The following is a 94137-nucleotide window of genomic DNA, read 5'->3' as shown; positions in this document are numbered from 1 at the left end:
GGGTGCAAAACTACACCCTTTATTGGGTTATTCAAGCTTTTTAAACACTTTTTTTTGACCTTTTCTTAACTTTATCTTTAACTAACTGATATCATGTTTTTTGAAAGAACAAGTTTTTTGAACAAATCTACAATCAAATACACTTTAAACTCGTTTTCTTGTCAAAATCCCCTATTCCACTAATGAAAGATTACCTTCATTAGCATTTCTTTGCTTAGTACATCTTTCAAAATCTAAACAGTATTGCATTATTTGTAGCTCATCAGTACCCTTTGCTCGTCCAGAAGTTACTTTCGTGACATCATCTAAGCACATAATTAAACTAACCAAGGGTTTTGTCCGATACATTATATTGTACTAGTACTTTTTCACTCCTATATATAAGGTAACATAATATTGCTCGATATAACTAAAAATGCTGGCTTAATAAAGTTCGCGTTAGGGATAGCAGCGGAAAGCCCACAGGCTCGCCTTTTTTTGGCGGGACGAGGACTTGAAGCGAATAGCCCGACCGTTTATAAAAAAGAGGCAATTACCCGGTAAGATAATTGCCTCTCTTTTATAAACGGTAAAGCACAAATGAAAATCTAGTCGAAACGTATGGCTTTGATAGGTGAAATTTTGGTTATAATAAAGGATCTACTTTTCAAGGGCCAGAAACTTCAGGAACACAAAATCTCACCTTTACAGAAAAACCAGATTATGGAACAATACAAATATTGCTGGTTCCGATCAGTTATTATTGCTATGTAATCCGTATTCATCATCATTGGACGATAATAAATTTATTAATGATAACATTGGTTCTGTAGAAACATCAATTAACAATGGAGCTAAAGACCGAGCAATCTATTTCTGGGAACATTACTCAACCAATAATACGCACAATTTAGGTGTTTACCAAGATGGCTGTAAAGTTTATAATAAAGCTGGAGGTGTAAAACCAAGTGCCACAAGAGTTGATTTCATAAGTGGTTCTAGATCTTCCTCAAAATTGATTCCGAAAAGATATATTCCAGTAAGACAAGGATTCTTTGTGATTGGAAAAATTGAATCTGGAGGAACTGTAAACTTTTAATACTAGTCAACGAGATTTTATTAAAGAAGATAATATCAGCCTATCGCAGACTGTGTATAGAATTTATTCAACAGTTAAAGATTTAAATCATTGAACTAATAATCGTGATGCTAAAATAGCATATGACACATACCATGGAGTACGTTTACGCTTCAATTTTTACAATAATACTTTTCTCAGACAAGTACTTTCAGCTTTTATGGATGAAAAAGAAAATAATGAGATGAATGATGGTTCTGATGCCTGTAATATCTATGATTCTCCAAGTGATATGTATTTGTTGAACGGGGAAAATGAGCTAACAATACAAGGGGAAGATTATTTTGATATGGAAGCCTCCTACGCTATTGGTGTTCAATCTAACACAAGAGGAAGAATATCTTTTGTTTTGGATGGTTTAGAAAATTTTGACGAAAGTCACAATATTTTTATTCATGACAACGAAACTAATACCTACAGTAGGATCAAAGAGCAAGTCTAAGAAATAGAACTTCCGGAAGGAACCTTCAACGAGCACTTCTCATTACGTTTCACCGATAAAAGTCTTGCTACAAAAGATCAAATGTATGATAACGCTACTACCGTATTCTTTCTACGTTCAAATAATGTGTTAAATATTAAAAATAGTGCCAATAATAACAACGTGTTAACTGCTTCATTATACAACATTCAGGGAAAATTAATTTCTACATGGGATGTGAAGGAATAAGAGCAGTCCAACATTAAAATACCTATTCAGAACAAAACTTCAGCTGTGTATTTTGTGAAACTCAAAACGGCTAAAGGAAACATTAGCAAGAAAATTATCGTAAAATAATTTTTACTCCACTGTCATTTCAAAAAGATTTCTTTTAATCGGAAAGTATTTTTTTTTAACTACAGTCCTGATACAAGCAAATCGAAAGCAGGAATGTTACTAAAAAATAGAAATAAAATCATCTGAAAAATGGTAGTTTCATTCTTTAAATAAATATTACATAACAGTAAAATGACTTTTATATTAACTTAAAAATAAACTTACATTTTTTTATTATTTATGTATTTCATCGACTTTATCTGTATTTAAACCGATTATTTCAAATGATTAATTTAAATTTAGTTTTCGAAAATATTTGTGTTACGGCGCTAAACATTTTAAAACGAAAAATTAAACCATAATTAATTAAATACTGTGATTGAATTATGAAGAAAACTACTCCAATAAATAAAAAGCTGTTTTTTACAATCAATCTGCTATTTATCATAATTTACGGTTATTCCCAAACAACACAAACCTACAGCACTTCTGGAACTTTTACAGTTCCCACAGGTGTTACCAGCTTAAAAGTTGAAGCTTGGGGAGGAGGGGGAAGTGGAGGTACTAGAACAACAAATGGAGTTAGCGGCGGCGGCGGCGGCGGTGCTTATGCTAAAAAAACAGTATCCGTCGTACCTGGAGAACAATATACTTATATCGTAGGTACTGGAAGCACATCAAATACATCTGGTGGCGATTCTTCATTTTCTTCACTTACCCCAACAATTCTTTTACGAGCAAAAGGGGGTAATAGTGTAGCAGATAATACAACAACTGGAGCAATCGGAGGCTTAACTTCAGGTTGTATTGGCGATTTAAGCTTTAATGGCGGTAGCGGTGCAACAGGTAGTGGTGGAACATTTAGCGGAGGCGGTGGTTCATCAGCAGGGACAGCTTCTAATGGTACTACTGCTACAAATCAAACCGGAGCAACAGCTCCTTTGAATGGAGGAAATGGTGGCTCAGGCACAAATACCAGTAATAATGGATTACCAGGAATTATTCCTGGCGGTGGCGGTGGTGGTGCGTTTCGTACATCATCAGTTAACAGAACAGGCGGTTCTGGAGCTGATGGAAAAATAGTTATTACTTGGGTGGCGCCTCAAGAAATAAACATTCTTGGAAATACTATAGCTATAACTGACGATGACGTCACTCCGAGTCCCACAGATTGGACAGATTTTGGGTCAATGGAAACCAGTACGGGAACTATCACAAAAAAATACACCATTCAAAATACGGGGAATCTTGCCCTATCTATTGGTTCCATAACTATTTCTGGAACTAATGCTGCTAATTTTACACTTACCGCAAGCCCCAGTGCTTCAATTGCTGGAGGAGCAAGTTCTACATTTTCTATTGCTTTTGACCCTGAAACTGTAGGAACAAAAACTGCCACAATTTCAATTATAAACAATGACTCTGATGAAAATCCATACAATTTTGCGATTAAAGGAGTGGGGATCCAAACCTTTTTTGACAGCGATGGAGATGGCGTTTACGACAATTTTGATATTGATGATGATAATGACGGTATTATGGACGCTACCGAGGAAATAAATTGCAATAGTTCAAAGGGACGTAAAGTAGATTATAAGTTTCTTAATGAAACCTTTGGAACAGGCGGTAGAACTTCAGACTTTACTGCAGCCTATAATGCAACAACAACCTACTGTTATGAGGACGGAATAGTTGGTTCTAATACAGCAACATGTCCTTTTCAAACAAGCAAAATATTAGATGATGGAGAATACACAGTGGTTTCCAAAATCACGGGAACCGTAGCGAGCGATCCTGAAAATATTCATGGCGATTTAGCTTGGTACAATGGAGAAGATCATACCACAGGAGATATTAATGGAAGAATGGCAGTATTTAATGCCAGTTTTGAACCGGGTGTGTTTTATGAAACTACAATTACAGGCATATTGTCAAATCTGCCCATAACCTACAGTTTTTGGGCATTAAACATCATGGCATCATCTACGTACCCTAATTCAATTTTGCCCAATATAACCGTTGAATTTTTTGATTTGTCCAATAATCCGCTAGCTTCTTTCAATACTGGAGACATTGGGAGATGTTCCTCTAATACTTTAGACAATAGCTGTTCTCAAGGAGTCTGGCAACAATTTACCACTAGCGTTAATCTGGGAAACATAAATGCTTTTATCATCCGATTCAAAAATAATGCTCCCGGGGGTGGCGGTAATGATCTCGCTTTAGATGATATACTTATCTCACAAACCTTATGTGATTTAGACAATGATGGCGTTGCGGATATGTTTGATTTGGATGCCGATAATGATGGAATCGAAGACATTATTGAAGTGGGTTTAGGAAATTTAAGCGATGGTAAAGGTAAGATTGCTGTGGCTTGGGCCGATTCAAACGGAAATGGATTGCATGACAATGCCGAGCCAAGCGCGGCATTAGTAGCATTGGATTCGGATGGAGACGGCATTCCAAATTACTTGGATTTAGACAGTGATAATGATAGTGTTTTTGATGTGGATGAATCCGGGGCAGGAAATACTAGTGCAGCTGCAAGCTTTGTCAATGGTGATGGGGATATCAACGGAGACGCGACAGGAGACGGATTAGATACGGAAACTTTTAGGAGCAAAGACACTGACGGCAACGGAACTTCGGAACTTTTTGGCGATGGAATACTAGACATTTACGATTACGGTACCGGAGTCAATCAATACGGGAATTTGGGACAAGGAAGTACAGTTGCTCCTTTTCTGAATTATCTTTTGGATACTGATGGTGATGGAATTCCGAATTATATTGATGTAAAATCTAACGGACTTATATTTGATATCTCAAATACGTTGTTAATCTATGATTACAAAATTTTGGACAGTAACAGTAATGGTATTATTGACGGTGCTACTGATATTGATAAAGACGGAATTATGGATGCTTTTGATACCAATACCGCTTATTTTGGTTCTCCTAGGGATTTGCGTACCAAATTATTTCTTGATTTTGATGGTCGAAACGATTACGGACAAAGTACTTCTATTCTTGGTGGTTTAACCAATGCTTCTTTAATGGCATGGATCAATTTGAATCCTGCTTTTTCAACAGATGGTGTTGTTGTGGGTCAGGATAAATTTCAAATTCGCGTTACTGCTGCCAAAAAACTGGAAGCAATAGTTAATGGAACCACAGCGACTTTTGCTACAGTGCTGAATGTTTCCCAATGGTACAATGTAGCCACGGTTTATGACGGAAATAATTTGAAACTATATCTTAATGGCGCTTTGGTGGCAACCCAAGCCGCGTCCGGAAGTATCGCTGCTGATGCATCATTGCTCACTTTAGGAAAAAATCCGATCGCAAACACAAATTATTTTAAAGGAAAAATAGATGAAGTACGTGTATTCAATATTGCGCTGACGGATTCACATTTACAAAGAATGGTGTATCAGGAAATTGAGGATAACAGTTCACAAATTAGAGGAACGATCGTGCCTAAAAACATTGCCTCTACTCCTGCTTCCCTGCCTTTTGCAAACGTACTTCGATATTACAGAATGGACAATTATAAAGATGATATTATTGATGATTTGACAACTCCTACAATTGATATTAGTGGAACAAAAATCTACAATCATAAAAATATTTATCTTCAACAAGCTCCATTACCTTTTTTAACGGAACGAACTGGAAGTTTTGCAACAGCAGTCAATAGCCCTTCCAAAGAAATTCGAGGAAATGACATTATGGAGAATGACTGGTCCATCGTAAAGGTTCAACATGATATCACCGAAACGGCCAACAACATTGATTTAGGAATGCTGGTAGCTACCGGAAAAAAAATTGTTATGAATAACAATACCAAGATACAAAATGACTGGTATCTAAAATTAGACGGAACAATGGACTTAACCGGAATGTCACAATTGGTGCAAACAACGGAGAGTACCTTAGACGTTGCCAGTACAGGTTTTATCGAAAGAGATCAACAAGGGCAATCCAACTTGTACAACTACAATTATTGGAGTGCACCGGTAAGTCCTATCAATACCGTAGCCAACAATACTAATTATACTGTAAATGGGGTATTCAAAGACGGAACAAATCCAGCAACACCAGCAAATATTACATGGATTGCAGGATACAACGGAGCATCAACAAATCCAGTTAGCATGGCGCGTTATTGGCTTTATAAATTTGATAATAATGCCAGTGCTTACGCAAATTGGATTCAAATAAATGAAACCAGCCCGTTACGTGTAGGTCAAGGGTTCACCTTAAAAGGAAGCGGCGCGGCATCGGGTACACAAAATTATACCTTTGTAGGAAAACCGAATAATGGAACGATATTGACCAATACCGTCAGTGCCGAACAATTGTTGCTGACCGGAAATCCTTATCCATCCGCCCTAAATGCGTATGCTTTTATAAACGACAATCTGAATTCAGTAGACCGAGTTCAAGACGTTGGTTTAGATGGAACCATTTATTTTTGGGAACATTCCTCCAATAATAATACACATGTATTAAAAGATTACTTAGGTGGCTACGCCGTACTCAATTTGTCAGGCGGTTTACCACCTGTAGTGCCAGACTTGATCAGTGGTGTTGGGTTGAGTAATAAAATTCCAAAGCAACATATTCCAGTGGGACAAGGATTTTTTGTCTTTGGAAAAACAGGCGGTGGCGGAACAGTAATTTTTAATAATGGACAACGGGCGTTTCAGAGGGAAATTGACTCCACTTCCAACACCCTTTTTAAAATCAAAGCTAAAGCCAAAGCTGAAAACGCATGGGATACAAATACCAATGATCCAATACAAAAAGACACGTTAAAAAGAATTCGTTTGGGATTCAATTCTACTAATAATTTCCATCGTCAAGTATTGTTAGCGTTCATGCAGGAGAAAGCAACCAGCGCAATTGATTACGGTTATGACGGATATATTCTGGATAATTTCCCTAACGATATGTATTTTTTAAACGGAGCCGATCAACTGGTAATTCAGGGAGAAGGCTATTTTGATATGGAATCCTCCTTCCCTATTGGGGTTAAAAGTGATATAGAAGGAACCATAAAATTCATGATTGATGATGCAGAAAATTTTGAAATCAACCAACCTATTTTTGTGTATGATGACGAAACAAAAATGTACCATAACATCAGGAATAAAACTTTTGAAATCAATATTCCTAAAGGGGAATTCCACAACCGATTTTCATTGCGTTTTAAAGATAAAACCCTTGCTACAAATGAAGAAATCAGTAGTACAAATGATATTGTAATTCTGCATTCACAAAACAAAAATACGCTCGTAATCAATAATAAATTACTGGATACAACAGTTCAAGATGTCACCTTATTCAATATTCTTGGACAGGCTGTTGCCAATTGGGAGATTGAAAATCAAGGTCAGGAAAACATCCAGCTTCCTATAAAAAAAATAAGTCCAGGAGTGTACATTGCACTACTTAAAACTTCAACAGGAGTTCTCAGCAAAAAGATAATTATTAATTAATTCGTTTTTTCTACGAAAAAATCAAGTACAGTTAAATATTTATTAATGTAAATCGTATCGATTAATTTGAATTATTATTTATATTTGAAATGATATTCGATGTAAAATAGAAACCGATTTTAAAATTTAGATAATGAAAAAAATATTAACATTTGTAGCAATAGCATTCCTTACCCTAAATGGTAGTGCACAGGAAGTCAAAACTGTGACTAAAGATCAAACGAAAAAAGAATCCTGTTGTGCAAAAAAAGACTCAAAGTCAAAAGATATGACTGCAGCAGAACTTGAAAAATGCAAAACAAAATGCGAAGCTGAAGGAAAAAAATGCGATGCCACAATGGCTAAAGCAAGTGGAAAAAAATGTTAATCTAAAAGATTCTTATTTTATCTAACAGAAAACGCCTCTAAAATTTAGAGGCGTTTTTTATTGAAATATTTCGTGAGGGAATCCGCTTTTATTTTACCCTTACACTCCATTCAAAATCCATTTCTGATACCTGAATTCCTTTTTCATCGGTTCCTATGGATTTCATCCAGAAAGTTTGTCCTACTCCAGTGGTTATGGTTTCTTGAATTGCTTTTTCTATCAAATGCCCATCATTACAAGTAAAAGTAATTCTGCCAGTCGCTTTTTTCGTAAAATTACCTTTATTATTGGCTACCAACATTGAGATTTTCCTGCCGCTTTTTTGAATTTGAAACATTACCAAAGCTCCTGTAGAAAGTTCAGCCGCCATGGCTTGTACTGCAAAATACATCGAGTTAAATGGATTTTGGTTGATCCAACGGTGTTTTACAGACACCACACATTGGTTCTCATCAATGGTTTTTACACGTACACCACAAATAAATGCCGACGGTAATTTGAACAATAGAAATTTATTAAGTTTTGACGCGGTAAGTTTCATAAGTAGTTACTGTTTATTTTTTAAAGAAATATAATTTCGCCATTGCTTCTTATTATTGGGGTTTTAAATCCTGGCGGGTTCATAATCAGTGGTTTTTTTGCTAAAATACAAAAAAATAGTATGCGTACATATAAAATTGTTTTGTTAATTTTATGTTAATTTTAGGTACTATGCGAAACAAGATACTGTCTTTTAGATATATATTTGCATAAGAAATTACTAGGTAACCTATTTAGTAATTGCGCTGAAAGTTTTAATCATCATCAAAATCAAAAAAAAATGGAAACAACTACTGAAAAAAACATCGCAACATTTACACATTTGAGTTCACTTACTCAATATTTCATTCCTTTTGGAAATTATATTTTTCCAATAATTCTTTGGAGTACCAAAAAAGAGGAATCCGAATTTGTAGATCATCACGGAAAACAAGTTCTGAATTTTCAATTGAGTTTATTGCTCTATTCCTTAGTGCTGATTATGATAGCGATTCCTTCGTTTCTTATTTCAGCTTTCAAAAATGTTTCTTTCCAATCATTGGTACATCATAATGACATTACACTTTCGAATTTCAACTTCGAAGACAACATTGCACTATTAACGGTTGGATTAATTTGCGTTTTGATTTTCGGACTTTTGAAAGTGGCTGAATTCTTTTTAATTATTTATGCCTCGATCAAAACATCAAACGGAGAACGATACAAATATCCAATAACGATTCCGTTCATTAAATAAGGAAGCAATCAGATTAAAAGAGAAAAAACGTAATACATAAAGCGAACAAACTAGCCCTGATTGCAATGGAAATCCTTTTATATTTTTTCTTTAAAAATATAAAAGATTGAAATGGAAAGCAGGAATTAGCTCCAAAAAAATTAAAAGAGTATCAGGCAATAGGAGATTGCTTCGTTCCTCACAATGACAAATCATCATCCGAGCCAGAAAGGCGAACTGGCAAAACAATCAAAAAATGAACGGTTTAATCAACACAAAATCAAAAAAAAGAAATTATGAACATTGAAAACACGAAAGCTCAAATGCGAAAAGGTGTTCTCGAGTTTTGCATCCTATCTGTTTTAAAAGAAAAAGATGCCTACACATCGGAAATATTGGACACTTTGAAAAATGCAAAATTATTAGTGGTGGAAGGAACCATATATCCGTTATTAACACGACTAAAAAACGATGGATTGCTCAACTACCGTTGGGAAGAATCCACTTCAGGACCGCCAAGAAAATATTACGGTCTGACAGAAATTGGACAAACTTTTTTAAACGAATTAAATGGTACCTGGACTGAATTATCCGATGCCGTAAACCTAATAACCAACCAAAAACAATAGTCATGAACAAAACTGTAAATATAAACCTAGGCGGAATGTTTTTTCACATCGATGAAGATGCATACCAAAAATTGATACGCTATTTTGACGCGATAAAACGTTCTTTATCCAATTCATCCGGACACGATGAAATCATCAAAGATATTGAGATGCGTGTTTCGGAATTATTGAACGAAAAGCAAAAAACGGATAAATATGTTATTGGTTTAAACGATGTAGACGAAGTGATTGCCGTTATGGGTCAACCGGAAGATTATATCATTGAAGATGAATTGAAAGGAACAAATACCTATAACAGCACCGCAACGAGAGCTACAAAAAAATTATATCGTGACAAAGAAAAAGGAATGATTGGCGGAGTTGCTTCAGGATTGGGACATTATTTTGGTATTGACGCCGTTTGGATCAGAATCGTACTCATTTTATTGGTTTTTGCTGCATTTGGAACTGGAATCCTGGCGTATATAATTCTTTGGATTGTGACTCCAGAGGCTCTCACTACTACAGAGAAACTGGAAATGACAGGAGAACCTGTTACGATTTCCAACATTGAAAAAAAAGTGCGTGAGGAATTTGAAAATGTTTCTGATAAAATAAAAAATGTCGATTATGACAAATATGGCAATCAAATAAAAACAAGTGCCGGGAAAATAGGAAGCTCTTTTGGTGATTTCATCATGACTGTTTTCAAGATTTTCGCAAAGTTCTTAGGAGTACTTTTAATACTTGGAGGAGTAACTGTATTATTTTTTCTTTTAATTGGAATTTTTACCCTAGGTTCAGGTGCATTTATTGATTTCCCATGGCAAGGTTTTATAGAAGCGGGGAATTTTACAGATTATCCAATATGGGCCTTTGGACTTTTAATGTTCTTTGCCGCTGGAATTCCGTTCTTTTTTCTAGCATTATTAGGTTTTAAACTTTTAGCCCCTAATATGAAATCAATAGGGAACATTGCTAAATACACCTTGCTGGCTCTTTGGTTAATCGCAGTTGCATTAGCAATATCAATTGGAATAAAACAAGCCAGTGCGTTTGCAGTTGATGGACGAGTGGTTAAGAAAGAAACTATCAATTTGAATCCGAATGATACGCTTTATATTAAATTCAAACACAATGATTATTTTTCTAAAAATGTGGAAGACCGTAATGATTTCATGGTAACACAAGATTCTACCGGAACTGATATTATTTATTCGAATGAAGTAAGTATCAAAATCGAAAAAACAGATGAAAAACTGCCTTATCTTCAGATTGAAAAAGAGGCAAGAGGAAAATCATTATCAGAAGCAAAACAAAGAGCCGAACAAATTAAATACGGTTATAAAATAATTGGCAATCAATTGATTTTAGACAACTATTTACTTACTGATTTAAAAAATAAATACAGAGATCAAGAAATAGAAATAACATTATACTTACCAGAAGGAACACTATTAAAACCAGATACTTCAATACAAAATTATGATAGATCAGATGACGAATATTTTAATTTGCACTACAGTTCAGGTAATTACATTTACAAAGTTGAGAATTCTCAAATAAAATGTTTAAATTGTCCTGCAAATGAAAACGAGTACAATGATGTGGACAGTGATACTGAAAACGACAGTACAGATGTGACAGTTACCATTAACAACGACGGAGTTTCAATAGAAAATGATACTATAAAATCAAACAATAACAATAAAGGATTGAAAATAAATAAAGACGGTATAATCATTAAAACGAATTAGTCATGTTAAAAATCATCACATTAATTACAAAATTCATTCTGGTTGTATTCAGTGCTTTGTTACTCGCTTCGTGCAACCACACCATCAAATTGAATTCAATAGAAGGAAGTGGAAATGTAACCACCGAGAGACGAAATGTTGAAGGTGATTTTAAAAGCATAGAAGTCAACAACGGCATAGACCTGGTTATTGAGCAATCAGATAAAACGGAAATAGTGGTTGAAGCTGATGATAATTTACAAAAACACATTACCACCACAGTAGAAAATGGAACCCTTATTATTTCTTGTAATAAAAATTATTTTTCTAATATAGAATCTAAAAAAGTTACTGTAAAAATGCCAATTATTGATGAGCTAGAGGCCACAAGTAGTGCAACGATAACGAGTAAGAATACACTGAAAGGGGAAAACATCCGATTAAATACTTCTAGTGCCGCCTCCATCGATGTGAGTATTGAATCTGACAATATTACTTGTGACACCAGTAGCGGAAGTAGCATCACGATTAATGGGAAAGCATTACAGATGAAAACGACTGCATCAAGTGGTAGCGAAATCAACGCTGATAAATTATTTGCAAATGAAGTTAGTGCCGATGTTTCCAGTGGAGCTTCCATAAGTGTTCATCCTATAGTCAGCTTAACTGCAAAAGCATCCAGCGGAGGGGATATTAATTACGATATACAACCAAAATCAATTCAGAAGAATACCAGTTCTGGAGGCAGTATTAGCAGACAGTAAAAAAAAATTCAAATTTTAAAAATAAACATCCACCAATCATGGGTGTTTTTTTCGCTTTAGTTAATCAAAAAGACCTAATCAACTCTTTATTTACAGTAAAATTTAAAACAAGTGGGCATTTTATAAATTAATGTCACTTCCTAAAAAAACAATACAGCACTTTTACCAATCATCAATCAAAATCAATAAAATCATGAAAAACAATCTCTTGAAGGCTGCATCCTTTGCCGCATTATTTTTTGGAGCTACGACGCTACAGGCGCAACAGAATCCAGCTACTACCCTATCGAGCAAGGCCGTATCAAAATACAATTATCACGATACTTTTGGCCCTAATTTTTACGCTAAAAACGGTACCGATTCCCGCTCCGCCAGTGGACAGCCCGGTCCAAAGTACTGGCAAAACAAAGCCGATTATAAATTATCAGCCATATTAAATGATAAAAACAACGAAGTTATCGGCTCGGAAATTTTAACTTACACTAACAACAGTCCTGATAAAATTTCTTTTTTATGGATGAATGTCGATCAGAATTTATTTAAAAACAATTCTCGCGGAAAAACCGTAATTCCAATAACTGGTAGTCGTAATGGAGATAAAGGACAAGTTTTTGACGGCGGTCACAAAATAAAATCGATCAAAATAGTTTCTGGGAAAAATGGAAAGACTGTCGAAACGGAAGCCAAATTTGAAATAATCGATACACGAATGCAAGTATTCCTTCCTCAGGATGTGAATCCAAATGGAGGAAGTATTAAACTTAAAATTGACTTTTCATTTATTTCTCCAGATTACGGATCAGATCGAATGGGGGTTTTAGAAACCAAAAACGGCAAGATATTTACAATGGCACAATGGTACCCTAGAATGTGTGTTTATGACGATGTCAAAGGTTGGAATACCTTACCTTATTTAGGCGCTGGAGAGTTTTATCTTGAATTTGGTGACTTTGATGTAACCATAACAGCTCCTGCAAATCATATCGTAGTTAGCTCCGGTGAATTAATGAATGCATCTGAGGTATATTCTGCTGAACAGCAAAAACGATGGGTAACTGCTTCTCAAAGCGACAAAACAGTGACAATTCGTTCTGCGGAAGAAGTAACAAATATTGCTTCAAGACCTATTGGAGAATCTACTTTAAATTGGCATTTTAAAATAAAAAATGCTCGCGATGTTTCTTGGGCATCTTCGGCAGCATTTATTATTGATGCCGCAAAAATTAATTTGCCAAGTGGTAAAAAATCATTAGCCATTTCAGCCTACCCTGTTGAAAGCGGTGGTCAAGATGCTTGGAGTCGTTCAACAGAATACACAAAATCATCGGTTGAAAATTATTCTAAACGATGGTTTGAATATCCTTATCCCGCAGCAACTAATGTAGCAGGAAACGAAGGCGGAATGGAATATCCCGCAATTGTGTTTTGTGATTGGCAATCAAAAGGCAAAGAGTTATGGAGAGTTACGGATCATGAATTTGGACATGGATGGTTCCCCATGATTGTGGGCTCTAACGAACGTTTATTTGCCTGGATGGACGAAGGATTTAATACTTTCATCAACTCATTGAGTGCCGAAGATTTCAATAAGGGAGAATATAAACCCAGACGACCTTCAGATATGCAAAGAATGGCAGATATGTTAACCAATCCGAAATTAGAACCTATTATGACCGCTCCAGACGGGATGAAAGAACATAATATGGGATTACTCGCTTACGAAAAACCGTCCTCAGGATTAATTATGTTGCGTGATCAGGTGCTAGGCAAAGAACGTTTTGATAAAGCCTTTAGAGTTTATACCGAACGTTGGGCTTTTAAACATCCAACGCCAGATGATTTTTTCAGAACTATGGAGAATGTTTCCGGAGAAGATTTAAACTGGTTTTGGAGAGCTTGGTTTGTAAACAATTGGAGTTTAGACCAAGGCATTTCTAAGATAAAGTATTTAAAAAATGATCCTAAATTGGGAGCGCTTATTTACATTGAAAATCTGGAAAAAATGGCTATGCCTGTCGTATTAGAAATTAAAACCAAAAGCGGAACTATTAGTCGTGTGCAACTACCGGTAGAAATATGGCAACGCAATACATCCTGGTCATTTAAACATGCTTCTACTGAAGAGATTGACACCATTACTTTAGATCCAGATCACACTTTACCTGATACAAATACAACAAATAACGTGTGGAGTTCAGAGAAAAGTGAGCTGGAAAAAGCAGTTATTTTAGATGAATATTTGGGTGATTTTGTAAGTAAACAGATTTCAGTAAAATTAGCTTTTAGCGAAGATAATGGAATACTTATAGTAACTCCAGAAGGCGAAACATCAATTCATTTTGACTCTATTGGTAAAGATACGTTTGGTGCTGATCAGGAAGGAGGAATTGAAATTCAATTTAAAAAGAATAAAACAGAATTTACCTTAAAAATGGAGGGTCAGGAATTCTTATTTACCAAGGCATAAAGAAAATGTGCTAAGAAAGAAGTTGTCCATAAAAAAAATCATTTTACTAAAATCAAAAAATCATCCATCACAAGCGGATGATTTTTTTATATTTGTGTAGACTCTAATCCAAATGACTATGAAAAAATATACGGCTATACTCCTGCTCCTTTTATCAACCACATCGACATGGGCACAAAATAAGGAAAAAATAAAAGGATCAAAAACGGTGACTGTGGAACAAAGACAAGTTGGTAATTTTGAAGCATTAATAGTCGAAGACAATCTCGAAGTTCATCTGGAAAGAGGAGAAAAAACAGAATTAAAAATCGAGGCCGACGAAAACTTACATGACATTATTTCTTTAGATTTAAGTGATAAAATATTGCGAGTTTATACTACAAAGCAAGCCACAAACTATAAAAAAATGATAGTCCGAGTGACGTATACCAATGATTTGAATCTGATTACTTCAAAAGATGAATCGACCGTCAATGCGATACAGGAACTTTTATTGAAAACCATTACTTTAAAAGCCCATGATGTTTCCAAATTATTTTTGAACGTTGACACCAAGGATTTCTTACTTCAGGCAGACGATAAATCAAAAATAGAACTCAATTTAAAATCAGAAAATACGATAATCGAATTAAGTAAAAATGCATCGCTGAAAGCCTTAGTTAACACTACCGATTTGAAAGTGGATATGTACCAAAAATCAGGTGCTACTCTTGAAGGAAACGCTGTAAATACTATGCTTCGACTGGACAACAATGCCTCATTTACTGGCAACAAGTTGACTACAAAAAATGCGGATGTAACGACCGAAAGTTATTCCAACTGCAGTCTATTTACTGAAATAGCCGTGATTATTGATGCGGCTGATAAATCAGAAATCCAACTGCTGGGTTCCCCAAAAATTGAAATACGAAAATTTGCTGATGAAGCTAAATTGATAAAAAAGTTGAAATAGAGAATCCTCTCTCTCCCGCGACCCCTTTAAAGGAGGGGAAGAAAAACTATTTTTGATTATTTAAAAGTTCAATCTAATGGTTTGGTATTTTTAGGGAGCGATTCTTTTATGTAGTTTTGTGAATTAGGGAAATACAATCACGGATTACAATATCGCTGTAAATAAAGGGGCAGAGCCTACATTTTTATCCGGACTAAAGTGCAATGATGAAAGGCGCAGCAATTATTATGTATAAAAGAAATGAGATGGACAATACATTGAAATTTCAAGAGAAGGGAAATAGTCGGATGCAGGCCGAACTCTTTTTGTCTAAAGCTTTAGATTATGAAACTATTCAATCAAAAATGAAAAAAATAAGATTGTATATGGTAATCAAAAAATCAAAACCATCTTTTTCTTTTGAACAAAAACACACCAAAAGCAGATAACAAAACGGATCCAGAAATGACAATCCATATTCCATAGCGATTATCTTGTAAATCATTGGGAACGTTCATTCCGTACAAACTTGCAATCAATGTTGGAATCATAAGAATTATCGAAATCGAAGTCATTTGCTTCATAATCGTATTCATATTGTTAGAAATCACAGAAGCATAAGCATCCATAGTCCCCGTTAAGATGTCGCTGTAAATATTCGTAGTTTCTTGCGCTTGACGCAATTCAATTTCCACATCTTCCAGCAGATCCAAATCAAAATGTTCTTTTTGGGATTTTATATTCTTTATTCGGTGTAACAAAATATCATTCCCCTTCAACGATGTCATGAAGAAAACCAAACATTTTTCTATTTGAAGCAACGCTTGTAATTCTTCATTCTTAATTGACTTTTCTAAATTGTCCTCGGCTAATTTTATTTTTTGATTGACTTGCTTTAAGTATTTCAAAAACCAAACACTGGACGACAACAATAACTTCAGCACTAAATCGAAGTTGTCTTTTATGTTGATATTTTTGCGTTTCGTGTAGGTTACAAAGTCAGTAATCATTTCCGTTTGATGGAAACTGATGGTGATGCAAACTTCTTCTTTAAAAACAACCCCGACAGGAATCGTATGAAAAGGCAACTTCACATCGTTGCTCTTTACAGGAATTCGCATGATAATTAAAGTCCAACCATTTTCAATTTCTATCCTTGGTCTTTCGTCAATATCTTCAATGTCATTATAAAATGCTTCGGGAATTTGTAATTCGTCGAGTAAATATTTTTTTTCTGCTTCGGTAGGGCATTCAATATTTATCCAACAGTTAGGAATCCATTCAGGAATGGCAATTAACCCATTATTATTTTTGTAAAAAGCTCTCATTTCAAAATTCTATAGGTTTATTTACAGCGTCTTGAAAACAGTGCAAGAGCTGTATTAGTTTAATATTTCCGAATAATAATCGTCCATTTTAAAGGTCATTTTTAAGTGATGCAAAAGTATTCTTTAAATTCCGTTTTAGCATCAATCATGATAAATTTAAGCGTTTTTTAAGATAAAAAAAGCCTCAAACGTGTGTTTAAGGCTTTTAAGTAAAACTATTTTCTCTTTATTTGTTTCTTTTCATTTCTCTTGCTAAAAGTGTATTTTTCAACAACATTGCAATTGTCATTGGTCCTACTCCACCCGGAACTGGAGTAATAAAAGATGATTTTTTACTTACTTGTTCAAAATCAACATCACCGGTGATTACATATCCTTTTTCATTAGTTTCATCAGGAACACGAGTAATACCCACATCAATTACAACAACTCCTTCTTTCACCATGTTCGCTTTTAGGTAATTAGGAACACCCAGAGCCGTAATGATGATATCCGCCTGAATGGTTATTTCTTCAATATTTTTTGTGTAACTGTGCGTTAGAGTTACCGTTGAATTTCCAGGAAATCCTTTTCTTCCCATCAAAATACTCATTGGTCTTCCCACTATATGGCTGCGACCAATTACTACTGTATGTTTTCCTTTGGTTTCTACTCCGTATCTTTCTAGCAATTCTAAAATTCCGAAAGGAGTTGCAGGAATAAAAGTAGTCATGTCTAACGCCATTTTTCCAAAATTTTCAGGATGAAATCCATCCACATCTTTGCTTGGATCAACCGCCATCAAAACTTTCCGCTCGTCAATTTGCTCGGGAAGCGGCAACTGAACAATAAATCCATCAATAGCTTCATTCTCATTTAATTCCTTTATCTTTTTTAGCAATTCAACTTCAGTAGTTGTACTTGGCATTTTCACTAAGGTAGATTCAAAACCTACTCTTTCGCAAGCTTTTACTTTACTGCCCACATAGGTTAAACTCGCTCCATCATTTCCAACAATCAGCGCTGCTAAATGAGGAACTTTCTCCCCATTGTCTTTCATTTTTTGTACTTCTGCAGCGATTTCACTCTTAATATCTTCCGCTGTTTTTTTTCCGTCTAGTAGTTGCATTGTTATTTAGTTTTATGTATTAAAGCCGAAAGTCTTAAAATCATTACAATTTTAAGACTTTCGGCTTTTGACTCATTTTTATTTCATTCCTGGCATTCCGCCTTTCATGCCGCCCATCATTTTCATCAGGTTTTTTCCTCCAGGTCCTTGCATCATTTTCATCATCTTGCTCATTTGGTCAAACTGCTTCATCAACTGATTCACTTGTTCGATTTTAGTTCCGGAACCTTTTGCAATTCTGGTTTTCCTTTTTACATCGATTAACGCCGGCTTGCTTCTTTCAATTGGCGTCATCGAATGGATTATCGCTTCAATATGTTTAAAAGCATCATCTTCTATCTCAACATCTTTCATGGCTTTTGATGCACCTGGTATCATTCCAACCAAATCTTTCATATTACCCATTTTTTTTACCTGTTGAATTTGAGAAAGGAAATCATCAAAACCGAATTCGTTTTTAGCAATTTTCTTTTGGATTTTTCTTGCTTCTTCTTCGTCAAATTGCTCCTGAGCTCTTTCTACCAAAGTCACAACGTCTCCCATTCCCAAAATTCTTTCAGCCATACGAATTGGATAGAACACATCAATCGCATCCATCTTTTCCCCTGTACCTACAAATTTAATGGGTTTATTAACAACCGATTTAATCGAAATTGCAGCTCCACCACGAGTATCTCCATCTAATTTGGTTAAGATAACCCCATCAAAATTTAATCTTTCATTGAAGGCTTTTGCTGTATTTACAGCATCTTGACCTGTCATTGCATCCACAACAAATAATGTTTCTTGCGGCTGAATGGCTTTATGAACGCGTTCTATTTCGTTCATCATTTCCTCATCGACTGCTAAACGACCAGCTGTATCGACAATCACTACATTGAATCCGTTCGCTTTCGCATGTTTGATTGCATTTTGAGCAATTTCAACAGGGTTTTTATTTTCTGGCTCTGAATAAACCTCAACTCCTATTGAATCTCCAACAACATATAATTGTTGAATTGCCGCAGGACGGTAAATGTCACACGCTACTAATAATGGTTTTTTATTTTTCTTTGTTAAAAGATAATTGGCCAATTTTCCTGAGAAAGTAGTTTTCCCTGATCCTTGCAATCCTGCCATCAAAATAACCGATGGATTTCCCGAAAGATTAATTCCGGCAACATCACCACCCATTAATTCTGTCAATTCATCTTTTACTAACTTCACCAATAATTGTCCTGGTTGAAGTGTCGTCAATACATCCTGACCAATCGCTTTTTCTTTTACCTTGGCGGTAAAATCTTTGGCAATCTTAAAGTTAACATCCGCGTCAAGTAAAGCTCTCCGCACCTCTTTGAGCGTTTCGGCTACATTTATTTCGGTGATTTTTCCGTGACCTTTAAGTATATGAAAGGCTTTATCTAGTTTATCGCTTAAATTATCGAACATAGTATTGATTTATTTTGAAATGCAAATTTAAGCATTTGATTTTGAAGTTGTATTCATAATATTATAAAAAAAACAGTCTTTTTTGAGACTGCTTTTAAAGTTTTACGAAATCGTGAAACACCATAAATTTATTTTTTTTTGAAAGTCAAATAATTGATTCCATCCACATTGCTCGATTTACTTTTCATCCGAACCTTAGTTTCTTCAATTTCAGTGACATCCCAATGCTCCGATAACTTCATTAATGTTTCAGAACTTGAAAATGAAATAACAAAATCCAAATCATCATTTGGATTATTATTAATATTGTTTGATTTTACGACAGACCACTTCCCAGAAAACGTATTGGCAGCATCGTTAGAAGTCAAAATTTCATTCGTTCCAAAAGTGAAATTAAATCCTGAATATTCACTTGTTAGATTACTATTTTTATCAATAAAATAGCTCACTTTCCAAGTGCCTTCACTTAGTATACCATTTACTTTTACCAAATCATTTTTTGCATTAGACACTATTTCGGGATCGTCAGCACAGCAGGTTCCGGCTACATTTAGCAAAAAAACACCAAACAAAAGTGGATATAAAAACAGTTTTTTCATGACTAAAGTGTTTATTTGATACTAAATGTATTAAAAAAACATTGTTTTCACAAAAAATAAGCCAAAAAAATTACATTCTTTCCGGAACATTAATTCCCAACAATTTAAATGAAGCAGCAATAGTATCGGCAACTTTTTTAGACAATTGAACTCTAAAAATTTTCTTTTCTAAATCCTCTTCACCGAGAATAGGAACCGCCTGATAGAATGAATTGTATTCCCGAACTAAATCATAGGTATAATTAGCAAGCAAAGCAGGACTGTGATGCTGTGCAGAATTTTGAATAACGTCAGGGAATAACTCTAATTGTTTCACCAATTCTTTTTCTTTTTCATGAAGCGTTGTCATTTTTGATTTATTCGAAAAATCAAAATTTGCTTTACGAATAATCGACTGGATTCTGGCATACGTATATTGAATAAACGGTCCAGTATTTCCAGCAAAATCTACCGATTCCTCCGGATTGAAAAGGATTCGTTTTTTAGGATCTACTTTTAGAATATAATATTTTAAAGCTCCTAAACCAATCGTGTTGTATAATTTTGCTTTTTCATCAGCAGAATAGGAATCTAATTTCCCTAAATCTTCGGCAATTTTCTGGGCAGTATCTGTCATTTCCTGCATTAAATCATCGGCATCGACAACCGTTCCTTCGCGGCTTTTCATTTTCCCCGAAGGTAAATCAACCATTCCGTACGACAAATGAAATAGATTTTTAGACCAGTCAAAACCTAGTTTTTTCAGAATTAAAAACAACACTTTAAAGTGATAATCCTGCTCATTTCCTACGGTATACACCATTCCGCCTACATCCGGATAATCTTTTACACGCTGAATGGCAGTTCCAATATCTTGTGTCATATATACCGCGGTACCATCTGAACGCAATACAATTTTACGGTCTAAACCTTCGTCTGTTAAATCAATCCAAACGGAACCGTCAGGATCTTTTTCGAAAACGCCTCTATCCAAACCAATTTGAACCACATCTTTCCCTAACAAATACGTATTGCTTTCATAATAAAAACAATCGAAATCAACACCAAGATTTTCATAGGTTTTGGCAAAACCATCATAGACCCATTGATTCATGGTTTTCCAAAGGGTGATTACTTGTTCATCTCCAGCTTCCCATTTTAGTAACATTTCCTGAGCTTCCAAAATGATTGGCGCTTGTTTTTTAGCTTCTTCTTCCGTTTTGCCGGCGCTCATTAATTGCGCTATTTCTTCTTTGTACGCTTTATCAAAAGCAACATAATAATTCCCAACTAATTTATCCCCTTTTAAACCTGTTGATTCTGGAGTTTGTCCGTTTCCGAATCTTTGCCAAGCCAACATTGATTTGCAGATATGGATTCCTCTATCATTAATGATTTGAGTTTTATACACTTTTTTACCGGAAGCTTTGATGATTTCCGCAACTGAATATCCCAAAAGGTTGTTACGCACGTGACCTAAATGCAAGGGTTTGTTCGTATTTGGTGAGGAATACTCTACCATAACCGCTTTATCATCTTCCGAAGGAGTTACAAAACCAAATTTAACGTCATCTTTTATTTCTCCAAAAAAATCTAAATAATAATCATCTGAAATAACAATATTCAAAAATCCGGAAACTACATTGAACCGATTTACCACAACTAAATTTTCAACAAGATAGGCTCCTATTTTATTCCCTAATTCCACTGGATTGCTTTTCACTACTTTCAACAATGGAAAAATAACCATCGTTATATCCCCTTCAAATTCCTTGCGTGTAGTTTGAAATTCAGCTTTATCAATAGTAACGTCAAATAAAGCTTTTACAGCTTTTTTAATGGAGGGCGTAAGAATCTGTTGTAATGTCATGATGTAAATTTAAAAGTGCAAAGATAATTCTAATTCCTTAATTTGGTTAGAAAAGTTACTCAATTACGTCTTAAAAACACTAACAAATAAAAAAAACCGTTGTACTGCTATATTTAGGATTGAGTTAACAAAATTTTAGCATTTTTTAAAAATGATAATTCAATTTTCACTATTTTTACTCTGCAAATTAACAACATAAGACATGAAAAAGACTCTTATTTTTATATTGTTGATGGCTTCACATGCTATTCATTCCCAAGCAGTTACCGTAAATACTACAAAATACACGATTGACCAATTGGTGAATCAGGTACTAGTGAATTCGCCATGTGTTCAGGGTACCAATGTAACTTCAAGAACAGGAACATTTTACGGATCGTCCAACGGAATAGGCTATTTTGAAAATACTAATTCTGCCTTTCCATTTTCCAACGGAGTTGTATTAAGTACGGGAGATGTTACTAAAATTCCGGCACCCAATACAACTATTTTAAGCGATGGTATTCCAGCATGGTCAGGCGATTCAGATTTGGAAGCTAATTTACTTTCGCAGTCGGGAATAACTCTTAATTCAATAAATGCCAGTTTTATTGAATTTGATTTTCAACCCAAAACACCCAATTTCGATTTTTCTTTTCTTTTTGCTTCTGAAGAATATGGGACTTCCCAATGCAGCTTCTCGGATGCTTTTGCTTTTCTTTTAAAAGATGTAACAGCCGGCGGTGCTAATGTAAATTTAGCCGTAATACCAAGCACAGCCATCCCGGTATCTGTTGAAACCATACGAGACACGGCTTACAATCCTAACTGTCCTTCCGCCAATCCAAACTATTTTGGTGCTTTTAACGGAGGTGGATTTGGCCCTGCCATAAATTTCAACGGACAAACAGTTTCAATGCTAGCTTCGGCAACTGGGTTAGACATTACGCACGTGTATCGCATTAAATTAGTTATTGCTGACGGAGGAAATAATACGGGTTATGATTCTGCTATTTTTCTACAAGCCAATAGTTTTAATATCGGGCAAGATGTTGTAGGACGGGATTATATAACGGCAAACAATGCTGCAATTTGTCCGGGAAACACGTTACCAATATTATCCGCCGCAGGTTTAGATTCCGGAACTACTTTCGAATGGAAAAAACAAGGAGTAGCATTCTCACCACCACAAACAGGGGTAACATTAGACCTCAACACAGTTATTCCACTGGTTAGTTCTGGAATTCATATTTACAGTGTTACATACAAAGAACCCGGTTGCATCGAAGTCACAGATGATATCACGATAGAAATTTTTCCCAAGATCGGAGTAATTACAGCTGTTCCCAACATTTATATGTGTGATTCAGGGGCTTCCTCTTATGATTTTAATCTCAGTAAAAACAGTTCAATCATTCTGGCTGGAGTTAACCAATCTACTAGCACAACTGGTGTTTTAGATGATTTACCCGCAAATACAATTATCACGTATCACTTTACTGATTCAGATGCTAGGAGAAATACTGCCGCAATCTCAATTCTTCAGACTATTTCGAGTACGGAAAGTGGCAAACAAATTTTTGTCAGAATTCAAAACCCTAACACGTTGTGCTATGAAATTAGATCTTTTCAATTGCTGATTGTCGCATCGCCACTAATTGCAAATATTCCTATTGATAATACATTGTGCTCCAGAAATTTATCTGAAACTCCTCTGAAAGCTAATTTTAACTTAACGTCACAAATTGCGTCCATTACTGGTTCCCAAAACACCTCATACAACATTCTCACTTTTCACTCCTCGGAAACGGGAGCAAATAGCAATACTAATAATATAACTTTAAATTCGAGCAACCAATTATTATCGGCAAGCACAACATTATGGGTCCGATTACAAAACATTTCAAATCCCAGTTGTTTTGTTATTACCAGTTTTAATTTGATTGTCTCGCCTTTACCAGAAGTAGATATATTACCAGATGTATTTGTATGCACCTCTTACAAACTCCCACCATTAACAAAAGCTGGAGCGCAATACTGGACTGGAAATAACGGAACTGGAACACAACTTTTTGCCGGGGATGTTATTACCACTACCACAATGAACCTTTATGTTTTTAATCAATCTGGACTGTGTACCAACCAAGATTCTTTTAATGTTACCATTGCTGATTTAGACACAATCACACCAGCTTCTGAAACCTACTGTATACAATATTCCCTTCCAGCTTTACCGTATGCAAAATATTTCACTAAAAGCGGAGGCCCCACTACTCCGGGAAATATCCAGTTAGCAGCTGGATTTATAGTAAATACTACAGGGGTAAACAGAATATATGTATGGTTTGAAGATACTACTGTTACACCATCCTGTACGCAAGAAAACCCATTTGCTATAACAATAATATCATTTAGTGTATTGCCTAATTACCCAAATCAATTTGCATGTACTTCTTACACGCTGCCCGTTGATTCAAATGGTGGTGTTTATTACACTGGTAGTAATAAAAGTGGATCCCTTTTGTCAGCAGGAACAGTAATAAATACGACGACCATTATTTATGTGTATAAAGAGAGTGGTACGGTTCCAAAAAATTGTGTTGACGAAAAAACCTTCACGTTTTTTATTAGCGTGGGAAGTATTACACCTCCAACAGATGTAAATTCCTGTTCTGCCTACAGTCTCCCTGCATTGACCGTTGGAGAATATCGAACTGCTGCTGCCGGCAGAGGAAATATTGTTCCTGCTGGAACATTAATTAATGCAACTACAACTCTTTGGTTTTATGTCACAGGACAAACATGCACCGATAATTTAGACTTTACTGTTACTGTAAATATTGCTCCTTTACCAGTAATACCAGACACCACCCCTCAATGCGATGTCTATTATTTACCTACGGTGGCACATTCAGGCAACTACTATACCGGACCTTTAGGGACTGGACAACTTCGTCCAGTGGGATTTCCGGTTACCACAACTCAAAAAATGTACTTCTATGATAAAGCTGTAAGTGGACCTTGTTATGTTGAAGAAGAATTCCTAATGACCATTAATAAATCTCCTGTAATTGATGCAAAACCTGTAGAAGTTATTCGATGTGGTCAAAGTTATATTTTAGATGATTTAAGAAATGGGGAATATTACGAATTTGCCGGTGGTCCATCGCCAACGAATCCTGTTTTACCGGCTGGTACCGTTTTGACAACCTCAAAAATAATCTATGTTTATGTCGCAGCTACAGCACCAAATACCTGCGTTTCAGAATACAGTATAGACGTTTTGGTAACTTTTGTAAATGACAAAGAAGATCAATATGCTTGCAATAGTTTTAACTTACCAGCCATCGTAGGTATGGGAAGTTATTACACCGCTCCAAGTGGTCCAAATGGAACTGGAGTACGATTGCTCCCTCCTTATTCCCCAATCACTACCACGACAACGATATATGTTTACGCAGAGAATAACAATAGAGTTAATTGTACTGATGAAGACCCTTTTACTATTACCATTTATAATAGCCCAACGATAACAACTATTGCGCCTGTAACAAGATGCGAATCTTATGAACTGCCATCCTACACAGCACCTGTAACAAGATATTTTACAAATCCAGGTGGTCCGGGAAGCAACAACACTGAAAAATTTCCGGGGGATTTCATCACTGCTTCAACCACTATTTATGCGTATGCCGAATCAGGAACATCTGCAACAGTTATTTGTCCTGTTGAAAGACCAATGGTAATTACTATCACCGCAAAACCAAAACCAGTACTTAACATTCCAGCCATTTGTATTGATATTGATACCGGAATCACGACTGATGCTTTTATTAAAAGTGGATTTACTACACCTCAATTCTCTTTTGAATGGAAAAGCGAAGACGGGACGTTAGTAGGTACCGAAGAAAATTTTTCAACAAGTGAACCTGGTAACTACACACTCACTGTTACCAACTTATCTATTTTTGGTTGTACCTCTGACATCGCCCCTTTTACGGTTATTGAATCTTCGATACCCGCTTCCGTAACATTTACAACCAGCGGATGGTTCACGGATAACCAAACCATAACTGTCAATGCCGTCCCATTTGTAGGAGATGGGAGTAATTTTCTGTATTCTTTAGATGGAGGTTCCCCTCAAATTAGTAACGTATTTAACAATGTAAGTTCCGGACTTCACGAAATATCGGTTAGCGATGCCAATTGCGGAACCTTCACCAGTCCAATATCGGTTAAGCTGATTAACAGTCCTAAATTCTTCACTCCAAACGGAGATGGTTTTAATGACACTTGGAATATTACTGGAATACCAAATAGCGAAAATTTAAAATTATATATTTTTGATCGCTATGGAAAACTGCTAAAAGAATTATTCCCAAATGGCTCTGGTTGGGATGGAACTTTCAATGGTCATGCGCTACCAGCGGATGATTATTGGTTTTCTATCTCGTATACTGAAGACACTATCACCAAAGAATATAAATCCCATTTTTCTCTAAAACGATAAATATTACTATATTCTCTAAAAGGGCTTTTTTAATCGAAAGCCCTTTTTTTGTTATTTAAACAAATAAAAAAGCAGAATGTATGTAACAAAATCGAGCCTCATCAGTCTATTATGTACAGTCAAAATCAAAAAATTTTATTTATGCATAAAACAGTACTTTGTAATACATAATATTACAATAAATATTTACCTTTGCATCATCAATCAATTAAATCACAATCAATCATGAAACTAAAATTAATCTTAATCTGCTTTATTGGGACATTGTTTTCAATGCAGGCGCAAACTTCGGTCAAACCGACACTTCTTAATAATTCCGGAAGTATTTCAGGGAAAATTACTGATAAAAACACTGACGAGCCATTGTCTTATGTGAATGTTGTGGTAAAAGAAAACAGCAAAGTAATTACTGGAGGAATTACATCTGATAAGGGAACTTTTCAAATCAAAAATTTAGCTTTGAAAGATTATATCGTAGAGATCCAATTTATGGGATACAAAACGATTTCAAAATCGGCTAAATTAACGTTAGACAATAGCATCAACTTTAACACTATTGCTCTTGAAGAAGATGCAATTCAGCTTGAAGGAGTCGAAATTGTAAAAGAAAAATCTACCATTGAACAAAAAATTGACCGCAAGATCATAAACGTGGGCAAAGATCTAATCTCTGCCGGAGCAACTGCCGGAGAAATCATGAATAATATTCCTTCGGTGAGCGTGGATCCACAAACGAATGCCATCAGTTTAAGAGGAAATTCAAATGTTCGTATCCTTATCGATGGAAAACCAACAAATATGGATGCCGCTCAAGTTTTGCAACAAATTCCATCAGCTTCCATCAAACAAATTGAGTTAATCACCAATCCATCGGCTAAATACAATCCGGAAGGAATGAGCGGAATCATCAATATTGTTTTAAACAAAAATAGCAGACTCGGATTTAACGGAAGTATAAATAACGGGGTAACCTTTGGGATAACACCAAAAGTAAATTCCTCTTTTGACTTAAATTACAGATCTGGAAAGTTTAATTTCTTCGGAAATTATGGCTTTAATCATGGAAAATATTCAAACAACGGCTTCATAAACAGCAAGGAGTTAAATAATGACAATACGCAGATTTTTGACATGAATTCTAAAAACACGTCTCACTTAGCTAAACTTGGATTTGATTTCAATATTAATGACAAAAACACATTTTCTTTTTATACCAATCAAAATATTTCTCAAGGAAAAGATTTTGGAAATACCAAAGTTGATTACGTTTCGTCGGCTACCAATGACCGCTTCCAATTATTTGACAATAAAAGCAAAAACAACTCTGAAACCTACAATTTTGATTACAAATTAGACTTTAAAAAGGAAGGACATAATTTAGAATTAGAAGTTAATTACAATAAAAATGACAGTCCTGAAAACGCATTGTACACTAATATAAATGGCACTACTAATTCGTTTACAAACGATGTAAAAACGTTGGGAAAAAACACGATAGTAAATCTTGATTATGTAAATCCGCTTTCTGAAACGACAAAATTAGAATTAGGTTTAGAAAGTAGAAATGAAAATACGGACAACAACTTGTTTTTGAATAATGCCTACAACTCTGATTTCACCTACGAAAGAACCTTATATTCAGCGTATGCCACTCTTGGAAAACAATGGAAAAAATGGAATTTTCAGGCAGGAGCACGGTTAGAACGGTACAATGTTGAAGCTTTATTTAGAAAAGTAAGTGAAGTTGATTCGAAGTTTGAAGATGATATTTTAAGCATTTATCCATCGGCTTTTATAACTTACAACCCAAGTGACAATAACTCGTTCAGTTTAAATTACTCTCGGAGAGTGGACAGACCAAGCATATCTCAGGTAAATCCTATTAGAGAATGGAGCACGCCAACGATAGATTCTGAAGGAAATCCGTTTCTCGTTCCTCAATTTACCAATTCATTTGAATTAAATTATACCCGAAAAACTAAAATTGGTTCCATTACTTCGGGAATTTTTTATAGGAGAATTCAAGACGAAATAACACGTGTAATTTTTACGAATCCAAATGATTCCAACAAACAAATTATCTCTTACGATAATTTTGATAACAACAATGCTTATGGTATTGAAGTTTCCGGAAATCTCGATTTCAAAAAATGGTGGAGTGCCAATATCAGTCTTGATGCATACAATAAGAAAACCCAAGGAACAATTGAGGATACGCCGGGGAATTATGAATTTGTAGAAGTCGATATTACAACCTTCAACGCCCGAATAAACAATACATTTAAAGCGACAAAAGACTTGCGTTTTCAATTATTCGGAATGTACAGAGGAAGAGATTTAAGTCTTCAGCTAGACAGAAGCCCAATGTGGAAAATGGATATTGGGGCGAGTTATAACGTATTGAAAGGTAGCGGAACCATCAGTGCGCGATTCAGTGATATTTTCAAAACCATGCGATTTGCTTTTGATGGAGAACGTCCTTACAAAACAAATGGAGAATTCAATTGGGAAAGCAGAACCGTTTATTTAGGTTTTAATTACAGATTTGGAAGCGGAAAAAACAAAGCAGCCGCAAGAAAGCAGAGAGACAAGAACGAAACCCAAGGAGGCGGAGGGCTTTTGTAAAAATTAGTTTTAATAGTTAGTTAGTTGCAAAAAGAAAAACTCGGAGTATGCCAACTCCGAGTTTTTTGATTTCACAAAATTATGCGAATTATAAATATGCCTGTATGGCTTGTATTTCTTCCTCATTTGCGATTTCCCCAACATCAATAATTGCTGATGAATGATAGAAAACAGCTTTTGTTTTTTCTTTTAATAATTCAATATTTGATGAACGCAATCCGCCGCCCGGCATAATTACAATCCTATTATTCGTCTTTTCCACTAATCTAGCCAAAACATCAATACCGTCAACTACATTGGTTTCTTGTCCAGAGGTCAAAATAGTTTTAAAATCACATTCTATTAGAGATTCAAGTGCTTTCAATTTGTTTTTTATTCCATCAAAAGCGCGATGAAATGTGCAAGGCAATGGGTTTGCCAAAGCTACTAATTCCGCATTTTGTAGTTCATTTAAATTACCGTCTTCTTTTAAAATTCCAAAAACAAAACCATCAACCTGAAGTTTTTTGAATGTCAAAATTTCTGATTTCATTTGTTCGAATTCAAAATCAGAATAAATAAAATCCCCACCACGGGGCCGAATCATAACATATAAATCAAGAGCTGTATTTTTACGGACAGCTTTGGTAAGTTCAAAATCTGGCGTTATTCCGCCCTCTTTCATATTGGCACATAATTCTACTCTATCGGCACCATTTTTCTGTGCAATAATCGCCGATTCTAAATTAAAACACGCAATTTCCAGTTGTGCTTTTTTCATTTACTTTAAAAAATAATCGGCATCAATTAATCGATTTCCCATAGCATCATTGACAGCGTAATTGAAACCGCCCTGAATACAATATGAACCATATTCTCCTTTTTTATTTAAAGCAATAAAACCAACTTGAATATCTTTTAAATTTTTATTCCTTTTTTTAGTCAAATTCACTATTCGAGCAACCGCCTCTTCGCAGGCTTTTTGTGGTGATTTCCCTTGTCGCATCAACTCTACCACCAAATGACAGCCTGAAATCCGAATTACTTCTTCTCCATGGCCCGTAGCCGTTGCCGCACCAATTTCGTTATCAACGTACAATCCTGCCCCAATAATTGGAGAGTCCCCTACACGTCCATGCATTTTAAAAGCCATTCCGCTTGTAGTACACGCACCGGAAAGATTACCGTCAACATCCAAAGCAATCATTCCAATGGTATCGTGATTTTCTATATTAGCGATAGGCTTATATTGACTGGTTTTCAACCATTCCTTCCATTCTTTTTCGGATTCTTCCACTAACAAATTTTCTTTTACGAAACCTTGAGACAACGCAAACTGTAAAGCTCCATCACCAACCAACATGACATGCGGCGTTTTCTCCATCACTGCACGAGCCACAGCAATGGGATGTTTGATAAATTCTAAACATGCTACTGAACCAATATTTGCATTTTCATCCATAATGCAAGCATCTAGTGTGACGCGACCATCTCGATCCGGTCTTCCGCCATAGCCCACGCTTCTTTCAGTTGGATCGGCTTCAGGAATTTTTACTCCAGCTTCGACAGCATCTAAGGCTCGACCGTTAGCCCTTAAAACTTCCCAAGCAGCTGCGTTGGCTTGAATTCCAAAATTCCATGTCGAAATCACAATGGGTTTTGTTCCTTTTTTAGATAAAAAATCATTTTCTTTCGCTGGTCTCCCTTCGAATGAATGCAACGCCACAGCTGCTGAAGCAAAAGCTGCTGTTTTCAAAAAATTTCTACGGTTTGTCATTTCGATTGTTTTAGTATTGGCTGCATCTCATTTAAACTATAAATATAAAGGTTCCACTTTAAATAAAAAAACCTGCACAATAATTTGCGCAGGCTTAGAATATCTATAATGGATTAACTGGAATCGACAACCGATTTATTAAACCATTTTTTACCATTTAATGATAGCACTTCCCCAAGTAAAACCACTTCCAAAAGCTGCCAAAACAACCGTATCTCCTGATTTTATTTTGCCTTTTTCCCATGCTTCAGTTAGCGCAATAGGAATTGAAGCTGCGGTAGTATTTCCGTATTTTTGAATATTATTGTACACCTGATCATCGGTCAAGCTGAATTTCTTTTGAATAAATTGTGAAATTCTCAAATTTGCCTGATGCGGAATTAACATATTAATATCTGAAACCTGTAAATTATTTGCCTGCAATCCTTCATTAATTACTTCGCTGAAACGAACCACAGCATTTTTAAATACAAACTGTCCATTCATGTACGGGAAATAACTTTCATCATTTGGATCATTATCCGCCAAAATATCAGTAACCCAACGGCCACCCATTCCTGGAGCTTTTACAATTAATTCTTCGGCATGCTGTCCTTCCGAATGTAAATGAGTCGATAAAATTCCTTTAGTCAAATCTTCTTCTCTGCTCAAAACAGCTGCTCCGGCACCGTCTCCAAAAATTACGGAAACGCCCCTGCCTCGAGAAGTCATATCCAGTCCGGTCGAATGAACCTCAGATCCAATAACCAATATGTTTTTATACATTCCGGTTTTGATATATTGATCTGCCACTGATAACGCATAAATAAAGCCTGAACACTGATTTCTAACATCTAATGCACCAACGGTTCGTAAACCCAAATCACGTTGTACTAAAACTCCAGGGCCAGGAAAATAATAATCAGGACTTAACGTGGCAAAAACTATAAAATCGATATCTTCTTTCGCAATGCCAGAACGTTCAATCGCAATTTTGGCCGCTTTTACACCCATAGAAGTGGTTGTGTCTTCTCCTTTTATAATATGTCTTCGTTCCTGAATTCCTGTTCTTTCCTGAATCCATTCGTCATTGGTGTCTATGATTTTGGATAAATCGTCATTGGTTACTACGTTTTCGGGAACATAATAACCCAATCCTGCTATTTTTGAATGATACATACAATTGTTATTTTATTATAAAAAGAGTTCAAATTTAAAAAATTCTTAAAAATTTGAGCCGACAAATTACTAATTTTTTAGCAATTTACAAGTTTTATGGCTTTTGTCATCCTTTACTGCTTGCTTCAGTACTAAAATTATGACAGAACATAAATCAAAAACATAATAACAAGAAAGCAAACTGAAACCAACGCAAAAGTTAAAAAGAGATATTTATTTCCAAATGTAATAACATTGAATTATTTTAGACCAATTATTGACAATACCAACGCTAATTTAAAATCATTCAAATTATGAAATTAAAAATTCCATTTTTTTTATTTCTTGGACTAAGCTTAACCACTTTTGCACAAGAAAACTTAACCTATCAAAAACCATCTCAATCCATATTGGATTTGGCGGATTATGAAAGAGCGCCTTCGGTATCGATGGATACCAAAAAAGAATACATGCTGTTGACGTATAGAAATACCTATAAATCATTGGACGATTTAAACCAAGAAGAACTTCGTTTGGGCGGATTGCGAATTAATCCAATTACGAATATTTCAAGTACAGTTACGTATGTGAACAACCTGAAATTACGTAAAATAAAAGACAAAAATGAAGTACAGGTTGCAGGTTTGCCAACGAATCCTCGCATCAGTAATATTGCTTGGTCACCAAATGATAAAAAAATCTCATTTTCCCACACCACAGCTTCAGGTGTTGAACTTTGGTTTATCGATGTTGCTTCGGCGAAAGCCACAAAATTAACAGAAGCGACAGTTAATGCTAACATAGGAAGTCCGTTCAGCTGGATGAATGACAACGAAACTATTTTGGTGAAAATGTTACCAAAAAACAGAGCGGCGCTTTTGGATGCCAAAAAAGATTTGCCAAACGGTCCTATAATTTCGAATGCTGATGGTGCGAAATCCCAAAACAGAACGTATCCGGACATGTTGAAAAACAAGAATGATGAAATCAATTTTGAAAACATCATGACTTCTGAATTGTACAAAGTAAACTTGAACGGAACAACAACTTTATTCAAAAAAGCCGATATGTACGCCGGAGAAAGCTTTTCCCCGGATGGTAATTATTTGATGGTGACTACGATTCAAAAACCATTTTCATACATTGTTCCATTAAGTCGTTTTCCATCAAAATCTGTTATTTATGACATGGCTGGTAACGAAGTGAAAGTGGTTAATGAAGTACCGCTTACTGAGATTATCCCTAAAGGATTTATGGCAGTTCGAAAAGGAAAAAGAAACATGAGCTGGAGAACAGACAAACCGGCAACATTAGTGTATGCTGAAGCTTTAGATGGTGGTGATCCTGCAAACAAAGTGGAATTCAGAGATGAAGTTTTTCTTTGGAGCGCACCGTTTGATGGAGCAGCTACTTCATTGGTAAAAACTCCGCAACGCTACGATCAAATCATTTGGGGAAATGACAACACCGCCATAATTACAGATGAATGGTATGATACGCGTAATACCAAAACGTATGTAATCAATCCCTCGAATCCAAGTCAGGCGCCAAAAGTAATTTTCGACAGAAACTCACAGGATGTGTATGCGGATCCGGGAAATTTCGAAACTAGAAAAAACCAATACAACAGGTATGTTTTGGCGATCGAAAATGACAATGCGTATCTTATTGGGGACGGATTCACTAAAAACGGTCAATTTCCGTTTATCAGTGAATTTAATTTGAAAAACTTTCAAGCAAAACGTTTGTATACCTCAACGTACAACGATAAAAAGGAAGACGTTTTGGAGATTGAAGACTACAAAAAAGGAACTGTTTTAGTCCAAATCCAGTCTAAAAATGAATACCCTAATTATTACCTTAGAAATATCAAACAAAAAAATAAACTGACACCAATTACCTCGTTCAAAAATCCTTTTGAAAGTATCAAAAACGTGAGTAAGGAAGTGATAAAATACAAACGTAAAGATGGTGTTGAATTATCCGGAACTTTGTATTTACCAGTTGGTTATGACAAAGCAAAAAAAGAGAAAATGCCCTTATTGATTTGGGCATATCCAGCAGAATACAAAGACAAAAATTCAGCGGGACAAAGTACACAAAATCCGAATGAATTCACGTTTCCCAGTTATGGTTCGTTCGTATATTGGGTAACCAAAGGCTACGTGGTTCTTGATGACGCTGCTTTTCCCATTGTTGGTGAAGGAACAACGGAGCCCAATGATAATTTCATGACCCAATTAGTAGACAATGCAGAAGCCGCCATCAATGCCGTGGATGCTTTAGGATACATCAACAGAAAAAAAGTAGCTGTTGGAGGTCACTCCTATGGTGCTTTTATGACTGCTAATTTATTGACGCATTCTAATCTTTTTGCCTGTGGAATCGCTCGAAGTGGTGCTTACAACAGAACGTTAACTCCTTTTGGTTTCCAAACAGAACAACGCAATTACTGGGAAACTCCTGAAGTGTACAACACGATGTCGCCATTCATGAATGCAGATAAAATGAAAACGCCAATGCTTTTAGTGCACGGTGAAGCCGATAATAATCCGGGTACTTTCACTTTGCAAACCGAACGTTATTTTCAAGCTTTGAAAGGTTTAGGCGCACCGGCAAGAATGGTAATTCTTCCAAAAGAAGCGCATGGTTATGTCGCCAAAGAGAATATTTTACATTTACTTTGGGAACAAGATCAGTTCTTAGAAAAGTATTTGAAGAATTAACGCTGAAAGTAGTGATCAGTGACCAGTTAAGAAGTGGTCAGAAAGCTGAACATAGAACAAAACCCCAAATTCACTTTGATTTTGGGGTTCTTGTTTTTTACTACTTTTATAAAAGTTGAAAACGACTTCTACTTTTGATAGCTATCAGAACTGAAAATCACTGAATACTGAGCACTGTTTCCTGAATTCTTATCATCAGGATAACATCAAATATACCTCTTGATTTAATGCTAATTCCGAATCGTGTTCGAAAAAAATCGCTCTTCTTTCAAAAGCTGCTTTGACTAAATAATGACTTCCTTTGAAATAACATTGTTTCACGACTGCTTTCATAATGGCGTTGTCCACCACTTTCAATTGATGCGGATACAACAAAAGCGAGGCATCTTCGTCATCTTCAAGTGCTATTAACTGAGACAATTTTAACTCATTTACTTCCCCAAAAAGTGAAGCAATATATTTGTTAGCGGGGTTTTCATACAAGGATTTGGAATCACCTTTTGCTACTACTTTTCCGTTTTGAACCACTATAGTTTCATCCGAAAACGACAAAGCATCAGTACTGTCATGTGTGGCAATAATGCAGGTTACGCCTTTATCTTTTAAGTAACGGAATAAATTGCGACGCAAAGAATTCTTTCGGAAAGAATCAATTTGACTAAAAGGCTCATCCAGCAAAATAATTTCTGGTTCCAAAGCTAAAACTCTTGCCAAGGCTACTCGCTGCTGTTGTCCACCACTCAGGAATTTTGCTTTTACTTTTGCGAAAGCGGTCATTTCGACCATTTCCAACAATTCTTGAACGCGGGCTTTCTTTAGTTCAGGATACATATTCGACAAGAACTTACCGACATTTTCTTCAACGGTTATGTACGGCATCAAATCGAAGTCCTGCGCTAAATATTTAATGTAATCTTCTCCGGGAACCAGATTGTATTTGGGTCCCAAAATGGGTTTATCATTATAGCTAATTGCTCCAGTATCCAAATCATACAATCCGTAAATCAGTTTTAGCAAGGTACTTTTACCGCAACCGCTTTCGCCAATAATAGCAGTATTTTGGCCTTTAGCAATCGTAAAACTTACATTTTCAATAACGGGGGTTTCAGTGTAAGTAAAGGAAATATCTTTTATCTCGAGCATCATCTTTTTTTAGAGCTACAAATTTACAATGTTTAATTCTAATTTAGACACAAAAAAAGGCTGCTTCTTGATGAAACAGCCTTAGTTTTTATGGTATTTTTTGCTTAGTTTTTCACTTCAGCTTCTGCATCTTTAATCATTTTATCGTTTGCAGTGATAGCAAATTCAACACGACGGTTTTGGCTTCTGCCCTCAACCGATTCATTAGAAGCAATTGGATCAGCAATTCCTAAACCAGTAACTTGAAACCTACTTGAAGAAACACCTTTGCTAGCTAAATAATTTTTAACTGCCGCTGCTCTTGCTGCTGAAAGTTTCAAATTGTAAGCCGCTGCACCCGTATTATCAGTATATCCGTAAATTGTGATATCAGTATCAGGGTATTCCGCGAAAACTGGAACTAATTTATCCAAATTTGCTTTTGCACCAGCAGTCAAAGAAGACTTGTTGGTATCAAAGCGCACTGCATTTTCATTTAAAACTAATTTGATTCCTTCTCCAATACGAACCACTTCAGCTCCTGGAAGAACAGCATCAATTTCTCTTGCTTGTTTATCCATTTTGTTACCAATAACTCCACCGGCAACTCCACCAATAACACCACCCAGTACTGCGCCCATTGCACCTTTTCCACCTTTTCCAAGATTGTTTCCAAGAACACCTCCAAGTACAGCTCCGGCAACTGCACCGATTCCTGCTCCTCTCTGTGTTTTATTTGTATTTTTCACAGCCTCACAGCTAGTAAACATTGAACCTATAACCATTATTGTTGCTATTGCAACTATCGAAATCTTTTTCATATCTTTTTTTTTACTTATTAATTAACTTTTTGAAACTGATACACAACGTCAGTCATTTTTCCACCTACATTAATTTTATCTATCAATTGAAAAGAAGATTCTGTTTGATTGGCTACATTTAAAACATATCCTTCTCTAACTTTTCTAGCTTTTTCTCCAGCATTAAGTACTTTAAGTACAAATTGCCCCTCTTTATTAATAAACCATGTAATTGGTGAGCTGAATGTCATACAATTCGCTTTTGTCAAAGCCATAGTTCCTTTATTGTTATTCGAAACAAACTTCCAATTACTTCCTACGAAACATTCTGAATCTGCAATTTGAAAAGTATTCACTTTTACATATTGTGAACCTGGGTAGGTTACAGAACTAATAACCCAATTTCCTTTAATAGCAACCTGAGATTTTCTATCTGTGTTTGTACCTGTCGCTGACGTAGACTTACATGCGAACATCAGAACCGCTAGCGTGCACAATAAAATAACTTTTTTCATTTTCTTAAATTTAATGAATTAATACTTACACAAAGATACAATTGGATCTAACAAGTTTGTTTCAGAATTAAATTATTTTATATCATAATTAACGCTTGCGACAATTTGTCACTACATTTATAATTGGTATTCTATTTGAAAGGCTTATGGATATTCAAATAAACTAAAAAAAATCAAAATATGACAACAGGTAAAATTAATGTTTCGGTAGAAAACATCTTTCCCTTAATCAAGAAATTCTTATACAGCGATCACGAAATTTTCTTGCGTGAATTAATTTCTAACGGAACAGATGCGACACTCAAATTAAAGCATTTAACAAGCATTGGTGAAGCCAAAGTAGAATACGGAAACCCAATCATCGAGGTGAAAATCGATAAGGAAGGCAAGAAACTGCACATCATCGATCAAGGTTTGGGAATGACTGCTGATGAAGTAGAAAAATACATCAACGAAGTGGCGTTTTCTGGTGCTGAAGAATTTTTGGATAAATACAAAGATTCAGCTAAAGATTCTGGAATTATTGGCCATTTTGGTCTTGGTTTCTATTCAGCTTTTATGGTAGCCGAAAAAGTGGAAATCATCACTAAATCATTCAAAGATGAACCTGCTGCACATTGGACTTGTGATGGTAGTCCGGAATTTACCTTGGAGCCTGCTGACAAAACTACTCGCGGAACAGAAATTATCTTGCATATTGCTGAAGATTCTCTGGAATTCTTAGAAGATTCCAAAATAAATCAGCTTCTTAATAAGTACAATAAGTTCATGCCTATTCCAATTAAATTTGGAACTAAAACGGAGAAAATTGAACAAAAAAAGGGTGAAGAAGTTGCTGTAGAAGATAAAGACAAAACTTTTACTGAAGTAGAAGTTGACAACATCATCAACAACCCAAATCCAGCTTGGACGAAACAGCCAACTGAATTATCAGATGCTGATTACAAGGATTTCTACAGAGAAGTATATCCAATGCAGTTTGAAGAACCGTTATTCCACATTCATTTAAATGTTGATTATCCGTTTAACTTAACCGGTATTTTGTATTTCCCAAAATTAGGTTCTGATCTACAAATTCAGAAAGACAAAATCCAATTGTACCAAAATCAGGTGTACGTTACGGATAATGTAGAAGGAATTGTTCCTGAATTTTTGACTATGTTAAAAGGAGTTATAGACTCACCGGACATTCCGTTGAACGTTTCTCGTTCTGGATTGCAGGCGGATGCTGCGGTGAAGAAAATTTCCAATTACATCACCCGTAAAGTAGCCGATAAATTAAAATCCTTATTTACTGAAAACCGTGAAGATTTTGAGCAAAAATGGAACGACATCAAAATAGTTTTAGAATACGGAATGCTTTCCGAAGATAAATTCTACGAAAAAGCAGGAGCGTTTGTATTGTATCCAACAGTTGATGGAAAATATTACACGCTGGAAGAATTAAAAGAAAATCTTGCTGCGAATCAAACGGATAAAGACGGGAAATTAGTGGTTTTATACGCTGGAAACAAAGAAGCACAACACTCTTATATCGAAATTGCAAAAGACAAAGGATATGAGGTATTAGTGCTTGATTCTCCAATTATCTCGCATTTAATTCAAAAAATTGAAGGCGACAACAGCAACATGACTTTTGTACGTGTGGATTCAGATCACATTGATAATTTAATCAAGAAAGAGGAAACGACTATTTCTAAATTATCCGAAGAAGAGCAGACCAACTTGAAAACTGTTTTAGAAGCCATTGTTCCTAAACAAACGTATTCCGTACAACTGGAAGCTTTAGACAGCAATGCTTCACCATTTATCATCACGCAACCGGAATTCATGCGTAGAATGAAAGAAATGAGTCAGTCTGGCGGCGGTGGAATGTTTGGAATGGGAAATATGCCGGAAATGTACAATTTAGTAGTAAATACTAATTCTGAATTGGCAACCAGCATTCTAAACAACAAAGACAAAGACGCTCAGGAAAGTTTGGTCAAACAAGCACTTGACTTAGCTAAATTATCACAAAACCTATTAAAAGGAGAAGCATTGACTGCTTTCGTGAAAAGAAGTTTTGAGTTGATTAAATAAACAGAGAAACCATTTTATGAAGTAAGTGTGAATCTCCTATTCTAAACTTGCTTCGGAATATCCAAAATATTAAAGCTGTCCAACCTTGGGCAGCTTTTTTTTTGGAGCAAAACGATTGTTTTCCAGAATCACTTTCGTCCCGCTATGCGCTACAATCTTTGCTTTTAGCTCACGCCAAAGCAAAGGATTTCCACTCCTATCGGGGCTATTTACAGCTTTTTAAGGTTATAAGTTCGTTTAGCAAAAGGACTAACCAATTGATAATTTGTAAAGGATTATTTATATATTTGTATTTAAACCGCTATTTAATAGCGACAATCTACCCAATTTTGGGTGCATACTGGCTATAGAGTAACGGGTATATACAAGTTATGGGTTACTTTAAAGGACAGACGATACATATGAGAAAAAATATATTGATTCTAATTTTGGCTTTCTTACTTTTTGCTTGTAATTCACAGACCGAAAAGAAAACAACGATAATTAAAACTGCTGACAGTTCTGCGGTGGTATTGGTTAATAAGAAATCAGAAAAATTCGTTCCTGAAACAAAGGGAACTGTAAAATTTGACACAATAATAGCCGACAGGAAGATACAAATTATTATTAAAAGAACAGACCTTGACAGTCACGTAATCAATGAATATGAAGAAGATGGTAACAAGCAAATTGACAAATACAGAGACGCTGAAATATCTCTGACAATTAAACAAAATTCGCAAAAACTTTTAGACACTATATTTACAAAAAAACAGTTTTCGAAATATGCTGACAAAGGATTTATGGACATTGCAATTTTTCATAATTATTGGTTTAACAAGTTAGACAAAGAAAAAATTGAACTTTTTGGAGTAATTACGGAACCAGAAACCGACTATACAATGGACTTTTATCATTATTTTGATTTGACAAAAAGAAAACTAACTTTTGTTCAAAAAACTGAAGAAGATGAAGACTAAAAAAGCAACCCATAACAGTTAGGGTTTCGTTGCGTGCGCAGCACCAACAATGAAAACCGATCGCGCCGATATACCATAATTAGTTAGCGCAGTTTTGCAAACTGTGCCCATAATAGTGAGCAAACAATACAAATAATACAAAAAATGTCTACAAAGTATCAAGCCACAACAACCGAAGACGCTTATTTTATTACTATTACTACAATGGGTTGGGTAGATATTTTTACACGATTAAATCAAAAACAAATTATTATACAAGCGTTACACTATTGTCAAGATCAAAAGGACTTAGAAATCTACGGATATTGTATTATGCACAGCCATATTCATCTGCTTTGCAAAGCAACAAACGGTTTTATACTATCCGATGTCATGCGCGATTTTAAAAAATATACATCTAAAAAAATTATATAGGCTATTATTGAACAACCGGAAAGCAGGAGAGAATGGATGTTGGATTATTTTAAAAAAGCTCGTCAGCATTTAAAACAAGAACAACAATACAAAGTTTGGCAAAACGGCTATCATGCAGAACATATTTACAGCAATAAATTTATTAGACAAAAAATGGATTACATACACAACAATCCTGTAAATGAAAAAATTGTAACGATGACGGAAGATTATTATTTCAGTTCTGCAAGAAATTATGCTGCATTAGAAAATGAATTAGAGGTGGTTTTATTAGATTTATTTTAGTTGCCAATTGAAATGGGCACAGTTTGCAAAACTGCGCTAACGATTGTCTTTAAATAAGAACAATCGGAAAAAGCAAATCCACAATTTAAAATTTCAAAATAAGAATCGTAAAACATATTTAATTGATCATTGGAATAGACACGGATTGCAAATCCGCGCTGACGGGGTATTGACAGCATTTTATTGTTATAACTTCGTTTAGCAAAAAGAATAATTAAGTAATAATTTGTAAAGAATTATTTATATATTTGAAATACAGTAAAGTCTGTAGTTTATCATACCTATATACCCAAAATTGGCTGACTTTGCATGATTCTATCATAAATATAAGCAAGTTGTAAAACATTTAAACAAACATTAAAAATGAAAATATTTATTTCAGCCATCTCATTTTTTCTATTATTTGAAACATATGCCCAAAATCAAAAAGCTGTAAACTGGATTAATGAAAATGCAATTAAAATTGAAGATGCAAATCCAGATACGAACCTTACTATATTCAGTAATAACATCCCTCAAAAGTTTGCTGATGCAAAAATATTCGGATTCGGAGAAACTACTCATCAAGGAAAAGAATTTTTCGATATAAAGGCTAAATTCTTCAAATATCTGGTTGAAAACCAAGGCATCAAAGTGTTTATTATTGAGGATTCATACACTTCAGAAGCTGGAATAAATGAATGGATTAGTGGTGGAAAAGGAAATGCAGAAACTATTGCCAACAATTTTAGCATCGGATTTTGGTATTGCAAAGAAGTGGTCAATCTTTTGGAATGGATGAGAAATTATAACCTTAATAAAACTAAGGACGAGCAAATTCGTTTTTATGGTATGGACATTCAAGACGTGAAAAAAATCAATCAGGAAATACAAAATTTAGTAAAAAAATATAATATTCCTATAAGTGAAGAACTTCTTTTAGTAGTTGACAATTGTGTAGAAAAAGAAGTGAAATACTCTGGAAAAACTGATTGGGCAGACATTCAAATTCCTAAGCTAAATAAAATTGAGAGTATTTTATTTGATTTTAGAAAAGGTATTAAAAACGAGAATATTTATGAGTTCAATTTAGCAATAAGAGCCTTGAATTATTTATCAAAATATACTTACTATGTACAAAATCATCATAGTCAAGATAGAGATTTGCTAATGTTTGAAAATGCTAAATGGATAGTAGAAAATAAATCAAAAAATGGAAAAGCTTTTATTTGGGCTCATAACGAACATATTAATAATAAGCAAGCTGGAAATTATAGCGGACGAAACATTTATAATTTAGGCAGACATTTGAAAGAATATTATAAAAACGATTATTATAGTGTTGGGTTTGACTTTGGCACCGGTACATTAGCTGGTTATTTTTCCAACAAGGACGAAAAACCCAGTTGGAAAAAATTTGAATTAAGTGAACCATTTACCAAAACTTATGCCGAAACACTTATTGAAGCAAAGGACGAAATTTACTTTATTGATATGTCTAAAGCTTTGGATGGTAATTCCTCCAATTTCTTTAAAGGGAAAAATAAACAACTAGTTGCAGGTGGTGGAGGTTTCAATTTCAAAAATAATCATCTTTATCAAAAAAAGTTTTCAGAAATGTACGATGGATTAATCTTTGTAAAAAATATTACACTTCCAACTAATATTTTGATTACGAAATAAACGTTTTACAATAGGCATTACAACGGCTTTTGGGCAATTAACTTATACTATTGTTGGTTCTGTATTTAGGATAATTTGGCAAACCCAATCGCCCCAACTAGCGCGAGCATCCCGCTCGTACACATTCTCAAGAGTAAAAAACTATAAATTGTTATCGGCACGAGCGGGACATTAGCGATAGTAATGAGTTAAAAGCGATATTTCTCTTCTGTGTGTGGATTTAAATCTGATTGATAGTTTATAAACATTTGGCGTAGCACCTCATTAAATATGATACAGCACAATTGAAAAATAAATGGGCATTCCAAAAGTAATGTTAAAAGGAAACGTTACCGCTAAAGCCATGGGTAAAAAGATCCCTGGATTCGCCTTTGGAACGGCGATTTTCATCGCGGCCGGAACGGCAATATAAGAAGCACTCGCCGCCAGGACAGCAAAAATAAAACGATTCCCAACATCATTGGTAACGAATTGACTTAAAAAAGCAACAATACACCCGTTTAGCAATGGGAAAACAACAGCAAAAAAGACGCTAAACCAGCCACTTTTGAAAAAATCATTTAATTTTCGTCCACTAACAATTCCCATATCCAATAAAAATAAAGCCAAGAACCCTTTAAAAATATCAGTAGTAAATGGCTTAATTCCTAAAGCCTGTTGCTCACTGGCCAAAAACCCGATAACCAAACTTCCAAGAATTAAGAGTACGCTTCCGTTGGTAAACGAGTGTTTAACAATCGTACTCATTTTAGTTTTCTGAACTTTTTCCTTACTAAATAATCGGATTAAAATTACTCCAATAATGATTGCAGGGGCTTCCATCAGCGCCATAACAGCAACCATGTGGCCGCTAAAATTGTAATTTTGAATTTCTAAGAAAGAGATGGCCGTTACAAAAGTAACTGCACTCACAGATCCATAAGCGGCGGCTATGGCACCGGAATTCTCAATGCTGTACCTTTTCTTTAAAATAAAAAATGTATAGAATGGAATTAATACCGCAATCAATACCCCAAAAACAATAGACCAAAGTATGTCAACAGTAAAGTGACTGTGCGCTAGTTCCTGTCCGCCTTTAAAACCAATGGAAAAAAGCAGGTACAGCGATATAAATTTAGAGGTATTCTCGGGAATTTCTAAGTCACTTTTTACGTAGACTGCTATAATTCCCAACACAAAAAACAATAAGGCTGGATTAGTTAAATTATCCAGTAATAAACTAAGATTCATATTTTAATTATTTTAAAATTATTTTAAACATTTTGATTATCTTATCTTTTCAAATCGCAATCTTTTTCCTTTTATATCTGTCTTTACAAGTCCTTTTTCATACACCAAATTTCCATTTACAAAAGTTGAATTGATGCTACTTGTAAAAACCTGCCCTAAAAAAGGAGACCACTTGCATTTATATAAAAGAGAATCTGTAGTTACTTCCTGTTTTTTACTTAAATCGACTAAAACTAAATCGGCAAAATAGCCCTCCCTTAAATAGCCTCGTTCTTTTATTCTGTATATTTCGGCTACGTTATGGCTCATTTTTTCCACTACTTTCTCTAAAGGAATTTCGCCGCGATGAAATAATTCTAACAGTGCTAAAAGAGCATGTTGCACTAATGGTCCGCCTGAAAGTGCCTGAAAATAATTCCCTGCTTTTTCGGCAATAGTATGGGGAGCATGATCCGTTGCAATAATATCTATTGAGTTATTGAGCAAATACTGCAGTAAACCTTTTCTATCTTGCTCTGTTTTTATGGAGGGATTCCATTTGATTTTGGAGCCCAGTCTATCATAATCGGCGTCTGAAAACCAAAGATGATGGACACAAGCCTCGGCGGTGATTCGTTTATCTCGAATAGGTATTGTATTATCAAATAATTTGGCTTCCGCCAAAGTTGAGATATGAAATAAATGTAAGCGAGTGTGGTATTTTTCAGCAATAGAAAGTACTCTTTTGGTAGCTTTTAGGCAAACTTCCTCATCCCGAATAAGGGAATGATAAAAAAAAGGAATTTCAGTTCCGTAAAGTCGTTTATAATCCTCCGTGTTCTTTTTTATCAGTGAATCATCTTCGCTGTGCAAAGCCACCAACGTGTCGGTTCTTGAAAAAAGTTGCTCCAAAAATGCTGGATAATTGGCTAAAATCCCCTCATCATTATTAAAATAAAGCCCATCATCCGTAATTCCACATACATTTTCGGTATTTGTTTTTAAAGCTTCTTCCAAGTTATGCTTAGAAATTCCCATAAAAAATGAATAATTAGCAATTGATTTTTCAGCCGCCATCGAGTATTTTTCTTCTAATAACTCTTGAGTCAGCGTATTGGGAATCGTGTTGGGCATATCCATAAAGGAGGTGATGCCACCAGCCACAGCTGCCGCAGATTCCGAGAAAAGAGAGCCTTTATGAGTTAGTCCGGGATCTCTAAAATGAACTTGATCATCAACCACGCCTGGAAACAGATAAAGTCCAGTTGCGTCAATTTCAATTATTTTTTTAGCTGGGTTTACGACAATCGATGGAGCTATCTTTTCAATTCTTTCTGCTGATATCAACACATCCAAAACACGTATTTGACCTTCGTTAACTACAGTTGCGTTTCTTATAATAGTATCCATATTTTATTTTTGCGTGGCTCTTTTTAACCGGTCATTTATCGTTTTGCCTAAGCCAATATCTGGAAATCGTTCCGCTATAATGCAGTCGAGATGGCAATTATCCAATCGATGCAAAGCAGCATACAATTGTGAAGCTGCTTCTGCTAGATTTCCTGTTGAAGATAAAATTTCCTGTTGAACAATTTTTGGATCATCAATTCCTTTTTGGAATACTAGAACTCCTATTTTCTGATCCGGGAACGTTATCAGCTTCTTCTTCACATCAGCTGTCAAAAAAGTCGATGTCAAAGGCGCATAGTGCTTAGAAAACATTCCTGGTGCCGCTGGAGCGATATCATCATGGGTAATTATTTTTACCGATCCTACAATTGCTTCAATATCCTCTATTGCCAAAGAACCCAAGCGATATAAAATAGGCTCTCCGTTTTCAAATCCTATGATGGTCGATTCTATTCCCCTTTGACAAGCTCCTCCATCCAAAACCATTGGCAACACCTCTTCAAAATAGCCGGCGACATGTGTTGCCGTAGTGGGACTAATAGAGCCAAAAGGATTAGCGCTTGGAGCCGCGAGAGGATAGGCTATTTGATTCAATAGTGCTAAGGCTACAGGGTGATTTGGAACTCTGACTGCTACTGTATCTTTACCAGAGGTAACTAAATCCGGAATGGCAATTTGCTTTTTTAAAACCAAAGTTAAAGGTCCCGGCCAAAAAGTTTTCGCTAACAAGGCAGCTTTTTCAGGAATGTCTCTCGCTATTTCAGAAAGAGAAGCTGCCGATTTTATGTGAACAATTAATGGATTAAAAAATGGTCGTTTTTTCATAGCAAATATGCGCTCTACCGCCTTCGAACTGTAAATGTTGGCGGCTAAACCATAAACCGTTTCGGTAGGAATTCCTATGATTTGCTCCTGATTTAAAAGCGCAACAGCTTTTGGAATCGAACTACTGATTATATTCATATTTTAAGGGTTACAGGAATCGCAGAATCCTGGTTCTTCGGTTATTTTTTGATGGGGATGCATTTTTTCAGAACTAAAAAAGCACTTTTTACAACTGTAAATAAAACTCAAGGTAGATCGCGTGGGCGCTGAACACCAGGAACAAGGTAAGCCCTGTTTCATATCTGTCACACTAAAACCTGGAGTTTTACAACTGGGACATTCGGTTTTTATAATTTCCAATAATTTTTGTGCCGCTACTTTTATCACACCCATACGAGTGGGGTTGTACAGGGCACGCATATCGGTTTCGGCATAAACACTACCATATACGTTCATAAGGTGCTGAAAAGTATCCTCCAATTGACTCATGACAGTAATCCCTTTACTTATCGCAGTACAGTCCTCCGCCTCGGTTCTCAAAATTATGGCATGGCTGGGAAATCGAATCCTGTTTGCAAAATCCAAGAGCATTTCTTTAGTAAGGATTTTTTCTCCATAAAAATTAGTCTCCAAACTGAGTTCTCTGGCAATGATTTCTAAGTCGTTTTTTTTATCGATAAAAATTAAAAACTCATCATCGGCCTGCGCAAAAAAAATAGAAGGATGTGACCCAAAGGAACCTTCACTGGCTATTCCTAAATCGCAATCAAATTCTTCCATTGCCGCCATGCATTTAGCTTTAACCGTTTCTAATGCCGTGTTTTTTCGCTCCACTTCGCCTGAAAAAGTGCCAAAAATATCCGAATCATACTTTTCAGGAACAAAACAGTGAACATCTAAACCTTTTTCAAAAATTGGAGCAATCACCTGTTCTTTGTGATGTTTAGTTGCAATAAGCAATTTCCTGTCTTTAAACATCCACTTCTGTTTTGCTTTTGGGTAGGAGTACTATTTGAATCACACCTTCAATTTTTAGCTCCATATTTTTTAAGGATGCTTCGCTGATGAGATCTTTGATATAATCTGAGGCCTCAGAAAGAGTTTCGAGCCTTGTTTTTGAATGCGAACTGTCTTCTTCAAATCGAATTTGATTACTAAATTTTTCTAAATTATGATAATTAATCTTATTATTGATTAACGAAAACAGTACTTTACCGGCTTCTGATGGTGCGAATTGACCTTCAACTAGCTTAAATTGATATTCTTTTTCCATAGCTATTTTATAATAATTTTTGAATTTTTGGTAATTTGTAAGTAGTAAAAAATATTCCGATTCCCAAAAACAAAGTAAAAAAGATGTTTTTAGGCTCAAGGAGAGTCAAGAGGATTCCACAGATGAGCCATATCGCTCCAATGAACAAACTAATATTTTTATTTTTCATAATAATTATTTTTTTTTCTTTAGCGAAAAGACTAGCAAAAACCTACTCCTATTAAATTCTTTCCCTATTTAATAAAATATCCTTTCTCAAATAAATAGTGGCTAAATCATTTTTTATTGACCCTGACCCAATGAAAATGCAATTTTACCATCAAACTTATATAAATTTTCAGTTTTGATACTATCAATATCCGCGTCTATAAATTGCTGTAACAATTGAATAATTTCATTCTTACTAACTCTTTTGCCATCCTCAGCTTTAAAACGACATCTCCAGTGATCCGTACAAAATGTTTGTTTAAATCCTTCTGGCCAAACTTTAATTCCTCTATTGGTAATCATATTCAGTTTTAAGTTAACAGTTCCTATATTTTTAAGCATCTCTGCTAATACATCAGGTTCAGTTCCATTCCAATGCACAAAAACATCATGACCGACCAATTCTTTTTTAGCAGCTGGTCTTTTCTTATATTTTGGTAGATGTAGCGGTTGACCATTTTTATAATCTACCGCAGCAAGCTGTTTCGGTTTTTGCCCTAAATTTAAGATAACTGCATCCGCAAATTCTGCAGTTCCAACTTTTAAACTACTTACCCCTTCTTTAAATATATCGTACGTATGGATACCGTCTTCAAGAGTTTTTAACCATGCGTTCTGTATTTTACTGGCTACCTCGTTTTGCCCCATGTGATTTAACATCATTACTGCTCCTTGTAACAATCCCGACGGATTCGCTACATTTTGTCCAGCCCTTCTCGGTGCTGATCCGTGAATAGCCTCAAACATGGCACATTCTTCCCCAATATTAGCTGAACCTGCCAATCCCACAGAGCCTGCAATTTGCGCGGCAATATCTGAAATCACATCTCCATATAAATTTAAAGTCACTATGACATCGAAATTTTCGGGTGTATCACTCATTTTCGCGGCACCAATATCAATAATCCAGTGCTCGTTTTCAATTTCAGGATATTCTTTAGCTAACTCATCAAACACTTCATGGAATAATCCGTCAGTTTGCTTCATAATATTGTCTTTCGTGAAACAAGTCACTTTTTTTCTCCCATACTGTTTGGCATATTCAAAAGCATAGCGAACAATTTTTTCACACCCGGGACGGCTGATAATTTTTAGGCATTGGATAACCTCATCAGTTTGTTGATGTTCGATACCAGCATATAGATCTTCTTCATTTTCACGAATTATGACAATATCCATTTTAGGGTGCTTTGTTTCCACAAAAGGATGCAAACTCATACATGGTCTAACATTAGAATACAATCCTAAGAATTTTCTGGTTGTAACATTCAGACTTTTGTAGCCCCCGCCTTGAGGAGTCGTTATCGGAGCTTTAAGAAAAACTTTATTATTAATTATCGTTTCCCAAGACGATTTTTCGATTCCGGACGTATTACCTTTTAAATACACTTTTTCACCAACTTCAATTTCATCAAATTCTAGCTGCGCTCCCGCAGCTTTGATGATTTTCAGAGTAGCATCCATGATTTCAGGCCCTATTCCGTCTCCTTTCGCGATTGTTATTCTTTGCATATCTTTATTATTTATTTTCTTCAAAGGTAAAATGAGCTATCCATAAATTTTTATTTATATTTGTAATGATAAACATTAAAATTATTTATGAATTACACGCTCCACCAACTACAGGTATTTCTAAAAATTACGCAAAATAAAAGTATCACTAAGGCGGCAATAGAACTGCATCTTACCCAGCCCGCAGTATCTATACAGTTAAGGAATTTTCAAGACCAATTTGATGTTCCACTCACAGAAGTAATTGGACGGAAATTATACGTAACCGATTTTGGGAAAGAAATTGCTATTGCTGCGGAAAAAATATTAAACGAAGTGCATGCGATTAATTTTAAAACAATGGCATTTAAAGGACAACTGACCGGAAGATTGAAAATTTCCGTTGTATCAACCGGCAAATATGTAATACCTTATTTCTTATCTGACTTTCTAAAACAAAATCAAGGTGTCGAATTACTACTTGATGTAACCAATAAAACAAAAGTGTTAAAAAATTTAGAAAATAATGAAGTAGATTTTTCTTTAGTTTCCGTTCTACCAGAAACCTTACAAATTGAAAAAATAGAATTGATGCCCAATACTCTTTACCTTGTTGCCAACATTGATCAGCAAATAGGGAATGAAATTCAGGATAAAAAAATCATTGAAAATTTACCAATAATTTATCGCGAGCAAGGGTCTGGAACCAGATATATAATGGAAAAATTTATAGAGTATAACCAGCTAACGGTTCCAAAAAAAATGGTACTCACCTCAAACGAAGCGGTAAAGCAAGCAGTATTGGCAGGACTTGGATGTTCTATAATGCCCATAATTGGTATAAAAAACGAACTCAATAACGGCAGCCTGCAAATCATTCCAGTCAAAGGCTTACCTATTGAATCCAACTGGAATTTAATCTGGCTAAAAGGCAAGAAATTTTCACCTGTAGCAAAAGCGTATATCAAATTTATTGAACTAGAAAAAACGAGAATTATCGAGCAAAAATTTAACTGGATTATGTAATAAATTACTTTAATCATTACAGGAACAAACATAAACCTTGAACAAAATGATTTTGCAGATGGAAACTCTGGCATTTTTTTTAGTTTACACTATTGTATTACCGTCTTAAAAACGCTTTTGATTATTGTACACTTGGCAAAATAACAAAACAGTCACAAAATCTCGCTTACCGTTGAAAATTCTCTATTTTTCTGTTTTTTATGTAAGATCATTTTCGTTCTTATAAATAGTTCCCTCTACAGTTTTATAGGCTTTCAGATATTCAATTACCTCAACTTCAGCAGTTGTAATTTCAAAATTATCGGAATAATGATTTATCACCCAGTGATAGAAAACTCCTTTTAACTCTTACTTTGCAATTTTGCTTTTTGTCTAAAGCGAGACAATTCCTTTCATAAGACAACTACTTTTTCCTTTACGATTTTTAGCTTCCCTTTTTTGTATTGTAACAAGTTATAAATTTCAAGAAGATCCATTTCTTCAACTTGTTGAATCAGAATTGTCAAATTAAAAGAATTGTCAACTAATGATAAAAATAATCCAGATTGATCTAATGATTCTTTTAACGACAGTTGATCCTCCTTTCCCCACTAAAAAAAAATCTGATTATAGCATAAGTCAATAAATTCTTCAAAATTAAATTCATTTACTTGTGTTTTTTTAGACTTTAAAGTCCTAGAATCCGTAGAAGTAAATATTGGTAATGCTAATTTTTTTGCTATTTTCCCAAGTTGGTCTATCCAATTCAAACAGGTAGTTGGACCAATAACCGCAAGAAAAATAGGTTTTATGGCAATATTTAACAGTTTTTTATAATTAACTCTTTTCAAATGACCTGTCTCAAATGGACTTATGATTTTGATTTAAAATTTATCTGGGTTTATTTTGGAATGTTTGTAAAACAGATTTTTTTAAACATTTCAATTTTGCAGATACAACAGATTTATTTCTCTAACAATTTCCTATTTAATTACATTTATGACATTTAAAATATTCATATTTATACCTAAATAGCTAAGCATATTAAAATAAGACCATCCGAAACAAAAAAACTTAAGAAGAGAGCCCGTCAAAAGTGTTAAAAGAAAAGAAGTTTGGTAAAAAACAGAAGCCAATTGAGGTAACACACACAACGAAATTGTACCCATAAATAATCCGATAAATTATTGCATTTTAATATTATTTGATAAGAAATGTCTGGAAATTAGCGATGAAAACTAAGATGATTCGAGCTGCATCAAAACAAAAATATCAAAGAAAGTAGATAATAAAATACCAATAAGAATAGAGATAAAAATAGTAGAAACCGGAATCAGCCGATTGTAAATTTCCATTTCTTTGATTTTGAATTTCATTCCAAAATCAACATAATAACCAATTGTCAATAAAACAAAACCAATAATAAACTCATAAATACCACTGGTAAATGTCTCCATTTATTTTATCTAATTTTGAAATATGTTCTTGAGCAGCTGTCTGAATTTTTGTTTATTACAATAAATTTCGATAAGTAAATTTTGCTTAAATATGTCTTTTTACGATAAATTTTGCTTACTTTGTAAGTGAAATAGACTAATAGCAGATACAATAAAATTAGCAAAAACATATTAATATCTGTTTCAAGGGAGTTTTAACGGTTAACGTAAAAAAAGTTTTGATAAAATTTTAAACCATAAAAAACCTGCAAGCGTAAACTTGCCGGTTTTTTATGGTTTAAAATTATCCAAAATTAAAAACAATATCTTTATTGATTTAAGATATTTCCTCCTTCTTCTTTTTTCTCTTTATTTAATAAATTAAGATCTTCTTTTGCCAATTTGTTTTTGGTTGGAATTTTATAATTTATACTGAACCCAAAACGACGCGTATCATTTTTATTCGCTAATAACAAAGGAGTGCCAACAGAACTAAATACAAATCGGTTGGAATTAAGGATATCGTCTGCACTAATGGAAACCGACAATTGATCTTTGAAAAACTTTTTAGAAAACGTTAAATCAAGCGTATTGTTAAAAGGCTTCTCTGCTATGAAATAAAAATAATTCCCCTTCGACATAATGTAATTAAAGTTAGCTACAAACTTGATGTCTTTTGGCAACAAAATTTGAGACATTAAATTAAACATCCAGAAACCATTGGTCTCAATTTCAGGAATTTGATGAAACTGATACGCTGTGTACACATACAAAAAGTTCATTTTATCCGGATTAATATTCATTTTCATGGTTTCTTTAAGTCCTTCTGTAAACAACATATATGGAATAGGCATTCCCACATTAAAATTGTGAATTTTAATTCGAGGAACATTTATATTTGTATTTGCCACAACATTATCTGTAAGCAACACTCTGTTGATTACCTGATTTTGAGCAGAGCTTACGTTATAACCGATAAAAGCGTAATCAAAAGCACTTAATTTTGCTTCATAATTATCAAAAATAGTAGGTTGCAAATTAGGATTTCCAGAGTACTCTATATTTGGATTTTGATAATTAGTGTTGTTTGGATTTAGAGCAGAAGTGCTTGGCAAACTTATTTTTTTGTTGTAATTCACGTTAAAATAAACCGAATTACTAAAATTATATTGAGCGCTGGCATTTGGAAAAAAACGGAATTGTTTAAATGGAATTAAATCGGCGGTATTGGTTTTTCCGGTAATATTGTAATCCTCGGCTCTACCTCCCACAATAAAATTGAACTTGTCAAATTTTGATTGTAGCTCTCCATAAGCTGATGCCGTTTTTCGTTGATAATCCAGATTGACAATTTGCATGTTTTGGGCTTCAAAAAGAAGCGCTTCATACAAACCTCCAAAGCTGATTTTCCCTTCATCAGAAAATGCAATAGGTTGCGAATAATCAAATTTAGCATTGTACAACCGCTGTGTTGAAGCATTATCTAATATGGCAATGTTATTTGTTCTTGAATTCAGTGTGAAATCATTTTGATTACTGTTGTAATTAAATTTGAAGTCTAATTTTTTAGATTTATCCTCAAACTTTTTTTGGAAAGTAACAACAAAATCCTGACGTAAAGCATCTGTAGAGGAATCATCATTGGTACTGAAACCGGGACCATTACCTAATGTATTGCTATTATTATTGCTGTAGTTTACATCATAATTAAATAATAAACGGTCGTTGCCAATATCAAACGTCAGTGCGGATTTTGCAAAATTAGTACGGCCGAAGCGATCTGCTTCAGTAGTGGAAAGTATCGAAGTCGTATTGTTTTCTTTTGTAGTCAGTGAAGTCCACACGGCAGATTCTCTATAATTTTGTCCAACATTCAATTGCCATCCAAAATATTTATTCTTAGCACTTAACAACAAACTATTATTGATTCTCCATCTCAAATGGTCGTAACTAGTAAAATTAGTACTATTCGTATATGTGGCGCTTAAATAATTTTTAGCGTTTTTATTGGTGATGATATTCATGATCGCACCGCCCGAAGTCGCAGGAAACTCTGCCCCTGGTTGTGTGATGATTTCAATTTTTTCAATTGCATTCGCAGGCATTCCTTCCAGAAAAGAATTTAATTCATTTGAGGTGATATTAAGCGGTCTTCCGTCCATAAAAACATCCAACTGTTTGCCTTGATACATCATCCCGGCAACATCTGAAGCGATAAGTCCAGGTAATTTTTTGATCCCTTCTAATACCGACCCGGAATTTAAACTGGGCTGACCGGAAAAATCAAATATAGTTCTATCCGCTTTCTGTTCAATTGCTTTTTTAGTTTTTACAATTGCAACTTCATTCAGTTCTACTGCTTTTTTGGGTTCTTCTTGAGCTGAGAGTGTGAATATTGCTCCTAAAAAAAACATACTCAATAAATAATTCTTCTTCATCGTTTCTATTTGTGTTACTCTTTTAGTAGTACTAAGCTTCTAAACGTTACCAAAAAACGAACTGATTTTAGAAAATTGTTATTTTTCATAAGACTACAAGATCGATTTTAATACAGAATAACGAACTTTGCAATTCGTTTTAAATTACAATTCAAAACTAAATTAAAAATGATTTTACAAATAGAAACTCCTGCCTTACTTTTTGGTGCAACCTCGCTGATTTTATTGGCGTATACCAATCGATTTTTGACTATCGCCACAATCGTAAGAAGTTTAAAAAAAACGTATAAGGAAAAACAAAATGATGTGATTTTATTGGAAATTAAAAATCTGAATTTACGCTTAACTTTGATTCGCAACATGCAAATGGCTGGAGTTTTAAGTCTGTTTTTATCTGTTTTTGCAATGCTGCTATTATTCTTGGAACAACAAACGGCTGGAATTTACCTTTTCGGACTAAGTTTATTAGCACTATTAATATCATTATTATTATCGTTTTGGGAAATCAGTATTTCCGTTAACGCATTGCGATTGCATTTAAGCGATTTAGCAGATCAAGAAGTAAAATAACTCGTTGGAACAATTATTTTAATTTGAAAAAATATAAAAAATAAACACATAGAAACATACAAAAAAAGATTGGTATAGCCCAATTATTGGGTTCACAATGCAATGATTTACTGCAATTAAGTGTAACGTCTTGATAGAAATGTATAAAAACTATGTTTCTATGTATTAAAAAAACCTGATTTGTACGCAACGGATTAAAATAAACCCAGCATTCACCTGAGAATCCAATCGATTTAATTTAAATCCCCTCCTTGCGACTAATATTCATAACAGAATTAAAGTCTTAAATATTAACTTCTAGTTTATAACTCATAAAAGGAACTAAACCTTATCTTTGCCCGCTTTTTAAAATTGAAAAAAAATGATAAAGAATAATGTACTAAAAGGAGTTTTTCTGGTAGGTCTTGGCGCAACGAGTTATGGAATGCTGGCAACTTTAGTAAAAATAGCGTATGGAGAAGGTTTTACTACTCCGGAAGTAACCATTGCACAATTTGGGTATGGAATATTGGGAATGCTGCTTATCAACATGTTCCAAAAAGCTAAAAAAGGAGATGACGTTATAAAAGCCTCCAAGAAAAACATTACTCAACTAATGCTGGCGGGAACTTCGCTCGGAATGACGAGTATTTTTTATTATTTGGCGGTCAAATACATTCCCGTTTCTATTGCTATCGTTTTACTGATGCAAACCGTTTGGATGGGGGTTTTATTCGAAATGATTTTAGAAAAGAAAAGCCCTTCCACTCAAAAAATCATCTCGGTAATTATAATTTTATTTGGAACGACACTTGCCACAAATCTTATACAAAGCAAAGCAGAATTAGACTGGCGCGGAATCGTTTTAGGACTTATGGCCGCCGCTTCCTTTACCACAACCATGTTTACCGCTAATCGTTTGGCAACGCACGTTTCCTCAGCGCAACGTAGTTTATACATGCTCCTTGGTGGTGCTTTTATCGTAACCGGATTTGCAATAGCAACACAAACTACTCCTTTCAATTTTGAAATTTTCATGAAATGGGGAATAATACTGGCGCTTTTTGGAACTATAATTCCACCTTTGTTGTTCAATGCTGGTTTCCCTCTTACCGGAATTGGTCTGGGAAGCATTGTATCTGCACTGGAACTTCCGGTTTCAGTTCTGATGGCGTACTTTCTTTTGAGTGAAAACGTGAGTTTAATCCAATGGATTGGAATTATTTTAATCATCTTGGCAATTGTGATTATGAATGTGAATTTTAAGAAAACGACTTAATTTCTATTTAAAAACATTTGCACTTATTTCATTAAAAATTTTATAAATTCGTATCAAATAACTTTATTATGAATTTACCTTGGCATTTATATGTGATGGCTTTCGTTTACTTTATTGCAGGATTAAACCATTTCAGAAATCCGAGATTATACCTGAAAATCATTCCTCCTTCTTTCCCGAATCCAAAATTACTAAACTACGTAAGCGGTCTAGCGGAAATAATTTTGGGAATTGCATTGTGCATCCCTGAACTTTCAAGCTACGCTGCATGGGGAGTAATCGCGTTATTAATTGCAGTTTTCCCAACGCATTTGTATATGTATTTCGATGAAAAAGCAAGAATGGGTTTGCCTAAATGGGTTTTGCTTTTGCGAATGCCTTTACAATTAGTTCTCATTTTTTGGGATTACCAATACACATAAAGCTGTGAAATCACTTTTCGAATCCTTATCAAACCACATCTTTCTTGACTTGCCGGACGCTGATATTATTTATTATCCTCAGTTTTTTGACAAAGAGCAAGCCGATCTTCTTTTTGCAGAATTAATAAAAGATGTCCCTTGGCAACACGATGAAATTCGGGTGTATGGAAAAATTCATCCGCAGCCGCGCTTGACTGCTTTGTTTGGAAACGAAGGAAAACCCTATTCCTATTCGAATATAACCATGGAGCCGCATCCTTGGAATTTGCTTTTGCAAAAGCTGAAAACGGAAATCGAAAAAGTTTCGGATACAATTTTTACAACTGTTTTACTCAATCAGTATCGCGACGGAAAGGACAGCAACGGCTGGCATGCCGATAACGAAAAAGAATTAGGGATAAATCCTGTAATTGCTTCGTTAAGTTTTGGCGTAGAACGCACGTTTCAGCTGAAACATAATTTGGACAAAGACCAGAAAAAAAGCATCGTTCTGGAACATGGAAGTTTACTTCTAATGAAAGGAACCACACAACATTTCTGGAAACATCAAATTCCAAAAACCGCAAAATCCATTGGTCCCAGAATAAATGCTACTTTTCGGGTAATCAAATAGATATTTTCTAAAAAATTTATTAGATTTGGTATAAATAATTAAATCATGGAAGCTATTGTTACTTATTTTTCTACGATTCCTTCTTCACACCGAAGTTTAATTCTGGTGGGCGGAATCACTTTTTTTTGGCTGATTGAAAATGCTTTTCCGTTATTTAATTTCACGTACAAAAAATGGCATCATGCGGGTATTAACATCTTCATGACGTTCACGACTATTCTTGTCAACTTTTGTTTGGCTTTTATTTTATTGAAAGCAGCTGATTGGACTATTGCCAATAATTTTGGAATATTACAATGGCTTCCTGAAATGTCATTGTGGCTTTACGCTTTAGTCGGATTGCTTTTATTGGATTTGATTGGTGCCTATCTAGTACATTTAGTGGAACATAAAACCAAATTTTTATGGCGTTTCCATTTAATCCACCACACAGATACTTGGATTGACACCACAACAGCGAACAGGCATCATCCGGGAGAAAGTGTAATTCGCTTCGCATTTACGGCAATCGGTGTTTTAATTATAGGAAGTCCCATGTGGCTGGTTTTTCTGTACCAAACGTTATCTGTAGTGGCTACGCAATTCAATCACGCAAATATTTCTCTTCCTAAAAAGGTAGATACTTTTTTAAGTTATTTTATCGTTTCTCCGGACATGCACAAAGTTCACCACCATTATGTTTTACCGTATACGGATAGTAATTATGGAAATATTTTTTCAATTTGGGACAGGCTTTTCGGGACTTTCATGACGCTGCCTAAAGAAGATATCATTTACGGTATCGATACACATCTGAATCCTGAGGAACACAATGAATTAAAAAATTTATTAAAAATACCCTTTAAAAAAGCCGCTTTAAAAGAAAACAAGTAAAAAGAATAAAAAAAATGTCCAATTGAGAAAATCTAATTATTTTTTTTCTTAATATTGATATCAAATTAGAAAAGAAATTTATTAATCATTAACAACTTATTTGAATTAATTTTCACGTGATGAAAAAGAGTAACCGAAAAGAATTGAACTGGGAGCAAACAGAAAAACTTGTTACAATGGCTTTAGAAGAAAAAAATCCTTTTGAAGTCATAAAAAAAGAATATGGTCTAGCAGAAAAAGAGATTCTTGAGATCATGAAAAAGAAGATGCCCGCAGAAAAATTCGAAATGTGGAAAAAGAAAGCAACTGCCAACAAACCAAAACCAAAACCCGTTAAGATTGATAATTTTGATGAAGATCTGGATGGTAAATACTATATAAAAAATAAATTAGATTAAAGAATGAAACTCCTGATATCCGGGAGTTTTTGTTTTTAAACAATTAACTTTTTTCCCACTCAATTATGGTTGTAATTACATCAGAAGACAACGAATTTATCTTTAACATTCTTGGAAGTCACAAATTTTGGGCTTTAGAAAATAAGATTAGAGTACCTAAAAATAAAATCATCAGAGCGTATCAAAGCAATGATGAGTTTACTTTTTGGATTGGTTGGAAAATGCCAGGTACCCAATTACCATGGGTAATTACTGCTGGAACTTACATAAAGAAAGGAAAACGTAATTTTTGGGATGTTTGCAATAAAAAAAATGCAATTATTGTCGAACTCAAAGATTCCTATTATAATAAACTAATCATTGAAGTTGAAAATCCTGCAATGATAATGAACTTATTAAATGAAAAATAAAATGAAGAAATTATTATTCCTATTGATGGTGTTTTTTTCAATATTAAGTTATTCCCAAACAGAAACTGTAGTTCAATCTTTTAATAAAGAAGAAATTGCTGTAAATCCATTGATAAATGGTTCGCTGTATTCGCCTTTAAAACAAAATAAGAAAACCAACCTTGTGATACTTATTGCTGGTTCAGGACCTACAGATAGAGATGGCAATCAAAAAGGGTTAACCAATAACTCTTTAAAATACGTATCCGAAGCATTAGCAAAAAATGATATTGCTGTTTTTAGCTATGATAAAAGAATCATTGCTCAAATGAAAAGTAAAACCGTGAATGAGGCAGCGCTAACTTTTGATGATTTCATTACCGATGCGACATCCGTTTTGTTATTTTTTAAAAATAAAAAAAAATACAACAAAATAATAATTGCAGGGCACAGCGAAGGTTCCTTGATAGGAATGATTGCCGCGAATGAAAAAGCAGACGCTTTTATCTCATTGGCAGGAGCGGGAAGAACTATTGACGCCGTTTTAGTAGATCAGATTACGAAACAAGCGCCTTTTCTAAAAGAAGAAACACAAAAAAATCTCGATATCCTTAAAAGTGGAAAAACTTTTGAATTAAAAAATCCGATGTTAGCTTCCATTTTTAGAGAAAGTATTCAGTCCTACATGATTTCATGGATACAATACAACCCACAAATTGAAATTGCAAAATTACAAATGCCGGTATTAGTAATAAACGGAACCAAAGATTTACAAGTAGCTGTTTCAGAAGCGGAACTGTTAAAAAAAGCAAAGCCCGAGGCTGAACTCGTTTTGATCGAAAATATGAATCATATTTTTAAAGTTATTAACGGAGATGACGCTGAAAACATGAAATCCTATTCTAATCCTGATATACCAATTGCTACAAAATTAACGAGCACCATAACAACATTTGTAAAATCACTTTAAGCTGTAACAATTGTACAACTGAGAAGACTAACAACAACAAATAAAACAAACAAAATGAAAAGAATACTTTATTCACTGGCATTTGCTTCGATTCTTTGGAGCTGTAAAACTGCAAACCCGGCCGTTGTTGCTATTAAAAAAGAACAAGTAAACGTTGCCATTAATTTGAACGAAGTAAAAGATGACAAGGTTATGGTCACTATTACATCGCCTAAAATTAGTACTGAAGATGTGACGTACAGCGTTCCTAAAATTGTTCCCGGAACCTATTCAGTAGATGATTACGGAAAATACATCGAAGATTTCAAAGCTTTTGACAGCAAAGGAAACCTACTTGCCACGACAAAAACCGATGATAACACTTGGAATATCAAGAATGCGAAATCATTGGTAAAAATCACTTATTTGGTAAACGATACATTCGATACTGAAAAAGGCGGCGGTTTTGGTCAAAATGATATTTTCTCTCCTGCTGGAACAAATATAGATGCTGGTAAAAACTTTATGCTAAACATGCATGGTTTTGTGGGATATTTTCAAGACAAAAAAGATTTTGCCTACACCGTAAGCATCTCGCATCCTGAAATGCTTTGGGGTGCGACCTCAATGACCGACTTGGATGCAAGTGCGACCAATGATGTTTTTAAAACGATGCGTTATGCTGAATTGGTTGAAAATCCAGTTATGTATGCTAAACCAGATTACACTACTTTCACTGTGGATGGCATGGAAATCTTGATTGGCGTGTATTCTCCTACTGGAAAAGTAACTGCCGAAAGCATCACTCCGGAGATGAAAACAATGATGATCGCTCAGAAAACTTTTTTAGGAAAAATTAATGCTACTAAAAAATACACTGTTTTACTGTATTTATCAAGCATGACGCCTACCGACGCAAAAGGATTTGGAGCTTTAGAACATCCTACAGCTACGACAGTTGTTTTACCGGAAATGATGCCTAAATCCGAATTGGTTAAATCAATGAAAGATGTCGTTTCACATGAATTTTTCCATATCGTAACTCCTTTAACGATTCATTCTAAAGAGATTCAGTATTTTGATTACAATACGCCCAAAATGTCAGAACATTTATGGATGTATGAAGGTGTAACGGAATATTTCGCCAATCTTTTTCAGATTAATCAAGGATTAATTACGGAAGAGGAGTTTTATACGCGTATGTCTGAAAAAATTGAACATGCAAATGCGATGAATGACACGATGCCTTTCACTACAATGAGTGCAAATGTGTTGACAGAACCTTACAAAGCTCAATACTTGAACGTATATGAAAAAGGAGCATTGATTGGAATGTGTTTGGATATCATCATCAGAGAAAAAAGTAAGGGCGAAAGAGGAATTCTTGATTTGATGCAAAAATTATCCAATGAATATGGTGTATCAAAACCATTTAATGACAATGAACTTTTTGCTAAAATAACGTCATTTACATATCCTGAAGTGGGCGATTTTTTGACTACTTATGTTTCTGGTACAACTCCAATTCCTTACACTGTATATCTGGCTAAAGTTGGTGTTACAAAATCCGTTGAAAAAGTTCCGGGAAATGTATTTCTGAAAGGGCAAACGCCATACATTACCGTAAACCAACAAACAAAAGAAATCTTTGTAATTCCAAATATGGAGTTAAACGCTTTTTACACTAATTTGGGTTTAAAAGGAGGTGATATTTTAGTATCCATAAATGACAAACCGTATTCATTAGACAACATTTATGAAATGATTATGGAAAGTCAAAACTGGAAAGAAAATGATGCTATCGCAATTAAAATAAAACGTGACGGCATAGAACAAATTATCAAAGGACAAGTAAAATTTCCTTATGAAGAAAAAGAAGGCCTTAGAGCAACTGATGCGACAAAAAAAGCGTTGAAAGAAGCTTGGTTCAAAGTATAACTTCTACAATAATTTTAAGAAATCCCAATTTAGAAATTAGATTGGGATTTTTTTTGTAAAATTTGGATGCGTTACCAAAATCTTTCCAACAATTTTCTTTATTTTGCGCCAAAATAGAAACGCCAATTAAATCGCAATCGTTCCAATCAAATTACAAACAGAATAGCAATTCCTTATCCAAAACAAATTTTAACTACACATGAAAAAAATTATTATTGCATTCGTTGCATTCCTATTGTTATCCGCCTGCAGCCAGAATGAATCTAAAGGCAATGTACACATTACCGGAAATATAAAAGGATTAAAAAAAGGGACCTTGTACATTCAAAGAATCTTTGATACAACATTGGTAGCCATTGACACAATCAATATTGATGGGAGTGCTGCTTTCAAAAGCGATCTTGATCTCAAATCACCAGAGATGCTTTATTTATTCTTGGACCGAGGCGTGAGCAATTCTTTAGACAACAACCTGCCTTTTTTTGCTGAACCGGGTAACATCACTATCGAAACCACTTTAGACCATTATTTATCTGACGCCAAAATTACCGGATCAAAAAATCAGGAAATATACGAAGAGTATAAAAAAATCAATTCCCGTTTTACAAATGAGAATCTTTCGCTGATTGAAAAAAAATTCAATGCAATCAAAAGTCAAAACACTAAAGCTGTTGACAGTCTGGGTGCAAAACAAGATTCTAATATCAAAAGAAAATATTTATTTGCTACTAATTTTGCATTAAATAACAGAAAATTCGAGGTATCACCTTATATTGCCTTATCGGAGATTTATGACATCAATGTAAAATACTTGGATACAATTCAAAAAGCAATGTCTCCAAAAGTAGCAAAATCCCTGTACGGTAAAAAACTAACGGAATATATTACCACAGTTAAAAATCAAAAATAAACGATTCCTTTTACAACAAATAACAAAAACCATCTTGATACAAACAAGATGGTTTTTTGGTTTATCATACAAATGTTTTCAATATTCGAATAAAAAACATTTGGCATCATTAAGCAGATACAGTTAATTAAGCATTATTAAATGACATTCCTGCAATAATCATCCCGATAAATATTAAAAAATAAAGAGCGAAAACAACCAAAGTCATAATTCCTATATACTTATAATGCGATTTTAGATATTCTAAAGAAGTAGTCAAGGTTTCGGAGTTATTATTTTTGAATGCTCTTTTAGTATTTGAGGCAAACTTATTCAGGTAATATACCGGAAAGAAATATAGCACCGCAATCAAAAAGTAAACAAAAGCCATTACGATTCCCAAAGAAGATCCCATGGCTCCCATTGCAGGATTCATCTTGCTCATGCTTGAGAAAAGTGTCCCGGCAAATAATGCCGCAAAAATAATAAAACCTATTCCTATGAAACCCAAAATGGATAAAAAATAGGCCCACTTTGCGGTTTCCTTCAAAAAGTCTTTTGCAGACTCACTTAGTTTCAAATCGAAACTTTCAACAACTGAATGCTCTTCCATAATATATTTGGTTAAAGGTTAGATTTCAAATTTAACCAAAAAATTAGGACATTCAATAAAAGTAGAACTCATTTCTCATTTTTACCAAAAACAAAAAACCATCCCGCTTCTGACGGGATGGTTTTATTAAAGAGCCGGCGGAGGGACTCGAACCCACGACCTGCTGATTACAAATCAGCTGCTCTAGCCAACTGAGCTACGCTGGCGACTCATTACGGGTGCAAATATAAGTCTGAATTTCTATTTTCCAAAACAAATTCAAACTTTTTTTGCGTTTTCTTTAACTACAATTCGTTGATTTTAGCAATCAATTGATTAGCAGTTTGTTCCAATTCAACATTGATTTGTTTGAAGTGTGCCTTTTTATCTTCTACTTTTTTAACGTTCACTTTAGTGATCAAAGTGTCAAAAGCAGCGATAGCTTCATCAATTAAAGCATTAGTTTCTGTTGTTGGTTTTCCTGTAGTAGAAATTTCGAATAAGTAAACTGCTTCAATAATATCTCCTAAAACGTAGTTGATGTCTTTTTTTAAATTTTTAACGTTTGCCATTTTTATTTTTTTAAAATTTGAATTTTAATTTTCGTCTGCAAAAGTACACATAATCTTTCTATTACCGACTATGAAATGTAAATTTCTAAAATTGAAGCTTTTCCATTGAGAATAAATTCCTTCATAGCTGCTGGAACCAAAACAGTGTCTCCTTTTATGTAATGCAGTTTTGAATTGTTGTTTTCTATTTCGAAAGATCCTTCCACGCACATGTAAACCGTAAAGCTTTCCCCAGATTTAGAAACCGAAATTTCTCCGTCCAATGGAATAAAATTAGTTGTAAAATAAGGACAGTTAACAATACCGTTTGATTCATTTATCTTATTCGTATACTCTTTTTTGGTTTGTACTTTATTATAATTGATGGCATCCATAGCTAAATCGACATGCAATTCCCTTGTATTTCCATGAATATCCACCCTATCAAAATCATAGATACGATAGGTAATATCTGAAGTTTGTTGAATCTCGGCAACCACCAATCCAGCGCCTATAGCGTGAACCGTCCCCGTTTCTAAAAAGAAAACATCCCCCACTTGTACTTTTACTGTATCGAGAATAGAAAGTAACGTTTTGTTTTTAAGATTTTCTAAATATTCCGCCGCATCCGAATCTTCCTTGAACCCTACAATAATTTTGGCGTCATTATCCGCTTGCATGACATACCACATTTCAGTTTTACCAAAAGAATTATGTCTTTTTTTAGCCAAAGCATCGTTAGGATGCACTTGAATGGACAAATCCTCGCTGGCATCCAAATACTTAAAAAGCAATGGGAATTGTTTTCCGAATCTGGCATGAACTTCCGTTCCTACCATTTCATCGGGAAACTCATTAATAATTGCCGTCAATGATTTTCCTTTCCATTCTCCGTTGACCACAACACTTACGTCACCTTCAACTGTAGACAATTCCCAACTTTCGCCAGTGTTATTAGTAGTAATTGGCTTATTAAGTACTGTTTTTAGTTTTTCACCACCCCAGATTCTTTCTTTAAAAATGGGTTCAAATTGTAATGGATAAAATTTCATATCAGGCTGGGTTTTTTTTTGAAAGTCAAATGTACAAAACCAATATTTTTTTATATAACTATTGACACATTTACTTTAATAATTAAAGCAAACTCACTACAGATTACAAAACAAGGAACAAATAAAAAAAATAGCTTATTCTACTTTGTTACTCTATGATACTATTTTTTTAATGGTTTCAAGGGCTTTTGAAATATGCTTTGTTGCCAATACACTGTCAAAAATCATTTGTATGACTCCATTTTTGTCGGTTACGTAGGTCACTCTTCCCGGTAATAACCCAAACATTCCGGCAGGGACGCCAAAGAGTTTCCTGATTTTTTTATCCGAATCCGACAAAAGAATAAAAGGCAACTTAAATTGTTTACTGAATTTTTGATGGGAAGCGACGCTATCACTGCTAATGCCAATCACTTCAGCTCCCAAATCTTTAAAATCTTCATATTGATCCCTAAAACTGCAGGCTTGGGCAGTGCAACCCGGTGTATTATCTTTTGGATAAAAATAAATAACAAGCGGTTTTTGGCCTACTGCATTTGCACTGTCAAAATCATTTCCATCGATATCTTTTGCGGTAAAACGAGGAATGGTGTCCCCTACTTTCAGTTCTTTCATTCTCCCTTGTAGGTTACAAAATTACGAGGCGTTTCATAAAGCACCACTTCCAATTCAAATTCCACCTTAATTCTTTTTCTGATTTTATTCCAAATGACTACCACAATATTTTCGGCTGTTGGATTCAAATGTTCAAATTCAGGAACATCCAGATTCAGGTTTTTATGATCGAACTGATTCTCAACTTCCTCTTTAATAATATCACTTAAAAATTTTACATCCATCACATATCCTGTTTCAGGATCAATCTCACCTGTAACACTCACTGTCATATCATAGTTATGTCCGTGGAAATTAGGATTATTGCACTTCCCAAAAACAGCATCATTTTGTTCAAAAGTCCAATCTTTCCTATGTAATCTATGAGCCGCATTGAAATGGGCTTTTCTCGAAATGGTAACTTTCATAAAATTGTATGAATTAAAGATTATTAACTGTAGCATTTGCCGACGAAGGACTTTTGTGCTCTTCCAGAAAGTGATAAAACTCGTCGAAAATTATTTTGAACCACACCGTATACAAAGCAGGCTGAAGTTCCATATCTGTTTTCACATCTTCAATTTTCATCCATTTCCAGTTTTCCACTTCCTCCGGATTGATCAACGGTGCTTCGTTATAATAGCCAATCATCACATGATCGAGTTCATGCTCCGTCAAACCGTTATCAAAAGGTGCTTTGTAAATAAAATGAAAAAGTTCTTTGAGTTCAGTTTTAAAACCCATTTCTTCAAACAATCGTCGGCTTCCTGCCTGAATATTTGATTCTCCCTCACGTTGATGGCTACAACAGGTATTGGTCCACAGCAAAGGTGAATGGTATTTTTGATGCGCACGCTGCTGCAGCATAATTTCATTTTTACTGTTTAAAACAAAAACTGAAAAAGCACGATGCAAGACCGCTTTTTGATGTGCCTCAAGCTTAGGCATCAATCCTATCTGCTCATCTTTTTCGTTAACTAATATTACGTTTTCTTCTAACATGTGGTTTTATTATAAAGTCAAAAATACAAAAAAAGAACGGGTATCTGTGACGTTTTTGAAATTATGAAAAGTTTAACGAGTGTTGAATACGCCAATATTCTAATTTTATATCAACTAAAATACAATCCTAATTTACTGCTTATCATACTTTGAAATTTTAAAACTAAAAGTGTCATTTTTTCGTAAATGTAAATAAGTTAGAATACAATTAAAAGAAAATCCACTTACAAAGTAGCTGACACTTTAAAATCTGAAAGTCAATTACATTTGTGATAAAAAAAATTAAAATGAAAACAAAAAATCAAGTGCTAAGCGCATTATTTCTCATCCCATTATTCATGTTTACAGCCTGTGCGCAAAAAACAAAAAAACAAGGAATTATCAAAAAAACTATTGCAATGGAAAACACTATAAACAAACCCGGAAATCCATATTACTCCAATACAGATACGACAAAACTTAACGTAAGTGATGCCGAATGGAAAAAAGTTTTACCCGAAGATGTGTATGAAGTCACCCGTAATGCGGATACGGAACGACCTTTTACAGGAAAATATTGGAACACAGATGACAAAGGAACCTATTATTGTGCGGCCTGTGGCAACAAATTATTTCGTTCCGGTGCCAAATTTTCAAGCAATTGTGGCTGGCCAAGTTTCTTCGAACAAGACAATAAAACCAGTGTGGTTTATAAAACCGATAACTCTCTTGGAATGGAAAGAATCGAAGCACTATGCGGAAGATGTGATGGTCATTTAGGGCATCTATTTGATGACGGACCAGAACCAACCGGAAAAAGATACTGTATGAATTCTATCGCACTTGACTTTATCCCTGATACTAAATAACATGAAAAAACTATTTTTACTGTTCATTTTAGCAACAAGCAGTTTGTTTGCGCAAAGTCAAACACCGAAGCAATCCAATCTTGAAACCATCACTTTAGCTGGAGGTTGTTACTGGTGTGTTGAGGCTGTTTATGAGAATCTTATTGGAGTACAATCGGCAATCTCAGGATATGCAGGGGGCAAAAATGCGAATCCTACCTATGAAGATGTGTCGACCGGAAAATCGGGTTATGCCGAAGTCGTAAAAATCACCTACGACAAAAATGTAACAAATCTGGATGAAATTTTTAAAGTCTTTTTTACGGTGCATGATCCAACCACATTAAACCGTCAAGGAGCGGACGTCGGAACTCAATACCGTTCAGCCATTTTTTACAAAAATGAAGCACAAAAAAAATCAGCGCAAACGATAATCAATGCAATGAAAAAAGCTAAGATTTATGATAGTCCAATAGTAACAACTGTAGAACCACTCAACAAATTTTACAAAGCAGAAGATTACCATCAAAATTATTATGCCAACAATAAAAATCAACCCTATTGTCAAATGGTAATTCAACCTAAAATGGAGAAATTCGAAAAGCTTTTTAAAAGCCGATTGAAAAAGCAAAAATAAATTAGTAAGCTACCGCCTTGTTGTCACAAACAAGGCGGTTTTTTTTATATCCTACTCAACGAAAGATATTTTACGCCGGTATTTAAAATTGCTGCAAGGCAAAATAATTTTGCTATATTTGTTTTCACCTGAGCTTGTTTAATACCGAAACAGACCACATTTCAATTGAAATAGACGCTGATCATGACCCAAAATTTACACCACAACTAATGAAAAAAATTATTTTTTTTACTTGCTTATTTACGTACTCTATTTTTGTCTCAGCACAAAATACCGCAGTAAAAGCTACCGTTGCTCAAAAAGCTGCTTCTTTAGAATCCAAAGTTATTTCTTGGCGCAGAGACTTTCACCAAAACCCAGAATTAGGAAATAGAGAATTTAAAACTTCTGAAAAAATAGCTACACATTTACGTTCTTTGGGCATCGAAGTTCAAACCGGAGTGGCAAAAACAGGCGTGGTGGGGATTTTAAAAGGAGGAAAACCTGGTCCTGTAGTCGCTCTTCGGGCCGACATGGATGCCTTACCGGTTAAGGAAAGAGTAAATATTCCTTTTGCTTCAAAATCAATGGGCGAATACAACGGTCAGGAAGTGGGTGTCATGCATGCTTGCGGACACGATTCGCATGTAGCCATGCTTATGGGAACTGCTGAAATTCTGGCATCTATCAAAAGTGAATTAAAAGGTACTGTCAAATTCATATTTCAACCTGCAGAAGAAGGGGCACCAGAAGGAGAAGAAGGCGGAGCCGCACTAATGGTTAAAGAAGGCGTCCTTGAAAACCCAAAAGTAGACGTGATTTTTGGTTTGCACATCAGCGCACAAACCGAAGTTGGTAAAATCAATTACCGTCCAAAAGGAGCGATGGCTTCATCCGACTGGTTTAAAATAAAAATAAAAGGAAAACAATCGCATGGAGCCAGTCCATGGCAATCCGTGGATCCTATTGTTACGGCTTCTCAAATAATTTTGGGTTTGCAAACTATTGTGAGTCGCAATGTAAATCTAACGGAATCAGCTGCTGTGGTAAGTGTTGGAAAAGTGACCGCTGGTGTAAGAAGCAATATTATTCCGGAAGAACTCGAAATGGCCGGTACAATTCGTACACTGGATAAAAAAGTACAGGAAATGATTCACAACCGCGTGAAACAAATCACTACCAGTATCGCGGAAAGTGCGGGAGCAACTGCTGAAGTAAGCATTACAAAACAAACATTGATCACGTACAACGACCCAACACTGACCGAAAAAATGGTACCAACACTGGAAGCTGTGGCCGGAAAAAACAATGTAGTCTTAACACCCGCAGCAACTGGAGCGGAAGACTTTTCGTACTATCAAGACAAAATTCCCGGTCTTTTCTTTTTCCTTGGCGGAATGCCTAAAGGCAAAAATCCAACTGAAACTGCCTCTCACCATACTCCTGATTTCTATATTGACGAGAGCGGTTTTGTGTTAGGAATGAAGGCAATGTCTAATTTAACTTTAGATTATTTGGAAATGAATGCTAAAAAATAAATCCCTACAAACAGAAAATTTTAAAAAATAGCAAGCGAAAAGAGATTTCCTGCTTTTTTCTGTTTTTGATAAATATCAAAATAAATAGCTGATTTAAAGCAACTTAAAATATACTGTACACCGTTTTTTAGTAAATTTACTTTATTATCCGAAATTATTGTTTTTTCCAGCATATAAGAAACGAACTGCAATAAATTTATAGAAACACGATCAACTATAGGGCTGTTAAATGAAAGCATTGGAAACATATTTTAAAAAACGAAAAAAAGCCATAAACCTCATCTTGGAGAAAGCTCCCGACTGTTATACAGTTGAAACTTTTCATGAACTGCGGTTGGAAATCAAAAGACTCAAGGCATTATTTGAATTAATTGCCTTTTGTTCCAAGAAATTTAAGCTTCAAAAAACCTATAAACCTTTCAGAATTATTTTTAAAAAAGCCGGAAAAATTAGGGAAATTCAATTGGAACAAACCCTTCTTGAGAAACAGCCCAATTTTCATTTGCTTAAAAAATACCCCAATCGATTAAAAAAACTAGAAATTAAAGAAACAAAAAACTTCTTCTCGACAGCAAATAAGAGTTTAATAAAAAAATTAAAAGAGAAATATGGTAAAATTATTTGTTTGTTCACGAAAACAACTAAAAAAAAGGTAAATCGCTACAGAAATAAAGCGAGAAAGGAGATGAAAAGATTAATCCAAAAGAATGATTTCAAAAAGAAACAAATCCACGATTTTCGAAAACAATTAAAAGTATACCAGTATAATGAGAAAATCCTGCATCCTAATCAAAAAAAAATAGTTCCTGATCAGCATAAGATGTCGGATTTGCTAGGGAAATGGCACGATTACGATGTCGTTATTCTTCATTTAAAAAAAATAATTTCTACCTTTAAAAAGGATTCTAATGAAAGAAAACAACTCAGAATCATTAAAGTAACTATGACTTCTAAAAGAGCATTCCAATTCGTTAAAATAAATGCCGCTTTACCTTATCAGAGTTTTTTGTAAAAACTATGATTCTCAAATACTGAGAAAATAAGTTCACTATGAAGATATGCGTGAAACAGGCTGAAAATTAAACAATGGTTATTGTTAAAACGTACTTGCATCCTGACTCTTATAACTCATTTATGCTTAAAATTGACTTACAATCGAAGGATGAAATGATGAATAAGGAAACAAAAATGCTGCTACATAACTTTAATCCGATACTAAACTTTCCAAGTATGCTAAGAATCTGGATATTATACCCCTGCTATTCTCGTTCGTTAAATTTTTTTTTTCGACTTTTTCAAATTCGTTAAAAGTAGAAATAAAGAACGCCGCGAAGCATAAAATCACCACGCCTGTCATGATAATTAATTCTAAATTTTCCATATTATTTTTTAAGTTTTAAATTTAAAAATATCAAAAGACCTAGGATTGTTGGAGGCCATAATCCAATAAAAATAGCGCGCTGTGGATCTTTTAATACAATATAAAAATATTCAGAAGTAAAAATCAACGCGATAACCAATACCAAAATCAATATTTCAGATTTTTTAAATTTTTCAAACATTTTTTTATTTTTATCGTTCACTTACAAATATAGTAGAAAAAAAATCATTAACGATACAATATTAGGAAGCTTGATAACAATACTATTCTTTTCTTCACAAAAAAAAGCTTAATTATACCATTTTTAAATAAGAATTCTTAACAATAAAAATTTGGATAGAATAAAAATGACATTTTTAAAAGAATGTTAAATTTTACAAAACGTAGTAAAACATGCTTTGTGTAATTTTTACTTTTTTTTAAAGACACACTATCGATTACTCTTTTTGATTTCTATTTATTCAAAATCGCACCAATCATCAAAGCACATTTTTCGCCATCAATAGCGGCAGATATAATTCCGCCGGCATAACCCGCACCTTCTCCGCACGGATACAAGCCTTTTATTTGAACGTGTTCGTATGTCAATGGATCTCTCGGGATTCGCACTGGCGATGACGTTCTAGATTCCGGAGCATGAAGTATGGCTTCGTTTGTCAAATAACCACGCATAGACTTTCCAAATTCAGTAAATCCTTCTCGCAATATTTGCGACAAAAATCCGGGAAAAACCTGACCCATTTCTACTGAAGTCGTTCCGGGAACATAAGACGTTTTAGGAATATCCGAGGAGACTCGGTTCTGTGTAAAATCAATCATGCGTTGCGCAGGAACTTTTTGGGTTTCGCCTGCCAAGTGCCACGAGCGTTGCTCAATACTTTTTTGGAATTCCATTCCGGCCAAAGCACCAAATTTCGCAAAAGGTTTAAAATCTTCCAGTTGCAATTCAATTACAATTCCGGAGTTAGCGGTAGCCTGATCTCTTTTGGATGGTGACCAACCATTCGTTACCACTTCACCGGGATTAGTGGCACAAGGCGCAATCACACCTCCGGGACACATACAAAACGAATACATTCCTCTTCCTCCTACTTGTTTCACAATAGAATACGGAGCTGGAGGTAAAAATTCCCCACGATAATCACAACTGTACTGAATACTGTCTATCAAAGATTGTGGATGCTCCGCCCGTACGCCCAAGGCAAAAGGTTTCGCCTCGATAAAAATCTTTTTTAGATCCAATAATTCAAAAATATCACGCGCCGAATGTCCGGTGGCCAAAATGAGTTTATTGGCAAGGATCGTGTCTCCTTTTTGAGTAACGATACCTTGAACTTCATTATTTTTTATTAAAATATCCGTTAGTCGGGTTTCGAACAAAACCTGTCCGCCACATTCAATAATTTTTTCTCGAATGTCCTGAATAATTTGGGGCAATTTATTTGTTCCAATATGTGGATGTGCTTCAATCAGGATATCCTCGGAGGCTCCAAAAGCGACAAACAATTCCAAAACTCGTGTTACATCGCCTCTTTTTTTAGAACGGGTATACAACTTTCCATCAGAATAGGTTCCTGCCCCGCCTTCGCCAAAACAATAATTAGAATCTTCATTTACAAGATGATCCACATTAATGGCTTTCAAATCTCGACGTCTGCCTCGAACATCTTTTCCACGCTCCATAACTATGGGCTTCAAACCCAATTCTATCAATTGCAAAGCAGCAAAAAGTCCGGCAGGTCCGGCACCAACAATAATTACTTCTTGAGCTCCAGCCACATTACCATAATCCGGGAGTTGAATTTTTTGATCTTGAAAAGGTTCTCCTTTTAAATAAATTACAACTTTAAGATTGATTTTTATAGCTTTTTGACGGGCATCAATAGATCTTTTTAATATGGAAACATGTTGAATTTCATTTACAGAAACCTTAATTTGTTCCGATAAATGATTTTTCAACAACAAATCATTTGCTGCAATTTCTGGAGAGACTTGTAATAAGAGTTCTTGAGGCATTTTTTTAGATTATTCGATTTTTAGATTATTAGACTTTCGCAAACTGTCTAACAATCTTGGTACAAAAGTAGTATTTTGAAGTGACTTCTTCTAAATGAAAACAGAATCCGTTTTCAATTTTTCACATTGACCAATTTTCGAATTAGACTTTGTAAATTTGCACTCTAAAACAGGTAAACAAATAAACCGTTAACCAATTAATCTTAGAAAAAAATGTCTAGAAAAATAAAACTGATTTGGGATTTCCGTGGTCCGGCTTCCGCAAAAACAGCGAAACACCACGAAATTCATTTAAGAGAATACATCGCTATTGAAAAACTACCATTGAATATCACTGGATTTGAGATTCAAAACGAGATGCAAGCTATTGCTTTTATGGTTGTAACGGATGAAAACATGATTCAGGTTCGAGATGTTTTGAAACCGCATCGAGGAGAATTGTTTGAATAGGGTTTATAGTTTTCAGTCGCAGTTGACAGGACGAAACCTAAAAACTGCGACTAACAACTGAAAACTAAAAACTTTAATTTGCCACTTCGCTGATAAATTTGATGCGCATCAAACGCAATTCATCAATATCATAATCCCCTTCAAATTCCTTGAGTGCATTTTCTATATTATCGGATTCAGATTCCATAAAATAATCGTGGATTTCTTCTTGCTGATCATCGTCAAGCATATCATCAATCCAATATTTGATATTCAGTTTGGTTCCGGAATAAACAATCTGTTCCATTTCTTTAATTAGAGCATCCATGTTAATCCCTTTGGCGGAAGCAATGTCATCGAGCGATAATTTTCTGTCAATATTTTGAATAATATAAAGTTTATTCACAGAGTTGACACCGGTAGATTTTACCACCAAATCCTCTGGACGAATGATGTCATTTTCGGCAACATAGCGGCTGATTAATTCTAAAAATTCCTTGCCGTATTTTTTAGCTTTTCCTTCACCAACCCCATGAATGTTGATTAATTCTTGTTGAGAAACAGGATATTTCAAAGCCATATCTTCCAGCGATGGATCTTGAAAAACTACAAATGGAGGAACGCCCACTTTTTTGGCTACTTTTTTACGTAAATCCCGCAGCATTCCCATCAGCAATTCATCTGCAACCCCTGTGGATTTAGAAGCAGTTACAATAGCTTCATCTACCATTTCGTTGTATTCATGATCCTCTGACATCATGAAAGATTCAGGTTTCTTTATAAAATCTAATCCTTTATCGGTAATTTTTACGATGCCATACGTTTCAATATCTTTTGATAAATATCCCGCTACCAGCACTTGTCGCAATAAAGCCATCCAGTATTTTTCATCATGAGCTGAACCACATCCAAAAAAGGATTGTGTATCCGTTCTGTGTGCTTTAATTACCGCATTTACGCGACCAATCAACGTAAAAACAACTTCTTTTGATTTGTATAAATGTTTGGTATCTCGTACTACTTGCAACAATTGCACTACTTGATCTTTAGCCTCAATTTTTGTTTTAGGATTTCTGACGTTGTCATCCATATCAGCTCCTTCGCCGGTAACATCGTCAAATTCTTCTCCGAAATAATGCAATAGAAATTTTCTTCTGGACATCGAAGTCTCGGCATAAGCCACTACTTCCTGCAACAAAGCAAATCCAATTTCCTGCTCGGCAACGGGTTTTCCCGACATGAATTTCTCTAATTTTTCGACATCTTTATAAGAATAATAAGCCAAACAGTGTCCTTCGCCGCCATCACGACCGGCACGACCCGTTTCTTGATAGTAACTTTCCAGTGATTTAGGAATATCATGATGAATTACAAAACGTACATCCGGCTTGTCAATTCCCATCCCGAAGGCGATAGTTGCCACCACTACATCTACATCTTCCATTAGGAACATGTCCTGATGTCTGGCACGGGTTTTAGCATCCAATCCCGCATGATACGGCACTGCACTTATTCCGTTTACTTGCAAAACTTCGGCAACAGCCTCGACTTTTTTACGGCTCAGGCAATAAATTATGCCTGATTTTCCTTTATGTTGTTTGATAAACCGAATAATATCTGATTCAATATTTTTGGTTTTAGTACGTACTTCGTAATATAAATTGGGTCTGTTGAATGATGCTTTAAAAGTTTTAGCATCGGTCATGTCTAGATTCTTCAGAATATCTTCCTGTACTTTTGGTGTCGCTGTAGCAGTCAAACCAATAATAGGTACATCGCCCAATTGTTTGATGATGTGCTTTAAGTTTCTGTACTCCGGTCTGAAATCATGCCCCCATTCTGAAATACAATGGGCTTCATCAATAGCCACAAAAGATATAGTAACGTTTTTCAGGAAATTTACATACTCCTCTTTGGTCAAAGACTCAGGCGCTACATAAAGCAACTTCGTGAGTCCGGAAGTAATGTCTTTTTTAACTTGGGCAATTTCAGTTTTAGTCAGTGAGGAATTTAAAACATGAGCCACACCATTTTCAGAAGACAAACTTCTGATGGCATCCACCTGATTTTTCATTAAAGCAATAAGGGGCGAAACTACGATGGCGGTTCCTTCCTTAATTAGAGCAGGCAGCTGATAACAAAGTGATTTTCCTCCGCCTGTGGGCATGATCACAAATGTATTTTCTTGATTTAGAACACATTTTATGACTTGTTCCTGTAACCCTTTGAATTGGCTAAAGCCAAAATATTTCTTTAATTCTTTGTGTATGTCAATTTCGTTTGGATTCATTCTTTATTATGTGGTATTTTGTATAAATTTGCAACACCTAAAGGTACAAATTTCTTTTACACACACAAATTTTAATCATTCTGTTTTGATCACTAAAGAAAATATATTGGCCAGTGCCAAAAAAACAATCTTATCGGAGAGCCAATCAATAGCTAAACTAATTGATTTTCTGGATGAAAACTTTATTGAAGCGACACAAAAAATTTATAATTCCAACGGAAGATTAGTCGTAACCGGAATAGGGAAAAGTGCTATTATTGCTCAAAAAATGGTAGCGTCTTTTAATTCCACAGGAACGCCTTCGCTTTTTTTACATGCCTCTGAAGCCATTCACGGCGATTTGGGCATGATTCAAAACGAGGATGTGATTGTTTGCATTTCAAAAAGTGGCAACAGTCCCGAAATAAAAGTCTTGGTACCACTCTTAAAACGTTTTGGAAACACTTTGATTGCAATAACCGGAAACATAGACTCCTTTTTGGCAAAAGGCTCTGATTTTGTTCTCAACACCGCAGTCGATGCTGAATCTTGTCCTAATAATCTGGCTCCAACAAACAGCACCACCGCACAACTGGTAATGGGCGATGCCCTTGCCGTTTGCCTGATGGAAATGCGCGATTTCAAACCCGAAGATTTTGCAGTTTACCATCCCGGAGGCGCATTGGGAAAAAAACTATTGTTACGTGTCAAAGACATGTTGGAACACAGCTTAAAACCTATGGTTGCTCCAGATGCATCCATCAAGCAAGTTATTTTTGAAATTTCCGAAAAACGTCTTGGTGTAACTGCAGTAGTTGAAAATGAGCAAGTAATTGGAATTATCACTGATGGTGACATTCGAAGAATGTTGAGTGACAGAGACACTTTTGCCGATTTGACCGCAAAGGACATCATGACAAAAAACGCAAAAATGACGACTTCTGACGCTATGGTGGTGGAAGCACTAAATATAATGGAAGATTTCTCCATCACTCAATTAGTAGTGATTGATGGTACAGAATACAGAGGCGTATTGCATTTGCACGATATTTTAAAAGAAGGAATAGTATAATGGCGAAAAAAAACTTAAACGAAATGTCGTTTTTAGATCATCTTGAAGAATTAAGATGGTTACTGGTTAGAAGCACGATGGCAATATTGATCTTAGCCACCATCACTTTTTTTGTAAGTGATTATATTTTTGACGTGATTATTTTTGGTCCGACAAATGCTAATTTTATCACGTATCGCTTCTTTTGTGATTTATCCAATCAATTGGGTTTTGCCGAAAGCATTTGCGTAACTGAAATGCCTTTTATTATCCAAAACACGAATATGGAAGGCCAGATTAATGTTTTGATTTGGACTTGTATAACCGCCGGATTCATTCTTGGATTCCCATTCATTCTCTGGGAAGTTTGGAAATTCATCAGTCCTGCTTTGTACGAAACGGAGAAAAAACATGCGAAACTTTTTATTTTTTCGTCATCATTACTGTTCTTTATGGGCGTATTGTTTGGCTATTATGTAATTGTACCGATGTCTGTTAACTTTTTCGCTACATTTACCATCAGTGCTGTTGTAAAAAATCAGTTTAGCATTGATTCCTACATCGGACTGGTAAAAACAAGTGTAATTGCTTGCGGATTGTTTTTTGAATTACCAATAATTATCTATTTCCTGACTAAATTAGGATTAGTAACTCCAGATTTCTTAAGGAAATACTGGAAATATGCCGTAATTATCATCTTGATTGTGGCAGCAATTGTAACACCTCCGGATGTAGTGAGTCAAATCATTGTAACCATTCCGATGTTATTAATCTATGAAGCGAGTATTTTAATTTCAAAAATAGTAGTAAAAAATCAAAAAAAAGTAAATGGCTGATATAATAGAAGAATTCAACGAGTACCGTTCGAAAATGAACGAAAAATTATTGGCAGACAATAATAAAATTGTAAAACGTATTTTTAATTTAGACACCAATGCATACGCAGCTGGCGCTTTGGACGTGAAAACCAAAGAATTACTGGGATTAGTAGCTTCAGCAGTTTTACGTTGTGATGATTGTGTAAAATACCATTTGGAAACCAGCCATAAAGAAGGTGTTACTAAAGAGGAAATGATGGAAGCTATGGGAATCGCAACACTTGTTGGCGGAACTATTGTTGTACCTCATTTACGCAGAGCTTATGAATTCTGGGAAGCATTGGAAGAAGCCGCGACTAAATAATTTGTTAAGAAGTTTAATCGTTTAATTGTTTATTCGTTTATTTGACAAGAATGAACGAATAAACAATAAACGAGTTTAAACGATTAAACCAAAGAATATGAAATTAAGAGCCGAAAATCTAATCAAAACCTATAAAGGACGCAGTGTTGTGAAAGGCATTTCGGTAGAAGTGAATCAAGGTGAAATCGTAGGTCTTTTAGGGCCAAATGGTGCAGGAAAAACAACTTCTTTCTATATGATTGTGGGATTGGTAAAACCCAATTCAGGAAATATATTTTTGGACGATTTGAACATCACTGACTACCCGATGTACAAAAGAGCACAACAGGGAATTGGATATTTGGCACAAGAAGCTTCAGTTTTTAGAAAATTAAGCATTGAAGACAATATACTGAGCGTTTTACAATTGACTAAACTATCCAAAGTGGAACAAGAAGCGAAAATGGAAAGCTTAATTGACGAGTTTAGTTTGGAACACATTCGTACTAACAGAGGCGATTTACTTTCCGGTGGAGAACGTCGTCGCACTGAAATTGCACGTTGTTTGGCCACCGACCCAAAATTCATCCTGTTAGACGAACCTTTCGCAGGTGTTGACCCTGTTGCCGTAGAAGACATTCAGAGAATTGTAGCACAGCTAAAAAATAAAAATATCGGTATTCTGATTACGGATCACAACGTACAAGAAACGCTGGCTATTACGGATAAAACTTACCTGATGTTTGAAGGCGGAATTCTGAAAGCAGGTATTCCGGAAGAATTAGTCGAAGATGAAATGGTGCGTAGGGTATATCTTGGACAAAATTTCGAATTGAGAAAGAAGAAATTGGAGTTTTAAAAACAGTGGTCAGTGGTCAGTCTTAAATACAGTGGTCACCTGAAGAAAGTGGTCAGTGGTCAGTGTTTATTTTTAGAAACAGTAACTACGAAATTCCAAAACTTATTAGCGTACTAGAAGTCCTTTTCATTAGCCATCAAAATCTTTCCCAAAAGAAGAAATGTATTCTTAAACAGACCAAATCAGAGGTTTCTTTAGAAGTGTCCTCGCTGATTTTGCAGAAGCCTACAGAAAAAGAGTTTATCCCAAACATTTTCAAAGCAAATTACCTGATTCCGATGCTGAAAACTCAGCAACATAAGTATGGCTGAAATTTGCAGTGAAGTGTAATTATATCAATGACAATACTCATAATTAGTTATTAAATGAAAGAAAATCAGTTGGTAAACTAATCAATTACCTGATCTTAGATCCTCAAAAATTCGGCATAAATATTTAAAAGTTTAGCCTTATTACTAAATCAACGTTCACTTTATCCTGGCAGCTAAATACTGAGCACTGAGCACTAAAATTTACTCCAGCGTAATAAACTGCAATTGCTGCAAATCTCCATTGTAAATATTAACATCTACTTTCCCTTTAATTCCTGGAACCGATGCTTTTTCTGTAAATTGCCAAAACAACCAGTCTTCATCAATTTCCTCCCTGTAAAAATTATAATTAGCGATCCAAAAAAGATAATCGCTGAACTCTTCTTTTAAAAAATCATCATAATAACGCTCACCTGTATAGATAATTGGCTTAACACCGTAATGGGATTCTACAGCATGCAACCAGCGCTTCAAGCCTAATTTAAGATTGACAATCGACTGATTTTTAGGCAATTTTTCAATGTCCAAAACAGGAGGTAAATCTCCTTTGTGAAGGGTAACCGTTTTTATAAAAAGCGCAGCTTGCTCCAGCGAATTTTCATTTGGGCGATAGTAATGATAGGCTCCCCGAATCATTTTATTTTCTTTGGCGCCAAGCCAATTCCTATCAAACTGACGGTCTTTTCTGTCTTTCCCAACCGTGGCACGGATGAAAACATAATGCAATGGATATTTTTTTTCTAAAGTATCAACGTAAGACCATCGGATTTTGCCTTGATATTCCGAAACATCAATACCAATACTTTTCCCTTCATGTTTTTCTAAAACATGATAATTTCGAACATCTGAAATGCGTTGGGCTTCTCTCTCAGCCTTAATAATTTTATCCGACTTAAAACCAAAATAATAGGCTAAACCGTTTCGATAATGAAAACCAATTCCGGCGAGCAATACCACAAAAAAAGTAATAATAGCATAGCGTAGCAACTTTCCGGAGAAAACAGCTGCTTTCTTTTTTGGTTTACGAATTACATTAGTTTTTCTTCGAACGGTTTGTTTTCTCATTCAAAAACTACTTTTTAAGCACTTTATTATTTACAACCGATAACAATACATAAAATAGTATTAACAATGGAATTCCTAAATAGCGAAAGAAAACTAGCAATAAAAGAGCACAAGTTAAAAAGATGATTTGAAGTGAATTTTCTTTGAAACTGAACTTCTTGACTTTCAAAGAAAATAACGGAATTTCTGCATTAAGCATGTAAGCACTTACGAGCGTTACCACCAATAGAAACCATAGATTGGTCAATAGCTCAACAATGAATATAGAATCCGTATATCGTAAAACTAAAGGAAGACTTAAAATAAATAGTGCATTGGCAGGTGTTGGCAAACCAATGAAAGATTCCGTTTGACGGGTATCAATATTAAAATTAGCCAAACGGTAGCAAGATCCCAATGTAATGATAAAACCTAAATATGGGAAAAACTGCAAATGACCAGCCGCTGCGGTAGACGAATGACTAATCATCATTTGAAACATTACCAAACCCGGAACCACACCGCTGGTAACCATATCAGCCAAAGAATCCAATTGCAATCCCAGCGGACTGGAAACGTTGAACAATCGGGCAAAAAAACCATCAAAAAAATCCAAAAATATACCCAGACAAACAAAATAAAAAGCCATTTCAAAATCTTGGTTGAAAGCAAATACCAATGCGATACAGCCGCAAAAAAGATTCAGAAGCGTAATTAAATTCGGAATATGCTTTTTAATAGTCATGATAATACAGTTTAAGGAATCAAAGTCGCAAATTTAGCATAATAAGTCAATGATAAGTACGTTTTTCAGTAGAGATTTTTTAACAGCAAAAGACAACATCAGTTGTTTTGATCATGATTATTCTATTGTCAAATTTATTATGTTAAATAAGCAACCACAGGAAAAAATTCTATTTAAAAAAAATCAGCGAAAATCAGCTTCATCCGTTTCATCCGCGTGCCACTTTAAAATGTAGCAACACTCCTTTAAAATTAAACCGTGCGGCCAACACAGTAAATTAAACAGCAAAATGAAATAACCTGAGTAAAAAATTATATTTTTGATAAAAATTAAACGGACATTTCGTTTGTAAAAATGACACCCTTGAAAAAAAACTTTTTAGCAGCAATCCTTCTGATAAGTACCCTGATGCACAGTCAGGTTGTTAGGAAATACTCGAATGAGTTCATGAATATCGGCGTGGATGCGGCGGCATTAGGTATGTCAAATACTGTCGTGGCTTCAACCAATGATGTCAATTCAGGATATTGGAATCCTGCTGGTCTCATCCGTCTGCAAGACCATCAGGTGTCTTTAATGCACGCAAATTATTTTGCGAACATCGCCCAATACGATTACTTGGCCTATGCCAGTCCAATAGACGACCGCAGCGCTTGGGGAATTTCATTAATCCGTTTTGGGGTAGATGACATTTTGAATACTACAGAACTAATCGACAGCCAAGGCAATATTGACTACAACCGAATCAGTTTGTTTTCAACTGCTGATTATGGCTTCACTTTTTCTTATGCGCGAAAATTACCGGTTCCCGGATTTCAGTATGGCGTGAATGCGAAAATCATCCGACGCATTATTGGGAAATTTGCCAGTTCTTGGGGATTTGGTTTTGACGTTGGATTACAATTCGAAAAAAACGACTGGCAATATGGACTGATGCTTCGCGATATTACTACTACTTATAATATTTGGAATATTGACGAGGACGAGTATCAGAAAATTGCAAATGCGATACCCGGAGAAAATCAGGAATTACCGGAAAGTACCGAGATTACGGCTCCAAAAGCACAACTAGGAATTGCCAAAAAATTTATTATCCGGTATGATTACAGCATTCAGGCTGCAGCCAATGTGAACATGCGCTTTGCCAGAACCAATGACGTAATTGCAACTGATTTTGTGAGTATCGACCCGGCTTTGGGACTGGAATTTGGATATACTGATTTAGTTTTTGTTCGTGCCGGAGTGGGGAATTTTCAGAATGTACAGCAATTGGATAGTACAGAAAAAGTAGGTTTCCAACCCAATATCGGTTTGGGATTTAAATACAAAGGCATCCAGATTGATTATGCGCTGACTGATTTAGGCAATCAAAGTGCTACCTTATATTCGAATATTTTTTCGGTAAAAGTAGATTTGGGAATGTTTAGAAATTAATTTAGAAGAACACTTAAAATTAAATAGCAACATTGAATTTGAAACAGTTTTTTCGAACTTCATACCAAGTTGCAAAAACCCGTTTCAATTACAAACGTTTCTGGTTTACCAAAAAACTTTATGCGCCTTTTTTCTTTCCTTAAACCCGTTAGGTGTAATTCAAGTTTCTTTTTAACGCATAGAAACATAGTTTTTATGTATTTCTATTAAAACGTTTCACTTTATTTTAGTAAAACATAGCTTTGTTACCCAAGAATTGGGCTATCCTGCTCTTTTTTTCTATGAATCTATGTGTTTAATTTAAATTCTTCTCGGCGTTCTTAATTTTAAATAATTGCACCCAACGGGTTTTCTTTAAGTATCTTTGGAAGACAAATTAATTCAATGGAATAGGAAATCATTTCAATCTGTGCCATCCGTAATCCATATTTTAACATTCCCTTAAATGCATCCATCTTCTTTCAAAAAAATAGTATTACTCCTATTCTTATTTCTAACGGTACATTTTAGTTTCGGACAAAACATTCAATTATCAAAAAACACACACGTCAGCGTAATCACTTGTGGAACAGGTAATGAATCCTATTCGCTTTTTGGACACACGGCAATTCGAGTAAAGGATACAACCAACGCCATTGATGTAGTGTATAATTATGGCGCTTTTGACTTCAATACGCCAAATTTCGTGATGAAATTCATAAAAGGAAACTTGCAATATTTTGCTGTAGCACACTCCTATCCTGATTTTATCAATCAATATCAGTATGAAAAAAGATCCGTTTATGAGCAGGAACTGAATATCCCTCTTAATTTAAAACAAAAACTATTTGACAACCTGAATACCTCTTTGGCTTCCGGTGAAAGTCATTATACCTATAAATTTATCGACAAAAATTGCACCTCGATGGTGGTTGACATCATCAATAAAACATTGGACACTGTTGCCATTGTAAAAAATACCGATACTGATATCACGTACAGAACCATATTATACCCGTATTTTGACGGTCATTTTTATGAAAAATTAGGAACCAGTATTATTTTTGGTAAAAAAGTAGATCAATTAGGAAGCAAAATATTTCTCCCTTTTGAATTGCAGAAAAGCCTGAAAAAAGTTTCTTTTCAAAACCAACCATTGGCAAAGCAAAACAAAACCATAATCGAATTCAAAAATGAAGTTCCTATGTCTTGGTGGAATAATCCCTACACGTATTTTATACTGCTTAGTTTCATCGCTTTTATAAACAAGAAAAGCATCGATTTGTTCTACCTCAGCATCATGGCTATACTTGGAATATTCTTTGCGTTTGTTGGGTTTTATTCGTTACATCCGGAATTAGGATACAACTACAATATTCTACTTTTCAACCCATCATTATTAGGATTACTTTATTTTTATTGGACAAAAAACAAAAAGGGAATTTATAATTTGGCGCTGTTCAATATACTATCATTAGTAGTTTATTTCTTTTTTATAATCAACAAAGCACATTTGGTGTTAGTATTACCATCGGTAGTTTGCAGCGGAGTTGTTTTAGTGAGAATGGCTATTCAAAATAAGAAACGCATTCCTATCATTATCTAAGCAACCGTTTTAATACTTTTAGTAAAATTCCTCTTAACAATCAGTATTCAACTGCTAATTCGCTAATTTTTTTTAATGTATGAATTCGTGTACTTCATGACTGAAATAATTATTTTGTAGTCTGTACAAATAGTCCTAAAATAAATCACCATTTTGAATTTAATTCGTTTAAATCCGTGGCGAAAAAGCAACAATATTGAACTCCAAAATAAATAATAATAATAATAATAATAATAATGACAGTAATAGCTACTGGCCCCTATAAAACAACACAGTAGTTATTGTTTTAAAAGCAATGTTCAAATCCAGATAAATACTGCGGTGCTTGATGTAATACAGGTCATATTGCAGCTTGATTAAACTATCATCAATGGTTTCCCCGTACGAATAATTGACTTGCGCCCAACCGGTAAGACCCGGTTTAATGATGTGTCTGGTCTCATAAAAAGGCATTATTTCAGCAATTTCTTTTACAAAAACAGGACGTTCCGGACGCGGACCAATAACAGCCATGTCACCTTTTAAAATATTAATAAACTGAGGAAATTCATCCATTCTGGTTTTACGTAAAAATTTTCCAAACATTGTCACTCTGGAATCATTTGTAGCGGTAAAAACAGCACCATTAGATTCGGCATTTTTTACCATCGTGCGGAATTTCAAAATTTTAAAAACAGCCCCGTCTTTGCCCACACGCTCTTGCGAATAAAATAGACCTCCCCTATTCCCGATAACATTTCCCACCAGTATCAATGGAAACAAAAACGCACCTATAATAAGACCGGACAAAGAAATGGCAATCTCAAAAATACGCATGGTCAATCGGTATAATTTATTTTGATTGCTTCGACTGAAGGGGAAAAAGCGATAAAAATCGCGAGACATATACTGTACTGGAATACGTTGCGTTTTACTTTCGTAAACCTGGGTGTATTCTCGAATAATATTTCCAGACTCTAATAAATGCAGCAATTGCTGGTACAACTCAGGAGTGATCCCCTCCGTTTTTTGGGAAGCAATGACAATTTCAGAAATCCCATTTTCTTTAACAAAAGAAAACAAATGATCTCTTTTGATGTGTTGTACATAATGGTATTCCTCCATTTCCTCTTCATTGGCATCCGTATTAACAAAACCAATTATTTTATAATGCGGATCAATATTTTCTAGTCCTAAAATGAGCTCTTGGACCTGTTCCTGATCACAAATTAATATGGCTTTTTGAAAAAATCGATTGGAGGCTAAAAAAGCAACATACATCATGCGCCAGATAAACAATGCCAGAAAAATGACCAGAAAAAACAATAGAATTTGGAGTCGGTTGGAAGGCAATTGCGGGGAAAAAAAGGGTGTCATCAAATACACTAAAACGGTGGTCGAAACGGTAATAAGAGTACTTTTCAATACCTGATATTGGTTGCTGGCCACCTGAAGATTGTACATTTCAAAAATAGTACCAAATACATTAATGTAAATTGCCAAAACGATAGCCCAATAATAATTTGTGGCAGATATCGTAAAATAATCAAAAGCAAATACGTTTCCAGTAACGTACAAAGCCGTCAAAACGAACAGAACATCAAAAAGCCGAAGAATCATCTTTCGCTCTGATATTTCAAAATGCATTTTGTCAAATGAAAACATTTGTGTATTGGGGTTTTGACGCAATTTAGTGCTTTTGTACCAAATTAAAATTATGATATATTAATTTTTTTAACAAAACCCATTTTTTAACTTAATAAATTTTTTAATTGCAGAAAATTGACAATGAAATGTTACAAAAAATCAGTCAAAATGCATAAAAATAAGGTTTACAAATATTAACCGGTGTAATCTTTTATCCAAAAAAATAATTTAAAATTTATAACGTATCATTTAAAAAGTTAGTTATGAATTTTCGACGACCTTTAGGGCTGGGGTAAAACGAAAATTAAAACAAATCCTATTTTCTTTTTCCTTCCCCAACGCTAAAGTGAGGAAAAAAGAAACACAACGATATCCTAATTCAAGAACGTCCATAATTCTCGGCTCCCTTTAGGACTGGGGTAAAACGAAAACATTCAGCAATCACAATAATTATTGGCTCTATTTAGGATTAGGATAAAATGAAAACATTTAGCAAGTATTTCTTCATTCTATATTCACTTTCATCTATATTTTCTACTCTCCTTCTACAATACTCTTTTTCTTGGGAAATCCCAACTGCACATTCAACAGAGATAAAGAATACACAAAAGCAGGTGCAGCGGTACGCATGGCAGCGTGATTAATCGTCAAAAACCAAAAAGCAACAAAACACAACAAAAACATATTGAACTTATTCTCTAAATACAAAACCAGCGGCGTAAAAAACAAAAGCAACAATGCTATTATACCCATAGAGCCATGTTCCGCTAACATCCGCGTAATTTCGTCATGCGATAACACTTTAATTCCAGTTTCCTCCTCACGAACTTCAGCCCCTTTTCCAACTCCTACCCCAAAAATAGGATTTTTTAAAAACGTATTTATCTCGTTTTGGGCTATATCCTCCCTACCGGTAAACTGACTCTGTTTAGTCTTTCCTGCGGCATCTTGATTAGAATACCGTTTGTCAATAAGACCGCCTGTTTGAAATGAGGTATAGGACCATGTTGCGATCATGACTCCTATTAATAAAACAATAATATAATTTAACTTAACCCTTCCGCCAAAATTAGATTTAAAATACAAAAATACAAGTAACAAAACGATCATTAGGAAACCCGTTATCATTCCGCCTCTGGAGAACGTAAGTATTCCACGGTAGGTGATATTTAAGGCAATGATCAAATTGAGAATCACTTGAAATTTTGTTTTAGAATCCAATATTACTCTGGAAAAAAAAATAAACATTCCCAAACCTAAAATCGTGGCCACCTGATTGGGTCCATACCCCCCGGAAGTTTGAAAATTAGATTCGGTTCCGGTAACAACATCCTGAACATTAGGAGTATAAAAAGTGAGGTACACCATACAAGTGATAATAGGCAATCCCATACTCAACAAGACACTGTTGATTTCTGCTAAAGCAATTTTACGCCGGAACGTATACAAAGAAGCGAGCCCCAAACAAACGGGACCGGAAATATTAAACGCAATGGCCTTCCGAATATTAGTATCAAAATTCAATGTGAAAGTCGAAATAATGACACTTGGAACCAACAACAACAGAAAAATCCAATAGGGCACTGCACCTTTAGAAAAACCACTGTAATACATCCCAATCAAAATAAAGACCATCACCCCATACTTAGAAATCTCATAAAGTGGATTACCACCGGTCATCCTTAAAAAAACTTCACTTCCTACAACATACGCCGCGGCAATCAACGCTTCGTTATTTCTATTCTGTTTTTTTATTATGTAATAAACCCCGTAAATAAAAATCGAATACCCATAAATCTTTGCTGTAAAAGGCAACAAAAAGCCCAATGCACCAACCACCACATGGAAAAGAATTAAATAAAGATAGGACTGATCCTCTTTTTTCATTTGTAACTATTTTGCAACCAATTTAAATACTGTGCGATAACGGCTGTTTCTGAATTATGATCCCCTACCGTACGGTAAAAGGCTTGACCAAACTCCAACTGCAACAATTCATTTTCGATTAATACCACCAAAGCCTTATAAAATAAGGACTCCTGTTGTGCCGCAATAAGAAAACCGTTTTTGCCGTGTGAAACTAAAGAGGCTATCTCTCCTACTGCAGTAACCACTACTGGTTTTTGATACCATCCATACTCCAAAAGTGCCACGGGTAGTCCCTCTGATTGTGACGTGAGAATCCCTACAGTCGATTGCTCCAATATATGGGCTATATCATTTTTGCTACCGTAAAGAAACACATTTTTTTCTAAATCAAATGCTACAATTAGATCCTTAATTTTCTGGGAATAATCATCATTAAAATCTTTACCAACCAAGTGAAAGGTCCACTCGGGATGGGATAATTTCAATTTACACGCAACGTCCAATAATAAAAAATGATTTTTTTGCAATCTCAAATTAGCCAGACAGACAATCCGCTTTCCGGGAATTCCCTCCAAAAAGGTCTCTGATGTACTGTTATTTTCTTCTGATGGAAAATTAGGCAAGAAAATGGTATTATTAAAATTTAATTTTTGCTCCGCCCAAACTTTCAATTTTTGGTTAACAGCAACAATACCACTAAAAAATGGAGCTGTAATTCGTAAAGCACCCAAAGGTCTTTTATATAGAAATTCACTATCCCCATAATGATCATGCCAGACTAAGTGCAAAGTGGGACAACTTAATTTTAATAAAAAAGCTATAAAAAATGAGGTGCTATGCGCATGAACCACAGCTACACGATGCTGTTTCACAAACTTTCTCAGCCTGTAAACGGCTTCAAAGTCAACCACACTTTTTTTATTCAAAAACAAATACGAAACGGAGTTACCTACTTCAACTTTCAAAGGTCCTTCCTTACGGGTAACCACCAATCCCGAAAACTCGATTGTTTCGGCTAATGCATTAGCATAACTGACTGCCATACGCTCTGCACCGCCCGCATCAAGTGAATCGATAATTTGAACAATCCTTATTGTATCCGTACTTTGTTTCATTTTGCATCTTTAATAATTCCGCTGCATCTCCTCAAACTTTAAACAATTAACCCTCCTTAAACAATTAAACAGTTAATCCTGTTCAAACAATCAAACCCTCAATCGCCTGCTCAAAAACCTCCAGCGTATAACTCCTCGACCAGTCCGAGGCTTTAATTCGTTTACGGTCAAAATCCGTTTGATCCTGCAAAACAGCTTCTATCAATCGACTATCATGCTCTAAATCCATTTTCAGCAAAAGCCCTCTTTTCCCATAATCCAGCATAAAAGGCACACACGAAACAGAAGTGGCAACAGGAACACAACCCCAAAACATCCCCTCGGCAATCACTTTGGGCCACCCTTCACTTTCAGAAGGCAACACTATAAAATGACTGTCCTGATAGGCTTTTTGTACGATTGCTTTGGATTGATTTCCTTCTAAAGTAATAATGTACTCTAGCTGATGGACTGCAATATAATCCTCCAAAACTTCCCGTTCTACTCCTTCACCATACATGCGCAAACGCACGGCATACCCTTTTTGATGCAATCTTTCAATCAACTGAATGGCATAAAGCGGCTGTTTTCCTTTGACTAAAGTACCCACAAAAACAAAATCTAATACGCCTTGTAACACTTTTGGTGGTAGAGCCATTTTTTCGTTTTCCGAATACGTAGCGGTGAAAAATGGTTTAATATTTCGGGAACTTCCCTCCCATTCCCCATACACTAAAACCTGCGTATTTCGCGTCAAAAAAGTGTTGCTTAATATCCATTTTTGCAATTTGTACGTCCAAGGCTGTTTTGATTTAGGATCCCAATTCCCGGCATATTTAGCCGTTTTGGGAGTATTGGGAAATAAAATTTGAACTAAACAACCCAATAAACCGATATTTCCTGGACAACGCAAATGAATATGATCGGCGTTATTCATACCAACAAAAATTTGCCCGCAAATCCCCGGAATTTTTAAAAAAGCATTAAAGAGGCTTTTAAAGTTCAGTATATCAAAATTAGCAATAGCATTATATTTGATATTAGGATGATTATAAGCGCAGTCGATAGTAGTCTTATCTGTTGATGCCAGTGGTGCTACTATCAAAATCTCTGTTAGATAGTTTCCCCAAACATTCATTTCACGAACATAGGGAGCATACGCATAATATTTGTTCTCTTCTTTTATGTGAGGAACATGAGTGATAATAACAAACTTCATAAAACAAGTTCAGAAAAAATATTACAATACATATTGATACTAAATTTATCTAAAAACGTAGCTCTTGCCTCCCTGCTCATCTGCTCTTGAGCATCGAAATTGCTTTCAACTCTACCAAATAATAAAACCATCGATGCAATATTAGAATCAAATTTAAAACATTCTTTCCCGTCTATTAAATAATCAGCCAGTCCTGTGGTATTCGAAATTAACAGAGGGGTCTGATTCATCATTGATTCCAAACCAACAGTAGGCAAATTATCAAATTTTGATGGAATTACTGTGAAATGGCTCTCGTTCAAATAATCATCAATACTACTATATTCCAATGCTCCCTTATACTCTATACCTAAAATATTCCTAACCAATTCGTTAATTTTTACTCCTTGGCTTCCAGTTCCTGCAATTCTCAAAATAATTTTTGAATTTACAACCCTCTCCTTGTATTCTTTATAAGCTTCAATTAAATCAATCACTCCTTTTGAAGGATCCAATCTGCCCAAATACGATAAAATAATAATATTTTTTGGGAGGGCTTTATTATTTTCAAATCGATCCACCATGGGATTCAAGACTACAGATCCTTTATGGATACCATGAAATAAGGCCAAATCCTTTTTAGCCAATTCAGAGGGACATACAAATACATCACAGAACAAGTTGTAAAAAACTTTTTTTCTGAAAAATAGTATTTTTTGCTTCAATGTGACTTTTTTTAGATCTGTCAAAAGTTGATCCGTCAAGGTATGATAATAATCAAAAGTTTTTACTGTTCCAAAAGACAACAATTTTGAGCCTAAAATAGTAATATTGCTTCCAACAAAATGGCCAATTATCACATCCGGTTTGTATTTAACATGTATTTTACAATACCATAAAAAATCTTGTAAAGAAGTAGGTCTTTTTATTGTAGGCCAGGAAAAAACAACAATTTTTCCTGCACCTTTTAAGACAATCTTTTTTTCTAGCAAGTAGGGTTGATGAGAAATAAAAACAACCTGATGTCCTAATTCAGCCAGATAGTTTGCCAAATGATAACTCATAGCCGAAAAAGAGACCTCACTATAATTATGGGCTATTAATATTGTTTTCATTAATTTATACCTGTTATGCTTTTGTTGCTTCTAAATAAATAGTAGAACCATTATAACTATTATATAAAGATTTTAAAAAATCAATATAAAATTTTTTGCTTTTTACTTCAAGATAAGGAAATCTCTTAACCGTAGCCTTACATTTAGCAAAGTGATTAATTTCAAAAATAGAGGTGATATTTTCTTTAGTAAAAAAATTCAAATGAACTGGTGGTTTATCTTGAAATATGGCGTCTTTGTCCCTTTTTGAATAATTATAAATCTTATTATAATTTGGAGTAGAAAGAATAACTTTTCCGTTTTTATTTAATTTTTTATAAGCCAACTCCAGAAATAATTTTAAGTCCTGTAAGTGCTCTATTACCTCCCATAGCATAATTACATCAAAAGATTCTCCTATAGTATTAATAACGGTAAAATCATCGTTAATGGTATTAAGTTTTAAAAATTGAGATTTTTTGTACGATTCTTTATCAATTTCAATTCCTAAATATTTAATCTTTTCATTTTCATTGCGAATATAGGAACCAATTAGACCGATACCACTTCCTATTTCGAGAACAGATTCACATTTCCCATTGAGAACATGTTTTTTTAAAAGCCTTGAACGATGATATCCAACTTTAATTTTTTTATTTTTTAAAAGCATGGCGTACTCCACTATGGCGTGGTTCCGATAAATTGCATTGTCTTTATTATATAATTCATCGTAAACTGCAATAAATTGATCTTGAGAATAAATTGTTAAACAAAAAATTAGTTTACATTTTTTGCATTGTCCTAAATTATAGGTTTTATTAATCAATTTATATTCGCTCTGACAAATTTTACATTCTTTGTATTCCATAGTGTTTTTTTTTTTAAAAGAAGAATATACATTAACACTTAGCTCTTTAATTATCATAAATTTTACTTTGGTCTTTTAAACCACAAACTCCACCAACCGACAGTCCTTCCCACTGCTTCCGTAAAGGCTTCTTTTTTAGTGCTACTGGTTAAAGTATTACTAAATCGAATACTAGTCAAAAGCAAAGTAATCGCATGCCATTTTAGTTGATGTTCTAATTTTGGCTGAGGGTTCTTTGTTCTCCAAACATACCAACCATTTCGCACGACCATTTTCCCGTATTGATATTTATTAGGTCTTCCTGCGGTATCGTGATGATGGTACAAAGTTGCAGCAGTATTCAAATATAACTTACCCATTTTAGCTACTCTCAAGCTAAAATCAGCATCTTCATACAGCCCATAGCCGTCGAAATAAGTTGAAAAATTTAAAGTAGCAAATACTTTTTTTCTAAACGAAGATACTCCGCCCATCAACATTTCCACTTCATACGTTTTACCGCTAGGAGGCAAAAAACCAACACTACGACCGTGCGAATACATAGAGGAATACCCTGGTGGACAATCACTGTCTAATCCCAATTTTTTTCTTAGCACGAATCGACTGCCGTCTTTTCTTTTCCATCCGTCAAAATAAAATTCATTCATATTTGGCTGATATTCCTCTCCAACAAATTCAGTTTTAATTTCATCAATAATATAACCTCCAACACCCAAAGCCTCTGGAAAGATTTGATACGTTTTTAATAGTTCTTCAAAATAAGTAGCTGTCAAAACAATATCATCGTCTAAAAAGCATACAACTTCTGCATCAGCTGCAACTCTTTCAATTCCAAAATTGCGTTGTTTAGTCAAGCCTCGATGTTGTGGTGGAACGGAGTAATAATTTAAGTTATCAAATGAATTATTACCTAAAATTAACGTCGTTTCCTGATTAGTGGAGCCATCGATAATTAAAATTTCATCTGGATATATTGTTTGCTCTCTCACAGACTTTAATAGTTGCAATAAAGGCCTAGCACGCATGTAAGTACAAATTATCAATGAAAATTTCATGAATCTATTTTTAATTGATTAGCCCAAAAGAGACTCTGGTTCCATTGCTTATTAAAAACTGCGAAATATTGAAAAGGATTCCTAATCTTTTGATGCTTATAAAACTTAAAAAACAAAACGGTTTTATACCCTAAGATTTGCTGTTTTGTGTTATGCGTAATCAAATACAGCATCACTGTAGGAGATGGCTTTGGCTGAATGGTTTCAGCATGCCACCGCAGTAATGGTTTCGTTCTAAACCCTCCAACTGGTGCTTTTAAATGCAATATTAAAGGTTCCGGTAAAAATAAAACATCATGCCCTTGATTTCGTAATTGCATCCCAAAATCACTATCTTCACCATAACCGAATTCCAATGCCAAATTAAATTTTACATTCTGTAAAATGGTTCTTTTTAAAAAACTATTGCCAGCACCAAAAGTAGGCCATTGTATTACCTTGCGATGTAATATCCTCTCTTTTTTTTGAGGATAGGATGTTGTAACTACATTGCAACCATATTTTTTTATTTTTTGAAAAACCTCGTTCAGTAAATCTGAATCAAATCGATTATCATCATCCGCTAAAAAAACCCATTCACTTGTAGTTTGATTCAAAGCCAAATTTCTGGCATTACAAGCTCCTGCCTGATGCGTGAAAATATGCTGTATTTCAAATGGCCAATTTTCCGTTGCTATATAATCCAATTCACTCTTACTGAATGGTTCTGGATTTTGTTCCACTATAATAATCTTATGCGGTAAAAGACTTTGTTTTGAAAAATCTTTTAATACATCATATAAATAGTTGCTTCTTCCAATAGTAGGGATAATTACATCAATAATTCCTGTATCTATAACTACTCTTGATGACTGAACGACAATACCATCTATATTTATTTTATTACTAATTCTTCTTTTATAAAAAAGTGCGGAAATAAAAGAATAAAACAAAATTTTGCGTTCATATAAAAGCAAATTCAACGCTAACAAAAACACCCATCTCGTTTTATAATGCTGCTTTACAAAACGAAATAGAGTAAGGCTGGATGCTGTAGTAGGCGAATCACTTATTTGTACCGACTTTAAAAGTTGTGGTTCAGAATAACACAACAATCCCAAAGGCATACACAATTTAGCCATTGAACTCAAATAATAATCAAAATCGGGATCGCAAACTATTTTATCACCTATTAAGTTCAAAACAGAAGCATGAATAACCCCAACATAACTGCTCATTTGCCATGTGGGATACGACACCTCTTTATTTACATTTATAAATAAAGACTCCTCTACATATCCGATGGAATTATCAAAAAAATTACCTGATTTCGGTCGAAACGAGAGCATCATTTTATTATGATGGAGAAGAGTATTTATCATTTCAACAGCAAGGTGTTCCTTGTAAGTCGAATGACACCAAACTATCTTTTCATCAGGAAATGCAACTGCTAATTTAATTAAGCCAGCTGCAATAGTCCCTGTATAATCAAATTTAATTTTCTGATTTTCCGGACTAATTACTTCTGTAATTTTATTCTCCAAATGATATACTACAATCAAAGATTACTGAATTAAAGATTGATAAAATACTAAACTCTGTTGTGCCACTTTCTCCATGCTGAATTTTTCGCTAACCTTCTTTTTAGCCGCCAATCCAAAATCTTTTTGCAATTCATCATCATCCATCAGCTGAATAATTCGAGCAGCATACTGCAAATGATCTTTTGGATGCACTAAAAATCCATTCACCCCTTCATCAATAACTTCTGGAGCCCATCCAATATTCGAAGATACAATAGGTTTTTGCAATGCCATGGCCTCAATCCAGGAAACGGGCAAGGCTTCTGCAAAAGTAGGAAATACACAAAGAGTCGCTGCGTTAATTTGATTTTTTATATCATGATACGGCACAGCGCCTAAATAAGTCACATTGAGAAGTGCAGCTGGGGTAAACAAATTTTGCATCAGCCGCCAAGTGGAACCATCTCCCGAAATAATATCTGGAACATCTTTTCCTATCAGAATTAATTTCGCTTCTGGTTTTTTCGCAACCACTGCATTAAAAATAAAAGGCAACTCTAACAATCCTTTTTTACGAATTAAACTCCCAAAATACAGTATGTTGTTCTTATTTTTATTAGCATTTATATTTTTGTTATTGCTATTGTCATCGCTATTATAATTAAAGACATCCGTATCAATACCATTCGGAATGATTGTAAATTTCTTCGCCAAACCAAACACCTCATTAGTAGTGTCAGCAGTAAACTGACTGACAGATAGCAAACCATTGGCATTTTTTAACGCTC

The 94137-nt window shown here is 34.8% G+C and carries 78 protein-coding genes, 1 tRNA gene and 1 pseudogene (1 of these 80 cut by a window edge); 40 read left to right on the top strand and 40 right to left on the bottom strand.

Translation table 11 applies throughout. The annotated features are described in order from the left end of the window. Window positions 1-769 precede the first annotated feature (769 nt). The 5 genes from ACP7AV_RS12620 to ACP7AV_RS12600 all read left to right on the top strand — a co-directional run bounded on the left by ACP7AV_RS12620 (window position 770) and on the right by ACP7AV_RS12600 (window position 7748). Window positions 770-1078, top strand: coding sequence for a hypothetical protein (locus ACP7AV_RS12620; protein WP_426092251.1), 309 nt, complete (start codon window positions 770-772; stop codon window positions 1076-1078). Window positions 1079-1277: 199 nt separating this feature from the next. After that, complete coding sequence (locus ACP7AV_RS12615) at window positions 1278-1559, top strand: hypothetical protein (protein ID WP_426092250.1); 282 nt, start codon at window positions 1278-1280, stop codon at window positions 1557-1559. Window positions 1560-1799: 240 nt separating this feature from the next. Next, a complete protein-coding gene (locus ACP7AV_RS12610; RefSeq protein ID WP_426092254.1) occupies window positions 1800-1895 on the top strand; it encodes a T9SS type A sorting domain-containing protein in 96 nt (31 codons plus the stop codon). A gap of 365 nt (window positions 1896-2260) precedes the next feature. Then, window positions 2261-7381: a choice-of-anchor D domain-containing protein gene (locus ACP7AV_RS12605; RefSeq protein ID WP_426092249.1), complete on the top strand. Its 5121-nt coding sequence runs from the start codon at window positions 2261-2263 to the stop codon at window positions 7379-7381. A 133-nt stretch (window positions 7382-7514) separates the two neighbouring features. Then, the gene (locus tag ACP7AV_RS12600; protein WP_426092248.1) at window positions 7515-7748 is read left to right on the top strand and encodes a hypothetical protein; all 234 of its coding nucleotides are present in this window, start codon (window positions 7515-7517) and stop codon (window positions 7746-7748) included. An 88-nt stretch (window positions 7749-7836) separates the two neighbouring features. Here the strand turns inward: ACP7AV_RS12600 and ACP7AV_RS12595 are convergent, their stop codons facing one another. After that, complete coding sequence (locus ACP7AV_RS12595; RefSeq protein WP_426092247.1) at window positions 7837-8289, bottom strand: DUF4442 domain-containing protein; 453 nt, start codon at window positions 8287-8289, stop codon at window positions 7837-7839. A 279-nt stretch (window positions 8290-8568) separates the two neighbouring features. Between ACP7AV_RS12595 and ACP7AV_RS12590 the strand changes: the two genes are divergently transcribed. From ACP7AV_RS12590 to ACP7AV_RS12565, 6 genes are all read left to right on the top strand, one after another. Continuing rightward, on the top strand, window positions 8569-9024 hold the full coding sequence (locus tag ACP7AV_RS12590; RefSeq protein ID WP_426092246.1) for a DUF4870 domain-containing protein: 456 nt from the start codon (window positions 8569-8571) through the stop codon (window positions 9022-9024). A 275-nt stretch (window positions 9025-9299) separates the two neighbouring features. Further along, entirely contained in the window at window positions 9300-9632 is a 333-nt protein-coding gene (locus tag ACP7AV_RS12585) for a PadR family transcriptional regulator (protein ID WP_091205948.1), read from the top strand. Between the two features lie 2 nt (window positions 9633-9634). Then, window positions 9635-11368 carry a PspC domain-containing protein gene (locus tag ACP7AV_RS12580; protein WP_426092245.1) on the top strand — a complete coding sequence of 578 codons (1734 nt, stop codon included), beginning with the start codon at window positions 9635-9637 and terminating at the stop codon, window positions 11366-11368. A gap of 2 nt (window positions 11369-11370) precedes the next feature. After that, the gene (locus ACP7AV_RS12575) at window positions 11371-12111 is read left to right on the top strand and encodes a head GIN domain-containing protein (protein WP_426092244.1); all 741 of its coding nucleotides are present in this window, start codon (window positions 11371-11373) and stop codon (window positions 12109-12111) included. A 193-nt stretch (window positions 12112-12304) separates the two neighbouring features. Beyond that, complete coding sequence (locus ACP7AV_RS12570; RefSeq protein ID WP_426092243.1) at window positions 12305-14578, top strand: M1 family metallopeptidase; 2274 nt, start codon at window positions 12305-12307, stop codon at window positions 14576-14578. 118 nt (window positions 14579-14696) lie between these two features. Continuing rightward, window positions 14697-15530 (top strand): GIN domain-containing protein, encoded by an 834-nt coding sequence (locus ACP7AV_RS12565; protein ID WP_426092242.1) that lies wholly within the window; start codon window positions 14697-14699, stop codon window positions 15528-15530. Window positions 15531-15910: 380 nt separating this feature from the next. Here the strand turns inward: ACP7AV_RS12565 and ACP7AV_RS12560 are convergent, their stop codons facing one another. The 5 genes from ACP7AV_RS12560 to argS all read right to left on the bottom strand — a co-directional run bounded on the left by ACP7AV_RS12560 (window position 15911) and on the right by argS (window position 21821). Further along, window positions 15911-16837 (bottom strand): magnesium transporter CorA family protein, encoded by a 927-nt coding sequence (locus ACP7AV_RS12560; protein ID WP_426064900.1) that lies wholly within the window; start codon window positions 16835-16837, stop codon window positions 15911-15913. Between the two features lie 226 nt (window positions 16838-17063). Further along, complete coding sequence (locus tag ACP7AV_RS12555; protein WP_426064902.1) at window positions 17064-17945, bottom strand: bifunctional 5,10-methylenetetrahydrofolate dehydrogenase/5,10-methenyltetrahydrofolate cyclohydrolase; 882 nt, start codon at window positions 17943-17945, stop codon at window positions 17064-17066. Window positions 17946-18023: 78 nt separating this feature from the next. Then, window positions 18024-19373, bottom strand: coding sequence for a signal recognition particle protein (gene ffh / locus ACP7AV_RS12550; RefSeq protein ID WP_426092241.1), 1350 nt, complete (start codon window positions 19371-19373; stop codon window positions 18024-18026). Window positions 19374-19501: 128 nt separating this feature from the next. After that, entirely contained in the window at window positions 19502-19972 is a 471-nt protein-coding gene (locus tag ACP7AV_RS12545; protein WP_426092240.1) for a hypothetical protein, read from the bottom strand. A 70-nt stretch (window positions 19973-20042) separates the two neighbouring features. After that, the gene (gene argS, locus ACP7AV_RS12540) at window positions 20043-21821 is read right to left on the bottom strand and encodes an arginine--tRNA ligase (RefSeq protein WP_426092239.1); all 1779 of its coding nucleotides are present in this window, start codon (window positions 21819-21821) and stop codon (window positions 20043-20045) included. Between the two features lie 202 nt (window positions 21822-22023). On the opposite strand from argS, the gene ACP7AV_RS12535 reads away from it, so the two are divergent. Together ACP7AV_RS12535 and ACP7AV_RS12530 are read left to right on the top strand one after the other, a co-directional pair. Then, entirely contained in the window at window positions 22024-26310 is a 4287-nt protein-coding gene (locus ACP7AV_RS12535; protein WP_426092238.1) for a choice-of-anchor L domain-containing protein, read from the top strand. A gap of 225 nt (window positions 26311-26535) precedes the next feature. Beyond that, on the top strand, window positions 26536-28935 hold the full coding sequence (locus tag ACP7AV_RS12530; protein WP_426092237.1) for a TonB-dependent receptor domain-containing protein: 2400 nt from the start codon (window positions 26536-26538) through the stop codon (window positions 28933-28935). An 88-nt stretch (window positions 28936-29023) separates the two neighbouring features. Here the strand turns inward: ACP7AV_RS12530 and ACP7AV_RS12525 are convergent, their stop codons facing one another. The 3 genes from ACP7AV_RS12525 to ACP7AV_RS12515 all read right to left on the bottom strand — a co-directional run bounded on the left by ACP7AV_RS12525 (window position 29024) and on the right by ACP7AV_RS12515 (window position 31849). Then, complete coding sequence (locus ACP7AV_RS12525) at window positions 29024-29695, bottom strand: copper homeostasis protein CutC (RefSeq protein ID WP_426092236.1); 672 nt, start codon at window positions 29693-29695, stop codon at window positions 29024-29026. Then, complete coding sequence (locus ACP7AV_RS12520) at window positions 29696-30691, bottom strand: isoaspartyl peptidase/L-asparaginase family protein (RefSeq protein WP_426092235.1); 996 nt, start codon at window positions 30689-30691, stop codon at window positions 29696-29698. A 150-nt stretch (window positions 30692-30841) separates the two neighbouring features. Next, window positions 30842-31849: a 3-oxoacyl-ACP synthase III family protein gene (locus ACP7AV_RS12515; RefSeq protein ID WP_426092234.1), complete on the bottom strand. Its 1008-nt coding sequence runs from the start codon at window positions 31847-31849 to the stop codon at window positions 30842-30844. Window positions 31850-32142: 293 nt separating this feature from the next. On the opposite strand from ACP7AV_RS12515, the gene ACP7AV_RS12510 reads away from it, so the two are divergent. Next, window positions 32143-34554 (top strand): prolyl oligopeptidase family serine peptidase, encoded by a 2412-nt coding sequence (locus tag ACP7AV_RS12510; RefSeq protein ID WP_426092233.1) that lies wholly within the window; start codon window positions 32143-32145, stop codon window positions 34552-34554. Between the two features lie 195 nt (window positions 34555-34749). Here ACP7AV_RS12510 and ACP7AV_RS12505 read toward each other — a convergent pair whose 3' ends face one another. The 3 genes from ACP7AV_RS12505 to ACP7AV_RS12495 all read right to left on the bottom strand — a co-directional run bounded on the left by ACP7AV_RS12505 (window position 34750) and on the right by ACP7AV_RS12495 (window position 36991). Then, a complete protein-coding gene (locus ACP7AV_RS12505; protein WP_426092253.1) occupies window positions 34750-35697 on the bottom strand; it encodes an ABC transporter ATP-binding protein in 948 nt (315 codons plus the stop codon). Window positions 35698-35801: 104 nt separating this feature from the next. Beyond that, window positions 35802-36497: an OmpA family protein gene (locus tag ACP7AV_RS12500; RefSeq protein ID WP_426092232.1), complete on the bottom strand. Its 696-nt coding sequence runs from the start codon at window positions 36495-36497 to the stop codon at window positions 35802-35804. A gap of 17 nt (window positions 36498-36514) precedes the next feature. Further along, on the bottom strand, window positions 36515-36991 hold the full coding sequence (locus tag ACP7AV_RS12495; protein ID WP_426064914.1) for a lipocalin family protein: 477 nt from the start codon (window positions 36989-36991) through the stop codon (window positions 36515-36517). Between the two features lie 180 nt (window positions 36992-37171). Here ACP7AV_RS12495 and htpG point away from each other — a divergent pair, with 180 nt between their 5' ends. The 4 genes and pseudogenes from htpG (at window position 37172) to ACP7AV_RS12475 (ending at window position 42393) form a co-directional block, all read left to right on the top strand. Next, on the top strand, window positions 37172-39073 hold the full coding sequence (gene htpG, locus ACP7AV_RS12490) for a molecular chaperone HtpG (RefSeq protein WP_426092231.1): 1902 nt from the start codon (window positions 37172-37174) through the stop codon (window positions 39071-39073). A 401-nt stretch (window positions 39074-39474) separates the two neighbouring features. Next, window positions 39475-40032: a DUF4738 domain-containing protein gene (locus ACP7AV_RS12485; protein ID WP_426092230.1), complete on the top strand. Its 558-nt coding sequence runs from the start codon at window positions 39475-39477 to the stop codon at window positions 40030-40032. A 144-nt stretch (window positions 40033-40176) separates the two neighbouring features. Continuing rightward, window positions 40177-40731: pseudogene (locus tag ACP7AV_RS12480) on the top strand (REP-associated tyrosine transposase). A 363-nt stretch (window positions 40732-41094) separates the two neighbouring features. Then, a complete protein-coding gene (locus ACP7AV_RS12475) occupies window positions 41095-42393 on the top strand; it encodes an erythromycin esterase family protein (RefSeq protein ID WP_426092229.1) in 1299 nt (432 codons plus the stop codon). 264 nt (window positions 42394-42657) lie between these two features. On the opposite strand, the gene ACP7AV_RS12470 is transcribed toward ACP7AV_RS12475, so the two are convergent. The 6 genes from ACP7AV_RS12470 to ACP7AV_RS12445 all read right to left on the bottom strand — a co-directional run bounded on the left by ACP7AV_RS12470 (window position 42658) and on the right by ACP7AV_RS12445 (window position 48829). Next, on the bottom strand, window positions 42658-43623 hold the full coding sequence (locus tag ACP7AV_RS12470) for a sodium-dependent bicarbonate transport family permease (RefSeq protein ID WP_426092228.1): 966 nt from the start codon (window positions 43621-43623) through the stop codon (window positions 42658-42660). 36 nt (window positions 43624-43659) lie between these two features. After that, the gene (locus tag ACP7AV_RS12465; RefSeq protein WP_426092227.1) at window positions 43660-45012 is read right to left on the bottom strand and encodes a dihydroorotase; all 1353 of its coding nucleotides are present in this window, start codon (window positions 45010-45012) and stop codon (window positions 43660-43662) included. Between the two features lie 3 nt (window positions 45013-45015). After that, window positions 45016-45975 carry an L-threonylcarbamoyladenylate synthase gene (locus ACP7AV_RS12460; RefSeq protein ID WP_426092226.1) on the bottom strand — a complete coding sequence of 320 codons (960 nt, stop codon included), beginning with the start codon at window positions 45973-45975 and terminating at the stop codon, window positions 45016-45018. A gap of 3 nt (window positions 45976-45978) precedes the next feature. Further along, complete coding sequence (locus ACP7AV_RS12455; protein WP_426092225.1) at window positions 45979-46815, bottom strand: DUF6671 family protein; 837 nt, start codon at window positions 46813-46815, stop codon at window positions 45979-45981. After that, complete coding sequence (locus ACP7AV_RS12450) at window positions 46808-47110, bottom strand: hypothetical protein (RefSeq protein WP_426092224.1); 303 nt, start codon at window positions 47108-47110, stop codon at window positions 46808-46810. The genes ACP7AV_RS12455 and ACP7AV_RS12450 overlap by 8 nt, the downstream gene beginning before the upstream one ends. Before the next feature lie 282 nt (window positions 47111-47392). Next, entirely contained in the window at window positions 47393-48829 is a 1437-nt protein-coding gene (locus ACP7AV_RS12445; RefSeq protein WP_426092223.1) for an NADP-dependent isocitrate dehydrogenase, read from the bottom strand. An 87-nt stretch (window positions 48830-48916) separates the two neighbouring features. Here ACP7AV_RS12445 and ACP7AV_RS12440 point away from each other — a divergent pair, with 87 nt between their 5' ends. Beyond that, window positions 48917-49834: a LysR family transcriptional regulator gene (locus ACP7AV_RS12440; protein WP_426092222.1), complete on the top strand. Its 918-nt coding sequence runs from the start codon at window positions 48917-48919 to the stop codon at window positions 49832-49834. Between the two features lie 1217 nt (window positions 49835-51051). On the opposite strand, the gene ACP7AV_RS12435 is transcribed toward ACP7AV_RS12440, so the two are convergent. Both ACP7AV_RS12435 and ACP7AV_RS12430 read right to left on the bottom strand, forming a co-directional pair. Continuing rightward, window positions 51052-51270 (bottom strand): hypothetical protein, encoded by a 219-nt coding sequence (locus ACP7AV_RS12435; RefSeq protein WP_426092221.1) that lies wholly within the window; start codon window positions 51268-51270, stop codon window positions 51052-51054. 308 nt (window positions 51271-51578) lie between these two features. After that, window positions 51579-53687 carry a TonB-dependent receptor domain-containing protein gene (locus tag ACP7AV_RS12430; protein ID WP_426092220.1) on the bottom strand — a complete coding sequence of 703 codons (2109 nt, stop codon included), beginning with the start codon at window positions 53685-53687 and terminating at the stop codon, window positions 51579-51581. A 168-nt stretch (window positions 53688-53855) separates the two neighbouring features. Here ACP7AV_RS12430 and ACP7AV_RS12425 point away from each other — a divergent pair, with 168 nt between their 5' ends. The 10 genes from ACP7AV_RS12425 (at window position 53856) to ACP7AV_RS12380 (ending at window position 62007) form a co-directional block, all read left to right on the top strand. Then, window positions 53856-54257 carry a DUF2721 domain-containing protein gene (locus ACP7AV_RS12425; protein WP_426064929.1) on the top strand — a complete coding sequence of 134 codons (402 nt, stop codon included), beginning with the start codon at window positions 53856-53858 and terminating at the stop codon, window positions 54255-54257. Window positions 54258-54618: 361 nt separating this feature from the next. After that, a complete protein-coding gene (locus ACP7AV_RS12420) occupies window positions 54619-55515 on the top strand; it encodes a DMT family transporter (RefSeq protein ID WP_426092219.1) in 897 nt (298 codons plus the stop codon). A gap of 68 nt (window positions 55516-55583) precedes the next feature. Next, entirely contained in the window at window positions 55584-55937 is a 354-nt protein-coding gene (locus ACP7AV_RS12415; protein WP_426092218.1) for a DoxX family protein, read from the top strand. Window positions 55938-55941: 4 nt separating this feature from the next. Then, the gene (locus ACP7AV_RS12410; RefSeq protein WP_426092217.1) at window positions 55942-56550 is read left to right on the top strand and encodes an alpha-ketoglutarate-dependent dioxygenase AlkB family protein; all 609 of its coding nucleotides are present in this window, start codon (window positions 55942-55944) and stop codon (window positions 56548-56550) included. A gap of 45 nt (window positions 56551-56595) precedes the next feature. Further along, complete coding sequence (locus ACP7AV_RS12405) at window positions 56596-57423, top strand: sterol desaturase family protein (RefSeq protein ID WP_426092216.1); 828 nt, start codon at window positions 56596-56598, stop codon at window positions 57421-57423. Between the two features lie 119 nt (window positions 57424-57542). Then, entirely contained in the window at window positions 57543-57821 is a 279-nt protein-coding gene (locus ACP7AV_RS12400) for a DUF2805 domain-containing protein (protein WP_426064933.1), read from the top strand. Window positions 57822-57886: 65 nt separating this feature from the next. Beyond that, a complete protein-coding gene (locus tag ACP7AV_RS12395; RefSeq protein WP_426092215.1) occupies window positions 57887-58231 on the top strand; it encodes a hypothetical protein in 345 nt (114 codons plus the stop codon). A 1-nt stretch (window position 58232) separates the two neighbouring features. Further along, the gene (locus ACP7AV_RS12390) at window positions 58233-59180 is read left to right on the top strand and encodes an alpha/beta hydrolase (protein WP_426064935.1); all 948 of its coding nucleotides are present in this window, start codon (window positions 58233-58235) and stop codon (window positions 59178-59180) included. A 54-nt stretch (window positions 59181-59234) separates the two neighbouring features. After that, window positions 59235-61097 carry a peptidase M61 gene (locus ACP7AV_RS12385; RefSeq protein WP_426092214.1) on the top strand — a complete coding sequence of 621 codons (1863 nt, stop codon included), beginning with the start codon at window positions 59235-59237 and terminating at the stop codon, window positions 61095-61097. A 199-nt stretch (window positions 61098-61296) separates the two neighbouring features. Beyond that, on the top strand, window positions 61297-62007 hold the full coding sequence (locus tag ACP7AV_RS12380) for a DUF4369 domain-containing protein (protein WP_426092213.1): 711 nt from the start codon (window positions 61297-61299) through the stop codon (window positions 62005-62007). A 127-nt stretch (window positions 62008-62134) separates the two neighbouring features. Here ACP7AV_RS12380 and ACP7AV_RS12375 read toward each other — a convergent pair whose 3' ends face one another. The 7 genes from ACP7AV_RS12375 to idi form a co-directional block, all read right to left on the bottom strand. Beyond that, window positions 62135-62599, bottom strand: a complete 465-nt coding sequence (locus tag ACP7AV_RS12375) for a hypothetical protein (protein ID WP_426064939.1) — start codon at window positions 62597-62599, stop codon at window positions 62135-62137. Between the two features lie 132 nt (window positions 62600-62731). Next, window positions 62732-62805: transfer RNA gene (locus ACP7AV_RS12370), tRNA-Thr, on the bottom strand. A gap of 78 nt (window positions 62806-62883) precedes the next feature. After that, entirely contained in the window at window positions 62884-63150 is a 267-nt protein-coding gene (locus ACP7AV_RS12365; RefSeq protein ID WP_091205856.1) for a hypothetical protein, read from the bottom strand. 68 nt (window positions 63151-63218) lie between these two features. Next, complete coding sequence (locus tag ACP7AV_RS12360; RefSeq protein ID WP_426092212.1) at window positions 63219-64181, bottom strand: type I phosphomannose isomerase catalytic subunit; 963 nt, start codon at window positions 64179-64181, stop codon at window positions 63219-63221. Between the two features lie 153 nt (window positions 64182-64334). Then, window positions 64335-64796 (bottom strand): peroxiredoxin, encoded by a 462-nt coding sequence (locus ACP7AV_RS12355; RefSeq protein WP_426092211.1) that lies wholly within the window; start codon window positions 64794-64796, stop codon window positions 64335-64337. Beyond that, complete coding sequence (locus ACP7AV_RS12350; RefSeq protein ID WP_426092210.1) at window positions 64793-65203, bottom strand: 6-pyruvoyl trahydropterin synthase family protein; 411 nt, start codon at window positions 65201-65203, stop codon at window positions 64793-64795. Before ACP7AV_RS12350 ends, ACP7AV_RS12355 begins: the two co-directional genes overlap by 4 nt. A 13-nt stretch (window positions 65204-65216) precedes the next feature. Next, a complete protein-coding gene (idi, locus tag ACP7AV_RS12345; RefSeq protein WP_426092209.1) occupies window positions 65217-65777 on the bottom strand; it encodes an isopentenyl-diphosphate Delta-isomerase in 561 nt (186 codons plus the stop codon). 287 nt (window positions 65778-66064) lie between these two features. Here idi and msrB point away from each other — a divergent pair, with 287 nt between their 5' ends. The 4 genes from msrB (at window position 66065) to ACP7AV_RS12325 (ending at window position 69770) form a co-directional block, all read left to right on the top strand. Further along, window positions 66065-66625, top strand: a complete 561-nt coding sequence (msrB, locus tag ACP7AV_RS12340) for a peptide-methionine (R)-S-oxide reductase MsrB (protein ID WP_426064946.1) — start codon at window positions 66065-66067, stop codon at window positions 66623-66625. Window position 66626: 1 nt separating this feature from the next. Continuing rightward, the gene (gene msrA, locus ACP7AV_RS12335; RefSeq protein ID WP_426064947.1) at window positions 66627-67241 is read left to right on the top strand and encodes a peptide-methionine (S)-S-oxide reductase MsrA; all 615 of its coding nucleotides are present in this window, start codon (window positions 66627-66629) and stop codon (window positions 67239-67241) included. Between the two features lie 209 nt (window positions 67242-67450). Further along, window positions 67451-68758: an amidohydrolase gene (locus ACP7AV_RS12330; RefSeq protein ID WP_426092208.1), complete on the top strand. Its 1308-nt coding sequence runs from the start codon at window positions 67451-67453 to the stop codon at window positions 68756-68758. Window positions 68759-68987: 229 nt separating this feature from the next. Next, window positions 68988-69770, top strand: coding sequence for a CHAD domain-containing protein (locus ACP7AV_RS12325; RefSeq protein WP_426092207.1), 783 nt, complete (start codon window positions 68988-68990; stop codon window positions 69768-69770). A gap of 822 nt (window positions 69771-70592) precedes the next feature. Here the strand turns inward: ACP7AV_RS12325 and ACP7AV_RS12320 are convergent. After that, complete coding sequence (locus tag ACP7AV_RS12320) at window positions 70593-72155, bottom strand: NAD(P)/FAD-dependent oxidoreductase (RefSeq protein ID WP_426092206.1); 1563 nt, start codon at window positions 72153-72155, stop codon at window positions 70593-70595. A gap of 213 nt (window positions 72156-72368) precedes the next feature. Between ACP7AV_RS12320 and ACP7AV_RS12315 the strand changes: the two genes are divergently transcribed. Next, entirely contained in the window at window positions 72369-72605 is a 237-nt protein-coding gene (locus ACP7AV_RS12315) for a hypothetical protein (RefSeq protein WP_426092205.1), read from the top strand. A gap of 73 nt (window positions 72606-72678) precedes the next feature. On the opposite strand, the gene recQ is transcribed toward ACP7AV_RS12315, so the two are convergent. Beyond that, window positions 72679-74874: a DNA helicase RecQ gene (recQ, locus tag ACP7AV_RS12310; protein ID WP_426092204.1), complete on the bottom strand. Its 2196-nt coding sequence runs from the start codon at window positions 74872-74874 to the stop codon at window positions 72679-72681. Window positions 74875-74959: 85 nt separating this feature from the next. Between recQ and ACP7AV_RS12305 the strand changes: the two genes are divergently transcribed. The 4 genes from ACP7AV_RS12305 (at window position 74960) to lptB (ending at window position 77924) form a co-directional block, all read left to right on the top strand. Beyond that, the gene (locus ACP7AV_RS12305; protein ID WP_426092203.1) at window positions 74960-75925 is read left to right on the top strand and encodes a KpsF/GutQ family sugar-phosphate isomerase; all 966 of its coding nucleotides are present in this window, start codon (window positions 74960-74962) and stop codon (window positions 75923-75925) included. Further along, window positions 75925-76740 carry a twin-arginine translocase subunit TatC gene (gene tatC, locus ACP7AV_RS12300; protein ID WP_426064955.1) on the top strand — a complete coding sequence of 272 codons (816 nt, stop codon included), beginning with the start codon at window positions 75925-75927 and terminating at the stop codon, window positions 76738-76740. The genes ACP7AV_RS12305 and tatC overlap by 1 nt, the downstream gene beginning before the upstream one ends. Continuing rightward, window positions 76733-77086 carry a carboxymuconolactone decarboxylase family protein gene (locus ACP7AV_RS12295; protein WP_091205817.1) on the top strand — a complete coding sequence of 118 codons (354 nt, stop codon included), beginning with the start codon at window positions 76733-76735 and terminating at the stop codon, window positions 77084-77086. Before tatC ends, ACP7AV_RS12295 begins: the two co-directional genes overlap by 8 nt. A 97-nt stretch (window positions 77087-77183) precedes the next feature. Beyond that, window positions 77184-77924 carry an LPS export ABC transporter ATP-binding protein gene (lptB, locus tag ACP7AV_RS12290; RefSeq protein ID WP_426064956.1) on the top strand — a complete coding sequence of 247 codons (741 nt, stop codon included), beginning with the start codon at window positions 77184-77186 and terminating at the stop codon, window positions 77922-77924. 512 nt (window positions 77925-78436) lie between these two features. Here lptB and ACP7AV_RS12285 read toward each other — a convergent pair. After that, window positions 78437-79300, bottom strand: coding sequence for a glycoside hydrolase family 25 protein (locus ACP7AV_RS12285; protein ID WP_426092202.1), 864 nt, complete (start codon window positions 79298-79300; stop codon window positions 78437-78439). 7 nt (window positions 79301-79307) lie between these two features. Continuing rightward, complete coding sequence (locus ACP7AV_RS12280; protein ID WP_426092201.1) at window positions 79308-80024, bottom strand: CDP-alcohol phosphatidyltransferase family protein; 717 nt, start codon at window positions 80022-80024, stop codon at window positions 79308-79310. 447 nt (window positions 80025-80471) lie between these two features. Here ACP7AV_RS12280 and ACP7AV_RS12275 point away from each other — a divergent pair, with 447 nt between their 5' ends. Both ACP7AV_RS12275 and ACP7AV_RS12270 read left to right on the top strand, forming a co-directional pair. Continuing rightward, the gene (locus tag ACP7AV_RS12275) at window positions 80472-81458 is read left to right on the top strand and encodes a PorV/PorQ family protein (RefSeq protein ID WP_426092252.1); all 987 of its coding nucleotides are present in this window, start codon (window positions 80472-80474) and stop codon (window positions 81456-81458) included. Between the two features lie 445 nt (window positions 81459-81903). Further along, window positions 81904-83043, top strand: coding sequence for a DUF4105 domain-containing protein (locus tag ACP7AV_RS12270; protein ID WP_426092200.1), 1140 nt, complete (start codon window positions 81904-81906; stop codon window positions 83041-83043). Between the two features lie 249 nt (window positions 83044-83292). Here ACP7AV_RS12270 and ACP7AV_RS12265 read toward each other — a convergent pair whose 3' ends face one another. The 9 genes from ACP7AV_RS12265 to ACP7AV_RS12225 form a co-directional block, all read right to left on the bottom strand. After that, window positions 83293-84687 (bottom strand): sugar transferase, encoded by a 1395-nt coding sequence (locus tag ACP7AV_RS12265; protein WP_426092199.1) that lies wholly within the window; start codon window positions 84685-84687, stop codon window positions 83293-83295. 516 nt (window positions 84688-85203) lie between these two features. After that, the gene (locus tag ACP7AV_RS12260) at window positions 85204-86556 is read right to left on the bottom strand and encodes an O-antigen ligase family protein (RefSeq protein ID WP_426092198.1); all 1353 of its coding nucleotides are present in this window, start codon (window positions 86554-86556) and stop codon (window positions 85204-85206) included. Continuing rightward, entirely contained in the window at window positions 86553-87653 is a 1101-nt protein-coding gene (locus ACP7AV_RS12255) for a glycosyltransferase (protein WP_426092197.1), read from the bottom strand. The genes ACP7AV_RS12260 and ACP7AV_RS12255 overlap by 4 nt, the downstream gene beginning before the upstream one ends. An 82-nt stretch (window positions 87654-87735) precedes the next feature. Further along, window positions 87736-88851 carry a glycosyltransferase gene (locus tag ACP7AV_RS12250; protein WP_426092196.1) on the bottom strand — a complete coding sequence of 372 codons (1116 nt, stop codon included), beginning with the start codon at window positions 88849-88851 and terminating at the stop codon, window positions 87736-87738. After that, window positions 88848-89945: a glycosyltransferase family 4 protein gene (locus tag ACP7AV_RS12245; protein WP_426092194.1), complete on the bottom strand. Its 1098-nt coding sequence runs from the start codon at window positions 89943-89945 to the stop codon at window positions 88848-88850. The genes ACP7AV_RS12250 and ACP7AV_RS12245 overlap by 4 nt, the downstream gene beginning before the upstream one ends. A 13-nt stretch (window positions 89946-89958) precedes the next feature. Further along, a complete protein-coding gene (locus ACP7AV_RS12240) occupies window positions 89959-90792 on the bottom strand; it encodes a class I SAM-dependent methyltransferase (protein ID WP_426092193.1) in 834 nt (277 codons plus the stop codon). 62 nt (window positions 90793-90854) lie between these two features. Further along, window positions 90855-91847, bottom strand: coding sequence for a glycosyltransferase family 2 protein (locus ACP7AV_RS12235; RefSeq protein ID WP_426092192.1), 993 nt, complete (start codon window positions 91845-91847; stop codon window positions 90855-90857). Then, on the bottom strand, window positions 91844-93388 hold the full coding sequence (locus ACP7AV_RS12230; protein WP_426092191.1) for a glycosyltransferase family 2 protein: 1545 nt from the start codon (window positions 93386-93388) through the stop codon (window positions 91844-91846). The genes ACP7AV_RS12235 and ACP7AV_RS12230 overlap by 4 nt, the downstream gene beginning before the upstream one ends. Window positions 93389-93391: 3 nt before the next feature. After that, window positions 93392-94137 carry the 3' portion of a glycosyltransferase family 4 protein gene (locus ACP7AV_RS12225; RefSeq protein ID WP_426092190.1) on the bottom strand. It continues 427 nt past the right edge of the window, so 746 of the gene's 1173 nt are visible here — the last part of the coding sequence; the start codon falls outside the window, past its right edge — the gene reads right to left on this strand; its stop codon occupies window positions 93392-93394.

It is taken from the genome of Flavobacterium sp. DSR3-2 (genome assembly GCF_049896525.1).
Lineage (GTDB): Bacteria > Bacteroidota > Bacteroidia > Flavobacteriales > Flavobacteriaceae > Flavobacterium.
Note: the sequence above shows the minus strand (reverse complement) of the source record. Positions and strands in the feature narration are given on the sequence as shown.

Bases quoted from the DNA above. Each gene is read 5' to 3' on its own strand.
- ACP7AV_RS12355 (WP_426092211.1), bottom strand. From the start codon at position 64,796: ATGAAAGAACTGAAAGTAGGGGACACCATTCCTCGTTTTACCGCAAAA.
- ACP7AV_RS12525 (WP_426092236.1), bottom strand. From the start codon at position 29,695: ATGAAAAAAGCACAACTGGAAATTGCGTGTTTTAATTTAGAATCGGCG.
- ACP7AV_RS12600 (WP_426092248.1), top strand. From the start codon at position 7,515: ATGAAAAAAATATTAACATTTGTAGCAATAGCATTCCTTACCCTAAAT.
- idi (WP_426092209.1), bottom strand. From the start codon at position 65,777: ATGTTAGAAGAAAACGTAATATTAGTTAACGAAAAAGATGAGCAGATA.
- ACP7AV_RS12435 (WP_426092221.1), bottom strand. From the start codon at position 51,270: ATGGAGACATTTACCAGTGGTATTTATGAGTTTATTATTGGTTTTGTT.
- ACP7AV_RS12260 (WP_426092198.1), bottom strand. From the start codon at position 86,556: ATGAAAAAAGAGGATCAGTCCTATCTTTATTTAATTCTTTTCCATGTG.
- ACP7AV_RS12235 (WP_426092192.1), bottom strand. From the start codon at position 91,847: ATGAAATTTTCATTGATAATTTGTACTTACATGCGTGCTAGGCCTTTA.
- ACP7AV_RS12250 (WP_426092196.1), bottom strand. From the start codon at position 88,851: ATGAAGTTTGTTATTATCACTCATGTTCCTCACATAAAAGAAGAGAAC.
- ACP7AV_RS12325 (WP_426092207.1), top strand. From the start codon at position 68,988: ATGAAAGCATTGGAAACATATTTTAAAAAACGAAAAAAAGCCATAAAC.
- ACP7AV_RS12320 (WP_426092206.1), bottom strand. From the start codon at position 72,155: ATGCCTCAAGAACTCTTATTACAAGTCTCTCCAGAAATTGCAGCAAAT.
- ACP7AV_RS12445 (WP_426092223.1), bottom strand. From the start codon at position 48,829: ATGCAAAGAATAACAATCGCGAAAGGAGACGGAATAGGGCCTGAAATC.
- ACP7AV_RS12265 (WP_426092199.1), bottom strand. From the start codon at position 84,687: ATGTTTTCATTTGACAAAATGCATTTTGAAATATCAGAGCGAAAGATG.
- ACP7AV_RS12255 (WP_426092197.1), bottom strand. From the start codon at position 87,653: ATGAAACAAAGTACGGATACAATAAGGATTGTTCAAATTATCGATTCA.
- ACP7AV_RS12275 (WP_426092252.1), top strand. From the start codon at position 80,472: ATGAATATCGGCGTGGATGCGGCGGCATTAGGTATGTCAAATACTGTC.
- ACP7AV_RS12460 (WP_426092226.1), bottom strand. From the start codon at position 45,975: ATGAATATAATCAGTAGTTCGATTCCAAAAGCTGTTGCGCTTTTAAAT.
- ACP7AV_RS12455 (WP_426092225.1), bottom strand. From the start codon at position 46,815: ATGTTTAAAGACAGGAAATTGCTTATTGCAACTAAACATCACAAAGAA.
- ACP7AV_RS12465 (WP_426092227.1), bottom strand. From the start codon at position 45,012: ATGGATACTATTATAAGAAACGCAACTGTAGTTAACGAAGGTCAAATA.
- ACP7AV_RS12575 (WP_426092244.1), top strand. From the start codon at position 11,371: ATGTTAAAAATCATCACATTAATTACAAAATTCATTCTGGTTGTATTC.
- ACP7AV_RS12405 (WP_426092216.1), top strand. From the start codon at position 56,596: ATGGAAGCTATTGTTACTTATTTTTCTACGATTCCTTCTTCACACCGA.
- ACP7AV_RS12595 (WP_426092247.1), bottom strand. From the start codon at position 8,289: ATGAAACTTACCGCGTCAAAACTTAATAAATTTCTATTGTTCAAATTA.
- msrA (WP_426064947.1), top strand. From the start codon at position 66,627: ATGAAAAAACTATTTTTACTGTTCATTTTAGCAACAAGCAGTTTGTTT.
- ACP7AV_RS12495 (WP_426064914.1), bottom strand. From the start codon at position 36,991: ATGAAAAAAGTTATTTTATTGTGCACGCTAGCGGTTCTGATGTTCGCA.
- ACP7AV_RS12545 (WP_426092240.1), bottom strand. From the start codon at position 19,972: ATGAAAAAACTGTTTTTATATCCACTTTTGTTTGGTGTTTTTTTGCTA.
- ACP7AV_RS12585 (WP_091205948.1), top strand. From the start codon at position 9,300: ATGAACATTGAAAACACGAAAGCTCAAATGCGAAAAGGTGTTCTCGAG.
- ACP7AV_RS12500 (WP_426092232.1), bottom strand. From the start codon at position 36,497: ATGAAAAAGATTTCGATAGTTGCAATAGCAACAATAATGGTTATAGGT.
- ACP7AV_RS12570 (WP_426092243.1), top strand. From the start codon at position 12,305: ATGAAAAACAATCTCTTGAAGGCTGCATCCTTTGCCGCATTATTTTTT.
- ACP7AV_RS12380 (WP_426092213.1), top strand. From the start codon at position 61,297: ATGAAAAAAATTATTATTGCATTCGTTGCATTCCTATTGTTATCCGCC.
- ACP7AV_RS12605 (WP_426092249.1), top strand. From the start codon at position 2,261: ATGAAGAAAACTACTCCAATAAATAAAAAGCTGTTTTTTACAATCAAT.
- ACP7AV_RS12440 (WP_426092222.1), top strand. From the start codon at position 48,917: ATGAATTACACGCTCCACCAACTACAGGTATTTCTAAAAATTACGCAA.
- ACP7AV_RS12365 (WP_091205856.1), bottom strand. From the start codon at position 63,150: ATGGCAAACGTTAAAAATTTAAAAAAAGACATCAACTACGTTTTAGGA.
- tatC (WP_426064955.1), top strand. From the start codon at position 75,925: ATGGCGAAAAAAAACTTAAACGAAATGTCGTTTTTAGATCATCTTGAA.
- ACP7AV_RS12385 (WP_426092214.1), top strand. From the start codon at position 59,235: ATGAAAAGAATACTTTATTCACTGGCATTTGCTTCGATTCTTTGGAGC.
- ACP7AV_RS12350 (WP_426092210.1), bottom strand. From the start codon at position 65,203: ATGAAAGTTACCATTTCGAGAAAAGCCCATTTCAATGCGGCTCATAGA.
- lptB (WP_426064956.1), top strand. From the start codon at position 77,184: ATGAAATTAAGAGCCGAAAATCTAATCAAAACCTATAAAGGACGCAGT.
- ACP7AV_RS12315 (WP_426092205.1), top strand. From the start codon at position 72,369: ATGTCTAGAAAAATAAAACTGATTTGGGATTTCCGTGGTCCGGCTTCC.
- ACP7AV_RS12565 (WP_426092242.1), top strand. From the start codon at position 14,697: ATGAAAAAATATACGGCTATACTCCTGCTCCTTTTATCAACCACATCG.
- ACP7AV_RS12615 (WP_426092250.1), top strand. From the start codon at position 1,278: ATGGATGAAAAAGAAAATAATGAGATGAATGATGGTTCTGATGCCTGT.
- ACP7AV_RS12375 (WP_426064939.1), bottom strand. From the start codon at position 62,599: ATGGAAGAGCATTCAGTTGTTGAAAGTTTCGATTTGAAACTAAGTGAG.
- ACP7AV_RS12510 (WP_426092233.1), top strand. From the start codon at position 32,143: ATGAAATTAAAAATTCCATTTTTTTTATTTCTTGGACTAAGCTTAACC.
- recQ (WP_426092204.1), bottom strand. From the start codon at position 74,874: ATGAATCCAAACGAAATTGACATACACAAAGAATTAAAGAAATATTTT.
- ACP7AV_RS12390 (WP_426064935.1), top strand. From the start codon at position 58,233: ATGAAGAAATTATTATTCCTATTGATGGTGTTTTTTTCAATATTAAGT.
- ACP7AV_RS12295 (WP_091205817.1), top strand. From the start codon at position 76,733: ATGGCTGATATAATAGAAGAATTCAACGAGTACCGTTCGAAAATGAAC.
- ACP7AV_RS12330 (WP_426092208.1), top strand. From the start codon at position 67,451: ATGAAAAAAATTATTTTTTTTACTTGCTTATTTACGTACTCTATTTTT.
- ACP7AV_RS12395 (WP_426092215.1), top strand. From the start codon at position 57,887: ATGGTTGTAATTACATCAGAAGACAACGAATTTATCTTTAACATTCTT.
- msrB (WP_426064946.1), top strand. From the start codon at position 66,065: ATGAAAACAAAAAATCAAGTGCTAAGCGCATTATTTCTCATCCCATTA.
- ACP7AV_RS12475 (WP_426092229.1), top strand. From the start codon at position 41,095: ATGAAAATATTTATTTCAGCCATCTCATTTTTTCTATTATTTGAAACA.
- ACP7AV_RS12505 (WP_426092253.1), bottom strand. From the start codon at position 35,697: ATGCTCGAGATAAAAGATATTTCCTTTACTTACACTGAAACCCCCGTT.
- ACP7AV_RS12245 (WP_426092194.1), bottom strand. From the start codon at position 89,945: ATGAAAACAATATTAATAGCCCATAATTATAGTGAGGTCTCTTTTTCG.
- ACP7AV_RS12285 (WP_426092202.1), bottom strand. From the start codon at position 79,300: ATGAGAAAACAAACCGTTCGAAGAAAAACTAATGTAATTCGTAAACCA.
- ACP7AV_RS12515 (WP_426092234.1), bottom strand. From the start codon at position 31,849: ATGTATCATTCAAAAATAGCAGGATTGGGTTATTATGTTCCCGAAAAC.
- htpG (WP_426092231.1), top strand. From the start codon at position 37,172: ATGACAACAGGTAAAATTAATGTTTCGGTAGAAAACATCTTTCCCTTA.
- ACP7AV_RS12420 (WP_426092219.1), top strand. From the start codon at position 54,619: ATGATAAAGAATAATGTACTAAAAGGAGTTTTTCTGGTAGGTCTTGGC.
- ACP7AV_RS12530 (WP_426092237.1), top strand. From the start codon at position 26,536: ATGAAACTAAAATTAATCTTAATCTGCTTTATTGGGACATTGTTTTCA.
- ACP7AV_RS12270 (WP_426092200.1), top strand. From the start codon at position 81,904: ATGCATCCATCTTCTTTCAAAAAAATAGTATTACTCCTATTCTTATTT.
- ACP7AV_RS12520 (WP_426092235.1), bottom strand. From the start codon at position 30,691: ATGACAAACCGTAGAAATTTTTTGAAAACAGCAGCTTTTGCTTCAGCA.
- ACP7AV_RS12400 (WP_426064933.1), top strand. From the start codon at position 57,543: ATGAAAAAGAGTAACCGAAAAGAATTGAACTGGGAGCAAACAGAAAAA.
- ACP7AV_RS12280 (WP_426092201.1), bottom strand. From the start codon at position 80,024: ATGACTATTAAAAAGCATATTCCGAATTTAATTACGCTTCTGAATCTT.
- ACP7AV_RS12555 (WP_426064902.1), bottom strand. From the start codon at position 17,945: ATGCAACTACTAGACGGAAAAAAAACAGCGGAAGATATTAAGAGTGAA.
- ACP7AV_RS12240 (WP_426092193.1), bottom strand. From the start codon at position 90,792: ATGGAATACAAAGAATGTAAAATTTGTCAGAGCGAATATAAATTGATT.
- ACP7AV_RS12425 (WP_426064929.1), top strand. From the start codon at position 53,856: ATGATTTTACAAATAGAAACTCCTGCCTTACTTTTTGGTGCAACCTCG.
- ACP7AV_RS12360 (WP_426092212.1), bottom strand. From the start codon at position 64,181: ATGAAATTTTATCCATTACAATTTGAACCCATTTTTAAAGAAAGAATC.
- argS (WP_426092239.1), bottom strand. From the start codon at position 21,821: ATGACATTACAACAGATTCTTACGCCCTCCATTAAAAAAGCTGTAAAA.
- ACP7AV_RS12560 (WP_426064900.1), bottom strand. From the start codon at position 16,837: ATGAGAGCTTTTTACAAAAATAATAATGGGTTAATTGCCATTCCTGAA.
- ACP7AV_RS12580 (WP_426092245.1), top strand. From the start codon at position 9,635: ATGAACAAAACTGTAAATATAAACCTAGGCGGAATGTTTTTTCACATC.
- ACP7AV_RS12590 (WP_426092246.1), top strand. From the start codon at position 8,569: ATGGAAACAACTACTGAAAAAAACATCGCAACATTTACACATTTGAGT.
- ACP7AV_RS12535 (WP_426092238.1), top strand. From the start codon at position 22,024: ATGAAAAAGACTCTTATTTTTATATTGTTGATGGCTTCACATGCTATT.
- ACP7AV_RS12485 (WP_426092230.1), top strand. From the start codon at position 39,475: ATGAGAAAAAATATATTGATTCTAATTTTGGCTTTCTTACTTTTTGCT.
- ACP7AV_RS12470 (WP_426092228.1), bottom strand. From the start codon at position 43,623: ATGAATCTTAGTTTATTACTGGATAATTTAACTAATCCAGCCTTATTG.
- ACP7AV_RS12450 (WP_426092224.1), bottom strand. From the start codon at position 47,110: ATGGAAAAAGAATATCAATTTAAGCTAGTTGAAGGTCAATTCGCACCA.
- ACP7AV_RS12415 (WP_426092218.1), top strand. From the start codon at position 55,584: ATGAATTTACCTTGGCATTTATATGTGATGGCTTTCGTTTACTTTATT.
- ffh (WP_426092241.1), bottom strand. From the start codon at position 19,373: ATGTTCGATAATTTAAGCGATAAACTAGATAAAGCCTTTCATATACTT.
- ACP7AV_RS12430 (WP_426092220.1), bottom strand. From the start codon at position 53,687: ATGAAGAAGAATTATTTATTGAGTATGTTTTTTTTAGGAGCAATATTC.